This is a genomic window from Ruegeria sp. HKCCD4884 (assembly GCF_013110855.1).
Lineage (GTDB): Bacteria > Pseudomonadota > Alphaproteobacteria > Rhodobacterales > Rhodobacteraceae > Ruegeria.
On the sequence record NZ_WVRJ01000015.1, the window covers coordinates 1 to 114,265 of the forward strand.

The window sequence follows — 114,265 nt, forward strand, 5'->3', positions numbered from 1 at the left end:
GGAGAGTAGGTCACCGCCAAACCTAGTAAAAACCCAACAATCTCTCTAATACGATCAAACACTTTCCGACCCTGACGCGGGATGGAGCAGCCCGGTAGCTCGTCAGGCTCATAACCTGAAGGTCGTAGGTTCAAATCCTACTCCCGCAACCAGCGTCGGAAAATCCCAACACAGACCAGTCGATCTACAAACAGTCCACTGGACTGTGGGCTTAACGATCAAACCTCCTCAGGTTCAAAACCAAAAGGTCAGAGGTTCAAATCCTACTCCCGCAACCAGTGTCGGAAAATCCCAGACACAGACCGGTCACACTACAATTGATCCCCAGGTTCAATCGCTTGAAAAAGGCGCAATGCGCCGGGCCGAACGAGAAAAGCCTGCTCCCGTAAACAAATTCCAACTTCATCTAAATCAAATATTTGACGCCCGATGGTGATAAAACTTGTAGCTCACAAGATTGGGCTTGGGAGGATTTTGCTTGGAAAACCACCTAGTTCCAAAAACAAACACACACATATTCATAAATTAATTTGGTTTTTGCAGACTCAACCGTAACGCCCGTGTTAGACCTAAATTTGAAGTAGGGGGACTTCAGAGGGGCGACATGTCTCAGGACCTGAGCAAGTGGCTAAGCGCAATTGGATTGTCTGACTATGCGCAAGCCTTTCTAGACAACAAGATCGATTTTTCCATTCTGCCAGATTTGACGGCAGAAGACTTAATTGAAATCGGGGTCACTGCGGTTGGTGATCGTCGAAGGTTGTTGCGTGCCATTGAAACTCTTGACGTGGCTGAAGCAGCAAAAATGCAAGACACTGCGGCGTCTATAGAACCTGCGCGACGGCAGGTCACCGTGATGTTTGTTGACCTGACTGGGTTTACAAAAATGTCAAGTGACTTGGATGCCGAAGATTTGCACGCCTTGCTCAACCAGTTCTTTGGCAAAGTGGACAATGTTGTTGAAAAGTTCGGGGGGCGTATAGACAAGCATATTGGCGATGCGGTCATGGCTGTTTTTGGCGCACCTATCTCACATACAAATGACACAGAACGGGCAGCCAGAGCGGCGGCCGAGATACATGCAGTATTGCCGACACTGACACCGCCACTGTCTTGTCATATCGGAATTGCCTCGGGGCAGGTCATTGCCAGCACAACTGGCAGCCAGGCACACACAGAATACACCGTTACCGGCGATGGGGTCAATTTAGCCTCGCGTTTGACCGACATCTCAAAAGGTGATGAAACGCTTGTTTCTCACGACATCCAACGCGCCTTGGGTCCGCTTTTCGTGGGTGAGTCTATCGGTGTGCAGGATATCAAAGGATTGAATGAACCCGTCGAAGTCTGGCGTCTGGACCGTTTGGCCCGGAACATTCGGACAAGACGGCATAAGTTCATCGGGCGCGATCGTGAGATGTCGTTGTTTTCGGCAACATTTGACCGCTGCAAACGGCACGGCGAAGGCGAAGTCCACGTGGTTCTAGGCGAACCGGGTATCGGCAAGACGCATTTGTCCGAGCAGGTGGCCGAGCTGGCCAAAAGCCTGTCCTATTCGATCCACAATGGCGTTGTTATGGATTTCGGTGCACGTGAAGGGCACTCGGCCATTCAGTCCGTGGCCCGTAGTGTTCTCGGGCTTGATCCGTCGGATGGCGCGGAAGAAGGTGCGACCGTTGCTAAAGAGGCGATCACCAAGGGCTGGGTCAGCCCTTCGAACGGGGCGCATCTCAACGCATTGCTTGAACTTCCGCAAGATCCGGGCTTGGCCGAGGTCTATGCTGTCATGGACAACAAGACCCGGCTACGTGGGCGCAGGCAGGTCATTGATGAGTTACTGATGGCTCGCAGTCAGGACGCGCCATTGCTAATCCAGATCGAAGATATCCATTGGGCGTCACCCGACATTCTCGCAGCCTGCGCACATATCGCAGCAGTAACGCGGCAAATCCCCTGTGTCTTGATGATGACCAGTCGGGTTGAAGGGGACCCGATCGATCGAGACTGGCAAATGGCCACAGAGGGCGCGCTTGTCTCTAAATTAGAGTTAGCCCCAATGGGGGAGGACCAGGCGCGGCAACTGGTAGAGGAATTTACCGCCATCGATCCCGAGCTTTTGGACGCTTGCGTCAAACGCGCCGGAGGCAACCCTCTGTTCCTGGAACAGTTGCTGCGCAACATTGATGTGCTCAAGCAGGAAACGGTTCCCGGAAGCATCCAAGGCATCGTGCAGTCGCGTTTGGATGCACTGGATCGCACAAGTCGCAGCGCCATTCAGGCGGCGTCAGTGCTGGGGCAAAGATTCTCACCCGAGGTTCTGAATTACATTCTCGGCGAAGGGCATCTGGATACCACAAATCTGATCCGCTCAGCCCTGATACGAGAGGCCGGTGCAGACCTTATGTTTGCGCACGCGCTGATCCGGGACGGGTCATATGCCACGTTGGTTAAATCCGAACGCGCGCGCTTGCATCGACAGGCGGCCAAATGGTTCGAAGATCGTGATGCGACCCTGCGCGCACAGCATCTGGACCGGGCGGGTGCCAACAACGCTGCGCAAGCCTATCTGGACGCAGCCGACAAGCTGATTCACGCGTTCCGGTTCGACGACGCCAGCCCGTTGATCGAACGTGCTTTGGAACTGCCGTCGCCCGCAGGTGTCCGGTTTGACCTGCTTTGCGCACGGGGTGAGACGCACCGGTTGCAGGGCCTGTCTAACGAAGCTTTGCAGGAGTTCCGGGACGCGGCGGGTCTTGCTGAGACGGATGAGCAAATTAGCCGGGCGCATATTGGCCTTGCACAGGCAGCGCGACAGGCCAGCCTGTATCAGGACGCGCTTGAGGCGCTGGACACAGCTGAAGCTGCGGCTGAACGTGCTGGCTCTGAACGGGACGTGGCCCAGATCAACTATGTGCGCGGCAATGTGTATTTCCCCTTGGGTCGCGACAAGGAAGCACTGAGTGCGAATGAGCGGGCTCTCACGCTGGCCCGCAAACTGGATTCCGTTCGCCTTGAAGTGGGGGCGCTCAGCGGATTTGGTGATGCCAACTTCATGAAAGCCACCATGAAAACGGCGACTGGCTTTTACACGCAAGCTGTTGACCGGGCGCGTGAAAAGGGGCTGGTTCGGGATTTGGCGGCCAATCTGCACAACCTGAGCGTCGCGCGCAGCTACACGGGGGATGTCGGGCAGGGGCGCGCAGACGCAAACGAAGCCATCGAAGTTTCGCAGAAGTATTTTGCTTTTGTGCCCGAATGTGTGGCTCAGACCTGCCTGGGTGTGGCCGAAACGTTTTTGGGCGATCTTGACCGAGCGCTAGAAGCATTCCGGGTTTCGGCCGAGATTGCTGAGCGTGTCGGGGCAAAACGGCTTGAGGCACAAGCGCTGGAGCATCTGGCCCGCACGCAGGTTTATGCCGGGCAAATGGATCAGGCTTTGGAAACAGGCCGACGGGCGGTTGAGATTGCACTGGAACATGGGCGGAATTTTGTAGGGCCCAAAGCACTTTCGGCGTTGGCGATGGCCGAAACCGACCCGGATGAACAAATGCGCCTGTTGAATTTGGGGGCCGAGATTATCGCAGAAGGGTGTGTCGGCCATAGTCATCTGCATTTTTACCCCGATGCCAGCGCAGTCATGCTGGCGCGAGGTGATTGGCAAGCCGCGAATGACTATGCGGATGGGCTGGCGGCCTTTACGGCAGGGGAACCTTTGCCAATGGTCGATTTGTCCATCCGCCAGACGCGTTTTTTGGCGGAATGCGGGCAAAATGGTATCCTGCCATGCGAACATGAGAGTTTTGCCAATCTGCAAGCCAAGTTTGCCGAGATGGGAATTACTCAATCCCTGCTGGGGCCCGCTGACTTTCTGACGGAACAGGCAGGAGGCTGAATGAGCGTCGAGAAGAAGGTTTGGCTTATCTCTGGCCTGCTGACCCTTGGGCTGGCGGGTCTTTTGTTGAAACTCTGGATCGAACTGAACCATTTCGAAGGCGATCCGACGCAGTTGCCAGATCAGGCTGCCGTAGACTCATATCTGGGTAAGTTGGATGTGGAGCCTGACTACTATGTGCGGACAGGGATTTTCATAAAGTCATTCAGTTTTCTGGGGGCCAGCGATGTTCAGGTCACGGGTTATATCTGGCAGCACTATGAGACGGGCGTGCATGACCAGATCCTCCCGAATGAGGATGAGGTCGGGTTTCTTCTGCCCGAAGCAGTAGATAGTGCAAACGGTCTGATCGCCGAGGCGTACCGATTGCCGCAACCTGACGGCGTATTGGTGGGTTGGTATTTCGAACAAACCCTGCGCCAGAGCTTTGATTACACAAGTTACCCTTTTGATCACAAAACGGTCTGGGTGCGGTTCTGGCCGTCCTCGTTTGAGGATGCCGTCGCGTTGGTTCCCGATTTCGAGGCCTATCCGGCAACCGGGCCGGACGACATTTTTGGGATCGACAACCAAATCGTGATGGGTACGTGGGAGCGGGAAAACACCTATTTCGACTATAAACTGTCAAATTTGGATACAACGCTGGGCATCGGCCAGAACGCCTATCAAACCAACGCGCCCGAGTTGCACTATAATTTCGTCATCAAACGCAATTTTGGCAATGCGTTTATCGTTCATATGGTCCCCTTGATCGTTGTGATGATGTTGCTGTTCGGTGCGGTCATGACCGTCACCCGCCGCGAGGGTTTGGCCGAGAGGCATGATTTCAGCACGTCCAGCGTGATCGGCACCTGTTCGGTTTTGTTCTTCGTGATCCTGCTGGCGCATGTGCAGCTGCGCGAAGGCTTTGCCGGCTCGCCCGTGATCTACATGGAGTCGTTCTTTTTCCTGATGTACTTCATGCTGCTGGCGGTATCGGTCAACACGTACCTATTCGCCTCCGAGGCGGTGCCGTCGCTACGGATCATCCACTATCGGGACAATCTTATTCCCAAGGCGAGTTTCTGGCCGTTTGTGCTGCTGTGCATGGTGGCGATAACGGCTTACAACCTCAGCCTCAAGGAAAGCCCTGAGCCGCCGCCAATCAGCACGCAAGACGGTTAAGCTACGGGCTCAAACCCCGGTTTTGGCTCGCCCTGCGCCATGTCCAGCGTGTAATCACTGACCATCTCTGACGTGCCGTCGCGCAAGTTCTTCAGGTATTTCTCTGGCTCCGCGATCACATAGGCGTATGCGGGCTTCATCACACCGTTCACGACCACATTGATCTTCTTGCGGACATACACGTTTTCGGTCGAATTTGGACCATGGTAACCTTCCAGCTTATCCAGCTCGTGCAAGCCGGATTCCGTCACGCGATAGACCTCACCACTGACCTGTTTGCCCATACCTTGTTGATCCACAAGCGTGGCCATACGGTGCAGGTATCCGCAGTTCGGATTGTCACAGAATGGCTCTTTCGGGACGATCAGCGGCATGGGTTGCCGTGTGCGGGCCGGACCCACGAAGTCGTTTAGAACTTTGCTGTGCGCTTCGTGGTTCGGGAATCCCTGTTTCAGCGAACCGTAGGTGAAATACAGATATGTCGGCTCTTGCACCGCCACAAAGCTTTCATCGCGGTCTTCTTCCGGGTCAGCAACCTTCACGTTGTGATCGCGCGCCCAGTTGTCCAGCATGGTCCGGATTTCGGGCTCGATCGTCATGCCCTGCACAAAATCGATGCACGAGGTCGCGTCCATGTTTTCGGCCCCCAGCAGGATTTCAACCATCTTGGGCGCTTTGTTCATTACCGCCACATGCAGTGCAGTGAACCCGTGATCGTTGACGATGTTGACGTCGATATCGCGTTTGATCAGGTCTTGGGCAGCTTCATAGTCCGGTTTGCCCAGATCATGACCGCTTTCGTTCAGTTCACCTTCGCCACCAGCTGCGTAATGCAACAAGGAATCGCCATGCGCTTCGTCTACGATATTGACCCCGACGATGCCTTCGTCGATGGCGCGGAACACGCGTCTCCATTCGTTGATGTCATCGGCGGCGGCGGCCTCGCGCGCCCATTTGCAGACACGGTATTTCTGGTCGTCCAACTCCTCGAAGGCGTCTGCCAAAGCTTCCATGATCTGGTCAGGCGTGGCCATCATGCCGATACCCATCCGACCATTTGACAAGCGCCCTTCGCGCGGACCGATGAAGTCGACACCCAGCGTCTTCAGCTTGTCGACGTTGTTCTGCGTGGTGATGTTGTTCCACATATTCGTGTTGCAAGCCGGGCAAAGGATCACCGGTTTCTTCTGGTATTGCCATGCCACAAAGACCGAGGTCAGAAGATTGTCAGCAATACCGTTGGCCACCTTTCCCATCGTGTTGCAGGTGATAGGGGCCACAATGACGCAATCGGCCCAGTCGCACAGCGCCAGATGCGAGGCCCGCACTGGCATGTCAAACTTCATATAGCGGAAATTCCACTCATCATCGTCGCGGTAATAATCATGATGGGTGATCTTGGCGTCGATCCTCTCGGCCCCGAAATCGCGAAAGAACTTTTCGGCCGAGACCGAGGGGATCAGTTTCACGTTGTGCCCGGCATCGACGATGCGTTCGACAAGTTCAGGGATTTTATCTGCCGCAGACGAGCCGCAGGCGCACAACAATACGTTGCGCTTGCCCACGTTGACCTGATTCATCACCCCTTTGGGATAGCCGAAAGGATTCTTCTCAAGGCTTGGTGTTTCATTCAGGTCGGAAACTGGCAGTCCTTCTTTGCGCATCCTGGCCTGCAATTCGCCGGCCCGGATCATGTCCACTATGTCTTCCAGCTCTTCGCTTTTGCTGATGCACTCTCCTTGGAAAAACAAATACGGCACGTCTGGTCGCTCACCAAGCGTTACCAGTTGTCGCCGCATCCGGATCATATTGGGATCGCGTCCGCCTACGTCGATTTGCTTGACAGTAGTCGCGCCGATGTTCGACAGAATACTGCGCAGCATATAGGACCAGGGGTCTTCATCCTCATAAAACAGAACCATCGTATTGTGCTTGAGGATACTTACGACATCGCTTGGGTCCTCGGGCGGGTCGATTTCTTCGATCATCACCAATGCGGGGTCTTCCAGATCGCGTAGTCCACGAAAAATATTGCCGCGTGGCGCTTGCCAGACCTGAGAGGTCGCGGGGCTCATGTCGACAATGGTGACAACATCGGTGTTTTCGTCATAGGCAATGCAAAGACACCAGAACTCTTCCAGCAGGGCAGTTTCCCGATAGACGTTTTCCGGCGAACGGATCGCTTCGATCCCGGTGACGCGATTGAAATCGATATTGATCATCAGGTGACGATCTTTGTTGGTATTAAGGCTTTTCAACTGTTCCTTGAACCAATCCTGCGGGCTTTGGATCGATGTGTCCTTGCGGGTAGCAAAGCTTTGGAACGTACTGCCCAGATGCACGTTTTCAGACTGGCTAAGGTATTTTTCCGCCATTTCGTGCATGTCTTTTGCAGTGGCGACACGGCTGACGGCCTCAGTGAACGACGCCTCGGTCGCCCGCAGCAACTCATCCTCGTCTACGCGGTTGTCGCCGTGAATGGCCAGGCTTTCCGCCAGCACACCCAGCGAGTTCATGTTGGGCGTCGCCCGGCGGAACAGGTTGCGGCGCTTTTTGGGATCTTTCGCCAGATAGCGCGTGCTGTCGACGTAGTTGCACCGTTGTTTGAACGTTTTCAGATGGGTTTTGACCGCAGCGCGTGCCGAGAAGCGCAGAATGCCGCGTGATCGCATCGAGGTTCCATCGCGGTCCGACATGGCCTTCCACAGCCGTTCGATCGTTGTGACCCAAAGCTTGCCGTATTTTTCAGGATGCACATCCATCATATGCACCAGACCGGTGCTTGGGTTGCATTTGGCGATGACGGCGAAATGGCCACCTGGCATATTTTCTTTGCCATGGGCGACACCGACCTGAAAGTTCGCCACCAGAATATCGTTTTCTCCGCCCAGCCGATTGGATTCGTCGATTGCCTCAAGCAGCAGGGGAACGTTGGTTGTGTCTTCATCCATGAAATAGGCCTGAACCTGAACCCGGTCCCGAAGCCCTTGCGAGTGGATGTAGGTGCAGGCGACGTCAAACAGTTCCCCCAGCGAGATACCGTCATTCACCACAAAGGATGACGGCAGTGCGCATTCGCGGAAAATGTCATTCACCTCGCAACTGAACCCAAGCGCAGACATGCTGAGCGCTGCGGCTGTCACGCTGCAACAGTTGATTGGTTGCTGAAAATTCTGCAACTGGACGCTCACCAAATCCCCGAACATGGTGGCAAAACAGGGTTTGCGTACCTCTTCCGGTATCTTCCGCCAGTTATCGCTCGACAAATAGGCCAAACATGTGCCGTCCAATGCAAGTGCTTCAAGGCTGACAGGTATGTCCGAGATCTGAAGGTGTTCTTCGTAGAAATAATCGCCCACATCTGCGCTGGCCAGCGGTTGCCCATTTTGACGCAACTGAACGACACCGCGCAGCACAACATACATGCCCTTAGCGGGCAGGACCGTGTTTCCGGTCACTTCGATACACTCAAAATGTGGATTGATGACAGCAGGGTTCGCGACTTCGGCCTCACCCGGCAGGACTTTGTAAATCAGGGTCCAGTCTGCGTCGCTTGGAATATATGATCTGGCATTGGCAATTTGATCTGTGGTCACAACTATGTCCCCCCCCGGAGTTGCGTTTCAAATTTCAATTTTGGACCAGCAGAATGTCTGTGTGTTTCCCGGACAGGCATTGGTCTTTGTGCACCAAAGATCGTCCTGTTCTGCGTCTTTTCACTGGTCGAGACTGATCTGTTGATGAAAAAAGTATAAACAAATCGGCCTAATTGGCCGCACAGTATCCGATTTTTAGACAAAAATCACGAATACAGTGAACTTGACGGATGGGTTGCGGGTCCATGGGGCGAAAGCAGGTTGAAGCGGCGCTTGCCGCGCGCCATCCTGAGGGCCCGTTGTCATTCGGATTCCAGGCCGGAGTTTCGCTTAATCGAGGAACAGATAGTCTAGTCGCATTACGGCGCTGGCCTTTTCCTGACTCACACCAAGAAACTCGGCGATGACAGCCTCGTTTTCGCCGCGCGAGGCCGTTTCACGCAAGCGCAGATAATTCTCAAGCCCGGCCGCCCGGATTTGTTGTGATTCATAGTTCAGATCATTGCGCAGCGTTGGCACCAGTTGTGCCACGTTTTCTGCAGGGCTGTTTTCTCCGGCCAGCCCGACGCGGCGTGCATGACCGATCAGATAGTCGTCTGAATATTCGCATTCGATCTCGAGCACATGGGTTTTGGCCTGATCGCCGCAGAAATCCTCAAGCACGTCAAGATTGGCGGGGTCGAGACACAGAACCAGTTGATCCGACCCGAAACTGTCAAACAACATTCTCACCACGGCCCGTCTGTGGCGCGAGCGTTTTGCAAGGCTCGTTTCTATCCCGCCCAGATCGGGCATCTGTGTCTCTTCTTCGTTAAACAGGTACTCGACACAGGGGATATCGGTTTCGGATGCGATCTGATCGACCAGTCGCTTGGCGACGTGCCATTTCTTGCAGACGATGACGAAAAGCTCGCGCTCGGGGTCCAACGCGCGACCGGCTTCCCAGAAACGTTGCCCAAATCGGCGGCCAATACGCCCGCGTCCGGTCAGAAACGCAAACAGGTTGCGCCCTTCATTCGAGACCGGAAACTCAATACCTTCACTGGCATAAAGCGACCCCAGGCGATCTTTAAGCTCGTGTGCTTCAGGGCTGATCTTTCGGGCAAACAGATAGTCCTGACCCAAAAGCATGTCATAGTGATCGTTGTAGAAAGTGACCGGCATTCCGTAGTCTGAAAACATCAGGAAGGTTGGTGTGCGGTTTTCGATCTCACCCTTCGGTATCAGATGGCGGACCAATGTCTGAAAGAAGGTCTCGTCCGGGATCCAGGTGGTTGAGAAAAACCGGATCACGTCTCGTCGCTGGCGCAAAAAGTCCAGGATCTTCTCAACGGTTCGGCGGCGCAGGCACCACCATTGGCTGCCGATCATAATCTGCAGGTCTCCGGGAATACCCCGGGTCAGACCAAAACGTTTCTGCATCTCGTAGGCGGAGTAAAACAGTTTGGGCTGCGTGCGTTCATTGAAATGATGGCGATAGATCAGACGGTCTTCTTTCATGCCGGTCTTGATCCAGTTGCTTTCAAAGAAATCGTGGCTTTCGATGAAATCCTTGTCGCGATCATCCAGAAAACGGTGGGTATATTCGGCAGTTTTGATGGCCATGCAATCGCCAGACAGCATGTAGAAATGCGTGGCGCGGGGGAACGCCTCGACCGCGGCCTTCAAGGCGTTCAGCGTGGCGTGCACCAGTGACCACTCTCCCCATCCGCATTTGATGCGCTTTGCAGCGAAGGTCACATTGGGGTTTTCGCGCAGCGCGCTACGGATCTGGTCATACGCGGCAGAACTGGCACGTGCATCAAAGTGGATCGCCATGCAATCGCCTGCAGCGGTCAGCTGTTCGGCCTGCGCGATGATGGCCTCGGGGTCCTTATGGCACAGCAATATGTAGGCGATCTTTGCCATTGAGATCAGGTAATTTCCGTTTCTGCCCGGTTTCAACCGTGATACTGAGGATGCGCGATTGAATAAACAGAATAATTTTGGTTCTTTATTACCAAACGCTGGCGTATCGGATCGAGACCTGACCAGCGAAGGAGGCACAGCAGATGGGGTTTCCCGGTACTTGGATGACCAAGAGTGAAAGCATGGTGTACCGTGTGGTGCCCAAATGTGCGTGCTCGACCATTGGCCAGATCATGTATTATTCGGATCACGGTCAGTTTTTTGATGGCGACATCCACGATGCCAAGGATGGCATGCATAAATGGGCTTTTGACAAGAGTCAGGGCCTGATCACCACCAATGTGCGCAGCCACGCCTCATATTCATTCACCTGCGTGCGCAACCCCTATACACGCATCCTAAGTTCGTTCTTTGACAAGATCTGCGGCATCCAACGCAACGGCAAGCGTTACCGGGGCAATCTGGTGCCGACGCTGATCTACAACTACGGCATCGAAGTGGGCGGCGATGATGGCAAGGGCGAGTTTGATCAGATCGCCAGCTTCCGCCGGTTCCTGCTGTTTGCGCGTGACACGATCCGCTGGCGGCGCCCTATGGATCCGGACATTCACTGGTCAGCCATGTCGGGTCATGTGTCGACCTTCATCGTGAATGGCGGGCGTTACGACCGGATTTTCTGGACCGAAGCGTTCAACGACGGGATGCAGGGTGTTCTGGACCATGTGGAATTGAAGCACCCCGTTGCATTGGCCGAGATTCCGCGGTTCAACGAATCCGAAGGCCACGGCCCCAAACGCGCCCATCCGGTCGAGGATTACTTCGATGATCTGTCGATGCATCTGGTCTACGAAATCTACAAACAGGATTTTGAGCTGTTCAAATACGATTTCGAAAACCCGGCCAACAAGATGCCGATCGGCGAAATCGATCTGGATGAAATTCACGCCAAACTGGGTGATTGAGGGCGGGGCGCTCCCTCTTACAGTTTCTGGCGAAATTTTTCCAAAGGATAGACTTGGAAGGGTCGGTTAACGGCCAGCCGAAAAGACTGGCCGTTACAAGATCAAAGCTGGCGCACGGCCCCTTTTGCCGCGCTGGTGGTCAGCTTGGCATAGGCTTTCAGTGCGGTAGAGACCTTGCGTTTGCGCGGCGCGGCAGGTTCCCAGCCTTTGGCGTCTTGCTCCTGGCGGCGCTCAGCCAGTTCTTCATCAGTCACGGCCAGATGGATCGAGCGGTTGGGGATGTCGATCTCAATTGTATCGCCGTTCTTGACCAGTCCGATTTCACCACCTTCGGCCGCCTCGGGTGAGACGTGGCCAATTGAAAGGCCCGAAGTACCGCCCGAGAAACGTCCATCAGTGAGAAGGGCGCAGGCTTTGCCCAGACCTTTGGATTTCAGATACGAGGTTGGGTAGAGCATTTCTTGCATCCCCGGACCGCCACGCGGTCCTTCGTAACGGATGACAACCACGTCGCCCTCTTTCACCTTGCCGGTCAGGATATCACTGACGGCCTGATCTTGGCTTTCGCAGACATAGGCAGAGCCGGTGAACTTCAGGATGTTTTCATCAACGCCAGCCGTTTTCACGATACAGCCGTCGCGGGCGATGTTTCCGAACAGAACCGCAAGGCCACCATCCTGGCTGAAAGCGTGTTCCTTCGACCGGATCACGCCGCCTTCGCGGTCAGTATCCAGTTCTTTGTACCGGTTCGACTGGCTGAATGCCTGCGTTGTGCGCACACCGCCGGGGGCAGCTTTGAACAGCTCTTGCGCCTTGGGGTTGTTGGCGATCTTGATGTCCCAGTTGGCAATCGCCTCGCCCATCGTGGCGGAGTGCACGGTGCTGCAGTCTTCGTGCAGCAGACCCGCGCGGCTGAGTTCGCCAAGGATCGAGAAGATGCCGCCTGCGCGGTGGACGTCTTCCATATGAACGTTCTCGGTATTCGGCGCGACCTTACACAGGCACGGTACGCGACGGCTAAGGCGGTCCATGTGGGTCATGGTGAAATCCACCTCGCCCTCATGTGCGATGGCCAGAAGGTGCAGCACCGTGTTGGTCGACCCACCCATGGCAATGTCGAGGCTCATGGCGTTCTCAAACGCGTCAAAGGTTGCGATTTCACGCGGCAAGAAGCCTTTTTCGTCCAGATCATAGTGCCGTTTGGTTATCTCAACGATACGGCGACCCGCTTCCAGGAACAGCTCTTTGCGGTCGGCATGTGTTGCCAGTGTCGAACCGTTGCCCGGCAAGGCCAGGCCCAGCGCTTCGGCCAGACAGTTCATCGAGTTGGCAGTGAACATCCCCGAGCACGACCCACAGGTCGGGCAGGCGTTTTCTTCGATGTGCTGAACCTGCTCGTCGGTGAATTTGTCATCCGCGGCGGCGACCATTGCGTCCACAAGATCGATTTTCTTGGCATCCAGATCGGCGATGTCGATCTTGCCCGCCTCCATTGGACCGCCAGACACAAAGATCGCCGGAATGTTCAGTCGCATGGCGGCCATCAACATCCCCGGAGTGATCTTGTCACAGTTCGAAATGCAGACCATCGCGTCAGCGCAATGCGCGTTGACCATGTATTCCACTGAATCCGCGATCACCTCACGCGAGGGCAGCGAGTACAGCATTCCATCGTGGCCCATGGCGATGCCGTCATCCACCGCGATGGTGTTGAATTCTTTTGCAACACCACCTGCGGCTTCGACCTCGCGCGCCACCATCTGTCCCAGATCTTTCAGGTGCACGTGGCCGGGCACAAACTGTGTGAACGAGTTGACGATTGCGATGATCGGCTTGCCGAAGTCATCATCGCCCATGCCTGTGGCACGCCACAATCCGCGGGCACCGGCCATGTTGCGGCCATGGGTAGAGGTTCTGGATCGGTACAATGGCATGATGCTGTTTTCCCTATTTCCTCGGGTTGCATGTCTTTGGGTTCGTACGTTATAGCGCACGTAGCACATGTACGTTATAACGTACAAGAGGATTCGCGGGGCGCAGAAATGGATGCTGATGACATTACCCTAAGGCTGCGAGATGTGCGGTCGGCATCAGGTCTGAGCCTGTCAAAAGCGGCTGAGCTGACCGGCGTCAGCAAAGCCATGCTGGGTCAGATCGAGCGTGGCGAATCCAGCCCGACAATCGCCACGCTGTGGAAGATCGCCAAAGGCTTTCAGGTGCCGCTGAGTGCGTTGATCGATACGGCCAAGGGCGATCCGTCGGTTTTTCAGACCGTCACCTTTCCCGGCAGTATCGAAGTCAAGATCGTCTTCCCTTTCGATCCTGCGCTGAGGGCCGAGACGTTTCACGTCAGTCTGACCCCGAACCAAAGTCACGAGTCACCGGCGCACGCAACGGGCGTGACGGAAGAAGTTTTTGTTCTTGATGGGTCCCTCGACATATTGCGCGACGGAAATTGGATACCCTTGCAAGCAGGGCAGGGCTTGCGATTTGCCGCTGATCTGCCGCATGGCTATCGCGCGGGTCCGCAGGGGGCAATTTTTCTAAACATGCACCATTACGCGCAACACACCGAGTATTCACAGACGACCAAGACAGAGTCATGACCGCATTTTTCGACAGCCTCACCATCGTTGACGCCATCGGCTCGTTCGGAGCCCTTATTGTGGTTGCAGCCTATTTCGCGACGCAAATGCGGATGATGAACTCTGACGATCTGGCCTTTCCGGTCGTCAACCTGCTGGGGTCGGTGCTGATCGTCTATTCCCTGCTTGAGAATTTCAATCTGGCCTCGATGCTGATCGAAGGGTTTTGGATCTTGATCAGTATCATCGGCATCATTCAGCACTTCCGTTTGCGCCGGGCGCGATAAATCAAGCGGGTATCAGGCGCTAGCGCTATCCAGACTTGAACCTAAAAGACGCGGGGTATAGGGAAAATCCAAGCTCGCTTAGGGGAGGCTTTGATGCAGGACGATCCAAAAACCCTCGTTTCGACCGAATGGTTGGCCGCGCATATGAAAGACCCGGATCTGCGGATTCTAGATGGGTCTTGGTATCTGCCTGCGCAGAACCGCGATGCCAAAGCCGAATACGATGCCGGCCACATCCCCGGAGCGCGGTTCTTCGATATTGACGAAATCTCGGATCACCGATCAGAGCTGCCGCATATGGCTCCTCCGGTCGAGAAATTCATGTCGCGCCTGCGGGCGATGGGCGTGGGCGATGGTCATCAGGTTGTCGTCTATGACGGCGCTGGGCTGATGTCAGCAGCACGTGTCTGGTGGTTGTTCCGTCTGATGGGTCAGGACAACATCGCGGTTCTGGATGGTGGATTGCCCAAGTGGCAAGCCGAAGGTCGCGAGATCGAGGATTTGCCGCCGGTCATCCGTGATCGTCACATGACAGTGCGCGTTCAAAACCAGCTTGTCCGGGACGTCACGCAGGTTTCCGCTGCAGCCAAACTGGCCGATCATGAGATCATCGATGCCCGCTCTGCCGGTCGGTTTACCGGCGCGGAAGCCGAGCCGCGCGAAGGATTGCGTTCGGGCCATATCCCCGGGTCCCGCAATGTCCCGTTCGGCCAGTTGCTCAATACAGATGGCACAATGAAATCGCCCGAAGACTGCCGTGCCATTTTCGAGGCCGCTGGCGTCGATCTGTCCAAACCTGCGATTACCTCGTGCGGATCGGGCGTCACGGCTGCGATTCTGAGCCTTGCGCTTGAACGTATGGGCAAGAAAGACCACTCGCTTTATGACGGCTCCTGGGCTGAATGGGGTGCCTTCCCAACCCTGCCCGTCGCAACCGGAGAGAACTGATGTTCGAGAACCTCAAGCCGCAGCCTGCCGACAAGATTCTGGCCTTGATGCAGATGTACCACGAAGACCCGCGCGATCAGAAGATTGATCTGGGTGTTGGCGTCTACAAGAATGCCGAGGGCGTGACCCCGGTAATGCGCGCGGTGAAAGCTGCTGAGCAGCGCATTTTGGAAGAACAGGAAACCAAAGCCTATACCGGCCTTGCAGGTGATCCGGCCTATGCCGATGTGATGATCGGGCTGATTCTGGGCACCTCGGTTCCGCGTGCCAAGATTGCCGCTGTGGCGACGCCCGGCGGCACGGGTGCCTGCCGTCAGGCGTTCGAGATGATCCGTATGGCGAACCCGTCGGCGCGCGTGTTCGTGTCGAACCCGACCTGGCCAAACCACCTGTCGATCCTGAACTATCTGGGGATGGAGACCGTTCAGTACCGGTATTTCGATGGCGAAACCCGTGGCGTTGATTTCGACGGGATGATGGCCGACCTGAAAACCGCCAAAGCAGGTGACGTGGTTCTGTTGCATGGCTGCTGCCATAACCCAACCGGTGCCAACCTGAACATGGTTCAATGGCAAGAGGTCGTGAACCTGATCAACGAACTTGGCCTCGTGGCGATGATTGACATTGCCTATCAAGGCTTTGGTGACGGGTTGGAAGAAGACGCACAAGCGGCGCGTTTGGTTGCGTCTTCGGTCAAACAATGCCTGATTGCTGCGTCTTGCTCGAAGAACTTCGGTGTCTACCGTGAACGCACTGGTTTGCTGATGGCCATCAGTGCCGATGCAGGCCAAACCGCCCTGAATCAGGGGACTTTGGCGTTTCTGAACCGCCAGAACTATTCCTTCCCGCCGGATCATGGCGCACGGGTGGTGACGACGATCCTGATGGATGACGCGTTGCGGGCTGACTGGGCCACCGAGCTGGAAGAGATCCGTTTGTCTATGCTGGGTCTGCGCCAGCAATTGGCAGACGAACTGCAACGCCTGAGCGGGTCCGACCGTTTCGGTTTCATCGCCCAGCACCGGGGCATGTTCTCGCGCTTGGGAGCTGCACCGGAGTTGGTCGAAAAACTGCGCGCTGATCACGGTATCTACATGGTAGGCGACAGCCGCCTGAACATCGCAGGCCTGAATGCAACGACGGTGCCGATTCTGGCGAAGGCGATTATCGACGTCGGCGTTTGATCTCAATAACATTCTAAAAAAAAGAAAACCCGGGCGCGAAAGCCCGGGTTTTTTTGATTATTTAATAGGGTCTTAGCCCTTCGAGAACTCAGGATAGGCTTCCATACCCAGTTCCGCCATGTCCAGACCATTGATCTCGTCTTCTTCGCTGACGCGAATGCCAACGGTGGCTTTCAGGATCGACCACAAGATCAGAGCGGCGACGAAGGTGAAGACACCGTAAGCCACGATACCGGTCAACTGGGTGATCAGGCTGGCTTCTCCGTAGAAGATGACGGCGATGGTGCCCCAGATGCCTGCGAACAGGTGAACCGGGATCGCGCCGACTACGTCGTCGATCTTGAACTTGTCCAGCATCGGAACCGCGAAGACTACGATGATACCGCCCACAGCACCGATCCAAAGCGCGCCGAACAGGGTCGGGGCCAGAGGTTCAGCGGTGATCGACACCAGACCGGCCAGCGCGCCGTTCAGCACCATGGTCAGGTCAGGCTTTTTGTACAGGACCTGTGTCATGATCAGGGCTGCGACAGCACCGGATGCGGCGGCCATGTTGGTGTTGGCAAAGATGCGCGACACGTCGGTTACGTCACCCACGGTGCCCATCGCCAGCTGCGAGCCGCCGTTGAAACCGAACCAACCCAGCCACAGGATGAAGGTACCCAAGGTCGCCAGCGCCAGATTTGAACCGGGCATCGGGTGAACTTTGCCGTCCTTGTACTTGCCGATGCGTGGCCCAAGGATCAGACAGCCAGCCAGAGCGGCCCAGCCACCGACCGAGTGTACAACGGTCGAACCGGCGAAGTCGGAAAAGCCCATGGCGTCCAGCCAGCCGCCGCCCCATTTCCACGACCCCGAGATCGGGTACAGGATACCGGTCAGCACGACGACGAAGATCAGGAAGGGCCACAGCTTGATACGTTCAGCCACGGCACCCGACACGATCGACGCGGTTGCCGCTACAAAGACCAGCTGGAAGAAGAAGTCCGAGCCGATCGAGGCGTAGTCCAGAGCTGCCTGAGCAGGGTCAACGCCAACCGGATCAAGCACGGTTGGGCCGCCAATGGCAAAGAAACCATTGAAGTCGCCCGGATACATTGTGTTGAAGCCAACCAGCCAGTACATGATCGCGGCAATGGAAAACAGCGCGATGTTCTTGATCATCTGCATGGCGACGTTCTTGGACCGCACCAGGCCGCCTTCCAGCATGGCAAAGCCTGCAGCCATGAAGAAAACCAGAAAGCCCGCCATCAGGAACAGCAGAGTGGTAAAGATATACTGGGTGTGCAGCGCAGCCTCGCCTTCAGCGGCTTCTTGCGCCAGACCCATCTGCGGCAGCACGACAAGCGCAGCGGCAGGGATGAGAGATTTCATCAGGTTCATTTTACTTCCTCGAATGAGTGTGGAGTGGCCGCGCTTACAGCGCTTCCTCGTTGGTTTCCCCGGTTCGTACGCGCAGGGCCTGCTCGACATCGAGGACGAAAATCTTGCCGTCACCGATTTTCCCGGTTTTGGCGGTGTTGGTGATGGTCTCGACGATCTGGTCGGCCATTGTTGCCGGCACCACGATCTCGAGCTTGATCTTGGGCACAAAGTTCACGGCGTATTCGGCCCCACGGTAGATTTCGGTGTGACCGGACTGTGAGCCGAAGCCCTTGATTTCGGTCACCATCATGCCGCGCACGCCAGCTTGGGTCAGTGCCTCGCGCACCTCCTCCAGCTTGAACGGCTTGATTGTCGCAATGATCAGTTTCACGTCTTTCCCCTCTGATTGTCCGGCGGGACCGGTTTGTTTGCACCTGCAGAAAAAAAGCGTGAGAGAGTGGTGTAAGAAACGGTGACGGGTCGTAATTGCGCAGCAAAATGGCGCGATGTTGCACAATTTTCGCACAAAACATGCAAGATGACTAAAAAACAGGCAAATTAATGAGGGGAAATTCCGGAAATTCGGACCTCTACATAGACGGGTCGCCGGGGTATGGTGGCGCAAAAGAACAACGGGCAGAGTTTGAGCATGACTGAGTCCAAGCGCCAGAAGCCGCGATTGGTTGCGGACAAAAGATACCCGTCCAAAGGGCGTAAACCGTCGGCGCCCAAGCGCCCGTCGGGTAAGAAATCGACTGCGCGCAAGACCACCACCCGCAAAACAACGCGAAAGACCAAACGCAAAAGATCGGGTGGAAACGGAGGTGGGTTCTTCCGTCGTCTCTTCCGCTGGATCTGGAGGCTAATCTGGGGTTTGACTTGGCGTGTGGGGGCAATAGTAGTCGCGCTGATCGCCTTGGCGGTCGGCATCGTCTATACAACTCTGCCCGACGTGGATGCCTTGTTGGACGGGCGCGCGCGCGGGTCAGTGACCTTGCTGGATCGCGATGGCAAGGTTTTTGCCTGGCGCGGGGATCAGTTTGGCGGGGTGATAACAGCGGATACAGTCTCGCCCCATCTGAAGAACGCGGTGATCGCGACCGAGGACAAGCGATTCTATCGCCATTTCGGTGTCAGCCCGCGCGGTGTGGCCAGTGCCGTACGCATCAACCTAAGCGAAGGGCGCGGGCCGTTGTCAGGCCATGGCGGGTCAACCATCACCCAACAGACAGCCAAGTTGCTGTGTCTTGGAGAGCCTTTTGATCCGTCTGAATGGGAATCTGAAGCTGCTTACGAGGCCGATTGCCGCCAGGGCTCGCTTTGGCGCAAAGCCAAGGAAGCCGTTTACGCCATGGCGATGGAGGTCAAATACTCCAAGGACGAGGTTCTGACGATCTACCTGAACCGGGCCTTCTTGGGTGCAGGCGCGCGCGGGTTCGAAGCGGCCAGCCAGCGGTACTTTGGCAAATCCGCAGCCGAAGTTTCCCCTGCTGAGGCCGCGATGCTGGCCGGTTTGCTGGTTGCTCCCACGCGTTATGCACCGACGAATAACCTGCAACGATCTCAGGACCGGGCACGGCTTGTGATCGGTCTAATGGAGGACCAGGGCTATTTGACCGCAGCACAAGCCAGCGAAGCACGCACCAGACCGGCCGAGCTTTCAGAAGCTGCCGCTGCGCGCGCGGGCGGCTATTTCGCGGACTGGGTCATGGCAAGCGGGCCCGAGTTCTTTACGCGCAACACCACCGAGGATGTAGTGATCCGAACCACTCTGGATCAGCGTATCCAAACCTCCGCTGAAGAAGCGCTGAAGTTCATCTTTCAGGAAAAGGTGCGCGAAGGGTCCGAGGCGCAGGCCGCGATTGTCGTGATGTCTGCGGACGGTGCAGTGCGCGGCATGGTTGGTGGACGCAAGACGCGGGTTTCAGGTGCGTTTAACCGGGCGACACAGGCGTTGCGTCAGACAGGATCGTCTTTCAAACCGTTCGTCTATGCCACCGCGCTGGAGCTTGGGTATTCACCTTTGGATACCGTGATTGATGAACCTTATTGCGTGAACATTCCCGGTTCAGGTCAATGGTGCCCCAAGAACTACACCAACAAGTTTTATGGGCAGGTGACGTTGGCAGATGCGCTGATGAACTCTTTAAACATTCCGGCAGTGAAAGTAGCCGAGATTTCGGGTTTGGATAACGTCCGCACCGTCGCAAGCGGCTTTGGTATTGCCAGCGATCTGGCGCAGGGTCCGGCCTTGGCGCTGGGCGCGTCGGAAAGCACGTTGATCGAGATGACCGGAGCGTATGCCGGTATTCTGAACGGTGGGTCGGCAGTAGAGCCTTATGGCCTGACCGAACTGAAGCTCTTGGGTGATGACACGCCTGTCATGGTCACAACGACCGGTATTGGTGAGCGGGTCATCAACGACGCTGCCGCCAAACAGCTGACCTGGATGATGGAGCGTGTGGTGTCCGAAGGCACCGGCGGGCGTGCCAAGCTTCCGGGTTGGCAGGTGGCAGGCAAGACCGGAACAACACAGGCCGCGCGGGATGCGTGGTTCATCGGCTTTACGGCTGATTATGTAACCGGCGTTTGGATGGGGTATGACGACAACACACCATTGTCTGGCGTAACCGGGGGCGGGCTGCCTGCTGAAATCTGGAAAGAGACCATGCTGCGTGTCACCGAAGGGATTACGCCCACACCTTTGCCGATGATGGCACCGGAACCACCAGTTCAGGTTGCGCAACCACAGCCCCGGCGCAGGGGAGGCGGCTTTGCCGAGGATATCAATAACCTGCTGAGAAACATATTCGGCGGCAACTAACAAAAAAGGCGGTGCACCGGGCACCGCCTTTTGTCGTTCGTTTCTTGCGTGGTTTAGACGCTGGCATCCAAAGCTGCCAGGATCGCGTCACCCATTTCGGTGGTAGACACCGGTGTGACGCCTTCATCCGCCAGCAGGTCGCCGGTGCGGACACCATCAGCCAGAACTTTCTCGATTGCGGCTTCAAGGCGGTCTGCTTCTTCACCCTGATCAAAGCTGTACCGCAGCGCCATGGCAAAGCTGAGGATACAGGCGATCGGGTTGGCTTTGCCTTCACCCGCAATATCCGGGGCCGAGCCGTGCACCGGTTCGTACATTGCCTTCGGGCGGCCATTGGCCATCGGAGCGCCCAGCGAGGCTGAAGGCAACATGCCCAGAGAGCCCGTTAGCATCGCGGCGCAGTCGGACAGGATGTCACCAAACAGGTTGTCGGTCAGGATAACGTCGAACTGCTTGGGTGCGCGTACCAGCTGCATGGCGCCGTTGTCGGCGTACATATGGCTCAGCTCAACCTCGGGGTAGTCGGCGGCGACACGATTTACGACTTCACGCCACAGGATGCCCGATTCCATCACGTTGGCTTTCTCCATCGAGCACAGCTTTTTGTTCCGGCGCATGGCCAGTTCAAAGGCTGAGCGTGCGGCGCGTTCAATCTCGGATTCGGTGTAACGCTGGGTGTTGATGCCGACGCGTTCATTGCCTTCCTCAAAGATGCCGCGCGGCTCGCCGAAATAGACGCCCGAGGTCAGTTCGCGCACGATCATAATATCGAGACCGGCAACAATGTCTTTCTTCAGCGACGAGAAATCGGCCAGCGCGTCAAAGCACTGGGCCGGGCGCAGGTTCGAATACAGGTCCATTTCCTTGCGCAAGCGCAGCAAGCCTCGCTCGGGCTTGAGGCTGAAATCCAGATCGTCGTATTTCGGGCCGCCAACAGCACCCAGCAGAACCGCGTCCACCTCTTGCGCTTTGGCCATCGTCTCATCAGACAGCGGCTTGCCGTGGGCGTCATAGGCGGCACCGCCGACCAGATCCTCGCTCACGTCAAATTGAAGACCGCGATTGGTGCCGAACCAATCGATGATTCTGCGCACTTCGGCCATAACTTCCGGGCCAATTCCGTCTCCGGGCAGGATGAGGAGCGAGGGGTTGGACATGAAGGGTCTCCTTGCGTTTTGTTGCACAGGCCCTAGCGTCTGCGGTGCATCGGGTCAATGAGACGAACCCGTCAAAACACGAGGAAAACACATGCTGACACCTGGAAATCCGGTTCCTGCGCTGAAAATCGAAACCGTGGCGCAGGGCAGCTTTGATCTTGAGGCAGACAAGGGCGAAAACGGGACGCTGGTGATTCAATATCGCGGGCTGCATTGCCCGATTTGCGTCAAGCAGATGACCGAGGTCGAGGCGGCGCTGGACGACTTTGCGGCGCTGGGCGTCGAGGTCATCATGATCACAACCGATACCGCCGAACGTGCCGCCGAAACAGCCGAGAAAGCCGGGGCAAAACGACTGCGCGTGGGTCACAGCCTGCCATTGGCTGCCGCGCGCGAGGATTGGGGTCTGAACATCTCGACCAAGCGCGAGGGCAGCGCCGAGCCGGACCTTTTCGCAGAGCCCGGTCATTTCTATATCGCACCCGATCAGACGCTCTATTACGCGTGGCAGCAAACCACTCCGTTTGGGCGCCCTTCCATGGCGGATATTGCGGGTGGTCTGAAGTTCACGCTGGGCAACAACTACCCTGCGCGCGGAACCTATACAGGGCCGCTTTGACCTTCAAAGACTGGCTTTGAGTCCTTCGGCCAAAAGGTCCCAGACCCTGCGAATACGCGGGGTCTGGCGCATGGCTTGCGGCGCGGCCAGCCACACTGGCATTTTCTTGATCTTGACCCCAATATCCAGAATTTCGACCAGCGGATCGGCCTCGGCCACCTGAATCTGACTGAATCCCAGTCCGCAGCCTGCTCGGATCAATTCCCAATACACGGTCTGGTGGTCGCATCGGGTGGCAAAGGCATCGCGCCCAACGTTCCAACCCCTTTCCTGCATCGAAGCAATTATGCGGTCATCCGTATCAAACCCCACCAGATCATGCTGGAACACTTCTTCTGGCGAGGTCGGGCGACCTGCGCGATCCAAATAGCTTTTGGCGGCGCAAAAACATAACGAGATCTCGCCCAAATGCCGGGTCAGAATGTCCATCTGCTCGGGGCGGTACATGCGCACGGCAATATCGGCTTCTCGGAACAGCAGGTTTTCGGTGGCATCGGTGGCAACCAGTTCCAACTGAATCGCAGGTTCCTGTTGCCGGATATGGGCCAGTATCGGCGGCAGGATGTGGTTCGATGCAAAGACCGACGCGGTAATGCGCACTGATCCTTCCAGTTGTTGCGACTGACCCGCTGCCGTCATGCTGAAAGCGTTCATGGCCGTGTGCATCTGTTGCGCCATGGGCAGCAATTGATGGCCCACATCGCTTAGCTTCAGCCCTCTTGCGTGTCGTTCGAAAAGAGAAACCTCCAGCTCGGCTTCCAGTGTTTGAATCTGTCGTCCCAATGTGGGTTGGCTGCGGTCCAGTTGTCGGGCTGCGGCAGAAAGGGATCCGGTTTCGGCCACCGCCAGAAAGCTTTGAATCAGGGACCAGTCGGCATGTGTGAGGGCTTTGTCCATTCAAAAATGAATACATGATCTGCAATTTGGGGCAATTCCCTATTGCTTTCCCATGGGTAATCTCTGACCCAACAGGAGGGAACCATGCCGCAATCCGTACTTATTCTGGGGGCCACCGGCCGATTTGGTCGCAATGCCGCGCTGGCATTTCGCAATGCCGGGTGGACTGTGTGCAGCTTTGACCGAACGCGCGATACGTTGGAACAGGCTGCGCGCGGAATGGACGTTATCGTCAATGGCTGGAATCCACCCTACCCCGATTGGGCAGGTCTTGTACTGGGCCTGCACCAAAAGGTGATCAAGGTGGCAGAGGCGACCGGGGCAACCGTTTTGGTGCCGGGAAACGTCTATGTCTTTGGACCTGAAGCACCGGGTCCTTGGTATGGTGGAACACCGCACAAGGCGCGCAACCCTTTGGGTCGTGTCAGAATAGAGATGGAGGAAGCCTATCGCCGCTCGACCGCGCGTACCATTATTCTGCGTGCCGGGGATTTCATTGACACATGTGCCTCGGGCAACTGGTTTGATCAGGTCATGATAAAACACCTTGCCAAAGGACGGCTGGTCTACCCCGGCAACCCTGACATCCCGCATGCATGGGCCTATCTGCCCGATCTGGCCCATGCCGCCGTGCTGTTGGCCGAAAAGCGTCATGAGTTGCCCCGGTTTTGCGATGTCCCATTCGAAGGTTACACCTTGACCGGATCACAGATTGCACGCGCGCTGTCGCGGGTCACAGGACGGTCAATTTATGTGAAGCCAACGCAGTGGTGGCCGTTGCATTTGGCCCGCCCGTTTTGGCGTATGGCCCCGCACCTGCTTGAGATGCGGTATCTTTGGCAAGTGCCTCATCAGTTGGACGGCACGCACCTTACCGAGTTGCTGGGCGCGGTGCCGCAGACTGATTTGGATGTTGCCCTATGTTCTGCGATTCCAACGCAGCTTGTAGCCCCACCGCCCGCGACCCGGTCCGTCGGCGGCGGTTTGTTGAAACCTGCCAACAACTGACCTTCGTCGCGTTTACTTTGGACGGTGAGAGGTACGCGGCTCAAGAGCGCGCCAGACCTCGCGCTGCCAGTCCAAGTGGCTGTGGCGGAGCGGCGGATGCCACTGCGACCAGTTTTCATGATTGTTGGATCTGATCCTTCAACGGGTGCGCCAACACCCCAGAAGGATCAACCACTGCGTCGTTTGAGGTTTTATGACCTCGACCTGTTTGTCGGCAAAAACCCTGAGAGCTGAGGCTCACGAGGCGTGTTGACCCATAGCTCACGGTCCGGGTGCATACCGCCACCGCGCACAGCGGGCACGGCAGATGACCGCATCCGGTGCAAAAGGCGGGTATCCGCTGTACCGCAATTTGGATGTACGCCGCCGTTTCCAGCCACCTCGACTTCCCAACGCGCCTTGCGTTCAGCAATTACATTCGGGTCGTCCAAAACCGGCGCGTTCAGCTCGTTCACATTCAGATCGGCAATGATCTCGTCGCCGTCTTCGACCAGAGCAATCGGGCCACCCAACGCGGCCTCAGGTCCGACATGCCCAATGACCAGCCCGACCGATCCGCCCGAAAAACGCGCGTCGGTCATCAGAGCCACCGTGATCCCCCGTTCGCGGCACAGGGTCGTGATCCGTGCTGTAGCGTCCAGCATCTCGGGCATACCCGGTGCACCCGAAGGCCCTTCGTATCGAACAATGATCATATCATTGTCTTCAAATCCCATCGGGTTGGTGTCGAGCATCTCAAGCAGGCGGGCTTCGCCCTCGAACACCCTCGCTTTACCTCGGAACACGTTGTCCTCAAGTCCGCGCTCGACACCTGCAAGCTTCAAAATGGCGCTGAATTCCGGAGACAGATTACCGCCCAGAAGGCGCAGGCCGCCCGTTTCTTTAAAGGGCGCTGACACAGGATAGATCACCGTGCCGTCCGGTGCGGCAGCGCCTAGACGTTCGACCTGTTCCGCCAGAGTTTCGCCAGTGCACGTCGGCGCGTTGCCATTGACCATACCAGCGTCGATCAGTTCCTTGACGATCACCTGCACACCGCCGACCCTGTCGATGTCCACCATCGAATAGCGGCCGTAGGGTCGTGCGTCTGTCAGGACCGGAACAATTTTTTGAGACCATTCATTGAATTCTTCTGGCGTGACAATGTCTTTCCAGAAATTCGCGTAACCTGCCGCACGTGCGATCTCGGGCGCGTGCAGAACCACGTTGGTCGAGCCACCGATCGCCATCGCTACAGTCAACGCGTTGCGCAGTGAGTCGCGCCCGACGATGTCGCGGGGTCGCGTGCCGTTTTCAATCAACTTGGCAAGGTAGCCCACCAACTGGGACGGAAACTCTTCCATGCGGCGCGGGTCGTCCGAAGGCGGTGCCACCATATGCAATGGCTGCATGCCCACAACGCCGATAAAGGTTTGCATCGTATTGTAGGTGAATATCCCGCCGCACGATCCGATGCCGGGGCAGGCAAGGCAGGCGATGCGTTTGCGGTATGCTGCGTCCTCGCTCCCGGCGACTTGATAGGCGGCGATGATGTCCAGCATTTCGCCGGTTTCCGGGTCTTTCGAGGGGTGAATGGACCCATCTGACATCATGATCGCGGGTTGGTTGTGTTCGAGTAAAGCAGCCAGGGTACCAACCGGTGGCTTGTCACATGCCACCACAGCAATTGTGCCCCCCAAGCCGGAGGCTGAGAGATGTTCGGAAAATACGTCGTTGGTCACTTCGCGCCCGATGAGTGAATAGCGCATTTCGCGCGTTCCATTACGGATGCCATCGGATGTCGCGATAGAGTATTCGGGCTGAACCAGACGCATGGCGATCTTGCCTGCGTCTTTGCCGATCTGGTCCCGCAGAGCGGCGTGTATTGCTTCGACTTTGGGCTGCACGCCAAGATAGCACTGGCTGTCGCCTTTTGTGCCCACAACCCCAACAGAGGGCGCATGGATCAAATCCTCGTCCGTGCCAAGCTCGCGCGCAATGCCATAAGCCTGAGAGTTGCGTCCAGGATGGTCGTCGATCAGTACAGGATTCTTAGCCACGAGGTTCCTCCAATATCTACTTCTAAGCGGAACCTGTTTTTATCGGCTCCGCCAGTCAGTGTGCGCAGGCAGGTATGAAAGTTCCTAAGCAGTGAAACGCATACGAGTGGTTCCGTCAATGAAACTCAAATTGGCGTCGTTTGCTTAAAATATCTCGGGCCGTGCCTTACGGCAGTGTGACGTCGACCCAGACCAACCGGTGCCTGCTTGCTTGATCCGCGTACTCCCGCAGCGGTGCATCTTCCTTGGACCATAGAACGCCTGAATCCAAGACACGCAGGTCGCGGGACGGCAAAATATAATCAACGCGCATTTCACCCGTGGCTTTCCAGTCGACCGTTGCGGTTGACCCTGTTGGATCTGTTGGCAATGGGTCCTGTACAACGGGATTTTCCAAAAGGGCGTGAATGGCCTGTTTGTGGCCCTCGCCGCGCGACGGGTCCAGATTGGCATCCCCGGCGATGACGAAGGGATCTTTGGGAACCGGTCCCAAATCGCCGTTCAGCAGGACGGACCAGAACCGAATCTCATCCCGATTACGCAATCCGTTGCGATCTTCTGGCCCATCGAAAACCGGGGGCGCCGCGTGAAAGGTCATCAGGCCGAGCCGCCCCAAGGGGGTATCAATAGGCACCACCCAATGCGCGGTGGAAGACAGGCGTTGCGTTTTGTGCGCTGCTTCAGACGGGAAGGGGTGGTCATCTACAAAGGGTAAAACCGCGCCCGGAAGATCTTGCCAAAGCAGTTCAGAAAAACTCAAAATCTCGTCGGTGATGATTTCATAACGGGATAAAATCGCCAGCCCGCCCTGTCCGGTGAATTGGCCCCAACCCTGCGCGTCACCGGGGCCTTGTGTGCGACCGTCTCCGTCCAGATCCAGCGGTGTTTCCAGGCCAGCGTTGGGCTGCGCAGCGTAGAAGTAGCCATAATCCACACCAGCATTGCGCAGTTTCTGGGACAGGGCTTGGATCGCGACCCCTTCCAGATCCCAGTCGATACCTTGAAGGGCGATAATGTCAGGTCGTGCAGCTGAAATTACACTGACAACCGCAAGAACCTGCGGGTCATCCCTGCCAATGTCCCGCAGCAAAAGCGCGGGGCCTTTTCGGCTAAGCTCGGTATTGTAGGTGGCGATGCGCACGACCTCTGCCTGCGCCGAGAACGGCAACAGAAACAGGGCAAGTGCGCGGATCATGCGGCTTGTGTAGTCTCGCTGGTTGAATAAGCACGGCGCTTTTCAACGATCAGTCCTGCTATACGCAGGGTTGCGACACCGCGCATGATCATGCTGGCGGGCAGGAAAGCCCAAGCGCTCATCGTCCAGATCAGTGTCTGGGGATTGTTCAGAGAAATAGGGGCGATCACGCTGCTCATCAGTTTGATGACGGCCGGAATGAGGAAGGGTAGCAGAATGCCGATACAGATGTTCAGGCGGCCATCGCGTTGCAGTCGGGTAACGACATCTCCGCCTTTGGTGGGGTCAAACAGCGGAAGGTTTGTCCACACATTGAAGGCCCCGTTTCCGGTTGGCCATCCACGAACTTTGACCGCATATGCAAAGCTGGCGATGGTCACCAGAGCCGCAACATAGGCTACGCCGGCTGTAACCCGGACCAGTTCGATCAGCGACTGGCTGGCATCAGCTGGCAGCATCAGCACGATCAGGCGCACCGGAGAATAAGGGAAGTCCACCACATTGGCGACCGCAAGACCGACGCCATAAGCGAATGCTGTCAGTTCGGTTGGATCAAAAATGTTTTTGCAGATCAGCGTCAGGAACGTGACCATCGACATCAGGCCAACAAACCGGAGTCGGTTTACCGGCGGCGCATCTCGGAATTCGATAAAGCTGGGAAATGCCGAGTTATACTCGGCGAACGTCAGTATGAACGCGAGGATCGCGAGGAAGACCAGAATCTCGGTCCCATTCGTCGATGATACAGGCAGGTACAACGCGGGGGTCAGCACCATCAGTGCCACAAGTACTCCGCGTATCGCCGCCCCTGTTGTGCGTGCAATCACATTCCGAACCCTTTTTCAAACCAGACCAGCCGATCTTTGCCGACTTGAATCCAACTTGTGCCCGTCTCCTCTCGTCTTTGCGACGGATGCCTCGTTAGCGCCAAGATGGACGATAAGCGGCATTTCGCTCAAGACAGGGTGCAGAAAACACGTGATTTCGGGCAAAAAGATGGCGCAACTGGTGCGGGATTGCATCAATTTGGACGCAAATCCGACGTGTATCTCAAAATGAGACCAAGATGTTGTGGTTGCTCGAAAATCAACCCCAAGAATGAGAACGGGGCCGCCTAGGCGACCCCGTTAGGTTGAGTATCCACAGATTCGCCCCCAGAATCAGACCCAGGGACGGGCTTGACTGGCGTGATCTTCGAATTTGTCGATGTGGTGGTCTTTTTCCATTGTCAGGCCGATATCGTCCAGACCGTTCAGCAAGCAGTGCTTGCGGTGCGGGTCGATGTCGAATTCGATGACCACTCCGTCCGAAGTGGTGATCTGCTGATCTTCCAGATGAACGGTCATGCGGGCGTTTTCACCCTTGTGCGCGTCTTCCATCAGAATCGCGTGGTGCTCTTCCTCGACCACGATGGGCAGGATGCCGTTCTTGAAGCAGTTGTTAAAGAAGATGTCGGCAAAGCTGGTCGAGATTACAACCTTGATGCCGAAATCCTTGATCGCCCAAGGTGCGTGTTCGCGGGAAGAGCCGCAGCCGAAATTGTCGCCTGCGACCAGAATCTCGGTCTGGCGATAGGCGGGTTTGTTCAGAACGAACTCTTCGTTCTCGCCGCCATGATCGTGATAACGCATCTCGTCAAACAGAACGACGCCCAGGCCGGACCGTTTGATGGTTTTCAGGTGCACTTTGGGGATGATCATATCCGTGTCGATATTGATCAATGGCATTGGGGCGGCCACCCCGTGGACTTTTTCAAACTTTTCCATGTTCACACTCCTGCGAGAGAGGGCCGCGCCCGTGTCCCGCGTTTAAGCTTCTTTTGTTTCGTCTTTGGGTGCGTTCTTGACGAAGAACGCCATGAAGACCAATCCGAACCCGTTGAACAGCATCTCGATGCCCAGGAAGATCCCCAGGATGCTCAGCAGCACCTGAGGTTCGCTTCCTACATAGGTCCAGATGATACCGGCCAGGATGATCGACAAGATGCCCGAGATCATCGTGGGCCAGAAAAACTGTGTTCCTTTCATCTGGAACGACAGAATGACCCGCGCGATGCCGCCTGCCATGAACAGAATCAGCATCACAGTCGCCAGCGTCAGCGTGCCCTGTAGCGGGTGATCCAGAAAGGACCAGCCCAGAAACAGCATGACCGCACCCATGATGAGCGACAGGATCTTGTTGCCGGTGCCTTCAACGGTGAAACCGCCGACAACCTGCAAGGCGCCCGAGATCAGAAGCAACGCTCCGGTCACGACCGTAACGGCCACAGACGCTACAATTGGCGCGCCCAGCACAAAGATACCGAACGCTATGGACAGAAGCCCCAGCAGGAGCCATTTGATCCAGTCACTCATGTTTTCAATCCCTCAAATATCTAGATATGAGGGCAGCTTACATCAGTTCTCTGACGTCTGTAAGACGTCCTGTGATTGCTGCGGCGGCTGCCATGGCTGGGCTCAGTAGGTGAGTACGCCCACCCCGACCCTGACGGCCTTCGAAGTTGCGGTTCGAAGTCGCGGCACAGCGCTCGCCCGGTTGCAACTGGTCGGGGTTCATCGCCAGACACATCGAGCATCCTGCCAGACGCCATTCGAACCCGGCCTCTTTGAAGATTTCGGCCAGACCTTCTTCTTCGGCCTGCGCGCGAACCAGACCCGAACCGGGCACGACCATGGCGCGCATCCCGTCCTTGATCTTTTTACCTTTCAGAATCTCGGCCGCGGCGCGCAGGTCTTCGATGCGGCCATTGGTGCAGGACCCGATGAACACGGTGTCGATTTCCACATCGCTGAGCTTCTGACCAGCTTCGAGCCCCATGTATTCGATCGAACGGCGGGCCGCATCGACCTTGCCGCCTTCGAAGTCTTCGGGGTGAGGCACAGAGGCGGTGATCGGCAGAACATCCTCAGGGCTGGTGCCCCAAGTCACGACCGGCGCTATGTCTTCGCCGCGCAATGTGATGACCTTGTCGAAATGCGCGCCCTCATCGGTATAGAGCGTTTTCCACCAGTCCATCGCAGCTTCCCACTGAGCGCCTTTGGGGGCGTGCGGACGGCCTTTGACGTATTCGAACGTGGTCTCATCCGGCGCGATCAGGCCAGCGCGGGCTCCGCCTTCGATGGCCATGTTGCAGACCGTCATACGGCCTTCCATCGACAGATCACGGATCGCTTCACCGCAATATTCGATGACATAGCCAGTACCACCTGCGGTTCCGGTCTCACCGATCACGGCCAGAGTGATGTCCTTGGCGGTCACACCCGGCTGCAGTTTGCCGGTGATTTCCACCTTCATGTTCTTGGATTTTTTCTGGATCAGGGTCTGCGTGGCCAGAACATGTTCAACCTCGGACGTGCCGATACCGTGGGCCAGTGCGCCAAAAGCACCGTGGGTCGCGGTGTGGCTGTCGCCGCACACAACGGTCATGCCGGGCAGGGTCCAGCCTTGCTCGGGGCCGACAATGTGCACGATACCCTGACGGACGTCATTCACCGGGTAATAGTGAATGCCGAAATCCTTGGCGTTCTTGTCCAGAGCTTCGACCTGAATGCGCGATTCCGGGTTTTCGATCCCGTTCACGCGGTCCGGTGTGGTCGGAACGTTGTGGTCCGGCACGGCAATGGTCTTTTCCGGTGCGCGTACCTTGCGGCCTGCCATGCGCAGCCCTTCAAAGGCTTGCGGGCTGGTCACTTCGTGCACCAGATGGCGGTCGATATAAAGCAGGCAGGTGCCATCATCGGCTTCGTGCGCGACATGGGCATCCCAGATCTTGTCATAGAGTGTTTTGGGGGACATCGGTCCTCTCCCGTATTTTAATGAGAATTGGCTGGCGAATTGGCTCAGGCTGCGGTTAGGCGCGCCAGAACCGTGCGGGCGGCCCCAAAGAACCGTTCACGCAGGCGCGTGCGGTCTTGCAGTTTCGGAGCTGGGGCCAAGTTGAGTCTCATGCGATCCAGATATATCGGGCTTGGCTGTCAATCAAGGTTCAATCCGGTACCCGGCTGGCACTGGGCTTGCATCACCGGGCAACGCTGTTCAAGCTGGGTTTATGAATCAAGACCTGTTCCCCAGCTCGCTGTCGGACCTCTATGACAACATGGTCGCGGGCTTTTTCGTGCAATTCGAAAATCTTGTCGAACTGATTGTGACGCCGGGCTGGCGGCAGCATCAGCTGGTCATCATCCTGGCGCTTTGGGCGTTGGCTTATGTCTTGAAGCTGGTGACCCAAACCCGGTGGGAGGCGTGGGCCCGCGCCCGCGAAGGATGGCCGAAGTGGCGGTTGCGGATGTTGGTGCAACTGATGCAGCGCCTGACGCTGGTCTATTTCGTCATTATGTCCTGGGCGCTGTATTTGCTGATGCAGCAGATCACGTGGCCATCGCGCAGTTATATCATCGGGGTTGTGGCGACTTTGGCGCTTGCGTGGCTGGCGATTGCGCTGGTGGCCCGTCTGGTGCGCAATCGGACCCTGCGGCGCATGTTCAAATGGGCGATGTGGGTCTATGCAACGCTTATTGCGCTGAATCTGACCGATGACGTGGCCGAGTTTCTGGACGGGGTGGCGATTTCCATTGGCGATCTGCACATCTCGGCACTGGGGATACTCAAGGCAGTTCTGCTGATCGGCATCTTGCTGACACTGGCCCGTATCGGCACCCGTGCCGCCGAGCGCGGGTTGATGAGCAATGACGACATCACGCCATCGATGCAGGTGCTGCTGGCAAAGGGCATTCAGGTGCTGCTGTATGGGGCGGTCTTTATGGTCGCCATTCGCACGCTGGGATTTGACCTTACCGGTATCGCCCTGCTGTCCGGTGCAATCGGCGTGGGGATCGGGTTTGGTCTGCAAAAGGTGGTATCGAACCTGATTTCGGGGATCATCATCCTGATGGACCGGTCGATCAAACCCGGTGACGTGATCTCTCTGGGCGATACCTTCGGTTGGATCAATGCGCTGGGCGCGCGCTATGTCTCGGTCGTCACGCGGGACGGGCGCGAATACCTGATCCCGAACGAGGACCTGATTACCAATCAAGTGGTGAACTGGTCTCATTCCGACAAATTCGTGCGGCTGGATCTGGATTTTGGCACCAGCTATGACGACGACCCGCATCATGTGCGTGCGACAGCGATCAAAGCGGTCAAAGCGGTGACCCGGGTCCTCAGCGGAGGCTCGCACGAGCCGGTCTGTCACATCACCGGGTTCGGCGATAGCAGCGTGGACTACGTTCTAAGGTTCTGGATCAGCGACCCGACCAAGGGCCTGACCAATATCCGCGGCAATGTCTATCTTGCGCTATGGGACGCATTTAAGGATGAAGGCATCTCGATCCCCTTCCCGCAGCGCGAAGTTCGGTTGCTGCCGAACGGCGCAGAGCAGCAACAGATCGCCAAAGAGTGAGCGAACGTGCGGGCACCTGTCTGGCCTTTCATTGAAATGTTGCAATCCCCTTGTTACCTTATTAGTACCCCGGCGCCGGGGTTTCATGGCGCGCAGCAAAGGAGGACTATGTCCTGTCTCTACATACACAGGCGGGTTTGCCCGCCGATGAAGGGGTCAGTGTAATGGCCCACTCTCAGTCAATCAGCGACAAGCTGCTTGAGCGTATCCTTTCCTCACTATCCGACGACAAGGCCGAAGACGTCGTGCAGATCAACCTGCAGGGCAAATCTTCTGTCGCAGATCACATGGTGATCGCATCGGGCCGGTCGACCCGGCAGGTCTCGGCCATGGCGGAAAAACTGACGGATCGCATCAAGCAGGAATTCGGTTTCACCTCGAAGGTTGAAGGCAAGGATGCCGGCGACTGGGTGTTGATCGATACGGGCGACGTGATCGTCCATATCTTCCGCCCCGAAGTGCGTGAATTCTATCAGCTGGAAAAGATGTGGCTGCCTCAGGGCGGCAGCGCCTCGGCGAACTGAGGCGCCATCCCGGCCCGTATTGAGGGGCCGGAGGCGAGAGAGATATGCGTATCAGCATAGTTGCGGTCGGGCGAATGCGCGCCGGGCCTGAGAAGTCCCTGCTTGACGATTACCTGACACGATTTGACCGGACCGGCCGCTCGCTGGGCCTTGGCCCCGCTCGTGTGATCGAGGTCGAAGACAAGAAAAATGCAGGCATGGGGGCCGAGGCAGCGCTGCTGCGCAAAGCGCTGCCCAAAGGCGCAGTGAACTGTACCTTGGACGAACGCGGACGGGTTATGTCCTCACCCGATTTTGCCAAAAAGCTGGGCGGCTGGCGTGATGCTGGGCGACAGGATTTGGCATTGATCATTGGTGGAGCGGACGGAATAGACCCTAATCTGCGGGCCGAGGCCGATTTTTCCATCTCATTTGGGTCAATGGTCTGGCCCCATATGCTGGTCCGTGTGATGCTGGCCGAGCAACTGTATCGGGCCGCAACCATTCTGTCGGGCGGCCCTTATCACCGGGTTTGACATGGCGCAGCTTCTGATCGTTTACCACTCGCGAACCGGAGGCGCGCGGCAGATGGCGGAAGCGGCGGCCGAAGCCGGGCGAGACGAAGCAGATGTTGTTCTGAAATTCGCGGATCAGGCAGGACCTGAGGATTTGCTTGCCGCTGATGGCTATATCTTCTGCGCGCCTGAGAATTTGGCGGCGATTTCGGGTCTGATGAAAGAATTTTTCGACCGTAGTTACTATCCTGTCTTGGGTAAGCTCGAAGGTCGACCTTATGCGCAAATGGTCTGTGCAGGGTCCGACGGTGAAAACGCCGCGCGCCAGACTGCGCGTATCGCGACCGGCTGGCGATTGAAAGAAGTGCAGCCGCCTTTGATCCTTTGCACGCATGCACAAACGCCCGAAGCTATTCTGGCTAAAAAGACCATCCCTGAAGAACAGCTTGAGAAATGCCGCGAGATCGGGGCCGCGATGGCGGCGGGCTTGGCCCTTGGGGTGTTCTGAACTTCAGTTCAGGTCAATCACCGTTGTGTCTTCGGCCCAGCCGCCAACATTGTCGCGGGCCTGAACCTGGACCTGCGCCGTGCCTTCGGGTATCGCCACACCGCTCAGCGAGCGGGTGAACGGCTGCTCATCCACATGCGGATGATGCAGGACACGCATCCCTAGTTCATTTCCATTCATGTCCAAAACACGCCAGCCATCGGCGTAGTCATCCCATCCGGTATCGGGATGACGGATCGTCACGTCGAAGCGCCATGTATCGCCGCTGCGGGTGGCCGCGACTTTTTCGATCGTTGGGGGGTCGGCAAAGGCAGGGCTGGCCAGGAAGGCGCTGAGAATCACATATCGCATGGCGCGAACGTACGGGTTATCGCGGCGCATCGGGATCACGTCTCTGTGTAAGGGGATTGGGATATCAGGATTGTTCGGGACTGCGAAGCAAACTCGCGTCGATACAAAACACCGAACGTGATTATGGTGCTCAGCATCAAAGCGATTGGCCCGAGGAACCATGCTAATGAGGCCAGCGCAAAATAGGTGGCGCGCAGGCCACGGTTAAAGCTGCGGGCGGCTGTGACGCAAATTTCGGCCGATTGGGCGGCGCGTGGATACGCCTGCGGGTCTTCGGGATCGTTCGGGACCGAGGCCATCAACACAGCACAATAGCCAAACAAGCGATGCGCCCAGACATATTTCAGGAATGCGTTGGCCAGCAGGAGTACGACAACAAGTATCTTGATTTCCCACACCAAAGCGGGCGCGCTGCCTATCGCGAGGTCACTGGCCACCCCGGCAAGTCGCTCGGTATTACCCAGCAGGGCCAGCCCGCCGCCGATGGCAATCATAGTAGTGGATGCAAAAAACGTGCTGCCTTGACGCATGGCGGCTACAACCTGTGCATCAAACATGCGCGGCTGACGCGTCACCATCTCGCGCATCCAGTCGCGGCGGTAATTGTCCATCATTTGCGAGACAGATCGCCTCTGTGGCGACGGATGTTCGATCTTCCACCCGATCCACAGCCATGCGCCCAGCAGCAAGCCGAGGGCGGCGTAATCCAAAGGGGCAAAGAAAGCGGCACGTTCGATCCAGTTCATAAGCGTGACACTAAAACTGAACGGAAGAACTTGCCAGATCATCAAATTGGTAATATTATTTTACCAAATTGGAGGATCAGCGATGGAAATGCCCCAGCCAAATCCCGATGTTCTTGCCCGCAAGCAAGCCGTTCTGGCGCGCTTGCTGCAGGTTTTGCCTGAGGATGCAGTAATTCACGATCCGGCTGAGACGCGGGCCTATGAATGTGACGCGCTGACCGCCTATCGCTGTCCACCGATGCTGGCAGTTCTTCCGTCATCGACGCAGGACGTGTCCGAAGTCCTGCGGATCTGTCATGAAGAAGGGGTTCCTGTGGTGCCACGTGGTTCCGGCACGTCGCTGGCGGGTGGGGCCTTGCCTACGGCTGATTGTGTCATTCTGGGTGTCGCGCGAATGAATGACGTTCTGGAAACCGACTATAACAACCGGTTCATCCGCGTTCAGACCGGTCGTACCAATCTGAGCGTGACCGGTGCGGTCGAGGAAGAGGATTTCTTTTATGCGCCCGATCCGTCTTCGCAATTGGCCTGTGCCATTGCGGGCAATATCGCGATGAATTCGGGTGGCGCGCATTGCCTTAAATACGGTGTGACCACGAATAACCTGCTGGGCGTGACCATGGTGATGATGGACGGCAGTGTCGTGGAAATCGGCGGCGCGCATCTGGATGCCTCTGGCCTGGACCTGCTGGGTGTTATTTGTGGCTCAGAGGGGCAGCTGGGCGTGGTGACCGAGGCCACGCTGCGCATTCTGCGTAAACCCGAAGGGGCGCGGCCGGTTCTGATGGGGTTTGATGACAATGAGGTCGCGGGTCAATGTGTCTCTGACATTATCAAATCGGGTATTTTGCCAGTAGCGATTGAATTCATGGACACGCTTTGTATCAGAGCCTGTGAAAATTTTGCTCATGCCGGGTATCCCGATTGTACCGCCTTGCTGATTGTCGAGGTCGAGGGCTCGGAGGCCGAGATCGACTATCAGTTGGCGAAGATCATAGAAATCGCTAAGCGCCACAATCCCGTTGAACTGCGTGAAAGCCAGTCGGCAGAGGAAAGCGCGAAGATTTGGCTGGGTCGCAAATCGGCTTTTGGCGCGATGGGTCAAATGAACGATTACATGTGTCTGGACGGCACCATCCCGGTATCCTCCTTGCCCGAGGTTTTGCGCCGGATCGGAGAGTTGAGCGAGGAATACGGCCTGCCCGTGGGCAATGTCTTCCACGCGGGTGACGGTAATATGCACCCCTTGATCCTGTTTGACGCCAACAAACCGGGCGATCTGGAGAAATGCGAAGCGTTTGGGGCGGATATCCTGAAGCTGTGTGTCGATGTAGGCGGGTGCCTGACCGGAGAACACGGTGTCGGCATCGAAAAGCGGGATCTGATGGCGCATCAGTATGCGCCAGCTGATCTTGAGGCGCAGATGGCGATTAAAGATGTGTTCGATCCGCAGTGGTTGTTGAATCCCGCGAAGGTGTTCCCCTTGGACGCATCCGAGGCGCGACGCCTTGCGGCGGAATAGGGGCTCTGCCCCAATCGCGCAGGCGCGATTTCCCCGGAGTATTTATGAAAAGATGAAGCATATGAGACCTGAGACGGAAGACGAATTGGCGGACCTGGTGGCCGGGTTGAACGAGCCGGTTCGGATAGCCGGGGGCAGTACACGCGGTGTGACCGGGCCGGACCTTGAATTGAACGTTTCCGGGCTGAGCGGTATCACCCTTTATGAACCCGGTGCCCTTACACTTGTGGCCAAGGCAGGTACGCCGTTGGCCGAGATTGAGGCCGCGCTGGACGCAGAAGGGCAACAACTGGCGTTTGAGCCGATGGACCATCGGGGATTGCTTGGCACTTCGGGCGAACCGACCATCGGTGGTGTTGTGGCGGCAAACGTATCTGGGCCGAGGCGGATACAGGCCGGAGCGTGCCGGGATTTTCTATTGGGCGTTCGCTTTGTCGATGGGCGCGGTCATGTGGTCAAGAATGGCGGGCGGGTGATGAAGAACGTCACCGGTTATGATCTGGTGAAATTGATGGCTGGGTCCTGGGGCACCTTGGGTGTGTTGACCGAGGTTTCGCTGAAAGTGCTGCCCAAGCCAGAGGCCGTTGCGACGCTTGTTTGGGAGGACCGCGGATGGGTCGAGACGTCCAAACTGTTTTGTGACGCGTTGGGATCGCCATACGAAGTCAACGGTGCGGCTCGGTTGCCCGAGGGCGGCGGCAAGCCGTCCCGGACGGTGCTGCGGATTGAGGGCTTTGACCAATCGGTCGAGTATCGCATTGCCAAGTTGCAGGAGTTTTTTGCGGAAATGAAGCCGGATCAGGTTGTCACAGATGCGGCCGAAAACACCGCTATTTGGCGCGAGGTGCGTGATATTGAGCCTTTTGCCGACAAACCGGGCAATGTCTGGAAAACTTCGGTCAAACCGACTGACATGAGACGTGTGGTCGGTGACGCTAACCCGAATAGGGTCGTGGATTGGGGTGGGGGTCTGATCTGGACTTTGGCCCCGGAAGGCACTGATCTGCGATCTGAACTGAGTGATGTTGAGGGATATTCGACCCTAGTGCGCGCAGACCCGGACCAGATGCAAATGCTGGGGCGGTTTCAGCCGGAGAATACTGCTGTTTCGGCTCTAACACAAGGGATACGGGCAAGATTTGACCCGCGATCTGTGTTCAATCCGGGGCTCATGGGGTAGGGCGATGCAGACAACGTTTACGGAAAAACAGCTGGAAGATCCGGCGATCCAGCGCTCGAATGAGATTCTGCGCAGCTGTGTGCATTGTGGGTTTTGCACTGCGACCTGTCCCACCTATCAGGTGTTGGGGGATGAATTGGACAGCCCGCGCGGCCGTATTTACCTGATCAAGGACATGTTGGAAAACGAACGTGTCCCGGATGAAAAGACGGTCAAGCATATTGATCGCTGCTTGTCCTGTCTGGCCTGCATGACAACCTGTCCATCAGGTGTGCACTACATGCACCTGGTCGATCATGCGCGCGAATACATCGAGGCGAATTACAAACGTCCTTTAACGGATCGTATCCTGCGTTCGGTTCTGGCCCAAATCCTACCTTATCCGATGCGATTCCGTTGGGCCTTGATCGGAGCAAAGTTGGGCCGCCCGTTTCGGTTTCTGATGCCCGATGCCCGGTTGCGGGCCATGCTGGATATGGCCCCAAAGCACATCCCGCCGGTCAGTCGCAACGACGACCCACAAAGTTTTGCGCCCAAAGGAGACCGGAGAAAGCGCGTCGCGCTGATGACCGGCTGCGCGCAAAAGGCTCTAAATACCGACATTAACGATGCTACGATCCGGTTGCTGACGCGTTTGGGGTGCGAGGTTGTGGTGGCCGAAGGCGCCGGATGTTGCGGAGCCCTGACACACCATATGGGCAAAAGTCGTGAAAGCCACGCGGCTGCCGCAGCCAATATCATGGCCTGGACGCGCGAAATGGACGGTGACGGCCTAGACGCCATCGTTATCAACACGTCTGGCTGTGGAACGACCGTTAAAGACTATGGGCACATGTTCCGCAATGACCCTCTGGCTAAGGATGCGGCGCGTGTCTCGGGTATTGCCATGGATATCAGTGAGTTGGTCATGCAGTTGGACGTGCCGGAAGGACGTGACCAAGACCTTACGGTTGCTTATCACGCGGCTTGTTCCTTGCAGCACGGGCAAAAGATCAAGACTTATCCCAAGGATTTGCTGAAACGGACCGGATTTAAAGTTGTTGAGCCTGCCGACAGTCATTTGTGCTGCGGTAGCGCAGGCACGTACAACCTGATGCAGCCCGAGATTTCGGGCCAGTTGAAACAGCGCAAGGTCAAAACGCTGGAAGCAAAAAAGCCGGACCTGATCGCCGCCGGAAACATCGGATGCATGATGCAGATCGGGTCAGGGACGCAATTGCCAGTCGTTCACACCGTCGAATTGCTGGATTGGGCGACTGGTGGCCCAAAGCCAAGATCCTTGCAACAGCAAGGAGACGCAGTGCCGATCCTGAAGTAAAGCACATGATGCCGACCCGCATCAGTTGACCTGGATTTTCTGGCGGTTCCTGATTGCCCTATTTTCGCCCAACGCGACCCGTAGGACAAATAGGTCTGAATGAGTCCCGGAGAACCGCGTGCGCAACTGGATCAAGGCGATTGTGTTCTGTGTCATGCCGATGGCGGCCACAGCGCAGGATACCGGGCTGGAAAGCCTGGACACCTCGGATTCCGGGCGTGATTGGATGGCCGTGGGACGGTTGGATATTGCCGGCAGAGGGTTTTGCACCGGAACGCTGGTGTCGCCAACACTGGTGCTGACCGCAGCGCATTGCCTGTTTGATAAGGTTTCCGGGCAGCGTATCAACCCGTCGGACATTGAGTTTCTGGCCGGTTGGCGTTTGGGGCGCGCTTTGGCCTATCGGACGGCGCGGCAAGCCGTGATCCATCCGGACTATCAATATGGTGCAGACTCGACGACCGACCGGGTGAGCGCCGATGTGGCCTTGATCGAACTGTGGCAACCAATCCGAAACACTGCCGTCATTCCATTTGAATCGGGGGATCAGCCGCGCCGTGGCGCAGAGGTTGGTGTGGTGTCTTATGCGCATGACCGGTCCGAGGCTCCTTCGCTGCAACAGGTCTGCTCGGTCATGAACCGGCAGCAGGGTGTCATGGTCATGTCTTGCGACGTCGATTTTGGCTCGTCCGGCGCACCGGTCTTTTCCTTTGCGGGCGCGCGTCCCCAGATCGTGTCGGTTGTTGCGGCCAAGGCCAGTTTGGACGGCCAGAACGTGGCAATTGGCACTGCTGTTGAACACTCGCTGCAATTGCTGCGCAATGAGTTGTCTGCCGGGCGTGGATTTGGGCTTTCAACGCCGGGATCCGGGTCGGGCAAGAATATCGGTGCAAGGTTTATTCGGCCATGATCAGAGTTTTACTGAGTCTCATTTTAGGTTTGTGCATTCTGGCAACCACGTCCCACGCGCAAGCGAACAAGCGCAAGTTGACGGACCGGGACGACCTTTACGGCTGGGAGGCGATAGGCCGATTGGACATAGGGGACGAGTCATTTTGTACGGGTACGCTGATCGCGCAGGACATGGTTCTGACAGCAGCGCATTGCGCAGTGGACGGGCGCACGGGAAAGGCATTTGCCCCAGAAGACATCACGTTTCGCGCAGGCCTCAGCAACGGCAACGCCCTGGCCGAGAGCCGGATCACGCAGGTCGCTATTCATCCCAGCTATGGCTCTAAACCGCCGCTTTCCCATGATAGCGTTCGGATTGACGTCGCACTGTTGCGCCTCGATAAGCCCATCCCCTACTCTGTCGCAGATCCCTTTGCACTGTACAGCGGGCGTGTTCTGGGAAATGAGGTCAGCATTGCCTCTTATGGCCGCGGACGGTCTGAGGCGATCACACGGGAACGTTCTTGCCGTATCATTGATCGTCAGCAGGGTCTGATTCTGTTTGATTGTGACATCACCTTCGGCTCGTCCGGGTCCGCTATTTTGGCAAAGAACGGCTCGCGTTGGCAAATTCTGTCCGTTGTTTCGGCGGTTGGGACAAACGGCAACCGGAAGGTCGGTTTTGGCATGGAACTTGACGGGATCGTCTCTGAGCTTAAGGCCATCATGCGGCGCGATGCGCCGCAGCCAAAAGCGTCGATCCGCCGGTTGCAGGTGGGGTCCGGCAAGTCCGGGTCTGGTGCGAAATTCATCAGCTCTGGCGGGGGTTGAACTCGGTCAAATCGCTACCCATGTGATGTGTATCGGATCGCCACAACGGGGTCCGGTATCAATCACTGCCCGTCCAGTTGGAGGGCACAAATCGTAATTCGCTCGAGGATGAGGATACGACACATGCGTACATTTGACTTTGCACCGCTGCACCGCGCCACGATTGGGTTTGACCAGATCGCTGACATGATGGATCGCGTTCTGACCAATGATGTGGCTCAGCCTAGCTACCCCCCATACAACATCGAAAAAACCGATGCCGACACCTACCGGATTTCCGTGGCCGTCGCCGGTTTTTCCGAAGCAGACCTGTCTGTTGAAGTGAAAGAAAACTCGCTGGTCGTGGCTGGCAAGAAAGCCGCCGAGGACAAAGACCGCAGCTATCTGCACCGTGGCATCGCCACCCGCGCGTTCGAGCGTCGTTTTGCGCTGGCCGATCACGTGCGTGTCACTGGCGCCAGCCACGAAAATGGCATGCTGAACATCGACCTGAAGCGCGAGGTGCCCGAGGCTCTGAAACCGCGCCGGATCGAGATCTCATCGGCCAAAGCAATTGAAAAAGACGTCGTTGACGCCAAGGCCGTCAACTAACGCGCCTGAAAAGCTTTGCGGCAGTCGCCTCCTCCCAGGCTGTCGCAACACACGCCCCGCGTTCCTCCAGACGCGGGGCGATGTTTTTGGGCGCTCTTCTGAGTGTTTGCTAAGCTGACGGAGCGGTCGTTCACCGTGAGCGCGGCGTGGTTAAGGTTGAACGTCAGTTATGCGTGGCAAATTGGACTTTGGAGCCTACGTAGAGATGCACCATACCCGCGCATTATCTTCCAGTTAACTAAGGCCGCGGTGTCCGGTCCAATGTTACACGTTATCCTGACCGCCACGCACTGATTTTGTGCTCTATCTTTGCGCGTAATACGTGTGACAGAGATCAACCAAAAGAAGTGCTTGACGACAGAGGCCCGTCCAACCAGTTTCCCATTGAACAGCACCCCACGGGGGAAAGCTGGGTCAATCTCCGCCGATCTATTGTGAGGAAATACATATGCTTAAACTGATATTGGCAATTGGGTTTATTGTTATGGGAACAAGTGCACATGCCTATGACTCGGAGGCCGCCGCCGCCGAATACGACAAATCCTATCTTAAGGTTGAGAAGTGCTTTGAAAGTGATTCAATTAATCGGGAAGCATGTGTAATTGTAGGCATTCAAGACTGCGTCAAAGACTTGGAAGAAGTTCTCGAAAGCAAGGGTTTCTTCATTCCCGGAGGAGCCGCAGTGTCTCCTCGCGAGTATTGTAATTTCATCGGTTTGGAGCGCGCGGACGATTATCTGAATGCAGTGTATCAGCGCATACTGAAGCAAGGACCACTGGGTACTCAGGACGTAGAGGAGATAGACGAGGAATGGGTAGCTAATCTGCGTGCAGCTCAGCGCCTCTGGCTTCAGTTCGCGAATAAGATGTGTTCCGAAGACAATATCGTTGGTTGGCACGCCGGAGGCTCGGGCTGGGGGGCAACAATTGCTGAATGCACCACGCGTCTTTCAATCCAGTAGGCCGATAACTTGGATCGCTACTTCACCATCAATTACTAAAAGTGCAGAAATAGCGGCCGCCGAATGCGCCCACAGAATCGGCAGCAGATCTAACAAGCCGCAAAGGGTTAAAATCTAACGTCTGAAGTAAAATGACCCCGCACAATTTTGTGCGGGGTTTCTCAAGTTATGCAAGTAGGTCAATTCCCAGCCGTTACCGACCCGATCGACCAGAACATCGTCTCGCCCGAGGCATCGTCAACACCATCATTGTCAGTCATCACAAACGCCTCGCCCGAGGGCAGGATGGCCAGACCTTCGATCTTGTCCAGAACGTATCCACCCGTCGAGGTCAGGTCGGGCAGCAAGTCACGGACCTCTTGCTTGCTGACCACGGGCAATGCGCCACCCAGCGGGGCTGGGGTCATTTCGGACAGCGGGATGCGGTAGATCTTTTTGGTTACGGCGCGGTGGTCGTGCTGGTTGTCGCGCTCGATGACGTAGACATGATCACCAAAGGCAACGATTTCCGACAGGCCGACCCAGCCTTTTTCCGGGTTCGCCTTGGGGTAATGCACGGCACCCCATTCCTTGGTCTTAAGGTTATAGGCCACCAGTTTCACGTGGTTTTTGGGGTCGTCTTTCCATTCGCGTTGTACAGCCATCCACAGGGTGTCACCAACCTTGGTGATGCCCTCGAAACCAAAGCGTTTTTCAAGGGCCATTAACTCCGGCGGCAGGCCAATCTCGCCCTTGCGGTCCTTGACCAGACCTTCAGCCGAGACGTGATAGATCGCGTGCGGGATGACGCGGTCGGTGCGGCCTTCGGAGGCGACGTAAAAGCCACCCTTGCCGTCCAGCGTGATGCCTTCCAGATCCAGCTTCTGCGCCGGATTACCGTCCTGACGGTGAATGCGGATCACGTCCACGATGCGAGCCGGTTGTTGGCTGGGATCGATCTTGAAGATCGACGGCTGGAAGCCATAAAAGCTGTCATTGACCGCATAGATCATGCCGTCTTCATCCGCGACCAGACCGGAGAGAGCTCCCCATCCAATAAGCTCATCCGCACCAGCGGAGGTCAGGTGCGGATAGTTGGCCGGGGCGTCCTGATACTCAAAGATCGAAACATGCGCGCGCGGGCCGCCATCTTCGATCAGGTCTTTCTCGTTGGCCGAGATCAGAAGGTTGCGGTCGGGAATCGCCACATAACCTTCCGGGCCAACGCCCGAGGGCAGAAGCTGTTTCAGCACCGGGTTGGCCGGATCGGTGGCGTCATAGACACCCACGACCGAGGCGCGCTCGGCCCCGACGAAGATCATCGGTGTGCCGCCGAATGTGGCTGCGGTCACGCTTTCCGGCTCAACGCCTTTGCTGTCTGAACGCTTGTCGGGGTAGTGGCCGATCTGGATGATGGCCTTCTCGAAATCGGTGCCGTTCTCGTAAACAACGGTGCCGTCTTTGTGGAAAACTGTCCAACCACGCGACCCGCCTTCATAGTCACCTTCGTTGGCGGTCGCGAAGTGATTATCGTCGATCCATTTCACCGCGTCCGGTTCACGCAAGCGGCCCTGCTGGCTTTCGGTGAAGATCAGCGCGCCGCGCTCATCAGTGGCGTCGATGCCTTCGAGATCAACCGCGCCTGCAGAGAAATGGCTGACCACGTTGCCGTCCTTGTCGACCACTGCGATGTGGTTATTTTCCTGCAGGGTGATGACGGTTTCGCCGAGGGCGTTGATGTCAACGAACTCGGGTTCCGGGTCGGTCGGCGCGACCTCTGCCAAATCGGTCAGCGAGGCCATCTTCATTCTAGCGCAATCCAGCGCGCCGTCTTTCAGCGGCACGAGTGCAAGCGAACCGGCAGGCAGCTGCGGGATGATGCCGTCATTCAGGTCTTCGTCGCGTTCGTTTTCAATGGCGACGGCGACAAAGCTGCCATCGGGGGCGATGGCGACGCTGTCGGGCTGACCGCCCAGATCACAGGCGCCGGTTTCGGCCTTACCCGCGATGTCGACCGAGACCAGTTTGCCGGACGGGGCGGTATAGCTTTCCGACGTGTTCACGCCCACAAAAGCCGTCGCGCCAACGATACCCACGGAAGTCGGCTCGCCGCCCACCTCCATCGCACCCAACGGGGCCGGGCTTGCAGGGTTGCTTATATCGATCATGCCGATCACGCCCAGCGGGCTGTCGGTGTAGACCAGCGTCATGCCGTCAGCGGTGGCCGCGATGATCTCGGGCGAGGTCTCACGGGTTGTATCCGCTCCCTCGGCCATGTTCTTGACGACCGGGAAGGACGCAATTCGGTTGAAGTTCATCTCTGCCACGGCCTGACCAGCGGTCAGGGCAAGGGCAGATGTCAGGCAGGCATAGCGCAATGACATCGGTAAGTTTCCCCTCTCAGTTGGATATGAGGGGGATGAACCCGGGTCATTGCAGGGATGTGACGGTTTATTTGCAGTTTTATGACAAACCGAACGGCCCCGGCACCTTGCACCGGGGCACTATAGGGTCAAACAGACAGGCAGACGTATTTCATTTCCAGATAGTCTTCCATGCCGTGATGGCTGCCTTCGCGGCCCAGACCGGATTGCTTGACGCCACCAAACGGGCCCAGCTCGGTCGAGATGATGCCGGTGTTCACACCGACGATGCCGTATTCCAGCGCCTCGGCCACTTTGTAGACGCGGCTCAGGTCTTTGGCATAGAAATACGAGGCCAGACCAAAGATCGTATCATTCGCCATGGCGATGACATCGTCCTCATCCTCAAACTTGAACAGCGGGGCCAGCGGACCAAAGGTTTCGTCCTGAGCCACCATCATGTCCTGGGTCACGCCCGTCACGATGGTCGGCTGGAAGAAGGTACCGCCCAGATCGTGGGGCAAGCCGCCGGTCAGAACAGCACCGCCCTTGTCGGTTACGTCCTTGATATGCTCTTCAACCTTGGCAACGGCTTCAGCGTTGATCAGCGGGCCGGTAGTCGTTCCGTCTGTCAGACCGTCACCAACTTTCAGCGCCTCAACAGCGGCTTTCAGCTTGGCGGCAAAGGCATCGTAGACACCGGCCTGCACGTAGATACGGTTTGCGCAGACGCAAGTCTGGCCGTTGTTGCGGAATTTGCACATCATCGCGCCTTCTACCGCTGCATCCAGATCGGCGTCGTCAAACACGATGAAGGGCGCGTTGCCGCCCAGTTCCATCGAGCATTTCATCACCTGATCGGCGGCCTGTTTCAGCAGGATGCGCCCAACCTCGGTCGAACCGGTAAAGGTCAGCTTGCGCACACCGGGGTTCTCGCAGAATTCCTTGCCGATTTCGCTGGCGCGTGACGATGGTACGACGTTGAACACACCAGCCGGAATGCCGGCCTTTTCCGCCAATACAGCCAGAACCAGCGCGGACAAGGGTGTTTCCTTCGCTGGGCGTGCCACAAAGGCGCAACCCGCAGCAAGGGCTGGCCCGGCCTTGCGGGTGATCATCGCGTTGGGGAAGTTCCATGGTGTGATCGACGCAGCAACACCGATGGGCTGTTTCAAAACCATGATCCGCTTGTCACGCTGGTGACCCGGGATCATCTCGCCATAGACACGTTTGGCTTCTTCACCAAAGAACTCGATGAAGGAGGCGCCGTATCCGATTTCACCAATCGCCTCGGCAAGGGGTTTGCCTTGCTCGGCCGTCAGAATCTTGCCCAGATCCTCAGCGTTTTCCATCATCAGATCGAACCAGCGGCGCAGGATCACTGCGCGTTCCTTGCCGGTCAGCTTGGCCCACTCTTTTTGTGCGGCCTCAGCCTGTGCAATCGCGCCTGCCACCTGAGCACGGCTGACATCGGTCACCTCGGCCACCACGTCGCCGCGGGCGGGGTTGGTCACTTCAAAAGTACCATTGTCCCCATCCACCCACTGGCCGCCGATATAGGCCTTGGTCGCCAAAAGGTCGGGGTTTTTCAAAAGAGATTTCAGATCGGTTGTCGCGTCCAGCATGGGTCAGCCTCCGGCAGGAATTTTGTTCAACGCACCCAATCAGGTGGGGTCTGGATTGTCTATGTCCACAATGGTGGTCGGATCAATCCAGATTTGACCCATTGCCACCGAAGCAGCTTGGCAATTCGCGCCTATCTTTTTCAGGCTGAGTTTGCCAAGGTTCAGGGGATTTTTGACTCGCAGGGGATGTAAATAGACGTAACATTCCCTATCTTATTGGGTAATAGAAGAAAAAAGGGATAGAACCGATGTCGAACCAGCAATTTGAGGCGCTGATCAAAGAAACGCAAACCAAGGTGCGCGAAAGTCAGTCGCAGATCGAAGGGCTGACATCGCGCATCGAAGCAGCGCGGGCCAAAATCGGCACCGCCGAGGCCGATATCGACATCGAAAACGCCACACTTGAGGATGTGCACGCCCATACCGAGGTGATGAACGCCAATATCGCCGAGCTGATCATGGGTCTGGACGACGTGACCAACGCCTTTTCCAAGGATTTCGATGAGATGCGCTCGAAAACCGGGTGGGAGTCGTTTGTCGGCATCTTCTCGAAAGGCAAATCCGAGTCGATGCGGCAGGAACGGATGCGCACTGCCAATATCGACGACAAGCTGCAGGACCTGATCGCCAAATCCGACGTGATCGTGAAATTGCTGCAAGGGCAATTGTCGGTGCTGGAAGAACAGCGTGTGAAGGTTGAGGATAACCTGACCGTGACATTGGACGATCGCGAGGCAACGGTGGCCGAGCTTGAAGCTTTGCGTACTGAAATTCAAGGAATGGATCCGACGATCATCACGCTGGAGAACAAGATCAGCGTCGAACAGGATGCCGCCGCGCGGACCCAGTTAGAGACTGAATTGGCCGAGCTGAACAAGCAATACAACGCCAAGGTTCAGGAAGAGCAGGTCAAGCTGGCCAAGTCGCAGACGCTGGAGCGCTATATCGAGAAAGGCAAGACCTGGGTCGATTCATTGCAGAACCAGGCGGCGACACAGATGGTGCTGATCAACAAGCTGCAGACAGACACGCAGCAGCGCGTGGTGCTGTATGACGCCCTGACCAAATCGCTGAAAACCGCACAGCAGCAGGACGTGGCCCACCGCATCAACGAGATCGGCGTGCAGACCGACCAAGAGGCGCAAACCGCCATGGCCGCCATCGGCACCGCGACCAACCAGAAAATGGCCGACATGCTTGAAGCGCATGAGGACCACATGGTCTTTGCCCGCGACGTGCTGGAGAAAAAGGCCAAGGCGGACGAACGCTTTGCCCGCCGGTTTGCCTCGATTGTCGAGAAGCACGATAAGAACTTGTATGGCGGATGAAGTGGTTTAGCCGAAAAGACGTACGGCTTCTCAGGATTGGCCTCTTTCTCGTAGTTTGGCCGATCCCGATTTATGGCCTTACAGCTCTTTTGCATAAATTGGGTGCTGAAGGCGGAACTTATAAGCTGCTCGGTTTTCTCACTCTATATGGCGGACCGGTTAGCATAATCTTCGGGCTTATCATCTTCGCGTTGTACCTGATCTCAGACGTTTTTCTCCTGCCATGGCGGCTCAATCAATGCCGTGGAACTGATTGTAGTGAATCCAAAAATGACTAACCCCACCCAAGACCATGTTGGCCTGACCGACACCTTCGCCTCGCGCCGCTATTTCCGCAAATTCGAGGTGATCACCGTCCACCTTCTGCGCGTGGCCGCGACGATGGAGGCCGAGGGCGCGATCAGCAAGCAAGAGGTGCGGATCATCTCGCGTTATCTCTCGGGACTGCTCTACACGTTCCGGGCGCTCAGCATGAAATACCTGCTGGTCGGGCGCGATACGGGGCGGTTCTTTGGCAGTCTCGCCATGGACAAGCGCGACAGCGGGTTTCCGGTGGCGGCCGAATTGCTGACAATGGCCAATGACGCGCAGCAGGCGCAGGTGCATCTGGCGAATATGCCCTCGGAAGACGACCTGAAAACCGACATGGTGCGGACGATTATTGGCGACCGAGAGATCCCCACCAAGCTGCAATTCGCGCTGTCTCAAAGGCTCTATTACGAGGAATTGCTGAAAGGTCACCTGTTCTGGGCCCGCAACGATCCCGAATGTCACTGGATCGGGAATGAGGGCGAACGGCGTACATTCCTGATCCACTGGGCGGTCTATGACAGCCAGATCAACCTGCCGGTGATCTATCTGATGCAGTTGGAGGACAGCGGCAAAACCGCCCTGCCCAAAGATCAACGCCGCTGGCCCGAGGTGCAGGCGCATCTGATGGCGCAGTCCTTGGGCGGGCTGAAACTGGTGACAATCGCCAAAGGCTTCGATCAGGATTTCGACGACCTGCACCCCAAACACCTGCGCCGTATCCATGTTGGGCCGATGTATTCCTCGGCCTATACCGAGCAATCCGGCCCGCTGCGGCAGGTGTTGGAGGACGCACAGGCCCCCGAAGGTCAAGATTGGGCGTTGGCCTGGACCACCGAGGAACTGGAAAGCGAACAGGTGATCGAGGAACGCGCCGGGTGGTTTTCCACCGTTGAACGCGAGATCTTTGCGCTGGACCCCTTTGGCGGTCAGGGGGCTGAGATCGGGGCGACGCGCACGCAGCGATCAATCATCCTGCCCCAACGCCCGTTTCAGGTTCTGGCCGAGCGCAACCCACCGGGGTTTGCCGATGTGAACAAGTTCGTTGTCAGCAAGGCGGGGCAGGTTTTGCGCTATTAGTTTCGCTTTCGGCGAGAGTATTTTTGAAAAGATGAAGCAAGAGCGGTTCAAGAGATGAGTTTGATGTCAGATCAGATGGAATTACGCGAGGACGACATTCGCAAGCACTATCAAGCAGCGACCGCTTTGCTGAACGGGTTTGAACACGCGCCGAGGATTGGCAAGGCGGTGGAAGCGGTTGTTGAGCGTTCTCCGGGGGTTTCTACGGGGCGGCGATTTCGATCCACGACACCGGGTCTGGTCACGCGGCGCACTGAGCGCGCGGATGGGGTGCATCTGGTTGAACGGATCGAGGCGTCGGACGATGGGGATACGCTGGTGTCTCCGCCTCAGGCTACGACACAGCAAGCCATTCGCCGCGCCATTGCCATCGCTTTGGCTGTGGCCGAGGCTTATGCGGACCAGACGCCATTGGCCGATCTGAAACGGGCCAATCTGGCCGGGGACTTGCCAGCCGCGCGCAAGACTGAATTCTCGGAACTGCTGACGGCTGAGGCTTTGATCACCTTGCACACGTTCGGCAATGCGCTGGCTTACTTGATGTCCTCGCATCTGGGCGAGACCACCGTCGATATTGGCGAGATCGAAGAGGTTTTAACCGACAATGGCCAACTCGCCCTGCATGGTGCGTTGTGGGAGCTGGACCAGCAACTCGCCAAACACGCCCCTGACGAAGCCCACCTGATCGCCGCCACAAGTGCCTATGCCGAGCAGTTGATGGAAAAAGTCGCCCTGCGTGCCCAGTCTGCTGGCCATTTGGGCCCGTTCCAGAGCGCCGCCTGGCATATCGAGGCCGATGACCTGACAATTAGGGGTTTTGAGCCGGCCTCGAAGGCCAAATCCACCACCCTGACCATGACGTTCAAGAAACCGAACGAGGTGGTCGGCAACCATATCGCCAAATATCAGGCGATGAAGCTGGCCAAGATGCTGATGGCCTATGATTTCGACCGTCGCCTGAACCCGTTTGCGGAGCTTGGCGGGTTCATCTTTACCTTCATGGGCGACGGCAAACCGGGCACCGGAAAGACCACGCTGATCCAGATGATGGCCGGGCTGATCCACGATTATTGCCAGAACGCGGGCTATCCGTTCCGCTATCAGAACCTGAGCACTGACAATATCGACAGTTATCAGGGCAAATCCGGCCAGAACGCCAAGGCGTTTATCAACACGATCATCGACCCCTCGGTCATCGGTTTCGGCACCATCGACGATATCGACCAACTGGCGGGCAAACGCGGCGACCGGCAGTCCAGCGCGGGCCAACTGGAAATCACCGCTGTTCTGATGGAGAGCTTTGCGGGGACCAACACCGTCGTGCGCGGCAATTGCACCTTTGGTATGTTTTCGAACTACCCCGAGAATGTGGACGACGCCCTGCGCCAGCGGGCGGGCGCGCGGTTCCTGGTGGACGGGCCGCAAACGCGCGAGGATTACATCGACATCCTGCACTTGCTGATGGGCCGCAACCACGAAATCCCGCTGGGCGAGCACGAAGCCTATGCCGCGCAGGAGATCAAGAAAGCCGTCGCCGCTAGTTTCGAAAGCCATTCCCGCCCGCATGAGGACGCATTGTTACAGGTCTATGACCGGGTATCCGGCGAGATCGGCCAGATGGACACCATCGCAAAGCTGGGCACCTACCTCAAGGCGATCCAAGCCGCGGATGAGCGTTTTACCGGCCGCGCGATCAAGAACATCACCGACGCGGTCAAGGTCCGCGCAATGGATTTCGAACTGCCCGACGAGTGGATGGAGAACCCCGACCTGTTCCTGTTCCGCGACTACGACACCAAGAAGGCGATGATCGAGGACCTGCGCCAGCCGATCACCGTTGAGATGGTGATCCAAGAGATCAACCGCTACGCCGACAGCGAGTTCCGCTATGCCGACAAGAGCGACGAGGTCGCAATCGAGAACGCCGTCCGCGAGATGGGCCGGATGGAAGAGGCCAAGCGGCGGTATCTGGAGGGGAAGGGGTGACCGGTGGCCTGTTCCTGATCTTCGCATCGCTCATTCTAGCGAGCATCTTTTTCGGCGTATCCGTCGCGCGCCATCGACCTGCGCCGCGGAAGAGCGTGGCGATGCTGGGGCTCATCATCTTCGCGCTCACCTATATCTGGAGTTCACTGTTCGAGATCTGGATGAACGGGGCGTCTCTGGCGCGCCCAAATTCCCTGCTGCATGCCTTCGGACCCAGTGAAATGCCATCACATTTTCTTGGCCGTGCATTGTTCTGGTTTGTTCCGGCAATGATTTTGGCTGGCGGAGCGTATGCAACAACGCTTCGTCGGAAAAAGGAAGCAAACACATGACTTTGATCGCTGCAATTACCGGCCTCGCCCTTGTTTTGGGCCTGATCCTGCCATTGCGATGGGGCGTTTTCGGGTTTCTTGGGGCGGCAGCCCTGTTGTTTCTGTGCCAATTCGCTGTGAATGCAGGTAGCGGGTTTGAAGGCACCTCGTGGGAAGAGTCTCTGATCCTGTTTGAGAGCAGCGTGGTCTCTTACATCGGGTTCAACTTGCAGATCACGGCGCGGGCGTTTGCGCTGCCTTTGTTAGTTTTAGCGGCTATTTTTGTGCGTCGTTCGACAGCAAGGTTATTATAGTTTGTGTCAACTAACCCAGCGGGAAAGGATTGGGTCATTTGGAATCTAAGGGACTGAAACGGGTAATTTTTGTTTTGGCGATTCCGTTGTTGGGCGCTTGGCTTATTACCTTTGCCGAGTTCGGGGAGGTATGGCCGTTTTCTACCAATCCAACTGCGGAAGGGAGTGAAACGCCGTGGCGTTTATTCAGAAAGACTTTTTTGGGGTTGGCTATTGTCGCCTTCACCATTGTGAGTCTACCGGAAGTATTAGGTTGGGATACCCGCCAGAGGCGACTGAACTCTTACTCAAATAGCGGCACGAAAGATGGCTGAATTTCAGAATAGAGGTATTGAACTTGGAGAGCGCATTCAACATGCGCATGCGTTCCCATGATCCGCCTCATCGAAAAAGGCCTGATGTTCGGCAACCTCGTCCACATCTCCAGCCCGGCCTTAGTCGAGCGGTATAACCGCGCGCTGCAGCATCTGGCGGGCAAGGCCACGGCGTTAACGGATTTCCATGTCGATATATCGGGCTATTCGCCGGAGGTGGGGATTGAGCTGGAGGACGAGCTTTACCTCAATCCCAACGGGGTCAACCGGCAGTTTATCCTGCTGACGACCGAGCAGAAACGCGCGCCGCTGCTGAACGTCAAATTCTCGACCTCGCGCGATATTCTGCGGGAATTCATCGAGATAAACGAGGCGCAGCTGTTTGCCCTGACCGCCACCGATGCGGTGGCCGGAGAACTGGTGAACTCGGTCTTCAAACTCACCACGCCGCGCGATCTGCTGAATCTGCGCAAGATCGAGATTGAGGCTGACACAGCTGGCGGTACCTTGCGCAAGGCACAGCAACTGGCGGGTATGGTCGAACGGTTCAAGACCGAAGAGGATGCGTGGTTCGACGATGTGCTGATCGCCAAGATGATCGAAACGGCCAAGGAAACCGGCGACGTCACCCGCAATCCGGTACGTCTGCGTCACACGGATTTTGAGCAGCGCAATTTCTGGACCGCGCATTTTGGCGGGCTCTATCTGTTTCCCGACCTGGATCACCCGGCGGCCATCTGCATGGGCGAAAAGCCGGACGATCTGCCAATCAAATACACATTCGACCCGTCACAGCGGAACCAGATTGCCAAGTTTCTGGATTACAACGATCTGGTCGAACCGATTGTCAAAGCGCGCGGCGTGGATGCCGCCGCGATTCTGCAACAGAAGATGGATTTCCTGACCGTCGATGCGGCTGCGGATGCTGATGTCGACCTGACCGGGTTGGATCGCAGTGACATGCGTCGGCTGGCGCGCAATCACTTGGATCGATTGCCCGAAGCCTATCACGGGCTCGCTCAATTGCTGCGTTGGGCGAGCGATGGGGGGTCATGGCCGCGCATCACCTCGGACCATCCGGCCTATTTCTATACCTTGCGCGCGGCGGATACGCCGAACCGCGATCTGGTGAACATGCTGCTGTCCGAGCTGGCTCCGCTGGACCCGCGCCAGATGTTCATCTGCCATAAAGAGCTGTTCTACCGAACATATTCGGGCTGGCCCGAGCGCAAGAAAGCCTATGTTGCCGACTTCCTTGCACGTGAGTATCAGGTGGACAAACAAGGGGCCCGCGCTGCGTTGTTTGGGCATGAGCCGGACATGAGCGGCAATGACCGGGTGAGCGATGACATAATCGCCCGGGTCGGTCCGTGGGGTTCGGTGAGGAAAGGCTGATATGATCGGATTGTTGCGCCTGTTGCTGATCTTGCTGGTGATTCAGACGATTGCCTATGTTGCGCTGTCTTTCTATTCGCGCGGCATTCGGCGGCGTAAGCTTGAGGACTGGTGGGATGAAAAAGGCAAAACGGGCAACAAAGAAGCCTTTGTCGAACGCGGATTGCATGTGTATGACAATTCGTTCCGGCGTAAACTGATCCTGGGTGTCTATATTGTGCCGTGGGTGGCGATTAGCGCGCTGATCTACATTGTGAATTACATGTGAGGAATTAGGCATGGCCTATGTGAAATGGGCGTTCATTATCATCTTCTGGGGCACGATTGCGGCGGTCCTGCAGTACTCGTTGCCGCAGCATGACATTGTGCGCATCGTCAATACCTATGAAGAACGGCAGGATCTGAACGACTGGACCCGGATTTTCTGGTCTGAACCTCAGGACCAGTCCGCAAGCCTGGCCAATCGGGACGTGCAGTTCATTCAGGCTGTGCGCGACAGCGGTAAGCCCATCGTTTATCGAAACGAGGATACCGGCTGGGGCTGGCCCCCCTATTTCAAGTTCGACACAGCCAACCTGTATACCGAAGCCAATGATGCCAAATCGACCAAAGAGAACCCGAAATGGGTGGTTGTTACTCATTACGGCTGGCGTAACGAGTTTCTTTCGATCTTTCCAAACGCCATCTTCATCAACCATGTGGATGGGCCGGATGCGCGGATTATCCCTTGGTTCAATATCATCTTTCTGACGATTTTCGCCGCTGTGGTCTGGGCGATATGGGTGCGCTGGCGCAGGTTCCGGCAAGCCCGGATCGACCCTATGATCGAAAATGTGGAAGACGGGCTTTATGCGGCGGGTGACGCTATTGAAGAACGGCGCACCAGGTTTCGGCGCTGGCTGGACAGCTGGAAGTCAAAATAGAGTGCAAGGGGCGTGCAATCAGCACGCCCTTATTGCGTGAACGGCCCGTCACCTGACGATGAACTCTGCGTGTAACGCGCCCGCTGCCTTTATGGTTTTCAAAATGTCGATCATGTCCTGAGGCGACACGCCTAGTGCATTCAAACCTGCAACCACTTCGGACATGGTTGTGGCCTCGGGGATTTCGGCAAGACCGGTGCCTTCTTCCTCTTTGATGCCAGCGATGGTGCGGGGTACGACCACTGTTTCACCCCTGGCAAACGGGTTGGGCTGCACGGCAATTGGTGCCCCTTGCACTGTTAACGTCAGATTGCCCTGAGAGACAGCGACGCGCGAAATGCGGACCTCTTGTCCCATTACAATCGTGCCGGAACGCTGATCGAAGACGACACGTGCCTTTGATTCTGGTTCAACCAGTATGTTTTCGATACGCCCGATGGCGTGAGCCGTTGACACCGCCTGTGTTGCAGCGACGTTAAGCTCGACCGTGCCGGAATCCCGCATGATGGCCACGGCCCTGTTGAACTCGGTATTGATTGCGGATTCGATCCGCGCGGCAGTGGTGAAATCGGGTTCTCTCAGCGCAAAGCGCATTTGGGTCAGGGTCGAACATTGTTTCGATCGAGCGAAAACCCTTGCCATGCCAGCGGTAGTTAATCTGGAAACAGCCCACATCAAAGCTGCGCGCGCCTGCCTTGAAAATCTTGAACACATAGGTTTTGGCCTCGCTTTCAGAGGTGAACCAATACCCTTTACCTTCAACATTGATGGTCCACGGCCAGGGCAGGAACTGCCCGTCTACAGTACGACCTGTTTCAACACGTGAAATCGCGCGCAGAACGTCCAGCGGTACCCCTTCGGACAACGCCGCACGCCGTGCAGCCTGATCACACAGATCCCCGGTGTGCGCATTGGGCATGGCAAAGCCTGCTTGGGCTGCCGCCACAAGCATGAGCATGAAAAAGAACGGGATCTTTTGAATTGGCATTCTGCCGGTCCGGGATTCTGATCTGTCCCGGCCAAGCTAGCCAATGATCGGTTTACAGAGAGTAATCGGGGCTTCAATTTCGATCTATCCTGCGCCCGAAGACAACGCTGGTATTGGTGCGCAGGACGCCGGGGATCTTGGCCAGGTCGTCGACCAGAATGTCCAGATCTTCCAACCGGGGTGCCTCAGCCGAAAGCATCAGATCAAATTCACCATTGATGGACAGGCACAATTTAACCTCAGGATAAGCTTCAAGCCGCTTGATGATACGGGTCGTCTCTTTCTGTTGCACCTCAAGCATAACGATGACCTGCACTTTGGGAGTGTCTTCCGTTGACCCAAGGCGCACGGAATACCCCGTGATCACGCCGCGTTGCTCCATCCGGTTGATCCGTTCATGAACCGTCGTACGGGCCACACCCAGCGTAGCCGCAATCTGCGTGGTCGAGGCCCGGGCATTGGCTTGCAGGGCGGCGATAATGCGGCGGTCTAGCTGGTCCATTGGGGCTCCGGCTGATGGGTGCGGTTTCGGTGTAGGGCAGATCGGGGCAGCTGCTCAAGATCTGTGCGGCACGTTCGGATGAAGGTCGTCGATGATAATTGGGTGTGCGTGCGGGCCTGATCCGGTCAGATGCGGGTGATCGGCCGGCAGATCAGGGTGATCGTGTTCAATCACTTCCTGATCAAGGCGCGGCCATAAACTGAACGCGCCAACCACACCGGCCACTGACAGCGTTGCCATACTGCTGAGCGCCACTGTTGGTCCGAATGCAGTCATCAGCCACCCTGCAAGCGGGTAAAGCACCAGCCAACAGCCATGCGACAGGGTAAACTGAGCTGCAAAAACAGCGGGGCGGTCTTCGGGATGAGCTGACCGGGTCAGCAAGCGACCCGAGGGTGTCAGAGTGGTGGAATATCCAAAACCGGTAAACGCCCACAACAAGGTCAGCAGGCCAAGTGACAAGGGAACAGTTGCTGCCAGAATCGCGGCCACAGCCATGGACCCTGTGGCAAAAACGGCCCCCGAGATCATAACCCGACGATCCTCGATCCGATCCAGAAGGCGGGGCAGGGTAAAGGCGGCCAACATCGAACCACCTCCGAATCCGGCCAGCGCAATGGCCACTGCGCTTTCTGACAGTCCCAGATTGGCGCGCACGATGACCACGGTATTGACGATCACCATCGAGCTCAGCGCAGCCGCGCTCCAGCTGAGTGCGAGCAACCCGCGCAACCGGGGTGTTTTCAAATAGATTCGAATACCGCGTGTGGTGCGGTCATAGATTCCGCGGGGTTTGGTGGGTTTGGGCGACGGAAGGACGACCGAGACCACTAGCAATGCCGAAGCGACAAAGCCCAATGCCGTCCCCCAGAACAAGCTGTTGAAGCTGACCAGCAGCAGCAGGGCTGCAGCAAACATCGGGCTCAGCAGGCTTTCCATATCGTAAGCCAGGCGCGACAGGGACAGGGCCCGTGTATATTCCGCTTCATCCGGCAACACATCAGGAATCGTTGCCTGAAAGGCAGGTGTGAACCCTGCCGAAGCCGATTGCAGCACAAAGATCAACACGTAGATCTGCCAGATTTCCGTCACGAAAGGCAGGCACAGTGCAACGGCCGCGCGGATCAGGTCCAAAACGACCAGCATCTTGCGGCGATCCAAACGTTCGGCGAAGGCGGCCGCCAGCGGTGCAACGGTGACATAGGCAATCATCTTGATCGTCAGCGCAGTGCCCAGAACCAGGCCCGCAGCATCCCCCGCCAGATCGAATGCCAGCAGGCCCAGGGCAACAGTCGCCAATCCGGTGCCTGTCAAGGCGACGATCTGAGCGGCGAACAGGTGGCGGTAGGTGCGGTTCTTCAGAATGCTCAGCATGGCTTAGAGGTATTTCGTAATCGCTTTGAAATCTTCGATCCCGCTGCCAGCGTCGTCAGCGGACAAGCAATGATCGATGTGATCGTGAATCAACGCGCGTTTGGCATTGGTGACAGCCTTTTCCACGGCGAACAACTGTTGGGCAACGTCCGAACAGGGGGCCTGGCTTTCCAGCATGGCAATGACTTTGGCCAGGTGCCCGTGGGCACGCTTTAGTCGGGCCGTGATTTGTGGATGCGACTCATGGGTATGATTAGACATGGTATATCCTTATCCCCCCCATGAGGATAAGATCAAGAGCCTGGCGCTGAACAGCCCGCGATTTTTGGACGGCGTTGAGTTTAGGGGCCAAACCGCCTATCTCGGGGACAATAGCGCTCAGAGGATTAGTCGCGTGGCGAACCATTTGTACAAAAACGATCTGCCCGACGGGCTGGATCTGGGCCCCGTTGTGGCCATTGACTGCGAAACCATGGGGTTGAACCCGCATCGCGACCGCTTATGCGTGATCCAGATGTCGGGTGGTGATGGCAACAGCCACATCGTTCAGGTTGAAAAAGGGCAAACCGAAGCACCAAACCTGTGCGCCATGCTGGAAAACCCTGACGTGCTTAAGCTGTTCCATTTCGGGCGGTTTGACATCGCAGCCATGTACCACACCTTTGGTGCGCTGGCCGCTCCGGTTTATTGCACCAAGATCGCCAGCCGTCTGGTGCGCACATACACTGACCGCCACGGCTTGAAAAACTTGTGTCAGGAACTGATCGGTGTCGACATTTCGAAACAACAACAGATGAGCGATTGGGGAGCCGAGTCTCTGACAGATGCTCAACTGGACTATGCAGCCTCGGATGTTCTGTACCTGCACCGCCTGCGGGATGAATTGAACAAGCGCCTTGCACGTGAAGATCGGACCGAGATGGCGCAAGCCTGTTTTGATTTCCTTCCGATGCGTGCGAAACTGGACCTCGCAGGCTGGCCCGAAACGGATATTTTTGCACACTCATGACTGATAACGAGTCCTTTCTGAAAACCGCCCGTCAGGTCGTTACAGATGAAGCCCGCGCGCTGGACGTGTTGGCTGAAAGTCTGGACGACCATTTTGCAGAAGCCGTGCAAATGATCCTGCAGGCGAAGGGTCGCATCATCGTGAGCGGTATCGGTAAATCGGGTCACATTGGGCACAAGATAGCCGCCACCTTGGCCAGCACTGGTACACCAGCCTATTTTGTGCATCCGGCCGAGGCCAGCCATGGTGATCTGGGCATGGTCTCCAAGGGTGACGTGGTATTGGCGATCTCGAATTCGGGCGAAGCGCCGGAACTGGCCAATCTGCTGGCCTTTACCCGCCGGTTCGGGATTCCGCTGATTGGTCTGTCCAGTAAGCCTCAAAGCACGCTGATGAAACAGGCGGATGTGCATCTTCTGATCCCGTCTTTAGGTGAGGCATGCGGCTTTGGCATGGTGCCTTCGATCTCGACGACATTGACCTTGGCAATGGGCGATGCGCTGGCGATTGCTTTGATGAAGTACAGGGATTTCAAGCCCGAGAATTTCCGTGACTTTCATCCAGGTGGCAAGCTTGGTGCGCAGCTCAGCAAGGTGCGCGATCTGATGCACGCGGATATGCCTGTGGTCACGTCCGACACTCCGATGAGCGAGGCTTTGTTGGTCATGAGCCAAAAAAGCTTTGGTGTCGTTGGTGTCACCGATGATGCAGGCCGCCTGCTGGGCATTGTCACCGATGGCGACTTGCGCCGCAATATGGACGGGTTGCTGGACAAGGCCACCCAAGAGGTCATGACCCGTGATCCAATGACGATTGCGCCAAACGCGCTGGCGGAAGAAGCCGTTGCGATCATGAATGAGCGCAAGATAACCTCTTTGTTCGTGGTCGACCCTGACGCTGACGGACAGGCGCAGGGCTTGTTGCACATCCACGACTGCCTGCGCGTCGGTTTGGGCTGAGGGAGGGCGACGTGGACAGATATTCCCGCATGGTGCAGTTCCTGAAGGTGCTGTTGCCGCTTGCGGCGATTGTCTTGCTTTCCACCGTCTTCTTGCTGTCCCGCAGTATCGAAACAAATGTATCTGTGCCGTTCGCGCAAAATGACATCGATGAACGGTTGGCGCAGCAAGTTGTAACGCAGCCAAACTATCAGGGGACCACGCGCAAGGGTGAGGACGTTCATATCGAGGCAACTCAGGCGACCCAGGGCAACGAGAACGCGACCCCGACTGCCTCAGAATTCCGTGGCCGGTTTGGCTTGCTGAGCGGTGGAACGATACTGCTGGACTCCAACTCGGGTTTAATCCGCCCTGACGAAGGCACAGCCACTTTTGTCGGCGACGTGGTGATCACCACAGCTGACGGGCTTCAGGTCACGACCGATCTGCTCAACACATCTTTGGATGAAATCCGCGGCGACACGCCGGGACAGGTGAATGGTACCGGGCCGATCGGCAACTTTTCCGCCGGGCGCATGACTTTTGGGACGGAAAAAAATGATGGTCCGGTCCATATTGTTTTTACAGATGGTGTGAAGCTGATATACGAGCCTGAAAAGGCAGAAAGATAACTTGTGTTCGATTTTCGTTTTGTTCCACTGTGTCTCGCTGTAATCGCGGGTACCGCGGCCGCGCAAGAGGCGCAGGTGGCCTTTGGTTCTGCAAATGCCGACCCAAGCCTGCCAGTTGAGGTGACTTCGGAGACATTGAACGTCAATCAGGAAGATGGATCTGCCGAGTTCATTGGCAATGTCATCGTTGTGCAAGGCGAAATGCGGCTGACGGCGGAACGTGTTCTGGTGATCTATAATCAGGAACGTTCGGCCATTGAACGGATGGAAGCGACCGAAAACGTGGTTCTGGTCAGCCCACCGGACGCAGCCGAAGGGGATTGGGCAGAGTATACAATCGATTCCGGTGTGATTGTGATGAAGGGCAATGTCCTTCTGACGCAGGGACCCAGCGTCATCAGTGGCGACCAGATGAACGCTAATCTGACAACAGGCAAGGCGACCATGACCGGGCGGGTCAAAACGATCTTGCAGCAGGGCAACAACTGATGGCGGGTCCGAACCTGACATTGGCCGAAGGCAGTTCAGGCCTGCGCATCGAGAAGCTGCGAAAATCTTACCGGAAAAAGACGGTTATTCGCGATGTCTCGATGACGCTGGACCGGTCCGAGGTCGTAGCGCTTTTGGGGCCGAACGGGTCAGGCAAGACCACGACCTTCTATTCCGTCGCAGGGCTTGTGTTTCCCGAAGCAGGTAAAGTGACAATTGATGGTCAGAACGTCACAACCCTGCCGATGTATCGGCGTGCTCGCATGGGGATCGGCTATTTGCCTCAGGAAATGTCGATTTTCCGCGGTATGAGTGTCGAAGACAACATTGCCGCTGTATTGGACATTACGGTTCCACACGCACACAGGCGTAAGGAACGCTTGGAAGAACTGTTGTCGGATTTTTCCATAGAACATTTGCGCCGCGCGCCCGCCTTGGCCCTGTCCGGTGGTGAACGCCGCCGTGTCGAGATCGCGCGCTGTTTGGCGGCCGATCCGAAATATCTGCTGTTGGACGAACCTTTTGCAGGGGTTGATCCGATCAGTGTCGGGGATATTCGACATCTGGTGGCCGACCTCAAAAAACGGGGAATCGGTGTGCTGATCACGGATCACAACGTCCGGGAAACGCTGGAAATTGTGGATCGCGCCTATATCCTGCATGACGGCCAGGTGCTGATGTCCGGCACGCCCGACGAAGTTGTCGAAAACGAGAATGTGCGTCGGGTCTATTTGGGCGAAAACTTCCGTATTTCATAGGCTTGAACGGGTTTGCATCAGATGCATGACGGAAATCGCGTATATACACGCCTGTTTTGATTGACTCTTCCTTCGTCTCTTGCCTCAATTGGACCATGGCATTTACTCGGTTCCAGTCTGGATCTCGATCTCCCTTCTTTGAAGGGCAGGACTTAAGGCAACCGCAGAAAATGCCGCGACCCCCCACCCGATAAAAACAAGTTCGTCGCGTACCGTGACGTCAGAATGGGTGTGAATTGTGAAGGAGATCACATGCGTTACCAAATCAGCGGAAAACAGATCGACATCGGCGCGGCCTTGCAGACACACGTGCAAACCGAGCTGGGCGAGGTTGTGGGCAAATATGCTCAGCGGCCGACAGATGCCAACGTCGTCTTTTCCCGTTCAGCGCATGAATATGTATGCGAAACAACGGTGCACCTGTCCACGGGCCTGACAGCCCAGGCCAAGGCGCACGCTACCGAGATTTACGCAGCGTTTGAGGCATGCTGCGACAAGATGGAAACCCAATTGCGCCGCTATAAGCGCCGCCTGAAGGACCACCACAAGGACCGGGCAGAGCCGGTTGAACTCTTTGGTGCGTCCTCTTATATCCTCGCGTCTGACGAATCGGACACGGCGGACGAGCCCGAATCGCTGCAGCCCATGATTGTGGCTGAGATGGAGACGAAAATTCCGTCTCTGAGCGTTGGGGAAGCCGTGATGCAAATGGAACTTGCTGGCGCTCCGGTGCTGGTGTTCAGGAATGAGAACAAGGATGGATTGAACGTTGTCTACCGTCGCGATGACGGTAACATCGGCTGGATCGATCCGTAACAGGCAAGAAAACGGGGCCGCACCCGCACATGCGGGTGCCGTGCCATGGAGCGTGATCATGGAGCTTTCGAGCATACTCAAGCCCGAGGCAGTGCGTGTACTTTCGGCCGCTTCCAGCAAGAAGCGGTTGTTTCAGGAAATCGGCGACGTTGCCGCCGCGACCCAGGGCCTTGATGCCCAGGCGGTTGTCGACTCTCTGCTTGAGCGCGAAAGCCTTGGGCCAACCGGAGTTGGACATGGCGTCGCGCTGCCCCACGCGCGACTGTCTGAACTTGAGGCGGTTTCAGGCGTCTTCGTCATGCTGGAAAAACCGATCGATTTCGGTTCGGTTGATCGTCAGCCGGTGGATATTGCCTTTGCGCTGTTCGCGCCTGAAGAGGCGGGTGTGGATCACCTCAAAGCGCTGGCTTTGGTGTCGCGTACGCTGCGGGATACCTCGGTCTGCACCAAACTTCGGGCGAACCCCGATCCGGTTAAGCTCTATGCAATTTTGACCGAAGCTCAATCCATGCAAGCTGCATGATGGAATAAAAAAAGCCCCCAAAATTCGGGGGCTTTTTGCAAAATCTCTGAACTGGATCAGCCGCCGGTTCCCATTTCCAGCGTCCACCAGATTTTTCCACCATTTTCCTGATGCCAGGCGAACCCCATCTGGGTTGCCTTCGGGTCCATGATCACAGCGCGCGGTCCGGGTTCTTGCATCCAGGCCGCCAGTGTCTCGGTCTCGGTCTCGTAGGTTTCGGAAATCGCTTCGCCCAGGAATGTACCAAAATATCCGACCCGCGCGGCACGATCGATTGGGGACGACCCATCCGACCCAAAGTGCCAAGGGCGGTTCTGGCGTGCCATATCCTTTGAGTGAGTCGCAGCGGCCGCGTTCAACTGAGAGTTCAATTGCACAGATTGCAGGCCCTGAGCCTGACGCAAGGCATTGACCGAATCAAGCATTCGGAATTGCAGTTTTTCGGGATTGCCGCGGATTTTGTAGACCGTGGGCAAGGGGCGGCCATCCGCACCAATAGTGGTGGGCTGGGTGCTTGTACATGCCGCAAGCGCGACAAAGCAAATCAACAGTAAAGAAACGATACGCGTCATGATCGACCTGATAATTGTGTTGTCACCCGGCATAGCGTGCCTGACTGCGCTGAGCAAACGTACATTCGTCTATACTCGCGTGATTCTGCCGGTTTGGTTTGCGACTGAAGCATTCTCGCAATAGAATAGATCAGATTTCAGAGCTTACTAGAACACAGGACCCGTTCGTCATGGTCAAAAAGCGTATTCTGTCACCCACGCGCCGGGTGTTTCTGACCGGTGTAACCGCCTCGCTGGCGACACCGGCACTGGCGCAATATATTCCAGGCGACCCGCTGCGCCCTGCACCCGAGCCCGAACCGCCCGTGCGCCGGAATGTGTCAGGGTTCCGTGCCCTGGACTGGCAGCCCTATTTCTCAAACACGAGGAACGGGGCAATTTTGGTCGATACAGTGTCACGCGCGCTGCATTATTGGTCAGATGATCAATCTACATACAAACTCTACCCCTCTTCGGTGCCTTTGACCGAAGAGATGACCCGTCGCGGACGCACCAGCGTGATCCGTAAAGTTGAAGGCCCCAGCTGGTCGCCAACGCCGTCAATGAAGAAAAGAAACCCTGAATGGCCGGACTATATCCCGCCAGGGCCAGATAACCCTCTGGGAACCCACGCTTTATATCTGGGTTGGAAATATTACCGCATCCACGGCACCCATGATACGCGCAAAATCGGGCGCCGCTCGTCAAATGGCTGTATCGGGCTCTTCAATGACGATATTGCCGAGCTCTTTTCTATGACGAAGGTCGGCACGCAAGTGTTGCTAATTTGACGACATTTTCCCGCACGAACCCGCTTAGCGCTCAAGTTGCAATTGCATTCCAGCGCCAATGCTGATTAGAAAAAAACACGAGGTAAGTCTTAGGTGCGCGGTTCCGGGCATTGGAACCGTGCAAATTCTGGAGGTTAATATGAAAAAACTCGTTCTCGCCGCAGCTCTGACCGCCGCAGCTTCGACCGCATACGCAGGCAACCTGGAAGAGCCGGTTGTTGAAGCACCTGTTGTTGTTGAAGAAACTCAAGGTTCGTCGCAGGGCATCATCCTGCCGCTGATCCTGCTGGTTGTTGTTGCTGCTGCCGTTGCTGCAAGCTAAGCCAACACGGAATTCTTGAAAAAGGCGGTGGAGCAATCCACCGCCTTTTTTGTTTCAGAAAGCCGAAACAGGCGAAAAGCGTTCAAAACCAATTGAATCGCTCGCGCCGTGCATTGTGTTCCGCAGAGTTAGTCCATCCAGCCGCGAAGATTGTCCTCGACGACCTTGCCCAGGGCGGCGATATGCGCGTCGTCGTCGTTCAGACAGGGGATATAGGTGAAGGTTTCGCCGCCTGCTTCTTCAAAGCTTTCCTTGATCTCTTCGTTGATCTCTTCCAGCGTTTCGATGCAGTCGGCCGAGAAAGCAGGGGCGATGACGGCAATGTTTTTCTTGCCTTGCTTTGCCAGATCCGCCACGTGATCCACCGTGTAAGGCTTCAGCCATTCTTCCGGGCCGAATCGCGATTGAAACGTCGACACAAGCTGATCGTCCGACCAACCCAACCGTTCTTTCAGCAGCCGGGATGTCTTTGCACACTGGCAATGATAGGGATCCCCTTGCTGAAGATAGCGATCCGGCATTCCGTGATAGGAACAGACCAGAATGTCCGGTTTTGTCTCCATTGCCGCATAGGCGCGTTCAACAGATTGCGCCAGCGCGTCAATGTAACTTGGTTGGTCGAAATAGGCGGGTACAGTGCGGGATGCAGGTTGCCAGGGCTCCTCCATCAACGCGCGGAAAAGCTGGTCGTTGGCAGTGGCCGTCGTTGCGCCTGCATATTGCGGATAAAGCGGGAAGAACAGAATGCGATCGCATCCTGCCGCTACCATCTCGCGTACTTTGGATTTGGTTGAGGGATTGCCATACCGCATACAGAAATCTACCACCACCTGATCGCCGTAGCGGTCATGCATGGCCGCCCGCAGTTTGGCCGTTTGATCCTTGGTGATCGTCATCAGCGGGCTTTCGCCTTTGTCGTGATTCCAGATCGATTTATAAGCTTCCCCTGAGCTGAAGGGCCGCTTGCTCAGGATGATGGCCTGAAGAATCGGCTGCCATTTCCATTTCGGGTAATCGATGACCCGCTGATCTGACAGAAACTCGTTCAGATACCGCCGCATGGGCCAATAAGTGTAATCGTCCGGCGTGCCCAGATTGGCCAGCAAAATGCCGACGCGACCCATCTTGATCTTAGGATGATCCGTAGGAGCGTGTGCGGGGCGGGTAGCATCGAACATATGGGACTTCCTGTATTTCTTGTGGTCCGGCCTGAGATAAGGGGATTTATCCGCACGTCAATCAGGCAGTTTGCCCTCGGTGGTGCGCAAGGCGTCTGCCAGACGGGCTTGGGCAGATCCCGGGCGCAGCGGTTTGGGTTGGCTATCGTGCGGCGACCATCCGGTCAGGCAGATCAGGTCGAATGTTGCTGTCAGGCGGCCTGAAGCGGTCGAAAAGTGATCCGCATAGATACGTTGTGCGGCCTCGAATACGGCCCGTCTGGTCGGGCGCTTCAGCCGTGCCGACAAGGCGTTGGTTTCACCCATATGCCGCAGATCGCGCATCAGATGCCAAATGTCGCGGTATTCCGCCGTCAGCGGCACTGAATCCGCTACAGGCAAAGCCAGACCGGCCCGTTGCAACAATCCACCCATGTCTCGAAGTTCCGCCATCGGAGCGATGCGAGGGCTCAGGCCACCTGTGATCTCAATCTCAGCCTGTCCCAATGCGGCGCGCAGTTCGTGCAAAGTTTCCCCGCCCAAACACACGACCAGCAAAAGCCCGTCGGGCTGCAATGCCCTGTGGCATTGGATCAGCTGCCCAACCGGATCATTGGCGCAATGCAAGGCCATTGCGTGGATGACCAGATCATGGGCGCCGGGCTGAAGCGCCAGCACGTCGTCATCCTGGACCAAGGCAGCACCGGAAAGAACGCCGTCCCAAAGCCGCGGAAACGAGCTCACGATCGCAGGCGCTGTAAAGGCTTTGTTAACCGTAGAGAGCCGATCCTGCACCTCGTCAATTGCGGCGCGATGCAGGAAGAAGGCGTCATCCTGTGCACGGGCGCGGTGGCGCAGGATGGTTTTGCGATCAAACAGAGAGGGTGCGTTGGGCTCGGGCAGTTTCATGGCACGCAAGTATCGCATCGCGCAGCGGATTCAAACCGCACTTGCACTGATTTACCCGCCCCGCTGCATGGGATGCGGCGCGCTGACCGAGTCAGATTTTGGGCTGTGTGGATCCTGCTGGCGTGAAACGCCCTTTATTGGAGGCACCGTTTGCGAAAGCTGCGGAGTGCCGCTGATGGGTGCGCAGGATGGGTATAGGATTGAATGCGACGATTGTCTGAAAGCCCCACCGCCATGGGATGCTGGCCGATCAGCGTTGATGTATGATGGCAAGGCGCGGTCGCTGATCCTTGCCTTGAAACATGGTGACCGGCCCGAACTGGCTCGCCCAGCAGCCCGTTGGATGGCGCAAGCGGGGCGTGAACTGCTACGACCGGGTATGGTGATCGCCCCGGTGCCGCTTCATTGGTCTCGTCTGCTCAAACGGCGCTACAATCAGTCGGCCCTGTTGGCGCAGTATCTGGGTCAGGACAGTGGGCTGGACTGTGTGCCTGATCTGTTGGTGCGAAACAGACGAACACCGGTTCTGGATGGCAAAACGGCGCAAGAACGGGCCGAGGTTCTGAAAGATGCGATTCGCGTCCACCCGCGCAGGGCAAGGCATCTGAAAGCCCGCGACGTGTTACTGGTGGATGATGTGATGACCTCTGGCGCGACGTTGGCCGCCTGTACCCGTGTGTGTCAGGCCGTAGGGGCAAATCATATTTTCGTGTTGGCACTGGCGCGCGTTGCCAAGGATGCCTAATTCGCCCAAGATTGCGCGAAACCCGAAGGGAACGGAAAATGAAGCCGGTAGAAATCTATACCTCGCCGCTATGCGGTTTTTGTCATGCGGCCAAACGTCTGCTGAAACAGAAAGGCGTTGAGTTCAAAGAAGTCGATGTGCTGATGCACCCCAAACGCAAACCCGAGATGATCCAGCGGGCCGGTGGCAAACGCACCGTGCCGCAGATTTTTATCGGCACAGAACATGTGGGTGGGTGTGACGATCTGTATGAACTGGAACGTCAGGGCAAGCTCGACCGGCTGCTGGCGGCCTGATGAAGACCGCGCTGCTGCAGATCACCTCGTCGGACGATCCGGCCGAAAATCTGGACATGGTGCGCGCCATGATGGCTAAGGCCGCCGGGCAAGGCGCGCGGTTCGTTTTGACGCCCGAGGTTACGAACTGCGTTTCGACCAGCACCACGCGGCAGCGCGAGGTTCTGCAGCATGAAGAAGACGATATCACCCTGGCGGGCTTGCGCGAAGAGGCCGCCAAACTGGGCGTATGGCTTCTGATCGGTTCGCTGGGGATCAAAACCCACGACGCGGATGGTCGCTTTGCCAACCGGTGCTTCATGATCGATCCGCAGGGTCAGGTCGTGGCGCGCTATGACAAAATCCACATGTTCGACGTGCAGGTCACGGAAACCGAGACTTTCCGCGAATCGGCCAATTACCGGCCCGGCGACCGCGCGGTTTTGGCTGAGACCGATTTTGGCAAGGTGGGGCTGACCATCTGCTACGATATCCGCTTCCCCCATTTGCACGCTGCTCTGGCGCAGGCGGGGGCACGGATCCTGACGGTTCCAGCGGCGTTTTCGCCCGTCACAGGGGCCGCGCATTGGGAATCGCTGTTGCGCGCCCGCGCGATCGAGACCGGGTGTTGGGTGCTGGCTCCGGCACAGACCGGAGAACATCCCAAGACGCGTGGAAAAACCCGCTACACGCACGGCCACAGCATGGTTGTCGCCCCGTGGGGGGAGGTGCTGATCGACGCAGGTACCGATCCGGGCATTCACATTTTCGATTTGGATGATAGTTCTGTGACAGAGGCGCGCCGACGTGTGCCCTCATTGACGCATGTGCGGCCTTTCGACAGGCCCTGATCCAGAACCGAGCTATGACGGACGAAAAAAATGCCCTGGCGGTCACGCTGTTCAGCGAGATTCTGACTGCAGACCAGTTGTTGCGCAACCGGCTGAGCCGGGTGCTGCCCAAGGGCATGGAAATCTCGCATTTCTCGGTGCTGAACCATCTGGTGTTTGTGGGGGATGAGCGGACCCCGGCGCAACTGGCCAGCACCTTCCACGTCACGCGCGGAGCCATGACAAACACCTTGGCCAAGCTGGAATGGGCCGGATACATCCACATCCGCCCCGACTGGGACGACGCCCGCCGCAAGATGGTGGCGATCAGCCCCGCCGGTCGCCGCGCGCGGGATCAGGCGATTTCGTCGATTGCCCCGCTGATCAACCGCGTGGTTGGAGAACTGGGGCTGGAGCGCGTGCGCAGCACGCTGCCGGTGCTGCGGGATTTACGCTTGCAGTTGGAGGGGGAGTAGGATTCACCCCGGCTTCACACTCGCCGTCACATAATTCACGCTCAGATCCCGGTCCGAGATCGACCAACTCCACAGGATCGGGTTGAACACAAACCCCTTGCGGTCCACCGGGTCCAGCCCGGCCTGGCGCAGTAGCTCGAACAGTTCGTCAGGTGTGATGAACTTGTTCCACTCATGCGTGCCGCGCGGCAACCAGCGCATGACGACCTCGGCCCCGAAGATGGCCATTGCATAGGATTTCGGATTGCGGTTGATGGTCGAACAAATCTGCAGCCCGCCGGGTTTCAGCAAGTGTTGCGTGGCGGTCAGGTAACTTTGCGGGTCGGCGACATGCTCGACAACTTCCATGTTCAGCACAACGTCGAACTGCTCACCAGCGGCGGCCATGTCCTCGGCCGTGGTGTGGCGATAGTCAATCTCCAAGCCCGATTGTTCCGCATGGATGCGGGCGACAGGCAGATTGCGTTCGGCTGCGTCGGCGCCCACGACCGTCGCACCCAAGCGCGCCATCGGTTCACTGAGCAGCCCGCCACCGCAGCCGATATCCAGCAGGCGCAGGCCCTCGAACGGGTTCGGCGCGGTCAGATCACGGTCAAACTCACCTGCGATCTGCTGTGTGATATAATCCAGACGGCACGGATTCAGCATGTGCAGAGGTTTGAATTTCCCGTGAGGATCCCACCATTCTGCCGCCATCGCCTCGAATTTTGCGATCTCGGATGGGTCCACCGTGTTCGGATGCGCTTGCATTCCTGTCTCCGTGTGCTCTTTTACGCTTAAGGACTATATAGGGCCATAATGGACAAGTACCCGGACCAAAAGCGCGCAGTTCAATATCTGTACCCGCCGATCGACCCGTTCGATCAGCGCATGGTCGATATGGGCGATGGGCACCGTATCTATGTGGAACAATGCGGCAATCCCGATGGGATACCGGTTGTTATCCTTCACGGGGGCCCAGGGGGCGGCTGCAGCCCTGCTATGCGGCGCTATTTTGATCCGCGTGCCTACAGAGTGATTCTGTTTGATCAGCGTGGATGTGGTCGGTCCAGACCCACCGCATCGGTCGAAAACAACACGACGTGGCATCTTGTCGCTGATATCGAGCGGCTGCGCGAACTGTTCGAAATTGATGAGTGGATCGTGTTTGGCGGAAGCTGGGGGGCGACGCTGGCGTTGATCTATGCGCAGACGCATCCGGATCGGGTCAGCCGTCTGGTGCTGCGCGGTGTGTTTCTGGCCACGCAGGCCGAGCTGGATTGGTTCTATGGCGGCGGGGCCGGGCGGTTCTGGCCCGAGCACTGGCAGAAGTTCACTGCCCTGCTGCCCGAGGGTGAGCTGGACGATACAATTGCCGCTTATAATAAGCGCCTGTTCTCGGGCGATCGCGCGACCGAGATCCTGTATGCACGCGCCTGGTCGCATTGGGAAAACGCGCTGGCCTCGATCCATACCAACGGATCGGTGGGCGAAAGTCCGGGTGAATACGCCCGCACCTTTGCGCGGCTCGAGAATCACTATTTCATCAACAAGGCGTTTCTGGAGAGGGATGGGCAGATTCTGGATCAGATGGACCGGATCGCCGATATTCCCGGACATATCGTTCAGGGGCGGTATGACATGATCTGCCCGCCTCAGGCTGCATGGAATCTGGCTGAGCGCTGGCCCAATGCCGAGTTGAAGATGGTGCGGCAGGCGGGACATGCGCTGTCTGAACCCGGCATAAGCGCCGAGCTTGTGCGCATCATGGATCGCGTGGCGGAGGGTGTGGCATGACCCGGATTGACCGCCGTGCCTTGTTTGCCTCGGGTGCCGCTGCCGCGCTGCTGGCGGCGACCGGTGCGTCCTTGGCGGATACGCCGAAGAAAGGCGGCACGTTGCGGCTGGCCGTTCCGCGCGACGACAGCCTTGAACAAGTTGCACGCGGGGCTGTTTTCGACACCCTGACCGAGATTGCACCCGACGGAACGTTGCGGGGTGAGCTTGCAACTGGGTGGCAGACCGATGCCGACGCACGGATCTGGACCTTTGATCTGCGCGATGATGCGGTCTTCCACGACGGCGCGCCGTTGGAAATTGCCGACGTTTTGGCCGTTCTGGCGGAAGTTGGTCGCGCCGAAGCCATGGCTCCCAATCGCGTGCACTTGGAACTGGCTCAGGCCAATCCGGGTCTGCCCTTCATTTTGGCAGAAAGCCGGTTTGTCGTCACACAATCGGGTCAAACTGTGTCGCCATTGCATGCGGCCAACGGTACTGGCTGTTACCGCGTCGAACGGGCCGAAGACGGGCGACATTTCCTCGGTCGCCGTGTGGCGGGGCATTACAAGGATGGTCAGGCCGGATGGGTCGATGCGATAGAGGTCATCGTGATCCCGGATGCCAAAGTACGAGCCGAAGCGCTGCGCGATGGTTATGTAGATGTGGCGGCTCTGCCGGATAACGCGGAAATGCAGGGCGTGCGCGGTCTTCGGTTTCACCCGTCCGAGGCGGACCTGGCCCTTGCTGTAGCTGGCGCTGTCGGGATGCCACGCCAGATTGCCGGGTCGTCGGTGCTGGACGATGGCCGTATCGCAGAACGGTGGTGGATGGCGTAAATCTGATTGCGACTCCCGCCGGGGGTTGCAGACTCGGACCATCCTGCGTATATGCAGTTTCAACAGCGGCGCGTTGGACTTCTGGTTCAAGGCTCCACCGGAAAATTCGACGGGCCGCGCGCCCGTTTTTTTGTGCCCGATTGAAGGGTAGAGAACCAGATGACAAACGACCTGATAGCCAAAGCTGCCATTGACCGGCGACTGGCCGAGATCATCACCCCCGTGATTGAGGATCTGGGGTATGAACTTGTGCGCATTCGCCTGATGAGCGGCAAGCAGACCACGCTGCAGATCATGGCTGACAAGCCAGACGGTGGCATCGAAGTGGACGACTGCGCCGAGATTTCCAATGCGGTCAGCGCCACGCTGGACGTCGAGGATCCGATCCTTGATGCGTATACGCTTGAGGTCTCTAGCCCCGGAATCGACCGCCCTCTCACCCGCCTCAAGGACTTTGAGACCTTCGAAGGCTATGAGGCCAAGATCGAGACCGCCGAACTGATCGACGGCCGCCGCCGTTTTAAGGGTGAATTGGCCGGGATCGAAGGGGATGAGGTTCTGATCAACATCCCCGAGGGGGACGAGACGATCACCATCGGTTTGCAATTCGACTGGCTGAGCGACGCCAAGCTGGTCCTGACCGATGATCTGATCAAGGAAATGCTGCGCCAGCGCAAAGACGCGGGCGCCCTGAACGAAAACGCTTTCGACGAGATTGAGACCGAAGGGTCCGAAGAGGAGACGAACTGATGGCAATCACCTCAGCCAACCAGCTGGAGCTGCTGCAGACCGCCGAGGCCGTGGCCCGCGAAAAGATGATCGACCCCGGTCTGGTTGTCGAAGCGATGGAGGAATCGCTCGCCCGTGCCGCCAAGAGCCGTTACGGCGCGGAAATGGACATTCGCGTGTCCATCGACCGCAAGACCGGCAAGGCGACCTTCACTCGCGTGCGCACTGTGGTCGAGGATGAAGAGCTTGAGAACTATCAGGCCGAGATGACCGTCGAGCAGGCGCGCCAGTACATGGAATCGCCCGAGGTTGGTGACGTCTTCGTCGAAGAAGTGCCGCCGGTTGAAATGGGCCGGATCGCGGCGCAGTCCGCGAAACAGGTGATCCTGCAAAAGGTCCGCGAAGCGGAACGTGATCGTCAGTACGAAGAATTCAAGGATCGTGCGGGCACCATCATCAACGGCGCGGTCAAGCGCGAAGAATTTGGCAATGTCATTGTCGATCTGGGTGGTGCCGAGGCTGTTCTGCGCCGCAATGACAAGATCGGTCGCGAAAGCTATCGCCCGAATGACCGCGTGCGCGCCTATATCAAGGAAGTGCGCCGCGAAGTGCGTGGCCACCAGATCTTCCTTTCGCGTACCGCGCCGGAATTCATGGCCGAGCTGTTCAAAATGGAAGTGCCGGAAATCTATGACGGCATCATCGAGGTCAAGGCCGTGGCTCGTGACCCCGGCTCGCGCGCCAAGATTGCCGTGATATCGTATGACGGGTCAATCGACCCGGTTGGTGCTTGCGTCGGTATGCGCGGCAGCCGCGTGCAGGCCGTTGTGAACGAACTGCAGGGCGAAAAGATCGACATCATCCCGTGGAACGAAGATCAGCCGACCTTCCTGGTGAACGCGCTGCAGCCCGCCGAGGTCTCCAAGGTGGTTCTGGACGAAGAAGCCGGCAAGATCGAGGTTGTCGTGCCGGAAGAGCAGCTGAGCCTTGCCATCGGTCGCCGCGGTCAGAACGTACGTCTGGCAAGCCAGCTGACCGGTCTGGACATCGACATCATGACCGAAGCAGAAGAATCGGCGCGTCGCCAGAAAGAGTTCGAAGCCCGCACCAAGCTGTTCATGGACAGCCTGGATCTGGATGAATTCTTTGCACAACTCTTGGTTTCGGAAGGCTTTACCAACCTCGAAGAGGTCGCCTATGTCGAAATCGATGAACTGTTGGTCATTGACGGTGTTGACGAAGGCACCGCGCAAGAACTGCAGACACGTGCCCGCGAATTCCTGGAAGCACAGGCGAAAGCGGCTTTGGACGCGGCCCGTGCACTGGGCGCCGAGGACAGTCTTATTGAATTTGAGGGCCTGACACCCCAGATGGTAGAAGCGCTGGCCAAGGATGATGTGAAGACCTTGGAAGACTTCGCAACCTGCGCCGACTGGGAACTGGCCGGTGGCTGGACCACAGTCGATGGCGAACGCATCAAGGATGACGGTGTACTTGAACCTTTCGGTGTGACGCTGGAAGAAGCGCAGGACATGGTCATGACCGCACGTATCCTGCTGGGTTGGGTTGATCCGGCCGAGCTGGAGCAAGCGGAAGAAGACATCGACGGCGACGCAGAAGACGAGGAGGTCGAGGCCTGATCTCAGGCCTCGGGTGGCGCGTATGGCTCGCGGTGGCGTCCATAAGGATCGGTCTGACGGACCCGAACGCAAGTGCATCGCCACGGGCGAAGTTCAGCCAAAATACGGGCTGATCCGCTTTGTGACGGGACCGGACGGTCAGGTTTATCCCGATGTTGCGGCAAAACTGCCGGGGCGCGGGGTCTATGTGACGGCAGATCGTGCCGCACTGGACAAGGCCGTTGGCAAGAAACTGTTTGCGCGCGGGTTCAAGGCACAGGTTTCTGTGTCGAAGGATCTGAGCGACGAAGTTGAAAAACAGATCGCGCGTCGCGTGGTTGAGTTGCTCAGCCTGGCGCGTAAATCCGGTGACGCGGTTGCCGGATATGAAAAGGTCAAGACGTGGCTGGACCGGGAAGAGGCGCAAGTGCTGCTTCAGGCCATTGATGGATCGGGGCGCGGCAAGTCCAAACTCAGCACGCCGCACTTCGGAAAATACATCGGTTGGCTGACTGCGGACGAATTAGGGCAGGCATTTGGGCGCCAAACAGTGATTCATGCTGCCATGGCCTCTGGCGGACTCGCCAAACGTGTTGTAGAGGAAGCGCAGCGCCTGCGTGGCTTGCGCGAAACGGATGACGGCGGCAGGGGCCGCGCGGAAGGGTAAGAAGCTTTATGAGCGATAATGACGGCAAAAAGACATTGGGTCTTCGTGGCGGGGCACGCCCCGGAAATGTGAAACAGAGTTTCAGCCACGGACGCACCAAGAATGTCGTGGTGGAAACCAAACGCAAGCGCGTGGTGGTCCCCAAGCCGGGCGCGGCAAAGCCGGGTGGCGGTGCTGCACCTTCGGGTGATCCGTCGCGTCGCCCTGCGGGTATTTCCGACGCGGAAATGGCACGCCGGATGAAGGCATTGCAGGCCGCCAAGGCCCGCGAGGCTGAAGAGGCCGCCGCCCGCGAGGCTGCAGAAAAGGCGCGCGAAGAAGAGCGTGCCCGCCGCCGTGCGGAACAGGAAGCCAAGGAACGTGAACAGCGTGAGGCTGAAGAGCGCGCCCGTCAAAAGGCGGAAGAGGAAGAGCGAAAGCGCATAGAGGCGGAAGAAGCCGCCAAACGCGCCGCTACAGCGCCCGCACCGGAAGAGCCTAAAGCGGCACGCGCCCCGGCCAGCAAGCCTGCACCCGCTGCGACCCCGCGCAAGCAGGATCGTGAGCGCGAGCAGCGCGGTCGCGGCAAAGGTCGCGACGATAACCGCCGTTCGGGCAAGCTGACACTGGGTCAGGCCACTGGTGGCGAAGGCAACCGCCAACGCTCGATGGCTGCGATGAAGCGCAAGCAAGAGCGTGCGCGCCAGAAAGCCATGGGCGGCACGGTTGAGCGGGAAAAGGTGATCCGCGACGTACAGCTGCCCGAGGCGATCATGGTCTCGGAACTGGCCAACCGTATGGCCGAGCGCGTAGCTGACGTTGTCAAATCGCTGATGCAGATGGGCATGATGGTCACGCAGAACCAGACCATCGACGCTGACACGGCTGAACTGATCATCGAAGAATTTGGCCACAAGGTCACGCGTGTTTCTGATTCGGATGTTGAAGACGTCATCAAAGAGGTCGAAGACAGCGATGAAGATCTGAAGCCGCGCCCGCCGGTCATCACCATCATGGGTCACGTTGACCACGGTAAAACCTCTCTGCTGGATGCAATCCGCGATGCGCGTGTTGTGGCGGGCGAGGCCGGTGGCATCACCCAGCATATCGGCGCCTATCAGGTGAAAACCGAGGGCGGCACCACACTGACCTTCCTGGATACACCGGGCCACGCGGCGTTTACGTCGATGCGTTCGCGCGGTGCGCAGGTCACGGATATCGTGGTTCTGGTTGTTGCGGCTGACGACGCAGTGATGCCGCAGACGATTGAGGCGATCAACCACGCCAAGGCGGCAGAAGTGCCGATGATCGTGGCGATCAACAAGGTCGACAAGCCGGATGCAAACCCGGACAAGGTGCGCACCGATCTGCTGCAACACGAAGTGATCGTCGAGAAAATGTCGGGTGAGGTTCAGGACGTCGAAGTGTCCGCCATCACCGGTCAGGGTCTGGACGAGCTTCTGGAAGCCATTGCGCTGCAAGCCGAAATTCTGGAACTGAAAGCCAACCCCGACCGCGCCGCCCAAGGTGCTGTGATCGAGGCGCAGCTGGATGTGGGCCGCGGTCCTGTGGCCACCGTTCTGGTTCAGAACGGCACGTTGCGCCAGGGCGACATCTTCGTTGTGGGTGAGCAATACGGTAAGGTCCGTGCACTGATCAACGACAAGGGCGACCGCGTCAAAGAAGCTGGCCCCTCGGTTCCTGTCGAGGTTCTGGGCTTGAACGGCACGCCCGAGGCCGGTGACGTATTGAACGTGACCGAGACCGAAGCGCAGGCCCGCGAAATCGCCGCCTATCGCGAACAAGCCGCCAAGGACAAACGTGCCGCCGCTGGTGCCGCAACCACCCTTGAGCAGCTGATGCAGAAGGCGAAAGAAGACGAGAACGTGGCCGAGCTGCCGATCCTCGTCAAAGCTGACGTGCAAGGGTCTGCCGAAGCCATCGTTCAGGCGATGGAAAAGATCGGCAACGACGAAGTGCGCGTGCGCGTGCTGCATTCGGGCGTGGGCGCGATCACCGAAACCGACGTTGGCCTGGCCGAAGCGTCAGGCGCGCCAGTTATGGGCTTTAACGTCCGTGCCAACGCATCGGCGCGGAACACCGCGAACCAGAAAGGTGTCGAGATCCGCTATTACTCGGTGATCTATGACCTTGTGGACGACGTGAAGGCGGCTGCTTCCGGCCTGCTGAGCGCCGAGATTCGAGAGAAGTTCATCGGCTATGCCGAGATTCGTGAAGTCTTCAAGGTCACAGGTGTCGGCAAGGTTGCCGGCTGTCTGGTCACCGAAGGCGTTGCCCGCCGTTCCGCAGGCGTCCGCCTGCTGCGCGACAACGTGGTGATCCACGAAGGCACGCTGAAGACGCTCAAACGCTTCAAGGACGAAGTCGCCGAGGTTCAGTCGGGTCAAGAATGCGGTATGGCGTTCGAGAACTACGACGATATCCGCGCAGGCGACGTGATCGAAATCTTCGAGCGCGAAGAGGTCACCCGGACACTGGATTGATCCGGTTCAGATCGAATTTAGAGAAAGCGGCCTCCTGGGCCGCTTTTTTGTGGGTTCTTGTTGGGTTTTAAGGTCTGCTGAGCGGACATGAGTGCTTGAATCTGGAACACTCTGCATCGGCAACGATGCGACGTGTTTCATCAGTATCTGATCAGAGTATCCAGTATCGCTTGTCGCGTTGCGGCATCATTGTGGAAGATCCTGCCTGCAAGAAACTCAGATGGAAACTCCGGCCATGTTTTGCGCATTTCGGTAACAAGTCTTTGCGCCTCTTCCGTATGTCCCAACTGATCGTTCGCAACGGCTTGGAACAGGAGAGAAGGAGCACTTACAGGCGCACCGGCAGCGGGCGCTCCTTTAAATGCCTCGACAACCTTTTCGTAATTCCCGAGCATCAGTTGCGATACACCCCAAATATTTCGTGCGCCAAAGCGGCCCGATCCTGACCTTAGTCTTTCTGGGTCGCTAACCTCGGCCGCAAGATCCGGAGTGTTGGCCATAATGGCGGTGATGCCAACTAGATCCAGGATATGACCATCCTTCGGCGCAAGCTCGACCGACAGTCTTGCGTATTTCAGTGCCTCAACTGGTTTATACTGGGTGGCCAATACCCAACCATTTGCTCCGTTTGCCCATGCATCGGTGGGAGATAGATCAAGCGCCTTTCCCGACATCTCCGCAGCTTGGCTAAAGAGGTCTTCTCTTTGTGATTTGTCCGGGGACAACATAGCCAGAGTTGCTAGGACCTGTGCCGAACCGGCGTAGCCATCGGAGAGAGCTGGGTCGAGCTCGGTGGCATGCTGGAACATTCCCAGCGCTATTTGCTGACGCTTGACATCAAAGACGGGAAAAAACATGCCGCGGGCCTGATCCGCAAGGTTGGCCGCCTGAAGTCTCGTCAAAGACTGCTCACTAAGGGCCGCTCGCTCAGCCTGTTCCGTGGATCGAGTCGCGGGCGAAACCGCCTCGTCATTCTGAGCAAACCAAAACCCAATTCCAGCAATCAATACAACGCAAACCAATCCAACCGGCAGCAGTTGCGTTAAAAGCGGATGCCTTCCAAGCGCATCGCTGTTTCGCACTCCTGAAGTGCTGTCTAGCGAGAACCGTGGCTTGTATCCGCCGGAATCAACAAAAATGCGAACGCCCTCACCGTTCCATTGATCTTCGTAAAACTCCTGTAGCAGCCGACGCAACCGTCGGGCTTCAACGCGAACGAGATTCCGACCACCGGTGCCATCAATGCTCCGACCGTAGACTTCGACGGCGATTGCTTTGCCACGAATCTGAGCACCGCGACCCGCGAGCGTTTCTTCGACCACGTAAGTAAGAAATTGCTGGAGTCGAGGCGAAGCCTGGAACGCGGCACTGGAAACAACGCTCTGAAGTGCCTGTCGGACAAGCTCCGGAGATGGCTGTGCAACATCTTGATCTATCGGCAATTCATTAGCTTGGTTCAAAGCAAACTCACCCCCAACTCACGGTGACTCACTTGGCGTGTGCCGTCAACCGCACTCATCTCGATGTGAGAATAGATAGTGGAAACCGAGGATTATCCAGTGACGTGGGAACTAAGTGACGAGCTTCCAGAGCTTTCCGATGCGCTTTCCGGGCGTATCGAAACGGATGCGTTACTCAGCGAGGCAATTGCAGACCTAAAGAAAGTTACTGCGCTGCTGGATGACACATCGATTACAGCGCCAGAGCGTGCGGAATGGGCCCACATCAGATCTGAACTCGTGAACGAGCTTCGCCGGATGGTGAAGCGTAATCTTCGTAACACTTTTAACTGAGGACCGAACCATGACCAAGGAAGACAATGGGAAAGACCTGGAGAACAAACAAGTTCAGGCGACAGACCAAATTGAAGACCCCTCACGACGGAGTGTTCTTAAGGGTTTAGCCACTGGAGCTGCCGCGACAGGGGCGGCTGGGTTTGCGGCGGGGAGTGCCGAGGCCCACGAAGGAGACGGCCCGCTGGGAGAAACACTCAAGAACCCATACGGTGGGCGACCCGCAGGTGGTATCTCTTTGCCAGAGTATTTCCGCCCGACCAAATACATGACAGGCTCAAACGCGAACTATTTTCCACTTAGTGAGGAGTTGGGACCAGATGAGATGCGCATCTCATTCTGTGGCTCGACACCCTATCCGCCGCGCGAAGATCAGGCGGGTACGTGTATCATGGTAGAGTTGGGAAATGGAAAACGGTTCTTCTTCGACTTTGGGTCTGGTTGTGTCCGCAATATCATTGCCATGCAGGTGCCGGGGCAGCTGATCAACGACATCTTCATCTCTCACCTGCATGTCGACCACTATGCCGACATCCCTTACATCTACCCATTCCGGGCCTGGTCAGGAGGGTACACTCCACTTCGTATTCACGGCCCGTCCGGTCGGACACCCGAGCTTGGCACAGCTGGGATGGTCAAAGGCATGCAGCAGATGCTCAAATGGCACCTTGAAGCGTTTGACGTATTCCCAATTGGTGACGGCTATGAGATCGAGGTCAACGAGTTCGATTTCAGCCAAGAAGGTGGCATCGTTTATGACCAAGACGGTGTGACTGTTCGGTCCTGGCCGCGCAGCCACGCGAAGGACGGCGCAGTTGGGTATCGGCTCGATTGGAATGGTCTGAGCTTTGTATGGACAGGCGATGGTCGCCCGGATGAGCTTTCACGGAAATACGGCGAAGGTGTTGATGTTTTTGTAACCGAAATGTCGGGACAGGATATTGGTCAGTTGATGACCTACAAATACGGTATCCCACAGGATCTGTTTAATTACACAATCGATACGCATCATACCTCCCACTATGCCGTGGGTAAGCTCTTTGCTGACACAAGGCCGCGGTTGGGAATGGTGACGCACTATACACAGGACGAGGATATCGACGCTGAAATGCTGGCTGGTATTCGCGCCCACTATGACGGTCTGTTCCAATGGGGTCTCGATGTAGCCGTTGTGAACGTGACCAAGGATGCCATCTGGTACAGGAAAGCTGCACTGCCCGGAAAATCCGGTACTGTGCCACCATTTCGTGAACTGGCTGCGGCAGCCGAGGCCGGGCGTATTGAGCTTCCGGATGAAATCACATTGCCGAATCCGAGGCTCACTCGAGCAGATCAGCAAGACCAAAAGTACCGCGATATGGAGATCGATCCACGCGAATACTACCCAACTGACGTTTTCCGAGCACCCGGCGGGGACTGGCCGCAGGACTTTACCATCAAAGTTTCGGATGTAATCGGCCCGCGTGATGAAGACTGAGAGGAGATCGAACAATGATTGAATTTGGTTCGACTTCTGCGATCCCCGTAACGATCCTTACCGGCTTTCTCGGCGCCGGTAAGACAACACTTTTGAACCGCATCTTGACAGGCAATCACGGGTTGCGGGTTGCAGTTCTGGTGAATGACTTTGGATCAATAAACGTTGACGCTGACTTGGTAGTCGGTCTCGAAGATGATGTGATGAGTCTTGCGAATGGCTGTGTGTGCTGCTCGATCCGAGATGACCTGATCGAAACGGTAGAGGCCGTTCTCGCCAGGCCTGAGAAACCGGAATATATCGTTCTTGAAGCAAGCGGCGTGTCGGACCCATCGTCAATTGCGATGACGTTTACGGATCAACGGTTCCGCGACATGATCCGCTTGGACAGCCTCATGTGTCTTGTCGATGCGGAACAACTATTTGCCGCGCCGGAACAAATGGAACTGAAACTCCGACAAATTGCGTTTTCGGACATGGTAATTCTGAACAAGGTTGATCTTGTCGACAGGGCCACAGTTCAGAAGGTGCACGATTGGCTGGGGTCTCGATTCCGTCGATATCGATTGGTCGAAGCTGTCAATGCGGACGTCCCTCTGGACATACTTCTTTCTGTTGGTCGCTTTGCCGCCGAACAGCTCGAAACAGAAATACCTGATCATCATGAACATGGGCCAGATTGCGGTTGTCACCACTCTGATCACTCAGACAGCTTTTCAACAACCATGATGAAAGCTGACCGACCGATAAGCCTATCCTCCCTTCGTAGCGCTATTCGGAAACTTCCCGGAGATGTCTATCGTCTCAAGGGTTTTGTCTTCAGTGAGGAGGATCCGGATCATCGCATTCTTGTACAGGTAGTCGGAAAGCGCATGGACATCGCAAGGGATGGTGCATGGGGCCACCGAAAACCCGAAACAAGGCTTGTTGCAATAGGTGCACCAGGAGCCCTTTCGGAATACGAGCTTTCCGAAGCGTTGTTGGAACCTGCGTAGCGGCAAGTGCGACCAAATGTGTTTGCGTGTGTTATTATAATTCCAACACATAACAGCGCGGAAGCCCGCGGCACCGGAGACCAAATGGGGAGAATAACTTTATTGCTGAAGCAGTTTAGGAATTGGATTCAAGCGATCACACTGCTTGCACTTGCCACTGCGTTTGTCTTGTCGGGAACGGCTGTGTACGCGCAGGACGTATCAAGTCGGGAACTTGAAGATACAACCCCAAACCTCGGATTGCCGAGTTCAGCCGGAGGACAATATGCCGAGTTGCTTTCTGCTTTCCATGGGCTCGAGGCGTTGCCCCGAGTGGCAAACTTCATTTGCAGAGGTTCCAGGGGCAAACACGGGATGCCTGTCATTTTTTCTACCCAGGTAGATCTGGAAACTCTGCAGGCAGGTGACTTCAGAGTTGAAACAAAGTCAGGCCAGATCGGAGCAATGCACTGCGCGTCAGTGTTGCCCGCTACCGACCCCGGGGAATTGCGCACGGTGCTTCTCATCGGGGATTTTGGGAACCTTCCCGACGATCCCCCCGTCGAAGTCGAGGTTGTTGGGCACCTTCATTCCATCGACGGGACACTTGATTTTCGAGGTGCTACAGTAGCCGTAACTCCGCTGGAAGACGGGCCCTCAATGATCTTTGCCGAGGTTGTTGAGGATTGGACTTTGGTCGGAAACTTGGGGCCACGCCGAACCAGAGGAAGCCTTTGTCCAAGTGACAACACTGTTCAGGCCATTCGGGTAACTTGGGCGGGTGGCGTTACGCTGGCCAACGGCAAGGAACCTGGCGAGGAGGAACGTGATCTGTACAGTATCCTCGTAGAGGCCGAAGATGGATCTCAGCGCATTGTGACGCCCGCGGCGCTTGCCGATCTGGGTGACGGAGACAATAACCACATGCTCTGCCTCGATACAAATGATCGACCTATATCAGTGTCTTTTCCGGCTGGTATTCTGACGGATCCAAATGACGATCTGAACCCTGAAACCAGCCTATTTGTCACAAAACCCAAGTAAGAAACTCCTTTGATTTTGCTGCAATGAATACTTAGTCGAAAACACTCGATCGGACCGATTGTAGGCACTTCATTGTTGTACGCCAATAAATGGGCCTAATCGCAGCCTGCCGCTACATGCACAGCCAAGCGGCCCCAAAAATAGGCATGCTGTGGTACAATTCGCGATAAGCGTCAACAGACTAACCCTTTTGTAAGCCCGCGCGACTGCCTGACACAATCAGCAACCATCGATGGATGTGTCAACGGGCAAAGGTAAGGCCATTCGAGGCGTTGTTCGGCGTAAATGGCATCTCGCTCAACGTTCCAGTAACGATAGCTATTATCCGCAACTTCACCGCCGTATTTGTACACAAGCTCGCCATAGCTGAAGCCATAGAGGTCACTTAGGTCGATGCCATTACCTATATAGGATGCTTGAACTTCCATAAGTTCGATCCGCGTTTCAAACACCCGTTTACATGCACCAGAGTATTCATTCTGGAAAACAACAGATACCAACCAACAAGCACCGCAAAGTAAGGCAATTGTCAGAAAATATGGGCTCCATCGCTTGAACAGTCTTCTTGCTTCGCGCAATGAACCATCAATTGAGAAATAACGGCGTTCGGACAGAAATTCTGTACTAACCGCGTCGGTCTTTATTGGCTGGGCTGAGATAGAGGCTTTCTTTTGGGGCATTGCGGAAACAACTACGACCAGCACAAAAACCAGCACGGTTTCAATAATCCATGCAAACAGCAAGGCGGGTATCCAGCCAAGCGAAACACCAAGAAAAAATCCAAACTGAGAAATGGCGTAAATCCAGCCGGCTAAGAAGATTAAGGTCCGGATGATTGTCATAGGACGTCCCAATAGACATAAAACAAATGTCGATCAAAATAGGTCCGCGTGGGCCAGTATCACTCTGCGGCATCCAGCCAATCTTCGATCAGCTTTTCATCTATGAAGGTTAGGCGCGACAAATGGCGCAGCTTTCCGTTGATATGGCAAAGAGAAGGGTCATGCGGTTTCCTCCATCTCTTCGCCCAGATAAACGTGAGGGTCAAGCAACAGGTTCTTCCGACATGACGTCTGCAAAGGATTTGAAGAACTTGGCCGCAAGTTTCTTCGCTGTACTCTGAATAAGACGGCTTCCAAGTTGCGCCAACTTACCGCCGATCACGGCTTTGGCTTCGTAGCGCAGAATGGTCTGCGAGCCATTTTCGGTCAGAGTTACGTCAGCGCCGCCTTTTGCATGGCCAGCTGCGCCACCATTGCCTTGGCCTTCCAGCGAAAATGTCTCTGGCGCGCCGTCGGTTTTAAGGACCACATCTCCGCTGAATTTCGCTTTCACGGGTCCAACTTTAAGAACAACTTTGGCTTCAAGTTCCGTGTCAGACTTCTTGATCAGCTCTTCGCACCCGGGGATACAGCGTTTCAGTATCTCGGGGTCGTTTAACGCTGCATAAACCACGTCGCGCGGGGCATCGATGAGAATTTCGTCAGCCAGTTCCATGGCGGTTCCTTCCTTTGTTCAGCAACAGGGGTATTTGATCTTTGCAAGCACCTCAGCCTGCTCACTAGAGGGCTTGAAGATACGAGTTAAGATTTTGAAAAGTTTACGCATTTGGATCTCTTTCGGCGGAATTCCTGCGCACGGTGACCAGTTCCGCCAGGATAGAGAGCGCGATTTCTTCTGGCGTGACAGCACCAATGTCCAAACCGGCTGGGGCTGAGACGGTCGCAAGTGTGATCTCGGGCACACCGGCTTCAGAGAGCTTTTTTGACAGGGCAGCGAACTTCTTCTTGCTGCCGACAAAGGCGACATAGTTTGCATCGTACGCAAGCGCGTCGCGCAAGGCGTCCAGATCGCCCTGCCCTTGCGTCGCAACGACGACCGCACTCATCTTTCCAAGTGCACTCTTTCCATCGAGGGCACGCGTGATCGACCAGTGAAAATGTGGTGCGATTTGTGCCAAAGCTTCTGCGACAGGCGAGTTCCCGAGTATTGTTAACTCTGGCATCGGAAGACAAGGCTCAATGAAGATGTCGATGGTACCACGAGAGGGACAACCGTTGCGCGCATAGAGTACGCCCTCCATCATTGCTCCGGCACTGACGCCGATATCGTTTAAAAAGTCCTCCGGCGCGACCGACACAAGCTTAGGTGCGCCGGTTTCGAGAGCCTCCAAGGTGGCTCGCCTCACAGCGCCACGGGTGCAGCCGCCGCCAAGAAACCCATGCAAGATAGTGCCATCCGCACCAATGATTGCCTTTGCGCCAGGTTTTGCCGCAGTGGTTCCCGCAGTACGCACGATTGTGGCAAAGGCAAACGGTTGTTCATTGGCGCGCAGGGACAGGGCTGTTTCTGCCAGGTCTGAAGAAAACAACTCAGCGGGGGTCATAGCGATACCAACTCCTTCTCAAGCGCGGCAAGGTCCGCCAGCGTGTTAGCTGCGTAAAAGCGGTCCAAATGAGGCAATGCAGCCGCCATGCCCGCTGCCACGGGTGCATAATCGCGCCAGCCTTTGAGGGGGTTCAGCCAAAGAATGCGGCAGCCACGTTTGCGTAACTTGGTCAACGCGGCGTCGATGTGGTCAGGGGAAGAGGTGTCATAGCCGTCCGAAAGGATCATCACGACCGAACGACCATCGACGAACCGACGCGCGTATGTAGCCGCGAAACGGTCCAGGCTTTCCCCGATTTTGGAGCCTCCGCCGAACCCATCCGCCATCAAGGACATCCGTCCGATGGCGCGCATGGCGTCCTTATCGCGTAAAGCTTCGGTTATCCGCACGAGGCGTGTGTGAAACAGGTATGCGTCGGCGGTTGGATCACCGCGCATCAGGCCGGCCAAAAAGGCCAGGAACACTTGCGCATATACGGTCATAGAGCCGGAAACGTCGCATAGGGCTACGATTTTACGACTGCGATCAGGGCGTTTGCGCTTGATGAGTCTGATGGGTTCGCCCCCTGTTGCCAGGCTGCGCCGGATTGTTTTGCGGAAATGCAGGCGGTCCCCTTTACGGGCCGCGATGCGGCGGCGGGAGCGACGGTCGCGCAGCGCTTGTCCAAGGCGGCGGGCAACCTCTTCGGCCTCGGCAATCTCTTCTGCCCGTACCAGGTCACGTAGGTCGCGCCGGGACAGATTGCGCATCTCGGTGGCGATCAGCTTGCCGTCGCCATCGCTTTCGGCATCACCGTCACCTCCGTCCGGCGCTGTCGCATCGCCAGCGCCTCCAACGTCTTCTCCTTTGGCATGTCGTGACGAATGTACGCTGTCGTCGCCCTTGGTAGGGGCCGACATTTTCGGCATGACCTTTGTGCGCACGCGACCAGCATCCATCCAGAAACTGTCGAACAGCAAATCAAACCTCTGCGCGTCGTCCTTGCATCCCGTGCAGACCGCCTTGAGGGCGCAACGCGCCTCTGCAGGGTTGGCTGCCTCAACATGGGTCAAGGCCGCCAGAGCCGCTTCGGTTTCCTGCACGCCAAGGCGCAGGCCATTCTCTCGCAAATGGGCCAGGAACCCCGCCATGCGCGCTGTGGCGCCGGGATCTCGGCCAGCAAAGCGGGTTACGCGGGTCATGCGGCCTTCCCCGCAATGCGTTGTGCCACTTCGGTGGTGATATGTGCGCGATCGCCCTGAGTTTTTAAAAGTGTCGTGAGTGTGGCTTGGAGGGCCGCCGGGTTTTCCGTTAGATCGGCAATCCCTAACCCCATAAGAGCGGCGGCAAAATCCAGTGTCTCCGCGATTCCGGGCACTTTCTCCAGCTCTTCCTTGCGCAACGCCTGGACGAACCCGATCACTTGATCGGCCAGCAGCGCTTCAATCCCAGCACAACGGGCCTTCAGGATCGCGAGTTCCGTTGTTTTGTCAGGATAATCGACATAAGCGAAAAGGCAGCGGCGCCTTAGCGCGTCCGACAAGTCGCGGGTGCCATTCGAGGTTAGTATAACTGTTGGCATGGTGGTGGCTTTGATGGTGCCAAGTTCTGGCACCGTGATTTGGTAATCGGCAAGAATCTCGAGCAGGAAGGCTTCGAACTCTTCGTCTGCGCGGTCAATTTCATCGATCAGCAAAACTGGAGAAACGTCTTGCGTGATCGCCGACAGCAAGGGGCGTTCCAACAAATACTCGCGCGAGAATATCCGATCCTCGACCGTCTTGCCGGTCTCGCCTGCTTCAGAGGACGCACGGATCGCCAGCAGTTGCCGTTGGTAATTCCACTCATAGATTGCCTGAGAGGCGTCCAAACCTTCATAGCATTGCAGACGGATCAATTGCGTGTTCTGAGCCGCGGCCAGTACTCGGGCAACCTCGGTTTTTCCCACGCCCGCTGCACCTTCCAGCAGTAGAGGACGGTGCAATGACAAAGCCAAATGCAGCGACACCGCCAGATCGTCTGAGGCGACGTAGTTCTGTTCTACAAGTGCAGATTGGAGATCGGTCCAGGTCATCAGAGCCTCAAGTGGTTTAAAAGGCGCGCGCCGCCATCCCTGCTGCGCGCGCCAGAAGCTTAGCCGTGAAGGCCCAGATCGTTTGCTGTCTTCCAGATCCGCCAGTGATCGTGCGGCATATGGGTGTGACGCAGGCCGAAGGCACGGAAGGCGTCATTCACCGCGTTGGAGAAACAGGGCACGCCGCCCACATGGGGGCTTTCGCCGACACCCTTGGCACCTATTGGATGGTGCGGGCTGGGGGTAACCGTGTGATCGGTCTCGTAATTCGGCACTTCCCATGCGGTCGGCAGGAAGAAGTCCATCAGCGTGCCAGTCTTGACGTTGCCCATTTCGTCATAGGCGATCTCTTGCCCCAGAGCGACGGCCAGCGCCTCGGTCAGACCACCGTGCACCTGGCCCTCGATGATCATCGGATTTATGCGGGTGCCACAGTCATCCAGCGCATAGAAGCGGCGAATGTCGGTTACACCGGTGTCCACATCGATGTCCATCACGCAGACATAAGCGCCAAAGGGATAGGTCATGTTCGGCGGGTCATAGTAGCTGACCGCTTCCAGCCCCGGCTCGATGCCCGGAATGGCCTGATTGTAGGCGGCAAAGGCGATTTCCTTCATCGTCTTAAACTTTTCAGGCGCGCCTTTGACCACGAAACGATCCACGTCGAATTCGACATCATCGTCGTGCACTTCCAGCAGGTAGGCCGCGATCATCTGAGCCTTTGCGCGGATCTTACGTCCTGCCATCGCGGTCGCAGCACCGGCTACCGGCGTCGAGCGCGAGCCGTATGTTCCAAGACCGTACGGCGCAGTATCCGTATCACCCTCTTCGATGGTAATACTATCTGCCGGCAGACCGATCTCGGTTGCGAGGATTTGTGCAAAGGTCGTGGCATGGCCCTGGCCTTGCGAGATGGTGCCAAGGCGCGCGATCGCTGAGCCGGTCGGGTGGATGCGGATTTCACAACTGTCGAACATGCCAAGGCCAAGGATATCACAATTTTTGACGGGTCCAGCGCCGACGATTTCGGTGAAATGCGTCAGGCCAATGCCCATCAGCTTTCGGGTTTTGCCCGCCTTGAAGTCCTCGATCCGCTGAGCTTGTTCTGCACGCAGCCCTTCGTAATCGACGGCTTTCAGCGCCTTATCCCAAGCAGTGTGATAGTCGCCCGAGTCATATTCCCACCCAAGCGCGGACTGATAGGGGAACTGCTCTTTCTTGATGAAGTTGATCCGGCGTAGTTCGGCCGCGTCCATGTCCAGCTCTATCGCAAGAACCTCGATCATGCGTTCGATGAAATAGGCGGCTTCGGTTACACGGAAGGAGCAGCGATAGCTGACCCCGCCCGGCGCCTTGTTGGTGTAGACGCCGTCCACTGCCAAATACGCGGTCGGGATGTCATAAGACCCGGTGCAGATGTTCATAAACCCAGCCGGGAACTTGGTCGGGTCGGCACAGGCGTCAAAACCGCCGTGGTCTGCTGTCGTGTGGCACCAAAGACCGGTGATCTTACCCTCTTTGGTGGCGCTGATCTTCCCTTTCATCCAGTAGTCACGGGCAAAGGCGGTGGTCATCAGGTTTTCCATACGGTCCTCGACCCATTTCACCGGAACGCCGGTGACAATCGAGGCCACGACCGAGCACACATAGCCGGGGTAGGCCCCAACCTTATTGCCAAAGCCGCCGCCAATGTCGGGCGAGATCACGCGGATGTTGTGCTCTTCAATGCCCGAGATCAGGCTAACCACGGTGCGGATAGCGTGAGGCGCTTGGAACGTGCCATGCAGCGTGAGCTTGCCGTTGACCTTGTCCATTGAGGCCACGCAGCCACAGGTTTCGAGCGGGCATGGGTGCGTGCGATGGTAATACACCATCTCTTCAGCGACCACGTCTGCCTCCCCCATTACCTGCTCGGTCGCGTCCTTCTCGCCGACTTCCCAGGTAAAGATGTGGTTAGGGTGTTTGCGGGGGCCGTGGGCCCCATCTGGAATCGCTCCACCTTCGCCAATCAGGTCTTCGCGAAGAACCACGTTGGATTCCAAGGCTGCGTAGGGATCGGTCAAAACGGGGAGTTCTTCATACTCCACTTCGACTAGCTCTACTGCATCGGCTGCAATATAACGGTCTTTTGCCACCACAAATGCCACTTCCTGACCTTGGAAAAGCACTTTGCCGTCAGCCAGAACCATCTGTTTGTCGCCAGCCAGCGTCGGCATCCAGTGCAGACCAAGAGGAGCGAGGTCTTCGGCCGTCAGTACGGCGATCACGCCGTCCAGCGCCAATGCGGCCTCGGCATTGACCGACACGATTTTCGCGTGGGCATAGGGCGAACGCACGAAATCACCATGCAGCATGCCGGGCAGTTTGATGTCGTCGACATAATTGCCTTTGCCTTGGGTAAACCTGGCATCTTCAACGCGCTTGCGTTTGCAACCCATTCCTCCCAGCGCGTCGGCGCGTTCTTCGCGGGTCAGTTCCTTGTTCATTGTGCCGCCTCCTTCGCAGAGTTCATCTCGGCCGCGGCAGCGAGGATAGATTTGACGATGTTCTGATACCCGGTACAGCGGCAAAGGTTACCCGCCATGCCAAAGCGCACCTCTTCCTCAGTTGGGTTCGGGTTTTCTTCCAAAAGCTTGGATGCGCGGGTGATCATACCCGGTGTGCAGAAGCCGCATTGAAGACCGTGGTGTTCTTTGAACGCTTCCTGCAACACGTGCAGGCTGTCTGGGTTGCCAAGCCCTTCGATCGTGGTGATCTCGGCACCGTCAGCTTGCGCTACGAACACGGTACAGGACTTTACCGATTTGCCGTTCATGGTCACGGTGCAAGCGCCGCAATGCGAGGTCTCGCAGCCAATGTGCGGACCGGTCTTGCGCAGCCTTTCGCGCAAGGTGTGGATCAGCAGTTCGCGCGGTTCTGCCAGGAACTCTTGCTCCTCGCCATTCACGGTAAGAGTGAAATGTTTCTTCTTTGACATGATCTCTCTCCTCAGGCTCTGGCCCAGGCGTTTTCGATCGCACGGCGCAGGATAATCGCCGCTGCGTGACGTTTGAATTCGATGGGACCGCGGTTGTCCTGTGTTGGGTCGATGTCGCCCAACATGGCGTCCACGGCCGCTTTGATTGCCACATCATCCACAGACGTGCCGACAAGGGCAGCACCAGCTTTTTCAGAATGAACTGGTGTATCGCTCAGATTGGTCATCGCGATGGAAGCCGAGGTGCAAGCCCCACCTTCTTTAGTCAAAAGGACCGCAGCAGCCGCGGTGGCGTAGTCGCCGATTTTGCGCTTTTGCTTTTCATAGGCGTACCCGCCCTTTGGCGCATCGAACTCCACCGCTGTCAGGATCTCTTCGTCCTCACGGTCAGTCATATAAGCCGCTTCGTAGAAATCGCGGGCCGCGACTTTGCGTTCACCGTCCGGGCCGACCAAGGTGAAGGTCGCGTCCAGGCACTGCATCAAACCCGGCATGTCATTGCCCGGGTCGCCGTTGGCAACATTGCCGCCAACCGTGCCCATGTAGCGCACTTGTGGATCAGCGATCTGCAATGAGGCCTCGCGCATGATCGGAGCTACTGCCGCCAATTGAGCGTTGTCGATGATATCGTGTTGCGTTGTCATCGCGCCAATGCGGACGCTATCCCCTTCAATGGATATACCGCTCAAACCCTCCACATCCTGCAAGTCGATCAGATGTGGCACTTCGGCCATGCGGAGTTTCATCATGGGTATCAGACTGTGCCCCCCTGCGAGCACGCGTGCGTCATCTCCATGCTCCACTAAAACGGACAGAGCATCCGCCAAATCCTTTGGTCTATAGTATTCAAAGGCAGCTGGAATCATTGCCTCTCCTCCCTGCAGCAACTGTTCTGGCTGCTAGAGAAGCTCGCGCGCGGTGGGGTGTTTGGCCCGGGAAAACACTTTGTTTTCGCTAATTTTGCACGAAATGCGCCTCAGGATGCACGAGTTGCGCCGCCGGGTACACCGTACCTTACCCGAAGGCGGTCAGTGCTGCTTTCAGGTTCGATCGACTGACCGGTACTGGCGGAAGATCGGCTTCACCAAAGGTGCATTGTCCCTTGTCTTTGGTCCGTTCAAACCGTGAAACCTTTTTAGGATTCACGATATAGCTGCGGTGCACGCGCAAGAAACCAGTCGGCTCCAACCGTTTGACCGCTTCAGTGATCGGCCAGACGCAAAAGTACTTTTCCGTTCGGGTGTAGACCTGCGTGTAGTGACCATCCGCCCTGACAAATACAACGTCCGGCGCGGCGATAAAGACTTTGCCTCCGTCTCTTTCACAAGGGATACGAATGGGCGAGGTCTGGTCTGGTGAAGGCTCATCGTGGGCGACGTCCATCGTCGAGATCTTTGTAGCTTGCGTAGGCACAAGATAAGTTGTGCCGACCCACAAGAATGCGCCGAAGATTATAAAGCTTGATAGGATCACTCCAACGGCCATGACTTCGTTGCTGATGACGGGCCCAAACTCTCGGATGTTTTGCAAGGCCACAAAATTGGTTCCTGCCATGGCCAGGAAATGCACTGAAAAGACAGCTACGCCGAAACACAGTGTGCCGATCGCGATGGTCCTGTTGGAACGCTCATTATACGCAATGCCGATCGCGAGAATGCAGAGGACAATAGCCAATACCGACGACCCGAGCACACCTTGCAGGGTATAAACGGGCTTGCAAAGCTGCATGCCAGCCATTCCGACATAGTGCATCGCCAAGATGCCCGCGCCTACGATTGCTCCGGCGGCAATGATGATCCCCCTGGAACGCTCAGTGAAATGCAAAAGCACAAGTGCCAGGGCGACCATAAGGATCGCAATAAGCGCGGATGCGAGTGTGATTGCTGCGTCATAGTAAAACAGGATGGGCAGCTTTAGGCCAAGCATAGCAACAAAGTGCATCGACCAAATACCGCCACCCAAAGCAATGGCACCCAACGCGATGGCCAACCTGCGTTGTGAAAGCGACTTTTCGGACAAATCTCTCGTCAAAGACAATCCCGTAGCACCTGCAACAAGCGCCACAACGAACGATGTAACCACCAACCAAGGGTTATGTCCAAAGTCCAGAAATTCCATAGGCGGACAATGCCGCAGCGGGTTTCTTATTTCAATATTTGCCTATGCCTTGTGACGGCTCATCTGGCAGGAACAACGCCCAGGCGCCCCTTGCCATCCAGGGCACGCGTCTATCGATTTTTTTGGTCGCTGGGCAAGGTCGCAACGGTATAAGCTGTCGACACCTGTGGGCTCTGAGCCGACATCCCCATCTCTGGCAAAACCTCGGTGCTTGTTTGTCAACTTGGACTTCGGCGAAAGGGGCAAATCTGGTCGACGTCCGATATCCTTGACTATCGAGCCTCGGGCAAAAACGTCCCCGGATGCATGATGATGTCGAAATGCTGCATCCCTTTCTTCAAATCGAAACTGACCGAATGCCCGGCCTTGCGCAGCAGTTCCGCATAATCCCGGCTCTGGCGGATGAACTCGGGTGTGTCCCTTTCCGCCACTGTCACGTGATAGCGCGGGCCGGGGGGCGGCAGGTGGCGGATGGGCGACAGGTCGTTCACCTCGACCGGGGTCAGTTGCAGCGGCTCGTTGATCGGCGTCAGGCTGATCGGCTCCAGATCATAGATGCCGCTGATCAGGATCACGTCGCGCACGCGCAAACCCGCGCGGGCAAGGTCGTTGGCTGAACTGGCCATGACCATACTTGCCAATTGCGCCCCGGCGCTGTGCCCGGACAACGTGATCCGCGATGGGTCAAAACCCAGATCAGACGCATTGGTTGCCAGCCAGAGCAATGCGTCGCGGCATTCTTCGACCATCGCCCCGACCCGCGCATCTGGTGCGAGTGTGTAGTTCAGGGTCGCAAATGACTGTTCAGCCTCGATCAGCGCAGGTGCCATCATCGCCGAATCGCGTTGGCTGAGGGCTTGCCAATAGCCCCCGTGAATAAAGACATGCAGCGGCGCACCGGCCCCTTTTGCGGGAAAGAAATCAAGGACCTGAGCGGTTGCATCACCGTAAGAGATGTTCCCGATCACTTCCATCTGTGCGCGGTGCTGTGCGCTGAGCGCGGCGTAGCTGTCCAGATAGGGTGTGAGGTCTCCGCCGATCATTGAAGAGGGGGAATACTCCTGATCCAACTCGGCCTGCGTGAACCCCCGATACAGCATTGCTTACTCCTGATCCGCATACATCAATTCGGTTCGTACATCGTAGAGATCATGGAAAAAGCGCAAATCCAAGGCTTTGCGTAAAAAAGACACACCACTGGAACCGCCCGTACCGGGTTGATTGCCGATCACCCTTTCGACCGCCGTGACGTGATCAAAGCGCCAGCGTTGGAAAAGGGATTCCACATCCATCAGCTTTTCGGCCAGCGCGTAGAGATCCCAATATGTACCAGTGTCCTGAAACACCTGCACCCAGATCTTCACCACACGCGGGTCGCCGGAATAGGGCTGTGCAAAATCGCGCTCTAGCAGGTCTTGGGGCACATTGAACCCTTGGCGCGCCAGCATGAACAGAACTTCGTCATAAAGGGACGGTTTGGTCAGGGCATCATTCAGCATCCCCATCACTTCGGGATCATGCTCATGTACTTTCAGGGTTGCTGCGTCCTTGTTTCCAAGAATGAACTCGATCTGACGGTAGCCATAGCTTTGAAACCCAGAGGAACTGCCCAACGCCTGTCGAAAGGTCATGTAATCGGCAGGCGTCATGGTCAGAAGGGTTTCCCACGCCGAAATCAACTGGCGCTGGATCGCCTTGACCCTGTCGAGGTTCTTCATCGCCGGGCCAAACTCGTCTTGTTGCAGGTAATGACGCACTTCCACCAGTTGGTGGTGCATCAGTTTTAACCACAGCTCGCTAACCTGATGGATGATGATGAACAGCATCTCATCGGGTTGCGCGGGGTCCTGAAAGGTCTTTTGCAGGTTCAGCAGAGTCTTGAGTTGCAGAAAATCGCCATAGCTCTTGCGATGGGTCTGCGTGAAATCGGTGACGAGGGACCCCTCAATCCCGCGCTCCAGAAACTTGTCCTTGTCGCCCATGTGCCCCTCCAGACGCTTTCGTTTCACCCTGTTTAGGGGGTGACGCGGCGCAGGGCCAGAGTCTCAGGTCCAGTCCAGAACCACTTTGCCCGACCGACCGGATTTCATCGCGGCAAAACCCTCGGCGAATTCATCGACTTTCATTTGGTGTGTGATGACGCGGCTGACATCCAGACCGTTTTGCAACATGGCAATCATCTTGTACCAAGTCTCGAACATTTCACGCCCATAAACGCCTTTGATGGTGATCGCCTTGAAGACGATGCGAGACCAATCGACCGGAGATTTTCCCGGTGGAATTCCAAGCAAGGCGATCTTGCCGCCCATGACCAATGCCTCAACCATCTGGTCCAGCGCAGCCTGAGACCCAGACATTTCAAGGCCCACGTCAAAGCCTTCTTTCATGCCAAGTTCCGTGATGACGTCCTGTAGGTCTTCCTTGGACACATCAACCGTGCGCAGCGTCGGCACCACATGCTCGGCCAGTTTCAGACGGTCTGGGTTGATATCGGTGATCACGACATGGCGTGCGCCGGCGTGGCGCGCTACAGCGGCTGCCATGATGCCGATCGGGCCCGCGCCGGTGATCAGCACGTCCTCACCCAGCAGATCGAAACTCAGCGCGGTGTGCACCGCGTTGCCGAGCGGGTCGAGGATCGCTCCGATTTCATCCGGAACGTCATCCGGCAAGGGCACCACGTTGAATGCAGGTAGCTTGAGATACTGCGCGAAAGCACCCTGTTCGTTCACGCCAATGCCCCGAGTGCCGGGGTCGAGGTGGAACTTGCCCGCGCGGCTCTGGCGGCTGTCGGTGGTGATCAGATGCCCCTCTCCGGAACACCGCTGACCGATCTCAAGCCCGGTCACGTTGCGCCCGATCTCGACGATCTCTCCGGCGAATTCGTGGCCGGTGATCATCGGAACCGGCACAGTGGCAGAGGCCCATTCATCCCAGTTCCAGATATGAATATCGGTCCCGCAGATACCGGTTTTGTTGATTTTGATCAGCACCTCTTCCGGCCCGATCTCGGGCACCGGGGCCTGCACCATCCACAGGCCTTCTTCTGGTTTGGATTTTTCCAGTGCCTTCATGGTGTTGGGGCGCATTAGATTACCCCCAGTTCTTTGCCGACTTTGCCAAAGGCGGTCAGCGCGCGATCCAATTCATCCTTGGTCAGAGCCGCATTCATTTGCGTTCTGATCCGCGCTTGTCCGCGTGGAACAACCGGGAAGAAGAAACCCGAGACATAGACGCCCTCATCAAACAGCTTTGACGCCATGTCCTGCGCCAGGGTCGCTTCGCCCAACATCACCGGGATGATCGGGTGTTCGCCGGGCAGCAGGTCGAACCCCAGTTTCTCCAATCCGGCACGCCAGTATTTTGCGTTTCCAAACAGCTGAGCACGCAGCATGTCGCCTTCTTCTACAAGACGGATCGCCTCAAGCCCTGCGGCGACGATGGAGGGCGGCAGCGAATTTGAGAACAGATAGGGCCGCGCCCGCTGCCGCAGCAGGTCGATTACTGGCTGCGGCCCGGCGATGTAACCGCCGATTGCCCCCCCAAGTGCCTTGCCCAAAGTTCCTGTTAGAATGTCGACATCAACACCGAAGTGGTCCGGCGTACCCGCACCGTTCGGCCCCATGAAGCCGGTGGCGTGGCAATCATCAACCATGACAATGGCGTCATACTTGTCCGCCAGTTCGCGAATCTTCGGCAGGTTGGCCAGATAGCCATCCATCGAGAACACGCCATCCGTTGCGATCATGATATGCCGTGCCCCGTCCTCGCGTGCCTGTTTCAGCCAGGCTTCGAGGTCGTTCATGTCGTTGTTCAAATAGCGATAGCGCTTGGCCTTGCAAAGCCGCACTCCGTCTATGATCGAGGCGTGATTCAAACTGTCTGAGATAATCGCGTCCTCGGGGCCGAGCAGCGGTTCGAACAAACCGCCGTTCGCATCAAAACAGGCAGCAAACAGGATCGCATCGTCCTTGTTCAGGAACTTGGCCAGCTTCTGCTCCAGTTCGCGATGAATGTCTTGCGTGCCGCAGATGAACCGGACCGACGCCATGCCGAAGCCTTTTGGGCCCATTGCGTTCGTTGCGGCGTCGATCAGCGCGGGGTGATCGGCCAGACCCAGGTAGTTATTGGCACACAGGTTGATCACCTGCTTGCCGCCCACGGATATCTCACCGCCCTGAGGCGAGGTGATCATTCGTTCGCGCTTGTACAAACCTTCGGATTCGATTTGCGCGAGTGTGTCCGTGATGTGGGACAAGAATGCATCTGCCATGGCGACCTCCGTTCAACTGAGTCGCACATCTAACATAGCGGATGAATTTCCCAAATAGGGGAATTACAATATGAAGGAAAAAAATCCGTGAAGGCGGAAAATTGCCGGTATCATGCGTTCTTTACGATCAAAAAGACCCGTGCGGGCCCTTTGGCGGAAATGGAATGCACAATATCAGCGGCATAGCGGGCGGTGTCCCCTTGGCTGAGATCCGAGATGGCGCTGCCCGATGTGACCCGGACCGAACCTTCCAGAACTGTCAGCTGTTCACGCGCACCGCGGGCATGGGGCTGGCTGTTCAAAGCCCCATCTTTGTCGAACTCAATATCGTAAACCTCGTGACCTCCGGCTTCTTCTGGTGGGGACAGGATGCGAATCCGGCAGTTCTGCCCCATATTATCGATACTGGGGACCCCAGAGCTTCGCAGAACCTCGATCTGGTCACTGGCTTTTGCACCTTCCAACAGACCGGCAAAATCCACCTGCAAGGCGCGGGTCAAATTCCACAGGGTCGAGATCGTCGGGCTGCTTTCGCCGCGCTCGATCTGGCTGACCATGGACCGGGAAACGCCGCTGAGGTTGGCAACCGCCTCAAGCGACAGTCCTTTTGCCCGGCGTGCCTCTTTCAGGCGTGCAGGCAGGAGGTTCAGGATATCGTCTGTGTTTTCCGTCATGACGGAATCCATGCGTGTTGCGCAACGTAATGTCAATTCCGGGCGTGACAGTGAGTCTAATTTGAAGATCATGCTGCAAGTGCATAATGCGCGCGGGTTTTGGAGGAGAAAACATGACTGACGTAGTGATTCTGGATGGTGCGCGTACCGCCATCGGCACATTTGGTGGCGCTTTGGCTTCGACCGCTCCGATTGATCTGGCCACTGTTGCCACCGAAGCAGCCCTTGAACGTTCGGGTGTTGAAGGCGCGCAGATCGGCAGCGTTGTCTTTGGTCATGTCATCAACACCGAACCACGCGACATGTATTTGTCGCGCGTGGCTGCGATGCAGGCGGGTATCCCCAACGGTACGCCGGCCATGAATGTGAACCGTCTGTGCGGCTCGGGGGCTCAGGCCATTGTATCCGCCGTGCAGTCCCTAATGCTGGGAGATGCGGAATTTGCTGTGGCGGGCGGTGCCGAGAGCATGTCGCGCAGCCCTTACATCGTGCCGCAGGCGCGTTGGGGCGCGAAGATGGGCGATGTTACCTCGCTCGATATGATGCTGGGCGCACTGAATTGCCCGTTTGGCACAGGGCATATGGGTGTCACCGCGGAAAACGTGGCAGACGAACATCAGATCAGCCGTGAGCAGATGGATGAGTTTGCAATAACCAGCCAGACCCGCGCGGCAGCGGCGATTGAGGGCGGTTTTTTCGAAAGCCAGATTGCGCCGGTGCAGGTTAAGGTCAAGCGTGACATGGTCGACTTCAAGGTCGATGAACACCCAAAAGCGACTACAGCCGAGGCGCTGGCAGGTTTGAGGCCAGTGTTCAAGAAAGACGGGCGCGTCACGGCCGGGAATGCCTCGGGCATCAATGACGGCGCGGCGGCGATGGTTCTGGCAACGGCGGACGCGGCAGAAAAAGCGGGTCTGAAACCGAAAGCACGCGTCATTGGTTATGCCCATGCGGGTGTGCGGCCCGAAGTCATGGGTATTGGCCCGGTCCCGGCTGTTCAAAACCTGTTCAAGAAGACCGGTTTGTCGGCGGGTGATTTCGATGTGATCGAAAGCAACGAAGCTTTCGCTGCGCAGGCACTGGCAGTCAATCAGGAGCTGGGTCTGGATGCGGCCAAGGTAAACCCCAACGGGGGTGCCATTGCGCTGGGCCATCCGGTTGGCGCGACCGGCGCGATCATCACCCTCAAGGCGCTGTACGAGTTGGAGCGTACGGGTGGGACAAAAGCTTTGATCACCATGTGTATCGGCGGTGGTCAGGGGATTGCCCTTGCCATCGAGCGGCTCTGAGCCAGAATGGAGCAGGGGGGCTGTCTGCCCCCCATTGCGCCATGCGCAATTCCCCCCGAAGGTATTTTTAGCCAGATGAAGCGGGCGGTTTGTCTTAGCTGAGTGCTATGGCAATAAGCGTTGCGGCTACACCAAACCCGGCGCCGAGAAGGGCAGGCAGGACATACGCGCTGAGGCGATTGTTCTTTTGGTCGTCTTTTTGTGTCTGGGCGATCAATGCGTTTTCGACCAGCGCTGGCAGGCGCGGGCCGAAACGGGCAAGAACCATCGCGGTTTTCCCAAAATCCCGTAGAGCGGCGCGAGGGCCGATAGATCGCTTGATGTAGTCTTCGACCACGGGGCGGGCGACCTCCCAGATGTTCATGTGGTCGTCGAGCGAGCGCGCCACGCCTTCGACCACCACCATGGTGCGTTGCAGCAGGATCAGCTCGGTTCTTGTTTCCATGCCGAACCGTTCGGTCACCTCGAAGAGGTAGTTCAGCAGACGGCCCATCGAGATATGTGAAGCATCCATGCCGAAGATGGGTTCGCCAACTGCACGCAGGGCACGGGCGAATTCATCTACGTCCTGGTTTGCGGGGACATATCCTGCTTCGAAATGTACCTCGGCCACGCGCTTGTAGTCGCGGCGGATAAAGCCAAAGAGGATCTCGGCATAGACCCGGCGGGTGTATTCGTCGATATGGCCCATGATGCCATAGTCATAGGCGATGATATCGCCATTGGCGGCGACCTTCAGGTTGCCCTGGTGCATGTCGGCATGGAAATAGCCGTCGCGCAGGGCGTGCAGCAGGAACAGGCGTAGTACACGTTCGGCCAGGTCGCGGCGGTTGTGGCCTGCTGCGTCAAGAGCTGCGTTATCGCCCAGCGGGATACCGTCGGCCCAGCTGAGTGTCATCACGCGACGCGCAGACAGCGACCAAACGACGGGCGGCAACCAGAACCCGGCGTCGTCCTTAGTGTTGGCGGCGTATTCCGATGCGGCAGAGCTTTCCAGCCGCAGATCAAGTTCGCCACGGACAACGCCATCGAAATGTTCGATCACCTCCATTGGGCGCAATCGGCGCGCGCCGGGGGCGAAAAGCTGTACGATACGGGCCGCGAAATAGAAAGCGTCTACATCCTTGCGGAACGCGCGTTCGATATTGGGGCGCAGGACTTTGACGGCTACATCCTCTCCAGTGCTGACCAGCTTGGCTTTATGGACCTGCGCGATAGATGCGGCGGCAATGGGTTCGCTGAAATCGCTAAAGATCTCGGCAACAGGCTGGCCCAGTTCCTTTTCCACCTCTGCCATGGCCTCGGATTTGGAAAAGGGCGGCAGTTTGTCCTGAAGCACGCGCAGCTGCTCGGCCAGTTCGTTGCCGACAACATCGGGGCGGGTGGACAGCACTTGACCAAATTTGATGTAGGCCGGACCTAGCGCTGTCAGAGCACGCGTGGCGGGTGGCATATCGGGATCACCCTTGTAACCCAGCCATTGGAACGGCTTGCCCAGCGCATGGGCAACAAACCGCAGCGACCGCGGGGCCTCAAAAGCGTCCAGCACCACATTCATGGCACCGGTGCGCTCTAAAGTGGCGCCTGTGCGGATCAGGCGGATGATGTTGTGAGGACCGCGCATCAGATCTTCCAGCCGGAATGCAGCGCGGCGATGCCCATGCTCAGGTTTCGATACTTGGCGTTTTCGAACCCGGCGGTGCGGACCATGCCCAGAAACGTCTCTTGATCAGGGAACTTGCGGATCGATTCCACCAGATACTGATAGCTGTCATAATCATTGGCGATCAGCTTGCCCATGCGTGGGATGACGTTGAAGCTGTAGAGATCGTAAAGCTTTTGCAGCCCGTCATTAGGCAGTTGGCTAAACTCCAGCACCATCAGACGGCCACCGGGTTTCAGAACGCGGTATGCTTCGTTCAGGGCCTCTTGAGGGCGGGTGACGTTCCGAATGCCGAAAGAGATCGTGTAGACATCGAATGTATTGTCTTCGAATGGCAGGGCCATTGCGTCGCCGACCACCCAGTTCAGGCTGTCCGACATCTGATCGGCCTCGGCGCGTTGGCGGCCTTCAACCAGCATCGGTTCGGTCAGGTCCAGAACGGTGGCGTGACCATGGCCTGCGCGCTTGAGGAAGCGGAACGAGATGTCGCCCGTGCCGCCTGCGACGTCCAGAAGACGCTGGCCGGGGCGTGGCGCCAGCCAGTCCATCATCGCATCCTTCCAGACCCGGTGGATGCCCATCGACATGACATCGTTCATCACGTCGTATTTCGAGGCGACCGAGTTGAATACACCCTGTACGCGTCCGGCCTTGTCTGCCTCGCGTACGGTTTCGAACCCGAAATGAGTGGTCTTGTCGCTTTTGTCGGACATTTGCCTTGCCGTTTGTCGAATTTCGCCTCTGTTATAGGGCCATAAGAGGCGGGCACAATGCGGCCCTTTGGAATAGGAGCCGTGTAATGCCCGAATTGCCCGAGGTCGAGACAGTAAGACGCGGCCTGAGCCCTGCTATGGAGGGCGTGGTGATCGAACGGGCAGATGTGAACCGCCCGGATCTGCGTTGGCCCTTCCCTGAGCGTATGGCCGAGCGGCTTAGTGGCCAGAGGGTTGAGCGGTTGCGAAGAAGGTCGAAGTACATACTGGCCGATCTGAGCAGTGGAGAGACTTTGTTGATTCACCTGGGTATGTCCGGGCGGATGACGGTTTCGGGTGATCCGCTGGGTCAGTTCGTGCATAAGCATCCGATGCCGGAGAAACACGATCATGTCGTGTTCCACATGGCCAACGGCGCGCGCATCACTTTCAATGATCCGCGACGGTTCGGAGCGATGGATCTGTTGCCGACGGCCACGGCCGATGACCACAAGCTGCTGTCGGTTCTGGGGCCAGAGCCCCTGGGCAATGACTTCCACGAACACCATCTGATCGAGGCCTTCAAAGGGAAGAACACTCCGGTCAAATCTGCTCTGCTGGATCAGGGAATCGTTGCCGGATTGGGCAATATCTATGTCTGCGAGGCGCTTTATCGCGGCAAGGTGTCGCCACGTCGCAAAGCCGGGCAGATTTCTGCATCACGTGTTGCCGCATTGGTTCCGATCATCCGGAAAGTGTTGCAGGACGCCATAGAAGCGGGCGGTTCTTCCTTGCGAGATTTCCGCCAAGCCGATGGAGAGCTTGGATATTTTCAACACAGCTTTGATGTCTATGGACGCGAGGGTGAGCCTTGTCGGACCGAGGGCTGTGGTGCCAAAATTATGAGAATCACCCAATCGGGACGCTCATCTTTCTACTGTGCGCAATGCCAAAGATAGCTTGATCCAGAGAATTCGCGTGATAAGGAATCATACCTGAACGGAACAACCGGAAGCTTTCAACTCATGGCTTTTGAGACGATCATCGTCGAAATCGAAGACCACGTCGCCCTCATCAAACTCGACAGACCGGATGCAATGAACGCATTGAACTCCCAATTGGTGAGAGAGCTTTGCGATGCGCTGGAAGAAGCAGATCGCAATGACAAGGTTCGGTGCATCGTGCTCACCGGGTCCGACAAAGCATTTGCCGCAGGCGCGGACATCAAGGAAATGTCCGAGATGAGCTTTGTCGATGTCTTGAGCGCAGATCTGTTTGCTTCGGTAAACGACCGTGTCTCGGCCATTCGCAAACCGATCATAGCGGCCGTGGCGGGGTATGCTCTGGGCGGTGGCTGTGAAGTGGCCATGATGTGTGACTTCATTATTGCTGCAGATACAGCCAAGTTTGGGCAGCCCGAGATCAATCTGGGTGTTGTCGCAGGTATTGGCGGAACACAGCGCCTGACGCGCTTTGTTGGCAAGTCCAAGGCGATGGATATGAACCTCACCGGTCGGTTCATGGATGCAGAAGAGGCAGAGCGTGCCGGTCTTGTTAGCCGTGTCGTTCCAGCCAAAAAACTGATCGAAGAAGCCATGGGTGCAGCGCAGAAGATTGCGGAAAAATCCTTGCTGACAGCTGGGGCCGTCAAGGAGGCTGTGAACCGCAGCTATGAACTGCCGTTGAGCGAAGGGCTTTTGTTTGAGCGTCGTGTCTTCCATTCGATGTTTGCAACCGAAGACCAGAAAGAGGGCATGGCTGCATTCCTCGAAAAGCGCGCGGCGCAATTTCGCGACAAGTAAAACCTTCCAGATCAAGTTCGAAGGCGGGCCATGTGTCCGCCTTTTTGTTTTCATTTTGGTGGGTCTGAGAATCGGCTTGGCAAACCTGAAAAACTTGGATACATACCGCCGCCATACATGCGCGTGCGGCCCGCTTGGCCCGACTCACACTCGTGATTTCTGATCCGGTGCGGATACGTCCGTGGCGCGCAAACCAAGATAACCGTACCGAACGAAGGTCAGAGACACATGGCAAATTCGCCCCAGGCAAAGAAACGCGCACGTCAGAACGAAAAGCGTTTCGCAGTAAACAAAGCGCGTCGTTCGCGCATCCGCACCTATCTGCGTAAAGTCGAAGAAGCGATTGCTTCTGGTGACAAGGACGCAGCAACTGCCGCTCTGCGCGCTGCTCAGCCCGAGCTGATGCGCGGCGTCACCAAAGGTGTTTTCCACAAGAACACAGCAGCCCGCAAAATGTCGCGTCTGTCGGCCCGCGTCAAAGCGCTGGGCTAAGGCTGCAATTTGACCAATGGTCATGTCAGCAAGGCTGATCTAAATTTAAGGCGTCGCTTCGAGCGGCGCCTTTTTTCGTGTTGCCGGAAAACCGCGCCTTCACAAAACTGAGAGATTCTTTCGGCCAAAGAACCGAGTCAACATCAGAGTTTCGTTGCCGCGCCCCGCTTGGAGTTGTTACCACTGTTATCAGCGATTCACTCGCTTGGGGGGACAGGCTGTTTCTTCGGTCGAACTGACGGGCATCAGATCGATTTGAGGAAATGGGCGACGACTGGCTGATGCCAGGCTGCCGATCTGTCGTGAAACCCGGGTGCAACCCGGTCTTCTCGGCCCTGTCTAAAAAATTGAGAGTGCTACGTGCAACCCGGTTTTCCGGACGCTCACCTATTTTCGGGTGTTCTGCGGGACATGTGTGCATTCGAAAGACATCCCGCCAAACCGGGCAGGTTTTGGCGCAGGGATACCTTTGCGTGCGTGAATGCATAACCGGGCAACCGGATTCGTATGAATAAGGCCGACAGGCCAATAAGAATGGGATGCGTGAGGCGCTGAATGACACAAGAGAAATGGGGACTACTGCGTAACAAATTGCTGAAGGCCGTCGGTCGGAATAACTACACCACCTGGATCGAGCCTTTGGAATTTAAAGAGCTGCAAAACGGTGTGGCGGTTTTTTCCGTGCCGACCAATTTTATGGGCAACTACGTCAGCCAGAACTTTGCAGACCTCATATTGTATGAATTGAACACGGCAGGGGAAACTGTGCAGCGGCTGGATTTTCGGGTTCCCGCGAACTCGCCCGCGCGTCCGAAACCTGCTGTACAAGCTGCTCCTGAGGTGCGTGCAGATCCTGTTGCCGCGCCTGTGACAGAGGTTGCGCAGGATGCGCTCGAGTCTTTGCAGGCTGCGCCGTTGGACACCCGTTTTACGTTTGACAGTTTTGTCGTTGGCAAACCCAACGAACTGGCACATGCGGCGGCGCGCCGTGTGTCCGAAGGTGGTCCGGTCACATTCAACCCGCTGGTGCTGTATGGCGGTGTGGGCTTGGGTAAGACCCACCTGATGCACGCCATCGCCTGGGAATTGAAAACCAAGCATCCTGAACTGAACGTGCTCTACCTGTCCGCCGAACAATTCATGTACCGTTTTGTTCAGGCCCTACGCGAACGCCGAATGATGGATTTCAAACACCTGTTCCGGTCGGTTGACGTGCTGATGGTGGATGACGTGCAATTCATCGCAGGCAAGGATTCAACCCAGGAGGAATTCTTCCACACCTTCAATGCGCTGGTGGATCAGAACAAGCAGATCATCATTTCCGCCGACCGAGCCCCGGGTGAGATCAAGGATCTGGAAGACCGTGTGAAATCGCGTCTTCAATGCGGTCTGGTCGTCGACCTGCATCCGACCGATTACGAGCTGCGCCTGGGCATTCTGCAGAACAAGGTGCAGCAGTACAGCAGCACCTATCCTGATCTGGAGATTGCTGACGGTGTACTTGAGTTTCTGGCCCACCGCATCTCGACCAATGTCCGCGTTCTGGAAGGCGCTTTGACCCGTCTGTTCGCCTTCGCATCGCTGGTGGGCCGCGAAATCGATATGGAGCTGACACAGGATTGTCTGGCTGATGTGCTGCGCGCGTCGGAACGCAAAATAAGCGTTGAAGAGATTCAACGGAAAGTGTCCGAGTACTATAATATCCGTCTGTCTGACATCATCGGCCCCAAACGTCTGCGGTCATACGCGCGTCCGCGTCAGGTTGCGATGTATCTGTGCAAGCAGCTCACCAGCCGTTCGCTGCCCGAAATTGGCCGCCGTTTTGGCGGGCGCGACCACACAACTGTCATGCATGGCGTGAAGCGTATCGAAGAGCTGAAGCTGACCGACGGTCAGATCGCTGAAGATGTGGAAATGCTGCGGCGATCGCTGGAAGCCTGATCTGAGCATTTCATGAAGCAAACGCCCCGGAACTTTGCGTCCGGGGTGTTTTCTTGTGCGCATTAATCCACGGTTGGACCAGAACTGAGGCTTGTTGGGCACGATGCCCTTGACGCTAAGGGCTTTCCAACCCAGAAATCCGTAAAAAATCCTTGTGCCTCAGGGTGGAACCGCTAACGTGCCAGTCCCGCCCATGTCGGTACGCAAGTCAGAGGAACTGAGGGTATGAAGATCAGCATTGAACGCGGCACCCTTCTCAAGGCCGTTTCGCAGGCCCAATCCGTTGTGGAACGGCGCAACACCATACCCATACTTGCGAATGTTTTGATTGAGGCCGAGGGCGATGTGGCCCAATTCCGCGCCACTGATCTGGACATCGAAGTGGTCGACAAAGCGCCTGCGCAGGTCGAGAAAGCCGGGGCGACCACGGTTGCAGCGACCACTTTGCATGAAATCGTACGCAAGCTGCCGGATGGGGCGCTGGTAACGCTGACCGCAGACAGTGCCGCAGGCCGGTTGACCGTCGAGGCGGGCCGGTCAAATTTCTCGTTGGCAACGCTGCCAAAAGAGGATTTTCCGGTTATGGCGTCCTCGGAATATCAGTCGAATTTCACCGCGTCTGCCGCGCTGCTGCGCCGGCTGTTCGACAAATCGAAATTCGCCATCTCGACGGAAGAGACGCGGTACTATCTGAACGGTGTCTACATGCATGTCGCTGACAGCTCGGATGGCGGTAAAGTGCTGCGTTGCGTTGCCACCGATGGCCACCGTCTGGCGCGTATTGATGCGGACCTGCCTGAAGGGGCCGCAGATATGCCTGGTGTGATCGTGCCACGCAAAACAGTAGGCGAGCTGCGCAAGCTGCTGGACGACGATGAAATGGGTATCGCCGTTTCGGTCAGTGAAACCAAAGTACGTTTTGCCACGCCGGATATCACCCTGACCTCGAAGGTCATCGACGGCACCTTCCCCGATTACACACGCGTCATCCCGCAAGGGAACACCCGCAAGCTTGAGGTCGATGCTGCCGAGTTTGCGCAGGCCGTAGACCGGGTCGCGACAGTGTCGTCCGAACGGTCGCGTGCGGTAAAGCTGCAATTGGATGGCGACAAGTTGGTCCTTTCGGTCAATGCTCCGGATAGTGGTGCGGCTGAAGAAGAACTGGCCGTCGCCTATGGGGATGAACGGTTGGAGATCGGGTTCAACGCCAAGTATCTGCTGGAGATTGCGTCTCAGGTCGATCGTGAGAATGCTGTGTTCCTGTTCAACTCGGCAGGTGATCCGACCCTGATGCGTGAAGGCAATGATCAAAGCGCGGTTTATGTTGTGATGCCGATGCGCGTCTGATCGCGCTGACGCGCGACGCCTCCGGCGGGAGTATTTTTGAAAAGATGAAGGGAGGGGTCATGGGATTGGCCCTGACCGAGCTTACGGTCTCGCATTTTCGGTCTCATAAGCTGGCGCGCCTGTCGCTGGACGGGAGGCCGGTTGCGATTCACGGGCCCAATGGAGCGGGCAAGACTAATATTCTGGAAGCGGTTTCTTTGTTTTCGCCCGGTCGTGGTATGCGTCGGGCAAGCGCGGCTGAGATGACACGACGGCCCGAGGCGTTGGGGTGGAAGCTGTCGGGGATATTGGATACGCAGGGGCAGCGTTACGAGGTGGAAACCTGGTCCGAGGGTGGCGCGGCGCGGCAGGTTCGGATTGACGAAAAAACCTCGAGCCAGATCGAGCTGGGGAAACTGGCGCGGGTTGTTTGGCTGATCCCTTCGATGGACCGGCTTTGGATTGAAGGAGCCGAAGGGCGACGGCGATTTCTGGACCGTATCGCGCTGAGTTTCGACCCAGCCCATGCCGAAGCGTCTTTGACTTATGAAAAAGCTATGCGCGAGCGGAACCGTTTGCTGAAAGAGCAGGTGCGGGATGCCCATTGGTACGCGGCCCTGGAGGGTCAGATGGCGGAGTCCGGGCATCGCATACATGCCGCTCGCGTTGCGGCGCTGGATTATTTGCGCGCCGCGCAGGATCGGGCGGAGACGGCTTTTCCGTCAGCTGAGTTGGAATTGGTCCAGACAGAAGGTGCGATGCCTCAGACAGCAGAGGATTTGCGTGACGCGTTAAACGAGAGCCGCTTCCGGGATCTGGCGGCGGGGCGGACTTTGGTAGGGCCGCATCGGTCAGACCTGTATGGGGTGTTCGCTGCAAAGGGCGTTCCGGCCAAGGATTGTTCGACCGGCGAGCAGAAGGCGTTGCTTGTGTCTTTGATATTGTCCAACGCGCGGGCATTGGCAGAGATGGTTGGGGCACCTCCGATTGTTCTGTTGGACGAAGTGGCCGCCCATCTGGACGCAGATCGGCGCGCGGCGCTTTATGATGAGATTTGCGCTCTGGGGGCTCAGGCCTGGATGACGGGCACCGGGCCTGAGTTGTTTACAGAACTGGGGGACCGGGCCCAGATGGTGGTTGTCACCGAAGGGGATGAGGGCTCGGTCGTGACTGCTTAGGCCGGTTCGCTGACTTTACGTTCCCACAGGAAACCGCGCATAACCTCGTCGACCGGTGTCTTGGCCATGTGGTTGACGTAGTTCGACATTGTTTTCTGAGCCAAGCCCAGCACCACATCCAGAACCGCACGGTGTGAATAGCCCGCGTCGAAAAACGCCTGCAACTGCTCCTCGGTCGGGTTGCCGCGTGTTTCCATCACTTGCAGAGTGAAGGTGCGCAGTGCCTCAAGCTTGGCCGAAGGCAGCGGAGTTTCATTGCGCAGTGCCTCGGTGATTTCGTCCGAGACTTTCATCATCTTGGCGATACCAGTGTGCGCTGGCACGCAGTAGTGACATTCATTTTCCACGTTGATGGTCTGCCAAACAACGGTTTTCTCATCATTGTCGAAATCGGTTTGCAAGAAGAGGCCATGCAGAACCTGATAACCTTCCAGGTGCTGCGGGCTTTCGGCCATCACCTTGTGCAAACCGGGCAAGCGACCAAACGCGGCCTGCGATTTTTCGAGAAGAGGTTTGGACCCTTCAGGGGCGGATTCGAGGTCGTGCGACGGAAAATTGGCCATGTCGGAACTCCTGTTTTGGCGCGATGAGTCGTATTTAGGGTTTATTGAGCGATCACTCAAGTATATATTTGAGTGAACGTTCAAGAATTGGTGATGTTGATGCCTCGGAAACCCGCATATGATCGTGATGCTCTGATTGCTAAAGCAAAGGACATCTTCTGGCGTCAGGGCTGGGCCGGGACGTCGCTGAAGGATCTGGAGCGGGAATTGAAACTAAAGCCCGGCAGTTTTTATGCGGCATTCGGCTCGAAGGACGCGCTCTATGCGCTGACAATAGAAAGCTACACACGGGAAGGCGTGGCACGCCTAAAGGCTTTGGCTGAAAAGTTGGGGCCAAAAGAGGCGTTGAAAGCGCAGCCCCGTTTGGTGATCGAAGCGGTCGAGAACCCGACGAAAGCCTGCATGTTGGCAAAGACATATGCGGAGTTGCAGGCGAAAGATCACGACCTTGCGGATCAGGCCGCGCGGCACATGACTGAGATGAAAGCGTGTTTTGCCGAGCTGTTCCGAAGCGCTCAGAATGCTGGTGAAATCCGGTCTGAACATGACCCGGATCGACTGGCGGCGCGGTATCAGTCGGACATTCTTGGATTGCGATTGTCTGCTGAGCGCAAGGATGTGGACGCAGATGAAATCGCTGCGGATATCGCCGCTGACATTGATCGCTTGTGAGACTGTAACCAGCAGGCAAAAAACGACCCTCGCAAACACAAAATCTTGGGGGATCGCGTGACATTCCCCACCAGAAAACGTATAAGTTACCAAAATAATATAGGTACTGACTGAATGTCCGAAGACGCACAGGCTCCTCAAGAATACGGCGCAGATTCCATCAAGGTTCTCAAAGGGTTGGAGGCTGTTCGAAAGCGCCCCGGCATGTATATCGGGGACACGGATGATGGCTCTGGTCTGCACCACATGGTGTATGAGGTGGTCGACAACGGGATCGATGAAGCCTTGGCGGGTCATGCTGACCATGTAACCGTAAAAATCCATGCGGATTCCAGCGTCTCGGTCAGTGATAACGGGCGCGGAATTCCGGTCGATATTCACCCGGAAGAAGGTGTTTCAGCGGCTGAAGTCATCATGACCCAACTGCACGCGGGCGGTAAGTTCGACAGCAACTCGTACAAGGTGTCGGGCGGTCTGCACGGTGTTGGCGTTTCAGTTGTGAACGCTCTTTCAGATTGGCTGGAATTGCGCATCTGGCGTGCGGGTAAGGAGCATGTCGCACGCTTTGAGGGTGGCGAGACAGCGGAACATCTGAAGGTCGTGGGTGAATGCGGCGATCGCACCGGGACCGAGGTGCGGTTTCTGGCCTCGACCAACACGTTTTCGAACCTCGAGTATTCGTTTGAAACGCTGGAAAAGCGTCTGCGCGAGCTTGCCTTCCTGAACTCAGGCGTACGGATCATCCTGATTGATGAACGCCCTGCTGAGCGGTTGGAAACCGAGTTGTTTTATGAAGGCGGCGTCAAGGAATTCGTCAAGTATCTCGACCGGTCCAAGACCCCGGCCATGCCCGAGCCGATCTATATCAAGGGCGAGCGTGACGACATCGGCGTTGAAATCGCGATGTGGTGGAATGACAGCTACCATGAGACGGTTCTGCCCTTCACCAACAACATCCCGCAGCGGGATGGTGGTACGCATGTCGCCGGTTTCCGGGGCGCTTTGACACGGACGATCAACAACTATGCGCAGTCCAGCGGGATCGCAAAGAAGGAAAAGGTCAGCTTTACAGGTGACGATGCACGTGAGGGTCTGACCTGCGTGCTGTCGGTGAAAGTGCCGGATCCGAAATTCTCGTCCCAGACTAAGGACAAGCTGGTTTCGTCCGAGGTGCGACCTGCGGTCGAAAGCCTGATGAATGAAAAGCTGGCTGAATGGTTCGAAGAGAACCCCAATGATGCCAAGGGTATCGTCGGCAAAATCATCGAGGCCGCTCTGGCCCGTGAGGCTGCCCGAAAGGCCCGTGAACTGACCCGCCGCAAGACGGCGATGGATGTGAACTATCTGGCCGGGAAGCTGAAAGATTGTTCGGAAAAAGACCCGTCCAAAACCGAAGTATTCCTGGTCGAGGGGGACTCGGCCGGAGGGTCGGCCCAAACGGGTCGAGATCGTCTGACTCAGGCTGTTCTGCCTTTGCGCGGGAAAATCCTGAACGTGGAACGCGCGCGGTTTGACCGGATGCTGTCGTCACAGGAAATCGGCAACCTGGTGATGGCGCTGGGCACGGGCATTGGCCGCGATGAGTTCAACATCGAAAAGCTGCGCTACCACAAGATCGTCATCATGACCGATGCCGACGTGGACGGTGCACACATCCGGACGCTGCTGCTGACCTTCTTCTACCGGCAAATGCCGGAACTGATCGAGGGTGGGTATCTCTATATCGCACAGCCACCGCTTTATAAGGTTTCACGAGGTAAATCAGAGGTTTACCTGAAGGATCAGGCGGCGCTGGACGACTATCTGATCAATCAGGGCGTCGAAGGGGCCGTGTTGAAGCTTGGCTCGGGTGAAGAAATCATCGGCCAAGACCTCACGCGTGTCGTGGACGAAGCGCGCCAGTTGAAACGTGTTCTGGACGCCTTCCCGACGCATTACCCGCGTCACATTCTGGAACAGGCAGCCGTTGCCGGTGCATTTGTGCCGGGTGCGGTTGATGCCGACCTGCAAGGCGTGGCCGACAAGGTTGCTGCTCGTCTTGACCTGATCGCGCTGGAATATGAACGCGGCTGGCAGGGCCGGATCACGCAGGACCACGGCATCCGTCTGGCCCGCATCCTGCGCGGCGTCGAAGAGGTCCGCACTCTGGACGGCCCCATGCTGCGCTCGGGTGAGGCGCGTAAGACCGGCAGTTTCACTCAAAGCCTGCAAGAGGTGTATAACACGCCAGCGACGCTGATCCGCCGTGACCGATCTCAGGTTATCCACGGCCCTCTGGACCTGCTGCGGGCCATTTTGGAAGAGGGTGAAAAGGGCTTGTCGCTGCAACGCTACAAAGGCCTCGGTGAGATGAACCCGGACCAGCTGTGGGAAACAACGCTTGACCCGGACGCCCGCACGCTGTTGCAGGTACGCGTCGATGACATGGTCGAGGCAGATGATCTGTTCACCAAGCTCATGGGCGACGTTGTCGAGCCGCGTCGGGAGTTCATCCAGAAAAACGCCCTGAGCGTGGAGAATCTTGATTTCTGACCGGTTGTAGGGGCGCCCATAGTTTTGCATTTCGCCTAAAGATTTGCATCTTTGGCCCAAAGCCTTGGGCGCAATAGCCACCCACTGATTTTCGAATTCAAAGCTAATTTCGCACAGTGCAAATTTTGGTTGGCCCAATGCTATGGTCGTGGCCCCCGTGAAGCTTGAGGACTGCTGCTTCCAGCCCAAAACGGACCTTCATCGTCGGGCTTTGCAAATCCCTAAATGCGGACTTTTGAGACTTTCGCTACGGTTGCTCCAAGGTCTGCTTTTCAAGCGCGTAGATAGGTTAGTTCAAGCGTGTCCGTTAGATCGCGCTGCTCAACGCTTTCAAAAATGATAGATGTTTCAATTCGGCTTATCTCTGCGCGCGAAGAAAACTTTTCTACGACCAACCGGTGCAGGTGGTTCGTATCACGGGTCACGACTTCGACAATCGCGTCAAAGCGCCCGCCAATCATTCGCCCTGCGCGGACCTCGGGGATTTTCAAGGCTTCTCTCAGAAATCCATCAAGTTCGGTCTTCTGATGTTCTGCCATCTGTATAAACAGCAATGCTTTGAGAGACAGACCCAGCCGGTCCAACCGGACGTCCGTATAGCTTCCTGCAATCAGGCCGCTCTCCTGTAGCCGCTTCAGCCGTTCATGCACACTTGAAGCCGCGAGACCGACCTCATGAGACAGCTCCTTGTTGGTCATCCGCGCATTCTTCGACAAGAGCGCCAAAATACGTTGATCTGTTCGGTCGATGTCCATTTTCACCCTTCTTTGCCGAAATCGTTTCGATAGATTTCTACTGGCACGAATAGTACACGTCATTCATGGAGCATTACAGAAACATCTTCTGAAAAGTGATGACTTTGACAAAACAATTGGGGCAATCGGCCATGGAGCTCACGGCCTTCTTCGCTTTCGCCTTCATCGCCTCGGTGACACCCGGGCCATCGAATGTCTTGCTGACAACTGTTGGCGCGCGGATGGGTATTTTGCGCGGCATGCCAGCCCTTCTGGGAACAGCAGTGGGCACGGGCCTCGTTCTGTTCATTGTTGGGTTCGGTCTGGGTTCGATCCTGCTGGAAAATGACATGGCTTTGTCGGTGCTGCGCACTGTGGGGATGGGTGCGATCCTCTGGCTTTCATGGATGATTGCAACCGCTCCGGTGACGGACAGTTCAAAACAAGACACCACGCAAGCATTAGGCTTTCTTCCTGCGTTCCTGCTTCAATGGTTGAACCCCAAGGCGTGGATTGTCTCGGTGTCAATTGTTGGGGCGTTCATGGCGGCAGAAGGGTCAGTCTTTGTGCAGGCGAGCACGCTCAGCGCCGTGTTCATTTCTGCTGCCATTCTGGGATGTTTCCCATGGCTTGCCAGCGGAGCTGCCCTGCGCAGGCTCTTGCAGAACCCGACGATTGCACGGCTCTTCAACTATGCCCTTGGCTTGAGCCTCGCCGCGTCCATGATCACAATTATCTAAGAAGGAACACAAACATGTTCGACACCAAGATTGCTATCATCGTCCGTGACGACCTCGCTGCTTGGCAGAAACTGAACGTCACCGCCTTCCTTATGAGTGGTATCACCGGGGCCAATCCCGACCTGATCGGCAATCCCTACGAGGACAGTGAAGGTAATAGGCATCTGCCGATGAGCGTTCAGCCTGTGATCATTTTGTCAGGCGCGGCCAACGTGCTGACCAATATCCGCAACCGGGCTCAAAGCAGGGGCGTGGACACAGTGGCTTACATCGAGGAGATGTTCGCCACAGGGCACGACGACGCCAACCGAGCGGTTTTTGCGGACCATGGACCAGACGAAGCCAATACTGTTGGCATCGCCCTACGGGCTGACAAGAAAATCGTAGACAAGATCATTAAGGGCACAAAGATGCATAAATGACTTATCCAAATCGCGCTGTTGATAATTCAGTTCATGCGACACTTCAGACGAAATAACGCTGTTTTCCGAAGACCGTTTAGACTACGGGTCAATTGGTTCAAGCGAGTCGTCAAAGTATTAGGCGCAGGCCAGACGTCAAATAGAACAACACTTCGGGATAGAGAACGTGATGTACAGGATTGCTGTGGTAGGCCGTGGCTTGATCGGTGGTGCAGCGGCGCGCCATTTGGCTGAAGGAATTGATGGCGTCGTTTGTATAGGACCTGATGAACCAGAGAACCGTGCCGATCACAGGGGCGTCTTTGCCAGCCATTACGATGAAGGTCGAATGACGCGCCATGTCGATCCGATGCCTGAATGGGCCAACACTGCTGGGAAATCGATTGAACGCTACAGAGAGTTGGAAGCTCGCAGCGGGATTAACTTCTATTCACCTGTTGGCTATCTAGGGCTTGGTGTTCCGGGCTCGCAATACAACGCCTTTTGCGCAGCTACGGGTGAGCAGAACGGAGTGCCGGTGGAACGACTAAACGCGGCGGAGATACGGAGTCGCTATCCTTATCTTTCGGTCCAGGATGACGCTGACGGCTTGGTCGAAACAAATGGTGCTGGATACATCAGCCCGCGTCGCATGGTTGAGGCGCAGACTCGCCTAGCTGAAAAGGCTGGCGCTACCTGCATCAGGCAAGCCGCGCGCAAGATATATGCTACCGCTAATGGCGTAGATATCGAGCTTTGGGATGGCTCCAACGTGATTGCTGAAAAGGCGCTAGTCGCCGCTGGAGCCTTCACCGCACCGTTGGGATTGAGCCCTGTAAACCTCGGGCTCACGACTTATGGGCGCACAGTTGTTCTGGTTCAAATCGAAGGCGAGGCTTCACGCGTCTTGCAAGATATGCCGACGATGATCGACACCAGCATCGGCGCCTATATCCTCCCTCCCATTCGCTATCCTGATGGAAAAAGTTACTTGAAAATTGGGGTTGGTGACACGTCGGACCCGCAGTTTGCTTCCCTAGAAGGGTTGCAAAACTGGTTCAAAGGCGAAGGTCTGGCTGCGAACCGAAACGATTTCACAGCGCGTCTAAAAGAACTCATCCCAGTTCTGGAAACCTGCCCGACATGGAAAACCGACACTTGTGCGGTTACCGCGACAAAGAGCGGGCTCCCAATTATTGACACTGTGCTGGACGACAAGATCGCAGTCGCTGTTGGAGGCTGCGGAAAAGGTGCAAAAGGGGCGGATGAATGGGGCCGTATCGCCGCGGGCGTTGTGCGCGGATTGCCCTGGTCGTCTGAGGTGCAGCAAAGCAAACTGACGCGCCCGCAATAATCTCCACAGCTCAGACAAGCGACGAGAAAACCCAAGCTGATGAAATACAGATTGCACAATCG

Annotated in this window: 110 protein-coding genes, 1 tRNA gene and 1 pseudogene (1 of these 112 cut by a window edge); 68 read left to right on the forward strand and 44 right to left on the reverse strand. The window is 56.8% G+C overall.

All coding sequences use genetic code 11. The annotated features are described in order from the left end of the window. Nucleotides 1–75: 75 nt before the first annotated feature. The 3 genes from GS636_RS18575 to GS636_RS18585 all read left to right on the forward strand — a co-directional run bounded on the left by GS636_RS18575 (nt 76) and on the right by GS636_RS18585 (nt 5,056). Nucleotides 76–152, forward strand: a tRNA-Met gene (locus tag GS636_RS18575). 452 nt (nt 153–604) lie between these two features. Then, nucleotides 605–3,892: an adenylate/guanylate cyclase domain-containing protein gene (locus GS636_RS18580; protein WP_171671530.1), complete on the forward strand. Its 3,288-nt coding sequence runs from the start codon at nt 605–607 to the stop codon at nt 3,890–3,892. After that, on the forward strand, nt 3,893–5,056 hold the full coding sequence (locus GS636_RS18585; RefSeq protein WP_171096638.1) for a hypothetical protein: 1,164 nt from the start codon (nt 3,893–3,895) through the stop codon (nt 5,054–5,056). It begins immediately after the preceding gene. On the opposite strand, the gene GS636_RS18590 is transcribed toward GS636_RS18585, so the two are convergent. Then, on the reverse strand, nt 5,053–8,652 hold the full coding sequence (locus tag GS636_RS18590; protein ID WP_171671532.1) for a flavoprotein: 3,600 nt from the start codon (nt 8,650–8,652) through the stop codon (nt 5,053–5,055). The genes GS636_RS18585 and GS636_RS18590 overlap by 4 nt on opposite strands. Before the next feature lie 330 nt (nt 8,653–8,982). Further along, complete coding sequence (locus tag GS636_RS18595; RefSeq protein WP_171671535.1) at nt 8,983–10,560, reverse strand: DUF5928 domain-containing protein; 1,578 nt, start codon at nt 10,558–10,560, stop codon at nt 8,983–8,985. A gap of 143 nt (nt 10,561–10,703) precedes the next feature. On the opposite strand from GS636_RS18595, the gene GS636_RS18600 reads away from it, so the two are divergent. Next, a complete protein-coding gene (locus tag GS636_RS18600) occupies nt 10,704–11,522 on the forward strand; it encodes a sulfotransferase family protein (protein WP_171671537.1) in 819 nt (272 codons plus the stop codon). A 101-nt stretch (nt 11,523–11,623) separates the two neighbouring features. On the opposite strand, the gene ilvD is transcribed toward GS636_RS18600, so the two are convergent. After that, nucleotides 11,624–13,456: a dihydroxy-acid dehydratase gene (gene ilvD / locus GS636_RS18605; protein ID WP_171096626.1), complete on the reverse strand. Its 1,833-nt coding sequence runs from the start codon at nt 13,454–13,456 to the stop codon at nt 11,624–11,626. Between the two features lie 108 nt (nt 13,457–13,564). Between ilvD and GS636_RS18610 the strand changes: the two genes are divergently transcribed. The 4 genes from GS636_RS18610 to GS636_RS18625 all read left to right on the forward strand — a co-directional run bounded on the left by GS636_RS18610 (nt 13,565) and on the right by GS636_RS18625 (nt 16,526). Next, nucleotides 13,565–14,128: a helix-turn-helix domain-containing protein gene (locus GS636_RS18610; protein ID WP_171671540.1), complete on the forward strand. Its 564-nt coding sequence runs from the start codon at nt 13,565–13,567 to the stop codon at nt 14,126–14,128. After that, complete coding sequence (locus tag GS636_RS18615) at nt 14,125–14,394, forward strand: hypothetical protein (protein ID WP_171096622.1); 270 nt, start codon at nt 14,125–14,127, stop codon at nt 14,392–14,394. Before GS636_RS18610 ends, GS636_RS18615 begins: the two co-directional genes overlap by 4 nt. A gap of 93 nt (nt 14,395–14,487) precedes the next feature. Next, complete coding sequence (gene sseA, locus GS636_RS18620) at nt 14,488–15,342, forward strand: 3-mercaptopyruvate sulfurtransferase (protein ID WP_171096620.1); 855 nt, start codon at nt 14,488–14,490, stop codon at nt 15,340–15,342. Further along, nucleotides 15,342–16,526, forward strand: a complete 1,185-nt coding sequence (locus GS636_RS18625; RefSeq protein WP_171671542.1) for an amino acid aminotransferase — start codon at nt 15,342–15,344, stop codon at nt 16,524–16,526. The genes sseA and GS636_RS18625 overlap by 1 nt, the downstream gene beginning before the upstream one ends. 72 nt (nt 16,527–16,598) lie before the next feature. On the opposite strand, the gene GS636_RS18630 is transcribed toward GS636_RS18625, so the two are convergent. Next, a complete protein-coding gene (locus GS636_RS18630; RefSeq protein ID WP_171188191.1) occupies nt 16,599–17,909 on the reverse strand; it encodes an ammonium transporter in 1,311 nt (436 codons plus the stop codon). Nucleotides 17,910–17,943: 34 nt separating this feature from the next. After that, complete coding sequence (locus GS636_RS18635; protein WP_170537262.1) at nt 17,944–18,282, reverse strand: P-II family nitrogen regulator; 339 nt, start codon at nt 18,280–18,282, stop codon at nt 17,944–17,946. A 258-nt stretch (nt 18,283–18,540) separates the two neighbouring features. Between GS636_RS18635 and GS636_RS18640 the strand changes: the two genes are divergently transcribed. Then, a complete protein-coding gene (locus GS636_RS18640) occupies nt 18,541–20,715 on the forward strand; it encodes a transglycosylase domain-containing protein (protein WP_171671544.1) in 2,175 nt (724 codons plus the stop codon). Between the two features lie 53 nt (nt 20,716–20,768). Here GS636_RS18640 and leuB read toward each other — a convergent pair whose 3' ends face one another. Continuing rightward, the gene (gene leuB / locus GS636_RS18645) at nt 20,769–21,872 is read right to left on the reverse strand and encodes a 3-isopropylmalate dehydrogenase (protein WP_171671547.1); all 1,104 of its coding nucleotides are present in this window, start codon (nt 21,870–21,872) and stop codon (nt 20,769–20,771) included. A 91-nt stretch (nt 21,873–21,963) separates the two neighbouring features. On the opposite strand from leuB, the gene GS636_RS18650 reads away from it, so the two are divergent. Continuing rightward, a complete protein-coding gene (locus GS636_RS18650; RefSeq protein WP_171671550.1) occupies nt 21,964–22,491 on the forward strand; it encodes a redoxin domain-containing protein in 528 nt (175 codons plus the stop codon). A 3-nt stretch (nt 22,492–22,494) separates the two neighbouring features. On the opposite strand, the gene GS636_RS18655 is transcribed toward GS636_RS18650, so the two are convergent. Further along, nucleotides 22,495–23,388, reverse strand: a complete 894-nt coding sequence (locus GS636_RS18655) for a LysR family transcriptional regulator (protein WP_171671553.1) — start codon at nt 23,386–23,388, stop codon at nt 22,495–22,497. Between the two features lie 84 nt (nt 23,389–23,472). Here GS636_RS18655 and GS636_RS18660 point away from each other — a divergent pair, with 84 nt between their 5' ends. Continuing rightward, a complete protein-coding gene (locus tag GS636_RS18660) occupies nt 23,473–24,396 on the forward strand; it encodes an epimerase (protein ID WP_171671555.1) in 924 nt (307 codons plus the stop codon). A 191-nt stretch (nt 24,397–24,587) separates the two neighbouring features. On the opposite strand, the gene GS636_RS18665 is transcribed toward GS636_RS18660, so the two are convergent. The 6 genes from GS636_RS18665 to leuC form a co-directional block, all read right to left on the reverse strand. Then, nucleotides 24,588–26,435, reverse strand: a complete 1,848-nt coding sequence (locus GS636_RS18665; RefSeq protein ID WP_371808745.1) for a dihydroxy-acid dehydratase — start codon at nt 26,433–26,435, stop codon at nt 24,588–24,590. 166 nt (nt 26,436–26,601) lie between these two features. Continuing rightward, nucleotides 26,602–27,630 carry an endonuclease/exonuclease/phosphatase family protein gene (locus tag GS636_RS18670; protein ID WP_171671556.1) on the reverse strand — a complete coding sequence of 343 codons (1,029 nt, stop codon included), beginning with the start codon at nt 27,628–27,630 and terminating at the stop codon, nt 26,602–26,604. Further along, nucleotides 27,627–28,457, reverse strand: coding sequence for a hypothetical protein (locus tag GS636_RS18675; RefSeq protein ID WP_171096603.1), 831 nt, complete (start codon nt 28,455–28,457; stop codon nt 27,627–27,629). The genes GS636_RS18670 and GS636_RS18675 overlap by 4 nt, the downstream gene beginning before the upstream one ends. 333 nt (nt 28,458–28,790) lie before the next feature. Beyond that, nucleotides 28,791–29,396 (reverse strand): 3-isopropylmalate dehydratase small subunit, encoded by a 606-nt coding sequence (gene leuD, locus GS636_RS18680; RefSeq protein ID WP_171096601.1) that lies wholly within the window; start codon nt 29,394–29,396, stop codon nt 28,791–28,793. Nucleotides 29,397–29,438: 42 nt separating this feature from the next. Further along, complete coding sequence (locus tag GS636_RS18685) at nt 29,439–29,984, reverse strand: HdeD family acid-resistance protein (protein WP_171096599.1); 546 nt, start codon at nt 29,982–29,984, stop codon at nt 29,439–29,441. Between the two features lie 37 nt (nt 29,985–30,021). Continuing rightward, entirely contained in the window at nt 30,022–31,425 is a 1,404-nt protein-coding gene (gene leuC / locus GS636_RS18690) for a 3-isopropylmalate dehydratase large subunit (RefSeq protein WP_171096597.1), read from the reverse strand. 253 nt (nt 31,426–31,678) lie between these two features. Here leuC and GS636_RS18700 point away from each other — a divergent pair, with 253 nt between their 5' ends. From GS636_RS18700 to GS636_RS18715, 4 genes are all read left to right on the forward strand, one after another. Next, complete coding sequence (locus GS636_RS18700) at nt 31,679–33,031, forward strand: mechanosensitive ion channel family protein (protein ID WP_171648552.1); 1,353 nt, start codon at nt 31,679–31,681, stop codon at nt 33,029–33,031. A 164-nt stretch (nt 33,032–33,195) separates the two neighbouring features. Next, nucleotides 33,196–33,555 carry a ribosome silencing factor gene (gene rsfS / locus GS636_RS18705; RefSeq protein WP_058276550.1) on the forward strand — a complete coding sequence of 120 codons (360 nt, stop codon included), beginning with the start codon at nt 33,196–33,198 and terminating at the stop codon, nt 33,553–33,555. 44 nt (nt 33,556–33,599) lie between these two features. Continuing rightward, on the forward strand, nt 33,600–34,070 hold the full coding sequence (rlmH, locus tag GS636_RS18710) for a 23S rRNA (pseudouridine(1915)-N(3))-methyltransferase RlmH (protein WP_171671559.1): 471 nt from the start codon (nt 33,600–33,602) through the stop codon (nt 34,068–34,070). Between the two features lies 1 nt (nt 34,071). Continuing rightward, on the forward strand, nt 34,072–34,557 hold the full coding sequence (locus GS636_RS18715; RefSeq protein ID WP_171671561.1) for a flavodoxin family protein: 486 nt from the start codon (nt 34,072–34,074) through the stop codon (nt 34,555–34,557). Nucleotides 34,558–34,560: 3 nt separating this feature from the next. Here GS636_RS18715 and GS636_RS18720 read toward each other — a convergent pair whose 3' ends face one another. Beyond that, nucleotides 34,561–34,938 (reverse strand): hypothetical protein, encoded by a 378-nt coding sequence (locus GS636_RS18720; RefSeq protein WP_371808746.1) that lies wholly within the window; start codon nt 34,936–34,938, stop codon nt 34,561–34,563. Nucleotides 34,939–34,943: 5 nt separating this feature from the next. After that, nucleotides 34,944–35,654, reverse strand: a complete 711-nt coding sequence (locus GS636_RS18725) for a DUF599 domain-containing protein (RefSeq protein WP_171671563.1) — start codon at nt 35,652–35,654, stop codon at nt 34,944–34,946. An 82-nt stretch (nt 35,655–35,736) separates the two neighbouring features. Here GS636_RS18725 and GS636_RS18730 point away from each other — a divergent pair, with 82 nt between their 5' ends. From GS636_RS18730 to GS636_RS18760, 7 genes are all read left to right on the forward strand, one after another. Beyond that, entirely contained in the window at nt 35,737–37,176 is a 1,440-nt protein-coding gene (locus GS636_RS18730; protein WP_171671566.1) for an FAD-linked oxidase C-terminal domain-containing protein, read from the forward strand. A 61-nt stretch (nt 37,177–37,237) separates the two neighbouring features. Then, nucleotides 37,238–38,356, forward strand: a complete 1,119-nt coding sequence (locus tag GS636_RS18735) for an FAD-binding protein (protein ID WP_171671569.1) — start codon at nt 37,238–37,240, stop codon at nt 38,354–38,356. A 4-nt stretch (nt 38,357–38,360) separates the two neighbouring features. Then, nucleotides 38,361–39,674 carry a glycolate oxidase subunit GlcF gene (glcF, locus tag GS636_RS18740; RefSeq protein ID WP_171188162.1) on the forward strand — a complete coding sequence of 438 codons (1,314 nt, stop codon included), beginning with the start codon at nt 38,361–38,363 and terminating at the stop codon, nt 39,672–39,674. 118 nt (nt 39,675–39,792) lie between these two features. Next, entirely contained in the window at nt 39,793–40,584 is a 792-nt protein-coding gene (locus tag GS636_RS18745) for a serine protease (protein ID WP_371808747.1), read from the forward strand. Continuing rightward, a complete protein-coding gene (locus GS636_RS18750) occupies nt 40,581–41,396 on the forward strand; it encodes a serine protease (RefSeq protein WP_171671571.1) in 816 nt (271 codons plus the stop codon). Before GS636_RS18745 ends, GS636_RS18750 begins: the two co-directional genes overlap by 4 nt. 123 nt (nt 41,397–41,519) lie before the next feature. Continuing rightward, nucleotides 41,520–41,987 (forward strand): Hsp20 family protein, encoded by a 468-nt coding sequence (locus GS636_RS18755; RefSeq protein WP_171096579.1) that lies wholly within the window; start codon nt 41,520–41,522, stop codon nt 41,985–41,987. 448 nt (nt 41,988–42,435) lie between these two features. Beyond that, nucleotides 42,436–42,948, forward strand: coding sequence for a lysozyme inhibitor LprI family protein (locus GS636_RS18760; RefSeq protein ID WP_171671574.1), 513 nt, complete (start codon nt 42,436–42,438; stop codon nt 42,946–42,948). Nucleotides 42,949–43,127: 179 nt separating this feature from the next. On the opposite strand, the gene GS636_RS18765 is transcribed toward GS636_RS18760, so the two are convergent. Further along, entirely contained in the window at nt 43,128–45,311 is a 2,184-nt protein-coding gene (locus GS636_RS18765) for an esterase-like activity of phytase family protein (protein WP_171671576.1), read from the reverse strand. A gap of 128 nt (nt 45,312–45,439) precedes the next feature. Continuing rightward, nucleotides 45,440–46,915: an NAD-dependent succinate-semialdehyde dehydrogenase gene (locus GS636_RS18770; protein WP_171188152.1), complete on the reverse strand. Its 1,476-nt coding sequence runs from the start codon at nt 46,913–46,915 to the stop codon at nt 45,440–45,442. Between the two features lie 248 nt (nt 46,916–47,163). Here GS636_RS18770 and GS636_RS18775 point away from each other — a divergent pair, with 248 nt between their 5' ends. The 9 genes from GS636_RS18775 to GS636_RS18815 all read left to right on the forward strand — a co-directional run bounded on the left by GS636_RS18775 (nt 47,164) and on the right by GS636_RS18815 (nt 54,875). Further along, entirely contained in the window at nt 47,164–48,243 is a 1,080-nt protein-coding gene (locus GS636_RS18775) for a hypothetical protein (RefSeq protein WP_171096570.1), read from the forward strand. 270 nt (nt 48,244–48,513) lie between these two features. Beyond that, the gene (locus tag GS636_RS18780) at nt 48,514–49,632 is read left to right on the forward strand and encodes a hypothetical protein (protein ID WP_171671578.1); all 1,119 of its coding nucleotides are present in this window, start codon (nt 48,514–48,516) and stop codon (nt 49,630–49,632) included. Between the two features lie 54 nt (nt 49,633–49,686). Beyond that, complete coding sequence (locus GS636_RS18785; protein ID WP_171671581.1) at nt 49,687–51,618, forward strand: ATP-binding protein; 1,932 nt, start codon at nt 49,687–49,689, stop codon at nt 51,616–51,618. Further along, entirely contained in the window at nt 51,615–51,950 is a 336-nt protein-coding gene (locus GS636_RS18790; protein ID WP_171671584.1) for a hypothetical protein, read from the forward strand. Before GS636_RS18785 ends, GS636_RS18790 begins: the two co-directional genes overlap by 4 nt. Continuing rightward, on the forward strand, nt 51,947–52,243 hold the full coding sequence (locus GS636_RS18795) for a hypothetical protein (protein ID WP_171671586.1): 297 nt from the start codon (nt 51,947–51,949) through the stop codon (nt 52,241–52,243). Before GS636_RS18790 ends, GS636_RS18795 begins: the two co-directional genes overlap by 4 nt. Before the next feature lie 38 nt (nt 52,244–52,281). Beyond that, entirely contained in the window at nt 52,282–52,557 is a 276-nt protein-coding gene (locus GS636_RS18800; RefSeq protein WP_171671589.1) for a hypothetical protein, read from the forward strand. A gap of 57 nt (nt 52,558–52,614) precedes the next feature. Continuing rightward, the gene (locus GS636_RS18805; RefSeq protein WP_171671591.1) at nt 52,615–53,952 is read left to right on the forward strand and encodes a DUF6638 family protein; all 1,338 of its coding nucleotides are present in this window, start codon (nt 52,615–52,617) and stop codon (nt 53,950–53,952) included. A gap of 1 nt (nt 53,953) precedes the next feature. Beyond that, on the forward strand, nt 53,954–54,220 hold the full coding sequence (locus GS636_RS18810) for a hypothetical protein (RefSeq protein ID WP_171096559.1): 267 nt from the start codon (nt 53,954–53,956) through the stop codon (nt 54,218–54,220). 10 nt (nt 54,221–54,230) lie between these two features. Continuing rightward, a complete protein-coding gene (locus GS636_RS18815; protein ID WP_171096557.1) occupies nt 54,231–54,875 on the forward strand; it encodes a DUF1523 family protein in 645 nt (214 codons plus the stop codon). 48 nt (nt 54,876–54,923) lie between these two features. Here GS636_RS18815 and GS636_RS18820 read toward each other — a convergent pair. From GS636_RS18820 to GS636_RS18840, 4 genes and pseudogenes are all read right to left on the reverse strand, one after another. Continuing rightward, nucleotides 54,924–55,484 (reverse strand): annotated as a pseudogene (locus GS636_RS18820) (flagellar basal body P-ring protein FlgI); the annotation flags it as partial. 452 nt (nt 55,485–55,936) lie between these two features. After that, complete coding sequence (locus tag GS636_RS18830; protein WP_171096551.1) at nt 55,937–56,365, reverse strand: Lrp/AsnC family transcriptional regulator; 429 nt, start codon at nt 56,363–56,365, stop codon at nt 55,937–55,939. A 54-nt stretch (nt 56,366–56,419) separates the two neighbouring features. Further along, entirely contained in the window at nt 56,420–57,739 is a 1,320-nt protein-coding gene (locus GS636_RS18835; protein ID WP_171671594.1) for an MFS transporter, read from the reverse strand. A gap of 3 nt (nt 57,740–57,742) precedes the next feature. Beyond that, complete coding sequence (locus tag GS636_RS18840; RefSeq protein ID WP_171671597.1) at nt 57,743–58,000, reverse strand: metal-sensing transcriptional repressor; 258 nt, start codon at nt 57,998–58,000, stop codon at nt 57,743–57,745. 133 nt (nt 58,001–58,133) lie between these two features. Here GS636_RS18840 and GS636_RS18845 point away from each other — a divergent pair, with 133 nt between their 5' ends. The 7 genes from GS636_RS18845 (at nt 58,134) to GS636_RS18875 (ending at nt 62,904) form a co-directional block, all read left to right on the forward strand. Beyond that, nucleotides 58,134–58,748: a ribonuclease D gene (locus GS636_RS18845; RefSeq protein ID WP_171096545.1), complete on the forward strand. Its 615-nt coding sequence runs from the start codon at nt 58,134–58,136 to the stop codon at nt 58,746–58,748. After that, entirely contained in the window at nt 58,745–59,707 is a 963-nt protein-coding gene (locus GS636_RS18850; RefSeq protein WP_171671599.1) for an SIS domain-containing protein, read from the forward strand. Before GS636_RS18845 ends, GS636_RS18850 begins: the two co-directional genes overlap by 4 nt. A gap of 11 nt (nt 59,708–59,718) precedes the next feature. Next, a complete protein-coding gene (gene lptC, locus GS636_RS18855) occupies nt 59,719–60,318 on the forward strand; it encodes an LPS export ABC transporter periplasmic protein LptC (RefSeq protein ID WP_171671602.1) in 600 nt (199 codons plus the stop codon). A 3-nt stretch (nt 60,319–60,321) separates the two neighbouring features. Then, the gene (locus GS636_RS18860) at nt 60,322–60,807 is read left to right on the forward strand and encodes an LptA/OstA family protein (protein WP_256367978.1); all 486 of its coding nucleotides are present in this window, start codon (nt 60,322–60,324) and stop codon (nt 60,805–60,807) included. Then, nucleotides 60,807–61,565, forward strand: coding sequence for an LPS export ABC transporter ATP-binding protein (gene lptB, locus GS636_RS18865; protein ID WP_171096540.1), 759 nt, complete (start codon nt 60,807–60,809; stop codon nt 61,563–61,565). The genes GS636_RS18860 and lptB overlap by 1 nt, the downstream gene beginning before the upstream one ends. Before the next feature lie 252 nt (nt 61,566–61,817). Beyond that, nucleotides 61,818–62,381 (forward strand): ribosome hibernation-promoting factor, HPF/YfiA family, encoded by a 564-nt coding sequence (gene hpf, locus GS636_RS18870; RefSeq protein WP_050605577.1) that lies wholly within the window; start codon nt 61,818–61,820, stop codon nt 62,379–62,381. 58 nt (nt 62,382–62,439) lie between these two features. Further along, entirely contained in the window at nt 62,440–62,904 is a 465-nt protein-coding gene (locus tag GS636_RS18875) for a PTS sugar transporter subunit IIA (protein WP_171096653.1), read from the forward strand. Nucleotides 62,905–62,960: 56 nt separating this feature from the next. On the opposite strand, the gene GS636_RS18880 is transcribed toward GS636_RS18875, so the two are convergent. Then, nucleotides 62,961–63,476 (reverse strand): CAP domain-containing protein, encoded by a 516-nt coding sequence (locus tag GS636_RS18880; protein WP_171096538.1) that lies wholly within the window; start codon nt 63,474–63,476, stop codon nt 62,961–62,963. Between GS636_RS18880 and GS636_RS22815 the strand changes: the two genes are divergently transcribed. The 3 genes from GS636_RS22815 (at nt 63,475) to GS636_RS18890 (ending at nt 64,568) form a co-directional block, all read left to right on the forward strand. Continuing rightward, on the forward strand, nt 63,475–63,600 hold the full coding sequence (locus GS636_RS22815; RefSeq protein WP_256367977.1) for a hypothetical protein: 126 nt from the start codon (nt 63,475–63,477) through the stop codon (nt 63,598–63,600). The two genes, GS636_RS18880 and GS636_RS22815, sit on opposite strands and share 2 nt — an antisense overlap. Nucleotides 63,601–63,646: 46 nt before the next feature. Next, nucleotides 63,647–64,246, forward strand: coding sequence for a L,D-transpeptidase (locus GS636_RS18885; RefSeq protein WP_171096537.1), 600 nt, complete (start codon nt 63,647–63,649; stop codon nt 64,244–64,246). A gap of 139 nt (nt 64,247–64,385) precedes the next feature. Continuing rightward, the gene (locus GS636_RS18890) at nt 64,386–64,568 is read left to right on the forward strand and encodes a hypothetical protein (protein ID WP_010442520.1); all 183 of its coding nucleotides are present in this window, start codon (nt 64,386–64,388) and stop codon (nt 64,566–64,568) included. Between the two features lie 128 nt (nt 64,569–64,696). On the opposite strand, the gene hemH is transcribed toward GS636_RS18890, so the two are convergent. Together hemH and GS636_RS18900 are read right to left on the reverse strand one after the other, a co-directional pair. Then, nucleotides 64,697–65,746 (reverse strand): ferrochelatase, encoded by a 1,050-nt coding sequence (hemH, locus tag GS636_RS18895; RefSeq protein WP_171671605.1) that lies wholly within the window; start codon nt 65,744–65,746, stop codon nt 64,697–64,699. Between the two features lie 57 nt (nt 65,747–65,803). Next, entirely contained in the window at nt 65,804–66,634 is an 831-nt protein-coding gene (locus GS636_RS18900) for an SAM-dependent methyltransferase (RefSeq protein ID WP_171671607.1), read from the reverse strand. Here GS636_RS18900 and GS636_RS18905 point away from each other — a divergent pair. From GS636_RS18905 to GS636_RS18920, 4 genes are read left to right on the forward strand one after another with little or no spacing between them, the layout of a single operon-like run. Beyond that, the gene (locus GS636_RS18905) at nt 66,633–67,379 is read left to right on the forward strand and encodes a ComF family protein (protein ID WP_171671610.1); all 747 of its coding nucleotides are present in this window, start codon (nt 66,633–66,635) and stop codon (nt 67,377–67,379) included. The two genes, GS636_RS18900 and GS636_RS18905, sit on opposite strands and share 2 nt — an antisense overlap. Nucleotides 67,380–67,417: 38 nt before the next feature. Then, entirely contained in the window at nt 67,418–67,675 is a 258-nt protein-coding gene (gene grxC / locus GS636_RS18910; RefSeq protein WP_171648567.1) for a glutaredoxin 3, read from the forward strand. Continuing rightward, a complete protein-coding gene (locus tag GS636_RS18915) occupies nt 67,675–68,505 on the forward strand; it encodes a carbon-nitrogen hydrolase family protein (RefSeq protein ID WP_171671613.1) in 831 nt (276 codons plus the stop codon). Before grxC ends, GS636_RS18915 begins: the two co-directional genes overlap by 1 nt. Before the next feature lie 14 nt (nt 68,506–68,519). Beyond that, nucleotides 68,520–68,960, forward strand: a complete 441-nt coding sequence (locus tag GS636_RS18920; protein WP_170334681.1) for a MarR family winged helix-turn-helix transcriptional regulator — start codon at nt 68,520–68,522, stop codon at nt 68,958–68,960. Nucleotides 68,961–68,963: 3 nt separating this feature from the next. Here GS636_RS18920 and ubiG read toward each other — a convergent pair whose 3' ends face one another. Beyond that, on the reverse strand, nt 68,964–69,710 hold the full coding sequence (gene ubiG, locus GS636_RS18925) for a bifunctional 2-polyprenyl-6-hydroxyphenol methylase/3-demethylubiquinol 3-O-methyltransferase UbiG (protein WP_171105911.1): 747 nt from the start codon (nt 69,708–69,710) through the stop codon (nt 68,964–68,966). Nucleotides 69,711–69,758: 48 nt separating this feature from the next. On the opposite strand from ubiG, the gene pip reads away from it, so the two are divergent. The 6 genes from pip (at nt 69,759) to infB (ending at nt 77,052) form a co-directional block, all read left to right on the forward strand. Then, the gene (gene pip, locus GS636_RS18930) at nt 69,759–70,736 is read left to right on the forward strand and encodes a prolyl aminopeptidase (RefSeq protein WP_171188110.1); all 978 of its coding nucleotides are present in this window, start codon (nt 69,759–69,761) and stop codon (nt 70,734–70,736) included. Next, on the forward strand, nt 70,733–71,554 hold the full coding sequence (locus GS636_RS18935) for an ABC transporter substrate-binding protein (RefSeq protein WP_171671616.1): 822 nt from the start codon (nt 70,733–70,735) through the stop codon (nt 71,552–71,554). The genes pip and GS636_RS18935 overlap by 4 nt, the downstream gene beginning before the upstream one ends. A gap of 159 nt (nt 71,555–71,713) precedes the next feature. After that, nucleotides 71,714–72,304: a ribosome maturation factor RimP gene (gene rimP / locus GS636_RS18940; RefSeq protein WP_152459779.1), complete on the forward strand. Its 591-nt coding sequence runs from the start codon at nt 71,714–71,716 to the stop codon at nt 72,302–72,304. Next, entirely contained in the window at nt 72,304–73,923 is a 1,620-nt protein-coding gene (nusA, locus tag GS636_RS18945) for a transcription termination factor NusA (protein ID WP_171188106.1), read from the forward strand. The genes rimP and nusA overlap by 1 nt, the downstream gene beginning before the upstream one ends. Nucleotides 73,924–73,945: 22 nt before the next feature. Beyond that, entirely contained in the window at nt 73,946–74,569 is a 624-nt protein-coding gene (locus tag GS636_RS18950) for an RNA-binding protein (protein WP_171671619.1), read from the forward strand. Between the two features lie 8 nt (nt 74,570–74,577). Further along, entirely contained in the window at nt 74,578–77,052 is a 2,475-nt protein-coding gene (gene infB / locus GS636_RS18955; protein ID WP_171188103.1) for a translation initiation factor IF-2, read from the forward strand. Nucleotides 77,053–77,192: 140 nt separating this feature from the next. Here infB and GS636_RS18960 read toward each other — a convergent pair whose 3' ends face one another. Next, nucleotides 77,193–78,512: a hypothetical protein gene (locus GS636_RS18960; protein ID WP_171671621.1), complete on the reverse strand. Its 1,320-nt coding sequence runs from the start codon at nt 78,510–78,512 to the stop codon at nt 77,193–77,195. Between the two features lie 78 nt (nt 78,513–78,590). Between GS636_RS18960 and GS636_RS18965 the strand changes: the two genes are divergently transcribed. The 4 genes from GS636_RS18965 to GS636_RS18980 all read left to right on the forward strand — a co-directional run bounded on the left by GS636_RS18965 (nt 78,591) and on the right by GS636_RS18980 (nt 82,340). Further along, entirely contained in the window at nt 78,591–78,845 is a 255-nt protein-coding gene (locus tag GS636_RS18965) for a hypothetical protein (RefSeq protein ID WP_171648572.1), read from the forward strand. Between the two features lie 10 nt (nt 78,846–78,855). Further along, nucleotides 78,856–80,322, forward strand: coding sequence for a guanitoxin biosynthesis MBL fold metallo-hydrolase GntH (gene gntH / locus GS636_RS18970; protein ID WP_216602963.1), 1,467 nt, complete (start codon nt 78,856–78,858; stop codon nt 80,320–80,322). Between the two features lie 14 nt (nt 80,323–80,336). Further along, nucleotides 80,337–81,317: a GTP-binding protein gene (locus GS636_RS18975; protein WP_171671623.1), complete on the forward strand. Its 981-nt coding sequence runs from the start codon at nt 80,337–80,339 to the stop codon at nt 81,315–81,317. Between the two features lie 354 nt (nt 81,318–81,671). Further along, the gene (locus GS636_RS18980) at nt 81,672–82,340 is read left to right on the forward strand and encodes a hypothetical protein (RefSeq protein ID WP_171671626.1); all 669 of its coding nucleotides are present in this window, start codon (nt 81,672–81,674) and stop codon (nt 82,338–82,340) included. A gap of 173 nt (nt 82,341–82,513) precedes the next feature. On the opposite strand, the gene GS636_RS18985 is transcribed toward GS636_RS18980, so the two are convergent. The 14 genes from GS636_RS18985 to GS636_RS19050 all read right to left on the reverse strand — a co-directional run bounded on the left by GS636_RS18985 (nt 82,514) and on the right by GS636_RS19050 (nt 96,824). Then, nucleotides 82,514–83,182: a hypothetical protein gene (locus GS636_RS18985; protein ID WP_171671628.1), complete on the reverse strand. Its 669-nt coding sequence runs from the start codon at nt 83,180–83,182 to the stop codon at nt 82,514–82,516. A gap of 202 nt (nt 83,183–83,384) precedes the next feature. Further along, nucleotides 83,385–83,837 carry a carbon monoxide dehydrogenase subunit G gene (locus tag GS636_RS18990; protein ID WP_171671631.1) on the reverse strand — a complete coding sequence of 151 codons (453 nt, stop codon included), beginning with the start codon at nt 83,835–83,837 and terminating at the stop codon, nt 83,385–83,387. A 103-nt stretch (nt 83,838–83,940) separates the two neighbouring features. Then, complete coding sequence (locus tag GS636_RS18995) at nt 83,941–84,726, reverse strand: XdhC family protein (protein WP_171671633.1); 786 nt, start codon at nt 84,724–84,726, stop codon at nt 83,941–83,943. Next, the gene (locus GS636_RS19000) at nt 84,723–85,910 is read right to left on the reverse strand and encodes a VWA domain-containing protein (RefSeq protein ID WP_171671636.1); all 1,188 of its coding nucleotides are present in this window, start codon (nt 85,908–85,910) and stop codon (nt 84,723–84,725) included. Before GS636_RS19000 ends, GS636_RS18995 begins: the two co-directional genes overlap by 4 nt. Continuing rightward, nucleotides 85,907–86,782, reverse strand: coding sequence for a MoxR family ATPase (locus tag GS636_RS19005; RefSeq protein ID WP_171671638.1), 876 nt, complete (start codon nt 86,780–86,782; stop codon nt 85,907–85,909). Before GS636_RS19005 ends, GS636_RS19000 begins: the two co-directional genes overlap by 4 nt. 59 nt (nt 86,783–86,841) lie before the next feature. Then, nucleotides 86,842–89,268 (reverse strand): aerobic carbon-monoxide dehydrogenase large subunit, encoded by a 2,427-nt coding sequence (locus GS636_RS19010; RefSeq protein WP_171671640.1) that lies wholly within the window; start codon nt 89,266–89,268, stop codon nt 86,842–86,844. After that, nucleotides 89,265–89,759 (reverse strand): (2Fe-2S)-binding protein, encoded by a 495-nt coding sequence (locus GS636_RS19015; RefSeq protein WP_152457016.1) that lies wholly within the window; start codon nt 89,757–89,759, stop codon nt 89,265–89,267. Before GS636_RS19015 ends, GS636_RS19010 begins: the two co-directional genes overlap by 4 nt. Before the next feature lie 11 nt (nt 89,760–89,770). Further along, nucleotides 89,771–90,625, reverse strand: coding sequence for a xanthine dehydrogenase family protein subunit M (locus GS636_RS19020; RefSeq protein ID WP_171188080.1), 855 nt, complete (start codon nt 90,623–90,625; stop codon nt 89,771–89,773). Nucleotides 90,626–90,773: 148 nt separating this feature from the next. Continuing rightward, on the reverse strand, nt 90,774–91,877 hold the full coding sequence (locus GS636_RS19025) for an MHYT domain-containing protein (protein ID WP_171188079.1): 1,104 nt from the start codon (nt 91,875–91,877) through the stop codon (nt 90,774–90,776). Between the two features lie 272 nt (nt 91,878–92,149). Further along, a complete protein-coding gene (locus GS636_RS19030) occupies nt 92,150–92,977 on the reverse strand; it encodes an alpha/beta hydrolase (protein ID WP_171671642.1) in 828 nt (275 codons plus the stop codon). Nucleotides 92,978–92,980: 3 nt separating this feature from the next. Continuing rightward, the gene (locus tag GS636_RS19035) at nt 92,981–93,859 is read right to left on the reverse strand and encodes a tryptophan 2,3-dioxygenase (RefSeq protein ID WP_171671645.1); all 879 of its coding nucleotides are present in this window, start codon (nt 93,857–93,859) and stop codon (nt 92,981–92,983) included. A gap of 63 nt (nt 93,860–93,922) precedes the next feature. Then, nucleotides 93,923–94,951 (reverse strand): L-threonine 3-dehydrogenase, encoded by a 1,029-nt coding sequence (gene tdh, locus GS636_RS19040; RefSeq protein WP_171188216.1) that lies wholly within the window; start codon nt 94,949–94,951, stop codon nt 93,923–93,925. 14 nt (nt 94,952–94,965) lie between these two features. Then, nucleotides 94,966–96,150, reverse strand: coding sequence for a glycine C-acetyltransferase (locus GS636_RS19045; RefSeq protein ID WP_171188073.1), 1,185 nt, complete (start codon nt 96,148–96,150; stop codon nt 94,966–94,968). A gap of 110 nt (nt 96,151–96,260) precedes the next feature. Further along, a complete protein-coding gene (locus tag GS636_RS19050) occupies nt 96,261–96,824 on the reverse strand; it encodes a helix-turn-helix domain-containing protein (protein WP_171671647.1) in 564 nt (187 codons plus the stop codon). Between the two features lie 113 nt (nt 96,825–96,937). Here GS636_RS19050 and GS636_RS19055 point away from each other — a divergent pair, with 113 nt between their 5' ends. Further along, entirely contained in the window at nt 96,938–98,113 is a 1,176-nt protein-coding gene (locus GS636_RS19055) for an acetyl-CoA C-acyltransferase family protein (RefSeq protein ID WP_171671650.1), read from the forward strand. A 94-nt stretch (nt 98,114–98,207) separates the two neighbouring features. Here GS636_RS19055 and ubiB read toward each other — a convergent pair whose 3' ends face one another. Then, nucleotides 98,208–99,737, reverse strand: a complete 1,530-nt coding sequence (gene ubiB, locus GS636_RS19060) for a 2-polyprenylphenol 6-hydroxylase (RefSeq protein ID WP_171671652.1) — start codon at nt 99,735–99,737, stop codon at nt 98,208–98,210. Beyond that, nucleotides 99,737–100,489, reverse strand: a complete 753-nt coding sequence (gene ubiE / locus GS636_RS19065; protein ID WP_171671654.1) for a bifunctional demethylmenaquinone methyltransferase/2-methoxy-6-polyprenyl-1,4-benzoquinol methylase UbiE — start codon at nt 100,487–100,489, stop codon at nt 99,737–99,739. Before ubiE ends, ubiB begins: the two co-directional genes overlap by 1 nt. A gap of 86 nt (nt 100,490–100,575) precedes the next feature. Between ubiE and mutM the strand changes: the two genes are divergently transcribed. The 6 genes from mutM to recF all read left to right on the forward strand — a co-directional run bounded on the left by mutM (nt 100,576) and on the right by recF (nt 107,207). Continuing rightward, nucleotides 100,576–101,427, forward strand: coding sequence for a bifunctional DNA-formamidopyrimidine glycosylase/DNA-(apurinic or apyrimidinic site) lyase (gene mutM / locus GS636_RS19070; RefSeq protein ID WP_171671656.1), 852 nt, complete (start codon nt 100,576–100,578; stop codon nt 101,425–101,427). Between the two features lie 66 nt (nt 101,428–101,493). Beyond that, nucleotides 101,494–102,270, forward strand: coding sequence for an enoyl-CoA hydratase (locus GS636_RS19075; protein WP_171671659.1), 777 nt, complete (start codon nt 101,494–101,496; stop codon nt 102,268–102,270). Between the two features lie 228 nt (nt 102,271–102,498). After that, complete coding sequence (gene rpsT / locus GS636_RS19080) at nt 102,499–102,762, forward strand: 30S ribosomal protein S20 (protein ID WP_039541017.1); 264 nt, start codon at nt 102,499–102,501, stop codon at nt 102,760–102,762. Nucleotides 102,763–103,317: 555 nt separating this feature from the next. After that, on the forward strand, nt 103,318–104,703 hold the full coding sequence (gene dnaA, locus GS636_RS19085) for a chromosomal replication initiator protein DnaA (protein ID WP_171188066.1): 1,386 nt from the start codon (nt 103,318–103,320) through the stop codon (nt 104,701–104,703). A gap of 225 nt (nt 104,704–104,928) precedes the next feature. Further along, nucleotides 104,929–106,050 (forward strand): DNA polymerase III subunit beta, encoded by a 1,122-nt coding sequence (dnaN, locus tag GS636_RS19090; protein ID WP_171671661.1) that lies wholly within the window; start codon nt 104,929–104,931, stop codon nt 106,048–106,050. 59 nt (nt 106,051–106,109) lie between these two features. Further along, on the forward strand, nt 106,110–107,207 hold the full coding sequence (recF, locus tag GS636_RS19095; protein ID WP_171671663.1) for a DNA replication/repair protein RecF: 1,098 nt from the start codon (nt 106,110–106,112) through the stop codon (nt 107,205–107,207). On the opposite strand, the gene GS636_RS19100 is transcribed toward recF, so the two are convergent. Next, nucleotides 107,204–107,770 carry a carboxymuconolactone decarboxylase family protein gene (locus GS636_RS19100; protein WP_171671666.1) on the reverse strand — a complete coding sequence of 189 codons (567 nt, stop codon included), beginning with the start codon at nt 107,768–107,770 and terminating at the stop codon, nt 107,204–107,206. The two genes, recF and GS636_RS19100, sit on opposite strands and share 4 nt — an antisense overlap. 99 nt (nt 107,771–107,869) lie before the next feature. On the opposite strand from GS636_RS19100, the gene GS636_RS19105 reads away from it, so the two are divergent. Continuing rightward, on the forward strand, nt 107,870–108,442 hold the full coding sequence (locus tag GS636_RS19105) for a TetR/AcrR family transcriptional regulator (protein ID WP_171671668.1): 573 nt from the start codon (nt 107,870–107,872) through the stop codon (nt 108,440–108,442). A gap of 114 nt (nt 108,443–108,556) precedes the next feature. After that, nucleotides 108,557–110,974 carry a DNA topoisomerase (ATP-hydrolyzing) subunit B gene (gene gyrB, locus GS636_RS19110; protein ID WP_171671670.1) on the forward strand — a complete coding sequence of 806 codons (2,418 nt, stop codon included), beginning with the start codon at nt 108,557–108,559 and terminating at the stop codon, nt 110,972–110,974. A gap of 272 nt (nt 110,975–111,246) precedes the next feature. Here the strand turns inward: gyrB and GS636_RS19115 are convergent, their stop codons facing one another. Next, the gene (locus GS636_RS19115; RefSeq protein WP_171671673.1) at nt 111,247–111,729 is read right to left on the reverse strand and encodes an Lrp/AsnC family transcriptional regulator; all 483 of its coding nucleotides are present in this window, start codon (nt 111,727–111,729) and stop codon (nt 111,247–111,249) included. 98 nt (nt 111,730–111,827) lie between these two features. On the opposite strand from GS636_RS19115, the gene GS636_RS19120 reads away from it, so the two are divergent. The 4 genes from GS636_RS19120 to GS636_RS19135 all read left to right on the forward strand — a co-directional run. Then, a complete protein-coding gene (locus GS636_RS19120; RefSeq protein WP_171671675.1) occupies nt 111,828–112,448 on the forward strand; it encodes a LysE family translocator in 621 nt (206 codons plus the stop codon). A gap of 14 nt (nt 112,449–112,462) precedes the next feature. Continuing rightward, a complete protein-coding gene (locus GS636_RS19125) occupies nt 112,463–112,870 on the forward strand; it encodes a DUF2000 family protein (RefSeq protein ID WP_171671677.1) in 408 nt (135 codons plus the stop codon). Between the two features lie 169 nt (nt 112,871–113,039). After that, the gene (locus tag GS636_RS19130) at nt 113,040–114,203 is read left to right on the forward strand and encodes an FAD-binding oxidoreductase (RefSeq protein WP_171671680.1); all 1,164 of its coding nucleotides are present in this window, start codon (nt 113,040–113,042) and stop codon (nt 114,201–114,203) included. Nucleotides 114,204–114,242: 39 nt separating this feature from the next. Beyond that, on the forward strand, nt 114,243–114,265 hold the beginning of the coding sequence (locus GS636_RS19135) for a glutathione S-transferase family protein (RefSeq protein WP_171671682.1). Its footprint extends 661 nt past the window's final position; the window shows 23 of its 684 coding nt (coding positions 1–23); it begins with the start codon at nt 114,243–114,245; its stop codon lies off the right edge, out of view.

What these genes read in the sequence shown, in the direction of transcription:
- GS636_RS18580 (WP_171671530.1), top strand. Translation starts at nt 605, where the DNA reads ATGTCTCAGGACCTGAGCAAGTGGCTAAGCGCAATTGGATTGTCTGAC.
- GS636_RS18585 (WP_171096638.1), top strand. Translation starts at nt 3,893, where the DNA reads ATGAGCGTCGAGAAGAAGGTTTGGCTTATCTCTGGCCTGCTGACCCTT.
- GS636_RS18595 (WP_171671535.1), bottom strand. Translation starts at nt 10,560, where the DNA reads ATGGCAAAGATCGCCTACATATTGCTGTGCCATAAGGACCCCGAGGCC.
- GS636_RS18600 (WP_171671537.1), top strand. Translation starts at nt 10,704, where the DNA reads ATGGGGTTTCCCGGTACTTGGATGACCAAGAGTGAAAGCATGGTGTAC.
- ilvD (WP_171096626.1), bottom strand. Translation starts at nt 13,456, where the DNA reads ATGCCATTGTACCGATCCAGAACCTCTACCCATGGCCGCAACATGGCC.
- GS636_RS18610 (WP_171671540.1), top strand. Translation starts at nt 13,565, where the DNA reads ATGGATGCTGATGACATTACCCTAAGGCTGCGAGATGTGCGGTCGGCA.
- GS636_RS18615 (WP_171096622.1), top strand. Translation starts at nt 14,125, where the DNA reads ATGACCGCATTTTTCGACAGCCTCACCATCGTTGACGCCATCGGCTCG.
- sseA (WP_171096620.1), top strand. Translation starts at nt 14,488, where the DNA reads ATGCAGGACGATCCAAAAACCCTCGTTTCGACCGAATGGTTGGCCGCG.
- GS636_RS18625 (WP_171671542.1), top strand. Translation starts at nt 15,342, where the DNA reads ATGTTCGAGAACCTCAAGCCGCAGCCTGCCGACAAGATTCTGGCCTTG.
- GS636_RS18630 (WP_171188191.1), bottom strand. Translation starts at nt 17,909, where the DNA reads ATGAACCTGATGAAATCTCTCATCCCTGCCGCTGCGCTTGTCGTGCTG.
- GS636_RS18640 (WP_171671544.1), top strand. Translation starts at nt 18,541, where the DNA reads ATGACTGAGTCCAAGCGCCAGAAGCCGCGATTGGTTGCGGACAAAAGA.
- leuB (WP_171671547.1), bottom strand. Translation starts at nt 21,872, where the DNA reads ATGTCCAACCCCTCGCTCCTCATCCTGCCCGGAGACGGAATTGGCCCG.
- GS636_RS18650 (WP_171671550.1), top strand. Translation starts at nt 21,964, where the DNA reads ATGCTGACACCTGGAAATCCGGTTCCTGCGCTGAAAATCGAAACCGTG.
- GS636_RS18655 (WP_171671553.1), bottom strand. Translation starts at nt 23,388, where the DNA reads ATGGACAAAGCCCTCACACATGCCGACTGGTCCCTGATTCAAAGCTTT.
- GS636_RS18660 (WP_171671555.1), top strand. Translation starts at nt 23,473, where the DNA reads ATGCCGCAATCCGTACTTATTCTGGGGGCCACCGGCCGATTTGGTCGC.
- GS636_RS18670 (WP_171671556.1), bottom strand. Translation starts at nt 27,630, where the DNA reads ATGATCCGCGCACTTGCCCTGTTTCTGTTGCCGTTCTCGGCGCAGGCA.
- leuD (WP_171096601.1), bottom strand. Translation starts at nt 29,396, where the DNA reads ATGGAAAAGTTTGAAAAAGTCCACGGGGTGGCCGCCCCAATGCCATTG.
- GS636_RS18685 (WP_171096599.1), bottom strand. Translation starts at nt 29,984, where the DNA reads ATGAGTGACTGGATCAAATGGCTCCTGCTGGGGCTTCTGTCCATAGCG.
- leuC (WP_171096597.1), bottom strand. Translation starts at nt 31,425, where the DNA reads ATGTCCCCCAAAACACTCTATGACAAGATCTGGGATGCCCATGTCGCG.
- GS636_RS18700 (WP_171648552.1), top strand. Translation starts at nt 31,679, where the DNA reads ATGAATCAAGACCTGTTCCCCAGCTCGCTGTCGGACCTCTATGACAAC.
- rsfS (WP_058276550.1), top strand. Translation starts at nt 33,196, where the DNA reads ATGGCCCACTCTCAGTCAATCAGCGACAAGCTGCTTGAGCGTATCCTT.
- rlmH (WP_171671559.1), top strand. Translation starts at nt 33,600, where the DNA reads ATGCGTATCAGCATAGTTGCGGTCGGGCGAATGCGCGCCGGGCCTGAG.
- GS636_RS18715 (WP_171671561.1), top strand. Translation starts at nt 34,072, where the DNA reads ATGGCGCAGCTTCTGATCGTTTACCACTCGCGAACCGGAGGCGCGCGG.
- GS636_RS18720 (WP_371808746.1), bottom strand. Translation starts at nt 34,938, where the DNA reads ATGCGCCGCGATAACCCGTACGTTCGCGCCATGCGATATGTGATTCTC.
- GS636_RS18725 (WP_171671563.1), bottom strand. Translation starts at nt 35,654, where the DNA reads ATGAACTGGATCGAACGTGCCGCTTTCTTTGCCCCTTTGGATTACGCC.
- GS636_RS18730 (WP_171671566.1), top strand. Translation starts at nt 35,737, where the DNA reads ATGGAAATGCCCCAGCCAAATCCCGATGTTCTTGCCCGCAAGCAAGCC.
- GS636_RS18735 (WP_171671569.1), top strand. Translation starts at nt 37,238, where the DNA reads ATGAGACCTGAGACGGAAGACGAATTGGCGGACCTGGTGGCCGGGTTG.
- glcF (WP_171188162.1), top strand. Translation starts at nt 38,361, where the DNA reads ATGCAGACAACGTTTACGGAAAAACAGCTGGAAGATCCGGCGATCCAG.
- GS636_RS18750 (WP_171671571.1), top strand. Translation starts at nt 40,581, where the DNA reads ATGATCAGAGTTTTACTGAGTCTCATTTTAGGTTTGTGCATTCTGGCA.
- GS636_RS18755 (WP_171096579.1), top strand. Translation starts at nt 41,520, where the DNA reads ATGCGTACATTTGACTTTGCACCGCTGCACCGCGCCACGATTGGGTTT.
- GS636_RS18760 (WP_171671574.1), top strand. Translation starts at nt 42,436, where the DNA reads ATGCTTAAACTGATATTGGCAATTGGGTTTATTGTTATGGGAACAAGT.
- GS636_RS18765 (WP_171671576.1), bottom strand. Translation starts at nt 45,311, where the DNA reads ATGTCATTGCGCTATGCCTGCCTGACATCTGCCCTTGCCCTGACCGCT.
- GS636_RS18770 (WP_171188152.1), bottom strand. Translation starts at nt 46,915, where the DNA reads ATGCTGGACGCGACAACCGATCTGAAATCTCTTTTGAAAAACCCCGAC.
- GS636_RS18775 (WP_171096570.1), top strand. Translation starts at nt 47,164, where the DNA reads ATGTCGAACCAGCAATTTGAGGCGCTGATCAAAGAAACGCAAACCAAG.
- GS636_RS18780 (WP_171671578.1), top strand. Translation starts at nt 48,514, where the DNA reads ATGACTAACCCCACCCAAGACCATGTTGGCCTGACCGACACCTTCGCC.
- GS636_RS18785 (WP_171671581.1), top strand. Translation starts at nt 49,687, where the DNA reads ATGAGTTTGATGTCAGATCAGATGGAATTACGCGAGGACGACATTCGC.
- GS636_RS18795 (WP_171671586.1), top strand. Translation starts at nt 51,947, where the DNA reads ATGACTTTGATCGCTGCAATTACCGGCCTCGCCCTTGTTTTGGGCCTG.
- GS636_RS18805 (WP_171671591.1), top strand. Translation starts at nt 52,615, where the DNA reads ATGATCCGCCTCATCGAAAAAGGCCTGATGTTCGGCAACCTCGTCCAC.
- GS636_RS18810 (WP_171096559.1), top strand. Translation starts at nt 53,954, where the DNA reads ATGATCGGATTGTTGCGCCTGTTGCTGATCTTGCTGGTGATTCAGACG.
- GS636_RS18815 (WP_171096557.1), top strand. Translation starts at nt 54,231, where the DNA reads ATGGCCTATGTGAAATGGGCGTTCATTATCATCTTCTGGGGCACGATT.
- GS636_RS18830 (WP_171096551.1), bottom strand. Translation starts at nt 56,365, where the DNA reads ATGGACCAGCTAGACCGCCGCATTATCGCCGCCCTGCAAGCCAATGCC.
- GS636_RS18835 (WP_171671594.1), bottom strand. Translation starts at nt 57,739, where the DNA reads ATGCTGAGCATTCTGAAGAACCGCACCTACCGCCACCTGTTCGCCGCT.
- GS636_RS18840 (WP_171671597.1), bottom strand. Translation starts at nt 58,000, where the DNA reads ATGTCTAATCATACCCATGAGTCGCATCCACAAATCACGGCCCGACTA.
- GS636_RS18850 (WP_171671599.1), top strand. Translation starts at nt 58,745, where the DNA reads ATGACTGATAACGAGTCCTTTCTGAAAACCGCCCGTCAGGTCGTTACA.
- lptB (WP_171096540.1), top strand. Translation starts at nt 60,807, where the DNA reads ATGGCGGGTCCGAACCTGACATTGGCCGAAGGCAGTTCAGGCCTGCGC.
- hpf (WP_050605577.1), top strand. Translation starts at nt 61,818, where the DNA reads ATGCGTTACCAAATCAGCGGAAAACAGATCGACATCGGCGCGGCCTTG.
- GS636_RS18875 (WP_171096653.1), top strand. Translation starts at nt 62,440, where the DNA reads ATGGAGCTTTCGAGCATACTCAAGCCCGAGGCAGTGCGTGTACTTTCG.
- GS636_RS22815 (WP_256367977.1), top strand. Translation starts at nt 63,475, where the DNA reads ATGATCGACCTGATAATTGTGTTGTCACCCGGCATAGCGTGCCTGACT.
- GS636_RS18880 (WP_171096538.1), bottom strand. Translation starts at nt 63,476, where the DNA reads ATGACGCGTATCGTTTCTTTACTGTTGATTTGCTTTGTCGCGCTTGCG.
- GS636_RS18885 (WP_171096537.1), top strand. Translation starts at nt 63,647, where the DNA reads ATGGTCAAAAAGCGTATTCTGTCACCCACGCGCCGGGTGTTTCTGACC.
- GS636_RS18890 (WP_010442520.1), top strand. Translation starts at nt 64,386, where the DNA reads ATGAAAAAACTCGTTCTCGCCGCAGCTCTGACCGCCGCAGCTTCGACC.
- hemH (WP_171671605.1), bottom strand. Translation starts at nt 65,746, where the DNA reads ATGTTCGATGCTACCCGCCCCGCACACGCTCCTACGGATCATCCTAAG.
- GS636_RS18905 (WP_171671610.1), top strand. Translation starts at nt 66,633, where the DNA reads ATGGCACGCAAGTATCGCATCGCGCAGCGGATTCAAACCGCACTTGCA.
- GS636_RS18900 (WP_171671607.1), bottom strand. Translation starts at nt 66,634, where the DNA reads ATGAAACTGCCCGAGCCCAACGCACCCTCTCTGTTTGATCGCAAAACC.
- grxC (WP_171648567.1), top strand. Translation starts at nt 67,418, where the DNA reads ATGAAGCCGGTAGAAATCTATACCTCGCCGCTATGCGGTTTTTGTCAT.
- GS636_RS18915 (WP_171671613.1), top strand. Translation starts at nt 67,675, where the DNA reads ATGAAGACCGCGCTGCTGCAGATCACCTCGTCGGACGATCCGGCCGAA.
- GS636_RS18920 (WP_170334681.1), top strand. Translation starts at nt 68,520, where the DNA reads ATGACGGACGAAAAAAATGCCCTGGCGGTCACGCTGTTCAGCGAGATT.
- ubiG (WP_171105911.1), bottom strand. Translation starts at nt 69,710, where the DNA reads ATGCAAGCGCATCCGAACACGGTGGACCCATCCGAGATCGCAAAATTC.
- pip (WP_171188110.1), top strand. Translation starts at nt 69,759, where the DNA reads ATGGACAAGTACCCGGACCAAAAGCGCGCAGTTCAATATCTGTACCCG.
- GS636_RS18935 (WP_171671616.1), top strand. Translation starts at nt 70,733, where the DNA reads ATGACCCGGATTGACCGCCGTGCCTTGTTTGCCTCGGGTGCCGCTGCC.
- rimP (WP_152459779.1), top strand. Translation starts at nt 71,714, where the DNA reads ATGACAAACGACCTGATAGCCAAAGCTGCCATTGACCGGCGACTGGCC.
- nusA (WP_171188106.1), top strand. Translation starts at nt 72,304, where the DNA reads ATGGCAATCACCTCAGCCAACCAGCTGGAGCTGCTGCAGACCGCCGAG.
- GS636_RS18950 (WP_171671619.1), top strand. Translation starts at nt 73,946, where the DNA reads ATGGCTCGCGGTGGCGTCCATAAGGATCGGTCTGACGGACCCGAACGC.
- infB (WP_171188103.1), top strand. Translation starts at nt 74,578, where the DNA reads ATGAGCGATAATGACGGCAAAAAGACATTGGGTCTTCGTGGCGGGGCA.
- gntH (WP_216602963.1), top strand. Translation starts at nt 78,856, where the DNA reads ATGACCAAGGAAGACAATGGGAAAGACCTGGAGAACAAACAAGTTCAG.
- GS636_RS18975 (WP_171671623.1), top strand. Translation starts at nt 80,337, where the DNA reads ATGATTGAATTTGGTTCGACTTCTGCGATCCCCGTAACGATCCTTACC.
- GS636_RS18980 (WP_171671626.1), top strand. Translation starts at nt 81,672, where the DNA reads ATGCCTGTCATTTTTTCTACCCAGGTAGATCTGGAAACTCTGCAGGCA.
- GS636_RS18985 (WP_171671628.1), bottom strand. Translation starts at nt 83,182, where the DNA reads ATGACAATCATCCGGACCTTAATCTTCTTAGCCGGCTGGATTTACGCC.
- GS636_RS18990 (WP_171671631.1), bottom strand. Translation starts at nt 83,837, where the DNA reads ATGGAACTGGCTGACGAAATTCTCATCGATGCCCCGCGCGACGTGGTT.
- GS636_RS18995 (WP_171671633.1), bottom strand. Translation starts at nt 84,726, where the DNA reads ATGACCCCCGCTGAGTTGTTTTCTTCAGACCTGGCAGAAACAGCCCTG.
- GS636_RS19000 (WP_171671636.1), bottom strand. Translation starts at nt 85,910, where the DNA reads ATGACCCGCGTAACCCGCTTTGCTGGCCGAGATCCCGGCGCCACAGCG.
- GS636_RS19005 (WP_171671638.1), bottom strand. Translation starts at nt 86,782, where the DNA reads ATGACCTGGACCGATCTCCAATCTGCACTTGTAGAACAGAACTACGTC.
- GS636_RS19010 (WP_171671640.1), bottom strand. Translation starts at nt 89,268, where the DNA reads ATGAACAAGGAACTGACCCGCGAAGAACGCGCCGACGCGCTGGGAGGA.
- GS636_RS19015 (WP_152457016.1), bottom strand. Translation starts at nt 89,759, where the DNA reads ATGTCAAAGAAGAAACATTTCACTCTTACCGTGAATGGCGAGGAGCAA.
- GS636_RS19020 (WP_171188080.1), bottom strand. Translation starts at nt 90,625, where the DNA reads ATGATTCCAGCTGCCTTTGAATACTATAGACCAAAGGATTTGGCGGAT.
- GS636_RS19025 (WP_171188079.1), bottom strand. Translation starts at nt 91,877, where the DNA reads ATGGAATTTCTGGACTTTGGACATAACCCTTGGTTGGTGGTTACATCG.
- GS636_RS19030 (WP_171671642.1), bottom strand. Translation starts at nt 92,977, where the DNA reads ATGCTGTATCGGGGGTTCACGCAGGCCGAGTTGGATCAGGAGTATTCC.
- GS636_RS19035 (WP_171671645.1), bottom strand. Translation starts at nt 93,859, where the DNA reads ATGGGCGACAAGGACAAGTTTCTGGAGCGCGGGATTGAGGGGTCCCTC.
- tdh (WP_171188216.1), bottom strand. Translation starts at nt 94,951, where the DNA reads ATGAAGGCACTGGAAAAATCCAAACCAGAAGAAGGCCTGTGGATGGTG.
- GS636_RS19045 (WP_171188073.1), bottom strand. Translation starts at nt 96,150, where the DNA reads ATGGCAGATGCATTCTTGTCCCACATCACGGACACACTCGCGCAAATC.
- GS636_RS19050 (WP_171671647.1), bottom strand. Translation starts at nt 96,824, where the DNA reads ATGACGGAAAACACAGACGATATCCTGAACCTCCTGCCTGCACGCCTG.
- GS636_RS19055 (WP_171671650.1), top strand. Translation starts at nt 96,938, where the DNA reads ATGACTGACGTAGTGATTCTGGATGGTGCGCGTACCGCCATCGGCACA.
- ubiB (WP_171671652.1), bottom strand. Translation starts at nt 99,737, where the DNA reads ATGCGCGGTCCTCACAACATCATCCGCCTGATCCGCACAGGCGCCACT.
- ubiE (WP_171671654.1), bottom strand. Translation starts at nt 100,489, where the DNA reads ATGTCCGACAAAAGCGACAAGACCACTCATTTCGGGTTCGAAACCGTA.
- mutM (WP_171671656.1), top strand. Translation starts at nt 100,576, where the DNA reads ATGCCCGAATTGCCCGAGGTCGAGACAGTAAGACGCGGCCTGAGCCCT.
- GS636_RS19075 (WP_171671659.1), top strand. Translation starts at nt 101,494, where the DNA reads ATGGCTTTTGAGACGATCATCGTCGAAATCGAAGACCACGTCGCCCTC.
- rpsT (WP_039541017.1), top strand. Translation starts at nt 102,499, where the DNA reads ATGGCAAATTCGCCCCAGGCAAAGAAACGCGCACGTCAGAACGAAAAG.
- dnaA (WP_171188066.1), top strand. Translation starts at nt 103,318, where the DNA reads ATGACACAAGAGAAATGGGGACTACTGCGTAACAAATTGCTGAAGGCC.
- dnaN (WP_171671661.1), top strand. Translation starts at nt 104,929, where the DNA reads ATGAAGATCAGCATTGAACGCGGCACCCTTCTCAAGGCCGTTTCGCAG.
- recF (WP_171671663.1), top strand. Translation starts at nt 106,110, where the DNA reads ATGGGATTGGCCCTGACCGAGCTTACGGTCTCGCATTTTCGGTCTCAT.
- GS636_RS19100 (WP_171671666.1), bottom strand. Translation starts at nt 107,770, where the DNA reads ATGGCCAATTTTCCGTCGCACGACCTCGAATCCGCCCCTGAAGGGTCC.
- GS636_RS19105 (WP_171671668.1), top strand. Translation starts at nt 107,870, where the DNA reads ATGCCTCGGAAACCCGCATATGATCGTGATGCTCTGATTGCTAAAGCA.
- gyrB (WP_171671670.1), top strand. Translation starts at nt 108,557, where the DNA reads ATGTCCGAAGACGCACAGGCTCCTCAAGAATACGGCGCAGATTCCATC.
- GS636_RS19115 (WP_171671673.1), bottom strand. Translation starts at nt 111,729, where the DNA reads ATGGACATCGACCGAACAGATCAACGTATTTTGGCGCTCTTGTCGAAG.
- GS636_RS19120 (WP_171671675.1), top strand. Translation starts at nt 111,828, where the DNA reads ATGACTTTGACAAAACAATTGGGGCAATCGGCCATGGAGCTCACGGCC.
- GS636_RS19125 (WP_171671677.1), top strand. Translation starts at nt 112,463, where the DNA reads ATGTTCGACACCAAGATTGCTATCATCGTCCGTGACGACCTCGCTGCT.
- GS636_RS19130 (WP_171671680.1), top strand. Translation starts at nt 113,040, where the DNA reads ATGTACAGGATTGCTGTGGTAGGCCGTGGCTTGATCGGTGGTGCAGCG.